Below are 111775 nucleotides of genomic sequence, written 5' to 3' on the forward strand. Positions count from 1 at the left end.
TCACTGTAGGAGCGAGCTTGCTCGCGAAGAACTTGAAACCGCCGCGCTAGACCCTACACGCTGCGTTATCGTTGACGTTTTTCGCGAGCAAGCTCGCTCCTACAGTGACCGAGACAGCCTTTTAGATGGCCACGTCGGCCTTGATGCTTGGGTCGGCGTCGTAACCGACGATTTCGAAGTCTTCGAACTTGTAGTCGTAGATCGACGCCGGTTTGCGCTTGATCACCAGCTCCGGCAGCTTCTTCGGCGTACGCGCCAGTTGGGTGCGGATCTGCTCCATATGGTTGCTGTAGGCATGGGTGTCGCCGGTGGTGACGATGATCTCGTGAGGGATCAGGTCGCACTGCTGGGCCAGCATATGGGTAAGCAAGGCCAGCGCGGCGGTGTTGTACGGCAGGCCGAGGAACACGTCGGAGCTGCGGATGTACAACTGCATCGACAGGTGACCGTCGTGCACAAACGCCTGGTACAGCAGGTGGCACGGCGGCAGTGCTTGCTTGCCGTTGCGCGCGTTTTCCTGCGGGCTCTGGGTCTCGTCGGGCAGGTACTCGACGTTCCAGCCGTGGAACAGGATGCGCCGGCTGTTCGGGTTGGTCTTCAGCGTGTGGACCATGTAATCGATCTGGTTGATCGTGCCACCATCCTTGGTCGGCCAGGCGGTCCACTGTTCGCCGTACACCGGGCCCAGGTCACCGTCTTCGGTGGCCCATTCGTCCCAGATCTTTACGCCGTTTTCGTTGAGCCACTTGATGTTGGTGTTGCCGCTCAACATCCAGATCAGCTCGTTGGCGATGCTTTTGAAGTGAAGCTTCTTGGTGGTCAGCAGCGGGAAGCCGTCGGCCAAGTTATGCCGATACTGACGGGCAAACACGGCCTTGGTGCCGGTGCCGGTGCGATCGCCCTTGGTCAATCCATTGGTCACGACGTCGTTCAGTAGCTCGAGATATTGCTTCATTTTTTTACCCGTATCGTTGAAGCCGAGGTTGCGCAACCGCCTCGGCATTCGAATTTAAAGCGCGGTGTTCTTCAAAGGTTGCGGGCGATTGTACGCCCACCACAGCAAGCCCAGGCCGCCGAGGATCATCGGCAGGCTGAGGATCTGGCCCATGGTCACCCAACCGAACGCCAGGTAGCCCAACTGCGCATCCGGCACGCGCACGAACTCGACGATGAAGCGGAATATCCCGTAGAACAGCGCGAACATGCCGGAAACCGCCATGGTCGGGCGTGGCTTGCGCGAAAAGATGTACAGGATAAGGAACAGCGCCACGCCTTCCAACGCGAACTGGTAAAGCTGCGACGGATGGCGCGGCAACTGCGCCGGGTCGCTGAACGGCGGGAACACCATGGCCCACGGCACGTCGGTCGGCTTGCCCCACAACTCGGCGTTGATAAAGTTGCCGATACGCCCGGCGCCCAGGCCGATCGGCACCATCGGCGCGACGAAGTCCATCAGTTGGAAGAACGACTTGCCGTTGCGGCGACCAAACCACCAGGCGGCGATCATCACGCCGATAAAGCCGCCGTGGAACGCCATGCCGCCCTTCCACACTTCGAAGATCAGCGTCGGGTTGGCGATGTACGCGGAGAGATCATAGAACAGCACATACCCCAGGCGTCCGCCGACAATCACCCCCATCGACAGCCAGAAAATCAGGTCGGAGAGCTTCTCCTTGGTCCAGGTCGGGTCGAACCGGTTCAGACGGCGGGAAGCCAGGAACCAGGCACCGCCAATGCCGATCAGGTACATCAACCCGTACCAGTGGATTTTCAGCGGACCGATGGCCAGGGCCACCGGGTCGATCTGCGGGTAAGGCAGCATTGCGACTCCTCGTTAATCATTCGTTATAGCGCCCGGGACCATGCCGGGCCGCGATTAAGCCTGCATTATTCAAATTCTTTAAAGCAAAAAGTTTATGCCGACACAGAACAGCAGTCCGGCGAATAGCCGTTTCAGCAAACGCGGCGACAGCTTGTGCGCCAAGCGTGCACCAAAGCGGGCAAACACCATGCTGGTCAGGGCAATGCCCAGCAGCGCCGGCAAATACACGAACCCTAGACTATGAGCGGGCAACAGCGGGTCATGCCAGCCCAGAATCATGAAACTTAATGCACTGGCCAGCGCAATCGGCAGGCCGCAGGCCGATGAAGTGGCCACCGCCTGCTGCATCGGTACGCTGCGCCAGGTCAAAAACGGCACGGTCAGCGAGCCGCCGCCAATCCCGAAAATCGCCGAGGCCCAGCCGATAAACGTACCGGCGACGGTCAAGCCAACCTTGCCCGGCACCGTTCGACTGGCCTTGGGCTTCACATCCAGCGCCAGTTGCACGGCCACCAGCAAGGCGAACACGCCAATGATCTTTTGCAGGTGCGGGCCGGAAATCGCTTCGGCGGTCAGTGCACCAAAGCCCGCGCCGATCAGGATGCCCACGGTCATCCACACAAAGATCGGCCAACGCACCGCGCCCCGTCGGTGATGCTCGCGCACGGCATTCACCGAGGTAAAGATGATGGTCGCCAGCGAAGTGCCCACGGCCAGGTGGGTCAGCACCTGCGGGTCGAAGCCCTGCAAGGTGAAGCTGAACACCAGCACCGGCACGATGATGATCCCGCCGCCCACGCCAAACAGCCCGGCGAGTACGCCCGCACAGGCGCCGAGCAGCAAATACAGCAGAAATTCCATGGGAGCCCCCCAACCAAGTCCGGCATGTTAACGGATGGAAGGCATGCGACCCAACTGGATACGATGGAACGCCTCTGCTTGAGTGGGTAGAGTGGCTAAAAACACAAAAGGGATCGCCTGATGTGCCTGATTGTTTTCGCCTGGCGGCCGGGCCACGCCCAACCGCTGATCGTCGCGGCCAACCGCGATGAGTTCTACGCCCGCCCCAGCCTGCCGCTGGCCCAGTGGCTGGATGCGCCGGAGGTCTACGCCGGCCGCGATCAGGAAGCCGGTGGTACCTGGTTGGGAGTGAATGCCGACGGCCGCTTTGCGGCGCTGACCAATATCCGCGACCCGCACCAGCCACCGGCCCGCAAATCCCGTGGCGAGTTGGTCGCGCGGTTTCTCAGCGGTTCGCTGCCGATTGAAGAGTATTTGGCCGATGTTAACGGCCGTTCAATTGAATATGCCGGGTTTAACCTGCTGGTGGGCACGCGGGATGAGTTGTGGCACTACAACGCCAATCACACTGAGCCGACGCGATTGGAGGCCGGGGTGTATGGATTGTCCAACGCTGGGCTGGATACGCCGTGGCCCAAGCTGCTCAAGGCCAAGGCAGCGTTGAGCGCGGTGCTGGATGATCCGCAGCCGGAGGCGTTGCTGGAGATATTGAGCGACCCGCAGACGGCGCCTTTTGCAGACCTGCCGGATACCGGGGTGGGCTTGGCGACGGAGAGTCTGTTGTCGAGCGTGTTTATCGCCAGCCCAAGTTATGGGACGCGGGCGAGTACGGCGCTGATCGTGAATGCCGACGGGACGCGGCGGATGCTAGAACGCAGTTTCGGGCCGCACGGTGGGCGACTAGGCGAGGTAGAGCTCTACCTGTAGGAGCGAGCTTGCTCGCGAAAAACCTGAGAGCGCTGCGGGGAATCAGACCCCCCGCGTTATCGTTGACGTTTTTCGCGAGCAAGCTCGCTCCTACAAGGTTTTTGCGGAGGCCGGGTTGATCATCCGCGTCAGCCCCAGATTCTTCAGCGCCAACTGCAACGAGCTGTGGATAACTTGCGGGTTGTCGATGGTCATCAGCTCTGCCAGCAAATCCTTGGCCATCCCCAAGTCAACCTGACGCAGCATCCACTTCACCTTCGGCAAGTTGGTGGCGTTCATCGACAGGCTGTCAAAACCCATCGCCATCAACAGCACTGCCGCCGCCGGGTCGCCGGCCATCTCACCGCAGATACTCACCGGCTTGCCTTCGGCGTGGGCGTCGCGCACCACGTGTTGCAGGGCTTGCAGCACCGCCGGGTGCAGGTAGTCGTAGAGGTCGGCCACCCGTGGGTTGTTGCGGTCCACGGCCAGCAGGTATTGGGTCAGGTCGTTGGAACCCACTGACAGGAAGTCCACCTGCCGCGCCAGTTCCTTGGCCTGGTACACCGCCGCCGGGATTTCGATCATCACGCCAATCGGCGGCATCGGTACGTCGGCGCCTTCGTCGCGCACTTCGCCCCAGGCGCGGTGGATCAGGTGCAGCGCCTCTTCAAGCTCATGAGTGCCGGAAATCATCGGCAACAGGATGCGCAGGTTGTTCAGGCCTTCGCTGGCCTTGAGCATGGCGCGGGTCTGTACGAGGAAAATTTCAGGGTGGTCGAGGGTCACGCGAATGCCGCGCCAGCCCAGGAAGGGGTTGTCTTCCTTGATCGGGAAATAAGACAGTGACTTGTCGCCGCCGATATCCAGGCTGCGCATAGTCACCGGCAACGGGTGGAAGGCCTGCAGTTGCTCGCGATAAATCGCCAGCTGCTCCTTCTCGCTCGGGAAACGCTGGTTGATCATGAACGGCACTTCGGTGCGGTACAGCCCCACCCCTTCGGCGCCTCGCTGTTGCGCCCGGGCCACGTCGGCCAGCAGGCCGGTGTTGACCAGCAACGGCACACGATGACCATCGGTGGTCACGCATGGCAGCTCGCGCAACGAATCGAGGCCCAGCGCCAGTTGTTTCTCTTCCTCAACCACCTCGGCGTATTGCTTGCGCAGTACTTCGCTGGGGTTGGTGAACACTTCACCGCGATGGCCATCGACGATCATGCCGATGCCGTCGACCTTGGCGTATGGCAGGTCGACCAGGCCCATCACCGTCGGGATGCCCATGGCACGCGCCAGGATCGCGACGTGGGAGTTACCCGAACCCAATACCGAGACCAGGCCCACCAACTTGCCCTCTGGCACTTCGCCGAGCATGGTGGCGGTCAGTTCTTCACTGATCAGGATGGTGTTGTCGGGGTAAACCAGGTTGGTGGTGCGGTCTTCCTGCAGCTTGGCCAGCAGACGGCGACCGAGGTCGCGCACATCCGAGGCCCGCTCACGCAGGTAGTCGTCATCCATCATTTCGAAACGGTTGACGTGATCGGTGACCACCTGGCGCAGTGCGCCCTGGGCCCACTGGCCGGTCTTGATCACGGTCTTGACTTCGTTACCCAGGGACGCGTCGTCGAGCATCATCTGGTACACGTCGAACAGCGCACGCTCTTCGGGGCGCAGCTGGGTGGCCAGCTTGTTCGACAGGTTGCGCATGTCGGCGCGCACGCCTTCCAGGGCGGTCTTGAACAGTTTGATTTCAGCGTCGATGTCGTTGACGGTCTTGTCCGGCACCACATCCAGGTCTGCCGGCGGCAACATGACCACCGCCGTACCGACCGCCGCGCCCGGCGAACCCGGCACACCGACGAACTTGGCTTCCTGGATGCCCTTGCCTTCACGCCCCAGGCCGCGAATCGAGCCGGTGGCTTCAGCGTGGGCGATTACGCCCGCGAGCTGCGCGCTCATGGTCACGAGGAAGGCTTCTTCACCTTCGTCGAACTGGCGGCGTTCTTTTTGCTGGATGACCAACACGCCGACGACGCGGCGGTGGTGAATGATCGGTGCACCGAGGAACGAGGCGTAACGCTCTTCGCCGGTTTCGGCAAAGTAGCGATAACGCGGGTGATCGGCCGCGTTTTCAAGGTTCAGGGGTTCTTCACGCGTCCCCACCAGGCCCACCAGACCTTCATTGGGCGCCATGCTGACCTTGCCGATCGAGCGCTTGTTCAAGCCCTCGGTGGCCATCAGCACAAAACGGTTGGTCTCGGGGTCCAGCAGGTAAACCGAGCAGACCTGGCTGCCCATGGCTTCCTTGACGCGCAACACAATAATCCCCAACGCCGCCTTGAGATCCTTGGCGGAGTTAACTTCCTGGACGATCTTGCGCAGCGTATTGAGCATGGCTCGGGGTCGAACTCCGTCGTCAGTCGCGCGCTAAAAGGCGCGGGGCAAGCTCTTTGAGAGCGCGACGATAAACTTCGCGCTTGAATGTCACCACCTGGCCCAACGGGTACCAATAGCTGACCCAGCGCCAACCATCGAACTCCGGTTTACCGGTCAAATCCATCCGCACCCGCTGCTCATTGGAGATCAGCCGCAGGAGAAACCATTTCTGCTTCTGGCCGATGCACAGCGGTTGGCTGTGGGTACGCACCAGGCGTTGCGGCAAACGATAGCGCAACCAGCCACGGGTACAGGCCAGAATTTGTACATCTTCGCGCTCAAGGCCGACTTCTTCGTTCAACTCACGGTACAAGGCGTCTTCAGGGGTTTCGTCGGGGTTGATTCCGCCTTGAGGAAACTGCCAGGCATCTTGGTTGATTCGGCGAGCCCATAGCACCTGTCCGGCATCATTCGTAAGAATAATCCCGACATTAGGACGGAAACCATCGGGGTCGATCACGGCAACAACCTCGCAAACGCATGTCGCCGCATTGTTCCACAAAGGTTGATGAAGCGGCAACGAGGCTTCTTACCTTATGTGCACTCTTGTGAAAAGACCGTATTCTGGACGCCTTTTTACAGACATTTCAGCGAGTAACTGCAATGCGCCTGGCTTTATTCGACTTGGACAACACCCTCCTCGGCGGTGACAGCGATCACGCTTGGGGCGATTACCTGTGTGAACGCGGGATTCTTGACCCGGTGGCCTACAAGGCCCGCAACGACGAGTTCTACCAGGATTACCTGGCCGGCAAGCTCGACAACGCCGCCTACCTGAACTTCAGCCTGGAAATCCTCGGCCGCACCGAGAGGGCCCAACTGGACGAGTGGCACAACGACTTCATGCGCGACTGCATCGAACCGCTGATGCTGCCTAAAGCCGTGGAACTGCTGGCCAAGCACCGCGCCGCCGGTGACAAGCTGGTGATCATCACCGCCACCAACCGTTTCGTCACCGCACCGATTGCCGCACGCCTGGGCGTGGAAACCCTGATCGCCACCGAATGCGAGATGGAAAACGGCCGCTACACCGGGCGCAGCACCGATATTCCGTGCTTTCGCGAGGGCAAGGTGACGCGCTTGAACCGTTGGCTGGAAGAAACCGGGTACAGCCTGGAAGACAGCTACTTCTACAGTGATTCGATGAATGACCTGCCTCTGCTGGAGCAGGTGACTCATGCGGTGGCGGTGGATCCGGACCCGAATCTGCGGGCTGAAGCCGAAAAGCGTGGATGGCCGGTGATCACATTGCGTAGCTGATCGGCTTCACCTGTAGGAGCGAGCTTGCTCGCGAGAATCGTCAATGATGACGCGGGCATCCTGAATGAACGCGGTGTCCTTGCGTTTTTCGCGAGCAAGCTCGCTCCTACACAGGCTTGGCACCCATCAACCCGGCAATCGCCACAAACCCCACCAAACTGACCACCGCCAGCACCAGCGTGAAGTTCAGGCTACCACCCTCGCCCTTGCGCAGGCGATTGAGCCGCGCCACCAGCCAGAACCAGGCCAGCGCCGCCACGGTGTAGAGGAGGCTGGAGCCCAGGATCCAGGTCTGCCCAAGGGGCCAGCCGATCAGGTGCACCAGCCACCAGCCGGTAAACGGCATGCTCACCACACACACGCCCATCAACAACCAGACGAACGCCCATGGGCGCTGCACGGTCACCGCGGGGCCCGCGCTGCGTTTGCGCCAGGCCAGTACCGCCAGGCCCAGGCCGCTGAGCAGCAGCAATACCGTGGCCGCGATGTGGATAACTTTCAGGGTGATCAGGGTTTCCATGTCTCTTATCTCTCAAAGGCCGCCCCAATCAGCGTAGTCGCTCAACCGAGGAACAGTTTATAGGCCGGGTTATCGCTTTCATCCCAGTACGGGTAGCCGATGGCTTCCAGGGCTGCCGGTACCAGGTGACGCTCGTCCGCCGGCACTTGCAGGCCGGCGACCACACGGCCGTCGGCTGCGCCGTGGTTGCGATAGTGGAACATCGAGATGTTCCAGCGCCCGCCCAATTTGTTAAGAAAGTTGAACAAGGCCCCCGGACGCTCCGGGAATTCGAAGCGAAACACCACTTCATTGCTGACGTGAGCCGCATGGCCGCCGACCATATGGCGGATGTGCAACTTGGCCAGCTCGTTCTCGGTCAGGTCCAGCACCGGGAAGCCCTGGCCTGTCAGGCTGGCGATCAGCGCGCTGCGCGGGTCGTTTTCCGGGTGGGTCTGCACGCCGACAAAGATGTGCGCTTCGCTGCCGGAGTGGAAGCGGTAGTTGAATTCGGTGATCTGACGCTTGCCCACGGCCTCGCAGAACGCCTTGAAGCTGCCAGGTTTCTCGGGGATGGTCACGGCGATGATCGCTTCGCGGCCCTCACCCAACTCGGCGCGCTCGGCCACATGGCGCAGGCGGTCGAAGTTGACGTTGGCGCCGGAGTCGATCGCCACCAGGGTCTGCCCGGTGACGCCACGGGTCTCGACGTACTTCTTGATACCCGCCACACCCAATGCCCCTGCCGGCTCGGTGATGGAACGGGTGTCGTCGTAGATGTCCTTGATCGCCGCACAGATTTCATCGGTGCTCACGGTGATCACTTCATCCACGTAATCCTTGCAGATGTCGAAGGTGTGCTGGCCGATCTGCGCCACCGCCACGCCATCGGCGAAGAGACCAACGGTTGGCAGTACCACGCGCTCGCCCGCAGCCAGGGCGGCTTGCAGGCAATTGGAGTCGTCCGGCTCGACGCCGATGATCTTGATGTCGGGGCGCAGGTATTTCACGTACGCCGCAATCCCGGCAATCAGCCCGCCGCCGCCCACCGGGACGAAAATCGCGTCCAGAGGCCCCGGGTGCTGGCGCAGGATCTCCATCGCCACGGTGCCCTGCCCGGCAATGGTGTGCGGATCATCGTAAGGGTGGATGTAGACGTAGCCTTTTTCGTCGACCAGCTTGAGTGAGTAGGCCAGGGCTTCCGGGAAGGAATCGCCATGCAGCACCACTTTGCCGCCACGGGAGCGCACGCCTTCGACTTTGATCTCCGGGGTGGTCTTGGGCATCACGATGGTGGCTTTCACCCCCAGCACCTTGGCTGCCAGGGCCAAGCCCTGGGCATGATTGCCCGCCGACGCCGTGACCACGCCGCGCGCGCGCTCCTCAGCCGTCAGCTGGGTCAGCTTGTTGTAGGCGCCGCGAATCTTGAACGAGAACACCGGCTGCAAGTCTTCACGCTTGAGCCAGACCTTGTTGCCCAGCCGCTCGGAGAGCTGGCGGGCGGTCTGCAACGGGGTTTCTACGGCAACGTCGTAAACGCGCGAGGTGAGGATCTTTTTGACGTACTGTTCAAGCATCGGCGGGCTTCTACTTTCACGGTTTGGCAGGGCCAAGGAGTCTAACCCGGCTTTTGGCCGGGCGACCACACGAATCCCGAGGTTTTGTTGGGTTATACTCGCGCCCCTCGTTAACTCCCCGCCCGTTCCGGAGCCCGCATGACCCAGGATCAACTCAAACAGGCAGTGGCCCAGGCCGCTGTCGATTTAATCCTTCCTAAACTCGACGACAAGAGCATCGTCGGTGTCGGCACCGGCTCCACCGCCAACTGCTTCATCGACGCATTGGCCCAGCACAAGGGCGCGTTCGATGGCGCCGTGGCCAGCTCCGAAGCCACCGCCGCGCGCCTGAAAGGCCACGGCATTCCGGTGTACGAGCTCAACACCGTGAGCGACCTGGAGTTCTACATCGACGGCGCCGACGAAAGCGACGAACACCTGAACCTGATCAAGGGCGGCGGCGCAGCCCTGACCCGCGAGAAGATTGTCGCGGCCGTGGCCAAGACCTTTATCTGCATCGCCGACGCCAGCAAGCTGGTGCCGGTACTCGGCGCGTTCCCACTGCCGGTGGAAGTGATCCCGATGGCCCGCAGCCACGTGGCCCGCGAGCTGGTGAAGCTGGGCGGCGACCCGGTGTACCGCGAAGGTGTGTTGACCGACAACGGCAACATCATCCTCGACGTGTTCAACATGCAGATCACCCACCCGGTGGAGCTGGAAACTCAGATCAACGCGATCGTCGGCGTGGTCACCAACGGTCTGTTCGCCGCGCGTCCGGCGGACGTGCTGCTGCTGGGCACCGCCGAAGGCGTGAAAACCCTCAAGGCTTCTTGAACACGTAAAACAGGTTCGGCTCGCTCACGAGGTACAACGCGCCCTCGTCATCCATGGCGATCCCTTCGGCCTGAGGCACCCGCTTTTTCAGGCCATGGCGCCCGTTCAGCAGTGACAGACTGCTCAGCGGGCGACCGTCGATATCCAGTTCAAGCACCAGGAACGACTCATCCGACAGCGCCAGTAAATGGCCGCTGCGCTCGTCGTATTGCAGGCTCGACAGGTCACGCACAAACAATCCGGCATCACGCTTGGGGTTGTTGATCACGTGCACCGAATAGGTTTTTTCCGGCTTGAAGTGGGGAAAACCGTGGACCTCGTAGATCAGCATCGGGTCGCGCTCCTTGGCCACGAACAGGCGCTTGCCCACCGAGTCATAGGCCAGCCCCTCAAAACCCTTGTTACCACCCACGTGCAGGCCCAAGGTCATCTGCTCCGCATCGGCGGCGTCGAGGAATTGGGTGTCGTCGTCCACATGCACTTTGATCAGCCGCTGCTGGCGCTCATCGCTGATCACGTAAATGTTGTCGCTGATGAATTCCACCGCCTCGGCATCGCCAAACCCTATCAAGGGAATCCGCCGCAGGATCTTGCCCTCAAGGGACAACTCGATCAGTTCGGCGTTTTTATTGGTGACGGTAAACAGGCTTTTGCGCACCGGGTCGAAGGTCAAGGCCGACACATCGTCCTCCAACCCCTCGATCACTTGGGCTTCCAGGGTCACACGGTAGTCCGCCAGGCCAATGGAGCGCTCATCCGTCGGCTGGCGCCACGCCTGCCAGTTGAACCAGGCGCGCTCGAACAGGCGGAAATGTTGCGCAACGGCCCCGGCGCTGACCAAGGCGATCAGCGCAAGCATGATGAGAAGGGGTTTGGGGCGGGCTAGTCGTCGCATCGGGCGGGCTCAAAATCAAAAGTGGCGAATGAATATCACGCCTGTCTGAATTTAAACTTAAACGCGCCCGGCTGTCTGGCGAATGCCGCTCATAGAGACATATCCGACGTAATCGGTGTGCTATTTCTGCTTTTCGAAGCGATAGAACAGGTTGGGCTCACTGACGATGTACAGCGTGCCGTCCTCGTCCATGGTCACGCCTTCCGCCCGAGGAATGGTGTGTTTGAGGCCATTGAAGCCGCCGAGCAGGGTCATGAAGCTGACTTGCTCACCCTTCTCGTCCAGCTCCAGCAGCAAGTGGGAGTCGGCCGACAGCACCAGCAGATGCCCGGTACGCGGGTCGACGGCCAGGGCCGAGAGGTTGCGCATGTCCAATTCCTTGCTGGCCAGCTTTTGCTTATCGCCAGACAGAGCCGGGCCGCCATCGCTTTTCCAGGTAAACAGCGCCGGCGGGCGCTCCTCGCCCAGTACCAACTGCTGGTGGCGCTTGTCCCAGGTGATGGCTTCAAAGGCTTTGTTCTGGTCCTTGGACGGGCCCAGGTCATAACTCGGGAAATCGGCCTTGTTCAACGCAGTGGTGGCGGCGTCGACTTTGACGAGGGTCAGCGTGTGCTGGCGCTCATCGACCACGGCGATCAGGCCGTTTTCCATCACTGTCACGCCTTCCGGGTTATCCCAACCGTTGAGCGGCATCTTGCGCAGCACGTCGCCTTGCAGGCTCAACTCAGCGAGGAACGGGTTTTTGCCCATTACGGAAAACAGGGTTTTGGTCAGGGGGTTGTAGGAGACGTCGGACGCCTCGTCCTTTTCCATACCCGGTAAAAGCTTACCGTCGATCACGGCATGGTAGTCCGGCAGCCACACGCTTTCCTGACGTTCGGCCGGCGTTTCGAAACGTTCCAGCACCCACAGCACGCCGCGATCATCCCAGTGCATGGCCCAGGCAACGCCATAGGAGATCACCCCCACCAGCAACAGCCAGGAATACCAGCGCAAGGCAAAGCGAGAACGCGGCTTGGGTGTAGCGGAGGGCAGGGACACGGCCATTGAGCGCTTTTTCCGGAAAGTCAGCGTTAGGTGATAGCACAGGAATGACAGGCCCGCGCGCAAGAGGCTGAGGATTATCCGGATGGTGTGTGAAAAAAATGCAAAAAGCGAATGACCTGTAGGAGCCGGCTTGCCGGCGATGGGATCGACGGGGTGTGCCAGTTGCACCGCACTGACCCCATCGCCGGCAAGCCGGCTCCTACAAGAGCGGGTTCAGCGAACGCTGCTTTCGAAGCGGTTCACACCCGACAGTTCCAACACTAGCTCATCGCCCACATTCAGCGGGCCCACGCCGGCCGGTGTGCCGGTGAGGATCACATCGCCCGCTTGCAGGGAGAAGCAGCCGGCCATGTGCTGGATCATCGGGATGATCGGGTTGAGCATCTGCGCACTGTTGCCATCCTGGCGCACTTCGCCATTGATGCTCAGGCGGATGCCGATGTCGGTCACGTCCGGGAAGGTGCTGCCCACCACGAACGGCGCGATTACCGCCGCACCATCGAAGGACTTGGCGATTTCCCACGGCAGGCCCTTGGCTTTCAGCTCGGCCTGTTTGTCACGCAAGGTCAGGTCCAGGGCCGGGGCGAAGCCGGAAATCGCATCCAGCACTTCTTCACGGCTGGGCTTGGTCGACAAGGGTTTGCCGATCAATACCGCGATTTCCGCCTCGTAGTGCACCGAGCCGCGTTCGGTCGGGATGCTGAAACCGCCTTCCAGCGGCACCACGCAGCTGCCCGGCTTGATGAACAGCAGCGGCTCGGTGGGTACCGGGTTGTCCAGTTCCTTGGCATGTTCGGCATAGTTACGCCCGATACACACCACTTTGCCGAGCGGAAAGTGGATGTTGGTGCCGTCGACATACTTGTGCTGGTAGCTCATGGAACGACTCCTTCAGGGCGATTAAACAGCGAAGATCTTGCCAGGGTTCATGATCCCGTTCGGGTCGAACACGGCTTTGACGGCCTTCATGTATTCGATTTCAACCGGCGAGCGGCTGTAAGTCAGGTAGTCACGTTTGGTCATGCCTACGCCGTGTTCGGCGGAGATCGAACCGTTGTACTTCTCGACGGTTTCAAACACCCACTTGTTCACGGTGGCGCACTTGGCGAAGAACTCGTCCTTGCTCAGGTTTTCTGGCTTGAGGATGTTCAGGTGCAGGTTGCCGTCGCCAATGTGGCCGAACCAGACGATTTCGAAGTCGGGGTAGTGTTCGCCGACGATCGCGTCGATTTCCTTCAAGAACGCCGGCACTTTGGAGACAGTTACCGAGATATCGTTCTTGTACGGGGTCCAGTGGGAAATGGTCTCGGAGATGTACTCGCGCAATTTCCACAGATTGTGCAGTTGGGTTTCGCTCTGGCTCATCACGCCGTCCAGCACCCAGCCCTGTTCCACGCAGTGTTCGAAGGTTTCCAGCGCGTGGTTGGCGACTTCTTCGGTGGTGGCTTCGAATTCCAGCAGTGCGTAGAACGGGCACTCGGTTTCGAAGGGCGCCGGCACGTCGCCACGGCCCATGACCTTGGCCAGGGCCTTGTCGGAGAAGAATTCGAAGGCGGTCAGGTCCAGCTTGCTCTGGAACGCGTGCAAGACCGGCATGATCGAGTCGAAGTCGGTCGTGCCCAACACCATGGCGGTGAGGTTTTTCGGTGCACGGTCCAGGCGCATGGTGGCTTCGACCACAAAGCCCAGGGTGCCTTCAGCGCCGATGAACAGCTGGCGCATGTCGTAGCCGGTGGCGTTCTTGATCAGGTCGCGGTTCAGTTCCAGTACGTCACCCTTGCCGGTGACGACTTTCATGCCGGCCACCCAGTTACGGGTCATGCCGTAGCGAATCACCTTGATCCCGCCGGCATTGGTGCCGATATTGCCGCCAATCTGGCTGGAACCGGACGATGCAAAGTCCACCGGGTAGTACAGGCCCTTTTCTTCAGCGACGTTCTGCAATTGCTTGGTGACCACGCCCGGCTGGCACACGGCGGTGCGGTCGGTGAGGTTCACGTCGAGGATCTGGTTCATATAGTCGAACGACACGACCACTTCGCCATTCGCCGCCACGGCAGCGGCCGACAAACCGGTACGCCCGCCCGATGGCACCAGCGCCACCTTGTGGGTATTGGCCCAACGCACAATGGCCTGGACCTGCTCAGTGGTCTTGGGGAAGACAATGGCGGTCGGCGCGGGTGCGAAGTGCTTGGTCCAATCCTTGCCGTAAGCCTCCAGGGAGTCTGCATCGGTCAGCACTTTGCCGGGCTCAACCAGGGTCTTTAGCTCATCAATCAGGGCAGGATGGGTCATCGACAGAACTCTCGAACAATTCATGGTCATCCTGAGAACGCTTCACGTCGCAGGAATAGGTGTTTAGCGGGGCGCGTATGCTAGCATACCGCCCCCGCAGGACAGAGCCCAAGGGCGTTTCTGCGGTGACGGCTTTCCTGCCGTCCGGGTCAGCTTGTGCTGCTCGATTCCCTGCCATTTTTCTCCGGGATACAGGTTTACGCAGATGAGCAAGACTTCTCTCGATAAGAGCAAGATCAAGTTCCTTCTTCTGGAAGGCGTCCACCCATCGGCTGTCGACGTTCTGAAAGCCGCCGGGTACACCAGCATTGAGTACATCACCAGTTCTCTGCCGGAAGCCCAACTCAAGGAAAAGATCGCCGACGCGCACTTCATCGGCATTCGCTCCCGCACTCAGCTGACCGAAGAGATCTTCGATCACGCCAAGAAACTCGTGGCGGTCGGCTGTTTCTGCATCGGCACCAACCAGGTCGACCTCAACGCAGCGCGCGAGCGCGGCATCGCGGTGTTCAACGCACCGTACTCCAACACCCGTTCCGTTGCGGAACTGGTGCTGGCCGAGGCCATCCTGTTGTTGCGCGGCATTCCTGAGAAGAACGCTTCCTGCCACCGTGGCGGCTGGATCAAGAGCGCGGCCAACTCCTTCGAAATCCGCGGCAAGAAGCTGGGTATCGTCGGTTACGGCTCGATCGGTACTCAGTTGTCGGTCCTGGCTGAAGGCCTCGGCATGCAGGTGTTCTTCTACGACACCCTGACCAAGCTGCCATTGGGCAACGCCACGCAAGTGGCCAGCCTGACCGAGCTGTTGGGCATGTCCGACATCGTGACCCTGCACGTTCCGGAAACCGCTGAGACCCAGTGGATGATCGGCGAGAAGGAAATCCGCGCCATCAAGAAAGGCGGCATCCTGATCAACGCTGCCCGTGGCACCGTGGTCGAGCTGGACGCCCTGGCCGACGCGATCAAGGACAAGCACCTGATCGGCGCCGCCATCGACGTGTTCCCGGTGGAGCCGCGCTCCAACGACGACATCTTCGAAAGCCCGCTGCGTGGCCTGGACAACGTGATCCTGACCCCGCACATCGGCGGTTCCACCGCTGAAGCGCAGGCCAACATCGGCCTGGAAGTTTCGGAGAAGCTGGTCAAGTACAGCGACAACGGTACCTCGGTATCGTCCGTGAACTTCCCGGAAGTGGCCCTGCCGGCTCACCCTGGCAAGCACCGCCTGCTGCACATCCACCAGAACATCCCTGGCGTGATGATGGAGATCAACAAGGTCTTCGCGGAAAACGGCATCAACATCTCCGGTCAGTTCCTGCAGACCAACGAGAAGGTTGGCTACGTGGTGATCGACGTCGACGCCGAGTACTCGGACCTGGCGCAAGAGAAACTGCAGCACATCAACGGCACCATTCGTAGCCGCGTGTTGTTCTAAGGTTTCGCCGCAACATGAAAAAGGGAGCCCCTCGGGGCTCCCTTTTTTGCATCTGAACAAATCTTACTTAACGTTAACCGTGATCACTTTCGAGGCTACAGTGGGCTCGAACTGGCGGTGCACGTTATCGCCCGCCACCAGCTGCAAGGTGTGCTTGCCAGGTGCGAGGGTCAGCTCGGTTTCGGTTTGCGCCTTGCCGAAGTGAATCGACGTGGCCGTGGCCGGAATGGCTTCGTCGGCCTTGAGCGACGTCACATCCTGGTCGACCAGCAGGTGGTGGTGGCCGGCGCCCGGTACTTGCTTGTCGATCGGTTCCAGGTCCAGGCCCTTGACGCCGAATTTGACGGTGAAGGTTTTGTCGACGGTTGCGCCGTCTTTGGGCGAGACGATAAACACCTCGGCGCCTTTGGGCGCAGGCGTACGAGGCACATCAGCGGCATTGGCCAACATCGAGGCACCCAGCAGCAGGCTGGCAATCGTTGCACGGGACAAAAGGGCTTTCATTCGCTTCTCCAGTTTTTCTGTGAAATCTGTAGGGTTATGACAACTTCGCGACAAATTGCTGTCCAAGGCACTCAACACCATAGCAAAGCGATGCTGAACGGCGCCTCGCACATTAAAAATCTCTAGGAGTGACCATGCGCTTTTCGCCTGGCCTGTTACTTTTGCTTCCCCTTCTGAGCCCCTTGGCGCATGCCGAACTGCTCGATGATGTATTTGATCGGGGCGAACTGCGTATTGCAGTCGTGGCCGAAAACCCGCCATTTAGTTTCAAGGAAGGTGACAAACTCACCGGCTTGGAAGTGGAACTCGGCGAGCAACTGGCCAAGGAGATGGACGTGCGCGCGTCGTTCATCATCACCGATGCGACTGACCTGCTCCCGGGAGTGGAGAGCGGCAAGTACGACGTGGCGATGAACTATATTGCTGTGACTCCCGAATTGCAGGATCGGTTCGATTTCAGTGAGCCTTACGGCGAATCCCGGGGGCGCATGACAGGCCCGTCGACCCTCTACGCGATGCCGTTCCAGAAGGGCAACCCGGCATTCAAGTCAAGCCTGAACAACGCACTGCAACGATTCAAATCCGACGATCGATTCAGGAAATTGTTGCAGAAGTGGCTTGTCGATTACCCAAACCGCCCGGCCGCCCAGACTCAATAATCGCCAGTGTTCAATGCCTGGGCTGCCTGCACCAATTCCAGTTCACTGAACACCAGCACGCCGTGGCGTTTGAGCAGCGCAGCCGTCACACCTTCGCCACTCACCTTCACGCCGCTGAAGGTGCCGTCGTAAGTCAGCAGATTGCCGCACGACGGGCTATTGGCCTTGAGCACTGCGATGCGGATGTGGTGGCGCTGCACCAGCGCCAAGGCCTGGCGCGCACCGTCGAGGAAGGCCTCACTGAAATCTTCGCCCTCAGCCGTCAGCACCTGGGCACGCCCCTCCCAGACATCCACGCCTTGCCCGCCGGGAATCTCGGCGGGTGGACGTGGCGTTGGCAAACCACCCGACACTTCCGGGCAGATGGCAACCACACGCCCCTCGGCCTGCCACACCGCCAGTTGATCGAACGGCCCGCTGGCGCCACCGTCGTAGCGCACCTTGTGCCCCAGAAGGCAGCGGCTGATCAATATCTTTTCCATGCTCAGAACGGCTCGTTGCCCCGCCGACGAAACCAGCCGGTAAGGGACAGGCGTTCGCGCGTGGCGGGCATGACTTCGTGGGGCACTTCGCCCGACAGGAACACCACCAGGCAACCGCCGGTGGGCACCACATCGTATTCGACGCCGTCCTTGAGGTACATGCGCAACTGGCCACCATGCTCGGGCAGCCAGGCATCGTTCAAGTAGATCACTGCCGAGACCATGCGCCGGTCATCGTCGCGAAAACGGTCCAGGTGCTTGAGGTAGAACGCACCCGGCGGGTACATCGCGAAATGGCTTTCGAAATCTTCGAGGCCGAGGAATAGGCCACGGTTCATCGCCAAACGCAGGCTGTCCATCAGCGCCATGTAGGTGTCGCAGACCGCCGCGTCACCGTCTTCCAGCCACTGGATATGGTCACCGCGAATGCCTTCGCGAATCTCCTGGGCCGGGCCGCGCCCCACCGCCGCCGGGGCCAGTTCACCCTCGGCCGCACGTTTACGGCACTCAGCCGCCAGTTCCAGGGTCAGAGCCTGGGGCAGGAAGCCGTCCTGCCGGGACCAGCCCTTTTCGGCCAGGTCGTCGACAATACGTTGCAGCAAGGGGTGATCGAGGGGTATTTGCATGGCGCGCATAGTATCCATACGCCTGTGAATCCGACAGAGCCGCCGAGCGTCTGAAGATACTTTAGTCAGGTGACTGATAGGACTTCTCGACAAATCCTACGCCCGACACGGACAATAGTGGCCGACTGACAGGAGTCCATATGCGTCGTTTGTTTTTTTCCTTGCTGATGTTCTGCGTTTTGCCCGCCTGGGCAGACGGCCATGACCAGTTGTACAAGGTCGCCGGCTGGGCCGAACAACGTGCGCATTTCAATGACGCCCTCAGCGCCGCCCAGCAGCGCTACCGCAACAGCCTGCCGCCGGCGGTGTACCAGGCGCTGGTGGACAACAGCAATAAACGCTTTGCCGCCCAGGCTGTGGACCAGCGTGCCGAAGCGCAATTGCGCAAGAATCTGGCGGATCCCAAACCTGCCCTGGCGTTTTTCCAATCGCCCCTGGGCCGTAAGATTGTCGCCGCCGAGTTACTGGCCACGCGCCGCGATCAGTTGGCGAAAAACGCCCAGGGCCTGCCGAAAATCGAAGCCGATGCCACCCGTAGCCTGATCATCGGCCACCTGGCCCAGGCCCTGCCGGCCCGTGAAGCCGGCGCGGAAGTCAGCCTGGCGATTGCCGGGGTGGCGGCCGACAGCTTGAGCCAGATGATTCCCGGCCTGCTGGGTGGTGGGCAAGCCCAGGGCATGTTGAACGGCCAGCGCGAGCGGCTGATGCAACAGATCGACAAGGATCTGAACAACACGCTGCTGTACGTCTATCGGGATTTGTCCGACCCTGAACTGGAAGAGTTCGCGACGTTTGCCGAGTCGCCGGAGGGTAAGGCGTATTACCAGGCTGCCCTCGCAGCCATTCGCGCCGGGCTGGCTGTCGGCCAAAGCACTTCAAGCCTGGCGCCCTGACCCCCTGTAGGAGCGAGCTTGCTCGCGAAGGTCGTTAACGATTACGCGGGGCATCTGAATAAACGCGGTGCGTGTGCGTTCTTCGCGAGCAAGCTCGCTCCTACAGGTGGTCCGTTAAGTATCGGAAGTACTCGTCACGAATCTCCGGAATCTCATTGGCCAGGTGATGCCTACCACGCGGCAGCATCAACACCTCGGGCTGGTCGAACTTGCCCCGCAACACCTGCAGGTTGTGCTGCCAGTCGACCGTCATGTCTTCCCCACCTTGAACAATCACCAGCCGCCGAGGGCTGCGCGGTGCGGCTTCAATGCGTTTGATCCAGCGCGCCAAGGCGCCGACCCAGGCGGTCGGCAGTTGGCGCGGCTGCAGCGGGTCGGCTTCCAGGAACGGCTTGAATGCAGGGTCGTTGGTGTTCTCGCTGAATCGCCGCGCGATGCCTTTGACGAACGGACGCAGCAGGTAATAGCTGATCTGCGACCACCCCCAGGCACGTGGCCGCACCAGCGGTGACAGCAGGAAAGTCTTGCCCTGGGCCGGGCTGTCGGCGCCATGGTTGAGCAGGTGATCCACCACCACCGCGCCGCCGGTGCTTTGCCCGAACAGGTGCCAGGGTTGCGGCAGTTGCAGCACTTGCGCCTGGGTGAACAGCGCCTTCACCACCTGTTGATACACCGCAAAATCATCGATGCTGGCACGCACGCCACTGGACAGGCCATGCCCCGGCAAATCGCAGGCGATCACCACGAAGCCCTGCTCCAGCGCCCACTTCACCACATGGCGGTACAGCCCCATGTGGTCGTAGAAACCGTGGAACATGAACATCGTCGCCACCGGCGCGGGCGGCCACCACACCTGGGCCACCACCTCAAACCCCTCCACCTCGAAACGCCCAATGCGACTCACGGCCTGGTCCAGACCGTAAAAACGCTGGTAGACCCGAGCCTCGGCGCTGAGCGGTTGCGCATCCACCAGGGGTCGCAGGCTTTCGCGCAGATGATCGGGGTCAAAGGTGACAGGCATAAAGGGTTCCAGACTGACGGCAAAGATGAATATCGAGCTGCGATATTCATCTGTCAGGACAAGCATGGCAAGCTACGCGACCTTCGAGGATACATCTGAATGCGACAGCCCTACCGCACCGCCTTGTTCGCGAGCCTGATCCTGGTGATCTGCGCCGGCGTGCTATGGGCGGCGTATGACTGGTTCCAAGGCCGCTACCTGCGCGCCTTCAGCGAGCACACGGCGGTGTTTTCCGGCGACCCGTTGAAGCTGCCCGCCGACCTTGCCGGCCCCGGCCCGATCCGCCTGGTGCACTTCTGGGACCCGGCGTGCCCGTGCAACGTCGGCAACCAGCAGCACTTGGGCGAGCTGATCGAGCAGTACGCGCCCCAAGGCGTCGAGTTCTATGCCCTGCAAAAGCCCGGCAGCCACGGCCAATTGCCCGACAACCTGCGCCGCATGAAAACCCTCACCGTCCTGCCCGGCGCCGAGCAAGTGCCGGCCAGCCCGGCCGTGGGTATCTGGGATCGCAGCGGCAAGCTCGCGTACTTCGGGCCCTACAGCGAAGGCCTCACGTGTAATTCCAGCAACAGTTTTATTGAGCCGATCTTGAAGGCCCTTGAAACAGGACGCGAGATAAATGCCACGCACACCCTGGCGGTGGGCTGCTATTGTTCGTGGCCAAAAGGCTCGTAACTCGCCACCCCACTCTTGGTAAGGAATGTTCATGAAGCGCGTCTTGCGGGTTCTCGCGGTTCTTGTCGTGCTGGTCGCCGTCGGCGCCGGCGGGTACCTGTACAGCAAGCAGCCCACCCGCCAGGGCACGGTCACACTGGCCAACCTGCAAGGCTCGGTCACGGTGCGTTACGACGACCGTGGCGTGCCACACATCCAAGCCGAGAACGAAACCGACCTGTACCGCGCCCTGGGCTACGTGCACGCCCAGGACCGACTGTTCCAGATGGAGATCATGCGGCGCCTGGCCCGAGGCGAACTGGCCGAGGTGCTGGGGCCCAAGGTGCTGGAGACCGACAAGCTATTCCGCAGCCTGCGCATTCGCGACCGAGCGGCCACCTATGTGGCGCAACTCGACCACGAATCGGCGCATTGGAAGGCCCTGCAAGCCTATCTGGACGGGATCAACCAGTATCAGGACAGCCACGCCAGCCCGATGGAGTTCGACGTGCTGGGCATCCCTAAACGACCGTTTACCGCCGAGGACACCATCAGCGTCGCCGGGTACATGGCCTACAGCTTTGCCGCCGCGTTTCGTACCGAGCCCGTGCTGACGTACATCCGCGACCAACTGGGCAGTGACTACCTGAAAGTCTTCGACCTGGACTGGCAACCCAAAGGCGCCCTCAACCTCGCCGCCAGCGATTGGCAGGCCCTCGGCGCCCTCGCCTCCCTGAGCGAACAGGCCCTGGCCGACAACGGCCTGCCGCAGTTCGAAGGCAGCAACGCCTGGGCCATCAGCGGCAGCCGCACCAAGAGCGGCAAGCCTTTGCTCGCCGGTGACCCGCACATCCGGTTCTCGGTGCCGTCGGTGTGGTACGAGGCGCAGTTGTCGGCGCCGGGTTTCGAGCTGTATGGCTATCACAATGCACTGGTGCCGGTGGCGTTCCTGGGGCACAACCTGGATTTCGGCTGGAGCCTGACCATGTTCCAGAACGACGACCTCGACCTCATTGCCGAGAAGGTCAACCCGGACAACCCCAACCAGGTCTGGTACCACGACCAGTGGGTCGACATGACCAGCACCGAGCAGCAGATCGCAGTGAAGGGCCAGGCGCCGGTGACGTTGACCCTGCGCCAATCGCCCCACGGCCCGATCATCAATGACGTGCTGGGCGAAAACGCCGGCAAGACGCCGATTGCCATGTGGTGGGCGTTCCTCGATACCCAGAATCCGATCCTTGAGGGCTTCTACCAGCTCAACCGCGCCGACACGCTGGTGAAGGCACGCGCGGCGGCGGCCAAGGTGTCTGCACCGGGGCTGAACATTGTGTGGGCGAATGCCAAGGGTGATATTGGCTGGTGGGCGGCGGCGCAGTTGCCGATCCGACCGGCCGGGGTCAACGCCGGGTTTATCCTCGACGGCAGCACCGTCCAGGCCGACAAGCTGGGCTTCTACCCCTTCAGCGCCAACCCCCAGGAAGAAAACCCGGCGCGCGGATACGTGGTGTCAGCCAATGCCCAGCCGGTCTCGCCGACCGGCATGGAGATTCCCGGTTACTACAACCTGGCCGATCGCGGCCAACAGTTGAACGCGCAGTTGAGCGACAAGAGCGTGAAGTGGGATGTGAACAACAGCCAGGCCTTGCAGCTCGGCACCACCACCGCCTTCGGCCCGCGCCTGCTGACGCCGCTGTTGCCGGTGCTGCGTGAGGTGGTCAAAGACCCGGCGCAGTTGAAACTGGTGGAGCAGCTTGCAAGCTGGAAGGGTGACTACCCGCTGGACTCGACCAGCGCCACGCTGTTCAACCAATTCCTGTTCAACCTGGCCGACGCCGCCTTTCACCCGAAACTCGGCGACGGCATGTTCAAGACCCTGCTCGGCACCCGCGTGATCGACGCCGCCCTGCCACGCCTGGCCGCCGCGCCGGATTCGCCGTGGTGGGACGGCAAGCGCGCCGACACCGTCAAGCTCGCCTGGGACAACAGCCTTGCGCACCTCAAGGCCAACTTCGGCGATGACCCGAGCCAATGGCAGTGGGGCAAGGCCCATACCCTGACCCATGGCCATCCGCTGGGCTCGCAGAAGCCGTTGGACCTGATCTTCAACGTCGGCCCGTTCCCGGCGCCGGGCACCCACGAAGTGCCGAACAACCAGTCAGCCAACATCGGCCCGGCACCGTGGCCCGTCACCTACGGGCCTTCGACTCGCCGCCTGATCGACTTCGCCGACGCGGCCCACGCCCTGACCATCAACCCGGTCGGCCAAAGCGGTGTGCCGTTTGACCGGCATTACGGCGACCAGGCGGAAACCTACATCGAAGGCGGCTACGAACAGGCGCACTTCACTGACGAGGAAGTCACCGCCAACACCCGAGGCACCCTCAAGTTGCTACCCGCCCGATGACCGCAGGCGCCCCGGCGCCTCGCCATAGGTTTCCTTGAATTTCTTGCTGAACGCCGCCTGGGACTGGTAACCCACCTGGGCGGCGATATCCAGCAGGCTCAGGTGCGACTGGCGCAACAGGTTGAAGGCCAGCTCCATGCGCAACTGGGTCAGCAGCACCCACGGCGACACGCCTGCCACTTTCACGAACGCACGCATGAAGGTGGCGCGTGACATCGTCGCAGCCGCCGCCAGGCTGTCGATCGTCCACTCATGCCCCGGATCGGCCAGCATCGCTTGCCAGGCCTTGCTCAGGCGCTTGTCGGCGAGCAGCGCGAAGGTGCCGGCCACGGGTGCCTGACGGGCCAGCCAAGTACGCAGGATCAGGGTAAACAGCGCCGACGACAACGCATCGATAAAGGAGCGCGCGCCCAATTGCTGGCCGTCCGCTTCACTGCGCAATAACGCGATCAACGCCGCCAGTTGCCCGTCGCCCTGCCATTCACGACTGGACACCACCAGGTACTCCGGCAACGCGCCGAGCAGCAGTGACTGGCGGTTGTAGTGGAAGCTGCCACAGAGCATGTCCAGGTCCGGCCGGTCGCCGCCCAAACGATGCACCGGGAGCAGACCACCGTTGACCACTTGCGGTTGCATCGGCCGGATCCGCGCACCCTGGCTGCGCAGCAAGTGCGTGGCACCGCCGGGCATCAGCAGGATATCGCCCTCTTCCAGCGTCACTTGTTGCCCTCCCGACAACTCGGCACGACAAGTGCCGCTGAGCACGATGTGGTAAGGCGCCACGCCGAGGCTTTCCGGCGAGTGGTCCAGGGCCCAGTCCCCCTGGAATTGACAGCGTAGATCCAAACTGCCGCGCAGGTTGGCCAGCGCGATGAGTGTGTCGATCGAATTCATTTGCGAGCATCGGTCAAAAAGATGAGCGGATTGAACAATAACGCCACCTCCGAACGGAAGAGACTGGTTCCACACCAACCAAACCTGTTCAGGAGTTACCGCAATGTTCAATAACTGGTCCGACTTGCTGCCTACCGTGAAGAAAGCCTTTGGCGCGCTGGGCAAGAGCAACCCGAAGATGGTCAAAGCCTACATGGCGCTGGGCGAAGCCGCCGAAGAAAACAACGTGCTCGACGCCAAGACCCGTGAACTGATCTCCATCGCCGTGGCCATCACCACCCGCTGCGATGGCTGCATCGGCGTGCATGCCGACGCGGCGATCAAGGCCGGCGCCACCCGCGAAGAAGTCGCCGCAACCCTGGCCACCGCGATCTCGCTGAATGCGGGCGCGGCGTACATCTACTCGCTGCGCGCTTTGGAAGCCTACGACACCCTCAAACCGGCGCCGCAAAGTTAAGCCGGAACTGTTGCGGCGTCACGCCCAGCCGGCGGTTGAACACACTGCGCATGTGCTGGGCGTCGCGAAAACCGCATTGGTAGGCGACGGTCTTGAGCGGTGCGGGGCTGCTTTCAAGCATGACCCGCGCCGCGTCGACCCGCGCCCGTTCGACAAACTCCGCCGGCGTGATCCGCGCCTCGCGGGCAAACACCCGGGAGAAATTACGCGCGCTCATATTGGCTGCCTTGGCCAGGTCGGCAATGGTCAAATCCCCCGTCAGGTTCGCCAACACGTACAGCTGCACCAGCGCCACCGCCGAGGTGGTTTCGGCGTGGGGGGTGAGGAACGGACTGAATTGTGACTGCCCGCCCGAGCGCTGGGTGAACACCACCAGGCGCTTGGCCACACTCAACGCGACTTCCGGGCCGTGATCCTGGGCCAGTAAATACAACGACAGATCGATGCCCGCCGTGACCCCGGCCGAGGTGTAGAGATTGCCGTCCTGCACATAGAGGCGGTCGGCGTCGACCTGGGCCGTGGGGCACAGGCGCGCTAGGTCCGCTGCGTCATTCCAGTGGGTGGTGACGGTTTTGCCATCCAACAGCCCGGCGCGCGCCAGCATGAAGGCGCCGTTGCAGATCGAGCCAAAACGTTGCGCACGGGCACTGGCGCCACGCAGCCAGTCATCGAACTCGGCGCCGAAGTCTTCGAAGGGCAACTGGGGGCCGCCGGCGACCAGCAGCAGGTCGTAGGCTCGCAGGGCTTCGCTGTAGTGATGGTGGGCCTGCAATGACAGGCCGTTGGAAGCGGCCATGTTGCCGTGGCTGAAGCCGATCACTTCCAACTGGTAATGGTCCTGGGGCGGTAAAAAGCGGTTGGCCTCGCAGAACACATCCATGGGACCGGTCACGTCCAATGACTGGACGCCGGGGAAGATCAGGATGGCGACGGTTTTGCCCATGGTCGGTAAGCCTTGTGATGACCTGTAGGAGCGAGCTTGCTCGCGAAGAACGTTAACGATAACGCGTTCTGCCTGGATGGGCGCGGCGCCCTGGCGTTTTTCGCGAGCAAGCTCGCTCCTACAGAGATACGACCTGGCGCGATATCAAGGCACATTGGCCGGGATCGCACCCTCGCCGCAATGGCCCCTTCGCTGGCACGCGACCAGACTGGAATCTTTCCAGAGGAGAACCACCATGACTACCACCATCGCCGGCATCCAGATCCCGGACAGCGCCCTGGCCAAGGCCACCACCGAATACATCCGCGACGTCGAATCCGACCTGCTCTACCACCACTCTCGCCGGGTGTTCCTGTTCGGCGCGTTGAGCGGCGAACGCAAGCAACTCGCCTACAACCCGGAACTGCTCTACGTCGGCGCGATGTTCCATGACCTGGGCCTGGTGGAAGGCCATCGCAGTGACAACGAGCGCTTCGAAGTCGACGGCGCCAACGCGGCGGCGGCCTTTCTCAAGCCTTACGGGCTGAGCGATGACGACATCGAACAGGTGTGGCTGTCCATCGCCCTGCACACCACACCGGGCGTACCGCAGCATCTGCGTCCGACCGTGGCGCTGGTGACGGCCGGTGTGGAAATGGACGTGCTGGGCATGGACTACGCCGCATTTTCCAGCGTGCAGCGCGAAGCCGTGGTGCATGCGCATCCACGTGGTGAAGGGTTCAAGGAGTGCATCATCTGCGCGTTTGCCGACGGCTTGCGCCATCGTCCGCAGACCACGTTTGGCAACGTGAAGACGGATGTGCTGGTGGATCAGGAGCCGGGGTTCAAGCCGATGAATTTTGTGGAGGTGATCCGCAAATCGCCGTGGACTGCCTGAAACACAACCTTATAAACACCACAAAACCACTGTAGGAGCTGGCTTGCCAGCGATGGCGGCGTGCCAGCTGACTCATCTGTCGACTGACACACCGCCATCGCCGGCAAGCCGGCTCCTACACGTGGGTTTTAGACCGGTGAAGGCGCCCGACGCTTGTCCGGCTGCTGCCAGCCATCCGCCGCCGCTTCTTCAATCGCTTGTTGGATAGCTTTCTTGCGGTGCTCTTCGGCTCGACGGCTGAAGAACCACACCAGGAAGGTCACCAGCGACACCGCCAACAGGATCAGGCTGGCGACGGCGTTGATCTCGGGTTTAACCCCAAGGCGCACTGCCGAGAACACCTCCATCGGCAAGGTGGTCGAACCCGGCCCCGACACGAAGCTGGCCAATACCAGGTCATCCAGCGACAGCGCGAACGACATCATGCCGCCCGCCGCCAACGACGGCGCGATCATGGGGATGGTGATCAGGAAGAACACCTTCCACGGCCGCGCGCCCAGGTCCATCGCCGCTTCTTCGATCGACAGGTCCAGCTCACGCAGTCGCGCCGACACCACCACCGCCACATACGCCGCACAGAAGGTGGTGTGGGCGATCCAGATGGTGACGATGCCACGCTCCTGGGGCCAGCCGATCATTTGCGCCATCGCCACAAACAGCAGCAACAGCGACAGACCGGTGATCACTTCGGGCATGACCAACGGCGCGGTCACCAGGCCGCCGAACAGCGTGCGGCCCTTGAACTGGCTGATGCGCGTCAGCACGAAGGCCGCCAACGTACCCAGCGCCACCGCGGCCACCGCCGTGTAGCAGGCGATTTCCAGGGAGCGCGCCACCGAGCCCATCAACTGGGTGTTGTCCAGCAGGCCCACGTACCACTTGATCGACCAACCGCCCCACACTGTCACCAGCTTGGATTCGTTGAACGAGTAGATCACCAGGATCAGCATCGGCAGGTAGATGAACAACAACCCCGCCACCAGCATAAAGCTGGAGAATCTGAAGCGCTTCATATCTTGCCCTCCATCTCTTTGGCTTGGCTGCGGTTGAACAGGATGATCGGCACGATCAGGATCGCCAGCATCACCACCGCCAGGGCAGACGCCACCGGCCAGTCACGGTTGTTGAAGAACTCTTGCCACAACACTTTACCGATCATCAGGGTTTCCGGGCCGCCCAGCAGTTCCGGGATCACAAACTCACCCACCACGGGGATGAACACCAGCATGCAGCCGGCGATGATGCCGTTCTTGGACAGCGGCACGGTGATCTTCCAGAAGCTGTTGAAGGTGCTCGAACCCAGGTCGGATGCGGCTTCCAGCAGGCTCTGGTCGTGTTTCACCAGGTTGGCGTACAGCGGCAGGATCATGAACGGCAGGTACGAATAGACCACGCCGATATACACCGCGATGTTGGTGTTGAGGATCTGCAGCGGCTCGTTGATCAACCCGATGGACATCAGGAAGCCATTGAGCAAACCGTTGTTGCTGAGGATGCCCATCCACGCATACACGCGGATCAGGATCGCAGTCCAGGTCGGCATCATGATCAGCAGCACCAGGACGGTCTGCATCTCTTTGCGCGCACTGGCAATGGCGTAGGCCATCGGGTAGCCGATCAGCAGGCACAGCAGCGTGCTGAAGAACGCCATTTTCAGCGAGCCCAGGTACGCGGCGATGTACAACTCGTCGTCGCCGAGCATCGCGTAGTTGCCCAGGTTGAGCACCAACTGCAGTTTCTGCTCAACGAAGGTGTAGATCTCGGTGTACGGCGGGATCGCGACGTCGGCTTCGGCAAAACTGATCTTCAGGACGATGAAGAACGGCAGCATGAAGAACAGGAACAGCCACAGGAAGGGAATGCCAATGACCGCATGACGGCCACTGGGCGTTATTCGTTGCAGGCGGCGCTTGAGCTTCTTCATGTTCATGAGCGAAGTACCACGCCGCTGTCGTCTTCCCACCACACGTAGACCTGGTCACCCCAGGTTGGCCGCTGGCCACGGCGCTCGGCGTTGGCCACGAAGGACTGCACCAGCTTGCCGCTCGGCAGCTCCACGTAGAACACCGAGTGGCCACCCAGATAAGCGATGTCGTGCACCTTGCCGCTGGACCAGTTGTGCTCGCAGGTCGGCATTTCGGTGGTGACCAGCAGTTTTTCCGGACGGATCGCGTAGGTCACCGACTTGTCTTCCACCGACGTGGCGATGCCGTAGCCCACGTAGATGTCGCGGTCCAGGTCAGCACACTTGAGCACCGCGTGGCCTTCGGCGTCATCCACCACTTGGGTGTCGAAGATGTTGACGTTGCCGATGAACTCGCACACCAAGCGGCTGGTAGGCGTTTCGTAGATGTCGATCGGGCTGCCGATCTGGGCGATCCAGCCCAGGTGCATGATCGCAATGCGCTCGGCCATGGTCATGGCCTCTTCCTGGTCGTGGGTCACCATCACGCAGGTCACACCGACGCGCTCGATGATTTCCACCAGTTCCAGCTGCATCTGCGAACGCAGTTTCTTGTCGAGGGCGCCCATGGGCTCATCGAGCAGCAGCAGTTTCGGACGCTTGGCCAGGGAACGGGCCAGGGCCACACGCTGACGCTGGCCACCGGACAACTGGTGCGGCTTGCGCTTGGCGTACTGGCTCATCTGCACCAGCTTGAGCATCTCGGCCACACGGGCGTCGACTTCAGCCTTGGGGATCTTGTCCTGTTGCAGGCCGAACGCGATGTTCTGCGCCACGGTCATGTGCGGGAACAAGGCATAGGACTGGAACATCATGTTGATCGGCCGCTCGTAGGGCGGCATGTCAGTGATGTCTTCGCCATCGAGGTAGATACGCCCCTCGGTCGGGCGCTCGAAACCCGCGAGCATGCGCAGCAAGGTGGACTTGCCCGAACCCGAACCGCCGAGCAGGGCGAAGATCTCGCCTTTCTTGATTTCCAGGGACACATCGTCCACGGCAATCGTCTCGTCGAACTTCTTCGTGACCCGGTCGATTTTGACCAGCACCTTCTTCGGTGTCTGGTCCCCTTCGAGGGCTTTCTTATAGGCGCCGGAGGCAACTGCCATTTACGAAACTCCCAGAAAAAAAAGAGTGCGGAACGTCCAATACGGACGAACCTTGATAGGTTGAGCCTTACTTACCCGTCTTGACCTTGGTCCAGCTACGGGTCATCAAACGTTGCACTTTCGGGGGTAGCTCGAAGTTGACAAAGGTCCTGTCGAGTACCGCCTGCGGTGGGTAAACCGCTTCGTCCGTGCGTATCGATTGCTCCATCAATTTGTCCGCCCCTGGGTTAGGGTTGGCATAACCGACGTAATCACTGACCTGGGCGATCACCTCAGGTTGCAGCAAATAGTTGATGAAGGCGTGGGCCTCTTTGACGTTGGTGGCATCCTTGGGGATGGCCAGCACGTCGAACCACAGGTTGCCGCCTTCTTTCGGAATCGCGTAGGCGATGTTCACGCCCTTGCCAGCCTCGGCCGCACGGGCCTTGGCCTGGAACACATCACCGGAGAAACCCGCCGCCACGCAGATGTTGCCGTTGGCCAGGTCCGAGATGTATTTGGAAGAATGGAAGTAGGTCACGTACGGCCGCACTTTCAGCAACTTCTCTTCGGCCTTCTTGTAGTCATCCGGGTTCGTGCTGTTGGGGTTCAGGCCCATGTAGTTGAGCACCGCCGGCAGCATTTCGTCCGCCGAGTCCATGAACGACACGCCACAGGTCGCCAGCTTCTTCATGTTCTCAGGCTCGAACAGCACCGCCCAGGAGTCGATATGGTCGACGCCCAGCACTTCCTTCACTTTATCGACGTTGTAGCCGATGCCATTGGTGCCCCACAGGTACGGCACGGCGTACTGGTTGCCCGGGTCATTCTTTTCCAGGCGCTTGAGCAGCGCCGGGTCGAGGTTGGCGTAATTCGTCAGCAATGACTTGTCGAGCTTCTGGAACGCCCCGGCTTTGATCTGCTTGCCCAGGAAGTGGTTGGACGGCACCACCACGTCGTAACCGGTACGCCCGGCCAGCAGCTTGCCTTCCAGGGTTTCGTTGGAGTCAAACACGTCATACACGGGCTTGATGCCGCTGGCTTTTTCGAAGTTGGCCAGGGTGTCGGTGCCGATGTAATCCGACCAGTTATAAATATGCACCGTCGGTGCGGCCTGCACGCTCAACGTCAGCGTGATACCTGCACCCACCAGCATGGCTTTGCGAAATAAAGAAATTGGCAAGTGGAGGTCCTCTTAAATAGTTGGGCCCAAAGTTGTTGCCCGGCAACAAAACCGGCGCGCAACTTACCCTCGATAAACCGATCCGGCAAAACTTTCTGTCATTTAATTGTTTCGATAACCACCGCGCCAGGCGCGGTGGTTAACAAAGACCGGTTATTTACCGGACTTGATCTTGGTCCAGCTGCGTGTCATTTCACGCTGGGTTGCAGCCGGCAGGTCAGCAATGGCGTAGAGCTTGGCCTGCACGTCCGCTGGCGGGTAGATGCCCGGGTCGCTGGTGATTTCTTTGTCGACCAGTGCGGTAGCCTTCTCGTTACCGTTCGGGAAGTGAACGCTGTTGGTGATTTCAGCCATGACTTCCGGTTTGAGCAGGTAGTTCATGAACTTGTAGGCGGCGTCGACGTTCTCGGCATCTTTAGGGATGGCGACCATGTCGAAGAAGCTGCCAGCGCCTTCTTTCGGAATATCGTAGGCCACCTTGACCTTGCCACCGGCTTCAGCCGCGCGGGACTTGGCCTGTTCGATGTCACCCGAGTAACCCACGGCCACGCAGATGTTGCCGTTGGCCAGGTCGGAGATGTACTTGGACGAGTGGAAGTAGCCGATCGAAGGACGGATTTTCAGGAACAGGTCTTCAGCCTGCTTCAGGTCGGCCTTCTTCTGGGTGTCGGTCGGCAGGCCCAGGTAATGCAGCGCCACCGGCAGCATTTCGGTTGGCGAATCGAGGAAGCTCACGCCGCAGCTTTTCAGCTTGGCGATGTTCTCTGGCTTGAGCAGCACGTCCCACGAATCGATCTTGTCCACGCCCAGCGCGGCCTTGACCTTCTCCGGGTTGTAGCCGATGCCGATGGAGCCCCACATGTACGGGAAGGCGTGCTTGTTGTCCGGGTCGCTGACCGACACGGCTTTAAGCAGGGATTTGTTCAGGTTGTCGTAGTTGGACAGCTTGGACTTGTCCAGCTCCTGGTAGACACCGGCCTTGATCTGCTTGGCGAGGAAGTTGTTCGACGGTACGACGATGTCGTAACCGGACTTGCCTGCCAGCAACTTGGCTTCCAGGGTTTCGTTGCTGTCGAAAACGTCGTACACCACTTTGATGCCGGACTCTTTTTCAAAGTTGGCGATGGTGTCCGGTGCAATGTAGTCGGACCAGTTGTAGACGTGCAGCACTTTATCGTCAGCCTGGGCCGCGCCCGCCATTGCGCCCATCAGGGACAAGGCGAGGAGGGTCTTGCCAGCGTTCTTCAAACCTAATGCCTTCATTTGGTGATGCTCCAATTTTTTCTTTTTTGGGCCACAAGCTTCATATGTTTCGAGGCCCAGCCAAAGGGCAACAAAACAGGGCGACAGTCTGGCAAGTTCGAGGGCCGGCTTTCAACCAATGCCCCCATTTTTATAACCACTCAGACGCAGTGCCCGAAAGCCGCTGCGTTCTGAGCCTAGCACTTAGCCCTGCAATGCCGCCAAAGTCAGGTCCAGGCACTGACGAGCCTTGGTCACCAACTCGTCGATTTCTGCCTTGCTGATCACCAGCGGTGGCGAAATGATCATGGTGTCGCCCACGGCGCGCATGATCAGGCCATTCTCGAAGCAGAACGTGCGGCAGATCATGCCGACGCCCTTGCCTTCGTAGCGCTTGCGCGTGGCCTTGTCCTGCACCAGTTCAATGGCGCCGAGCATACCCACACCACGCACTTCGCCCACCAGCGGATGGTCCGCCAATTCCCTCAGACGTTTCTGCAAATACGGTGCCGTTTCGTCGTGGACACGGTTAACGATTTTTTCATCGCGCATGATGCGGATGTTTTCCAGCGCCACCGCGGCGGCAACCGGGTGACCGGAATAGGTGAAACCGTGGTTGAAATCACCGCCTTCATTAAGGACGTCCACCACTTCATCGCGCACGATCAGGCCGCCCATGGGGATGTAACCCGAGGTCAGGCCCTTGGCGATGGTCATCATGTGCGGCTTGAGGTCGTAGAAGTCGCTACCGAACCACTCACCGGTACGGCCGAAACCGCAGATCACTTCGTCGGCGATGAACAGGATGTCGTACTTGGCGAGGATTTCCTTGATGCGCGGCCAGTAGGTGGCCGGCGGTACGATCACGCCACCGGCACCCTGGATCGGCTCGGCAATAAAGGCGCCGACGTTGTCCACGCCCAGCTCCAGAATCTTTTCTTCCAACTGGTTGGCAGCCCACACGCCGAATTCTTCGGGGCTCATGTCGCCGCCTTCGCCAAACCAGTAAGGCTGGGCGATGTGGGTGATGCCAGGAATCGGCAAGTCGCCCTGCTCATGCATATAGGTCATGCCGCCCAGGCTGGCGCCGGCCACGGTGGAACCGTGATAGCCATTCTTGCGGCTGATGATGGTTTTCTTGTTTGGCTGGCCCTTGATCGCCCAGTAGTGGCGGACCATACGCAACATGGTGTCGTTGCCTTCGGAGCCGGAACCGGTGAAGAACACGTGGTTCATGCCGGCAGGCGCGATGTCGGAAATGGCCTTGGCCAATTCCAGCACCGGCGGGTGAGCGGTCTGGAAGAACAGGTTGTAGTACGGCAGTTCTTTCATCTGCTTGGCGGCGGCGTCAGCCAGTTCATCGCGACCGTAACCGATTGCCACGCACCACAGGCCGGCCATGCCGTCGAGGATCTTGTTGCCTTCGCTGTCCCACAGGTAGACGCCGTGGGCTTTGGTAATGATGCGCGGGCCTTTCTCTTTCAATTGCTTGAAGTCGCTGAACGGCGCCAGGTGGTGATCACTGCTCAAGGCTTGCCATTCACGGGTTTGCGGGTTGTTGCTGGACATACCAATCTCCTAGACTTTTCAGTGAAGGGCGCGCCGTTTAAAAGGCGCGCCCGGCGCATCAGACGGCGAAGAGCAGGAATTCCCGCTCCCACGAACTGATCACGCGCTTGAAGTTTTCATGCTCGGCCCGCTTGACCGCGACGTAGCCTGTGATGAATTTTTGACCCAGGTATTTCTCGATGGTCTTGCTGTTTTCCATACGCTCCAGGGCGTCTTCGATGGTCAACGGCAGGCGCAGGTTGCGCCGCTCGTAACCACGACCCACCACTGGCGCGCTTGGGTTATGGCCTTCGACCATGCCGATGTAGCCGCACAACAGGCTGGCGGCAATCGCCAGGTACGGGTTGGCGTCAGCGCCCGGCAGGCGGTTTTCCACACGACGGTTCTGCGGGCCGGCATCCGGAACACGCAAGCCCACGGTGCGGTTTTCTTCGCCCCATTCCACGTTCACCGGCGCCGAGGTGTCGGGCAGGAAGCGGCGGAACGAGTTCACGTTGGGGGCAAACAACGGCAGCAGTTCAGGGATGAATTTCTGCAGGCCGCCAATGTGGTTGAGGAACAGCTGGCTCATGGTCCCGTCTTCATTGGAGAAGACGTTTTTGCCGGTGGCGATGTCGATGATGCTCTGGTGCAGGTGCATCGCGCTGCCGGGCTCGCCGGTCATCGGCTTGGCCATGAAGGTGGCGGCCACGTCGTGCTTGAGCGCGGCTTCACGCATGGTGCGCTTGAACACCAGGATCTGGTCGGCCAGGGACAGCGCATCGCCGTGACGGAAGTTGATTTCCATCTGCGCGGTGCCGTCTTCGTGGATCAGGGTGTCGAGGTCCAGTTCCTGCAGTTCGCACCAGTCGTAGACGTCTTCGAACAAGGGGTCGAATTCGTTGGCTGCTTCTATAGAGAAGGACTGGCGACCGGTCTCCGGGCGACCGGAACGACCAATCGGCGGTTGCAGCGGGAAGTCCGGGTCTTCGCAGCGTTTGGTCAGGTAGAACTCCATCTCCGGCGCCACGATGGGCTGCCAGCCCCTGTCGGCGTAGAGCTTGAGGACTTTCTTGAGTACGTTGCGCGGCGACAGCTCGATCGGGTTGCCTTGCTTGTCGTAGGTGTCGTGGATCACCTGGGCGGTGGGCTCGATGGCCCAGGGCACCAGGTACACAGCGTTCTGGTCAGGGCGGCAGATCATGTCGATGTCAGCCGGGTCGAGCAATTCGTAATAGATGTCGTCTTCGACATAGTCGCCGGTCACGGTCTGCAACAGAACGCTCTCGGGCAGGCGCATGCCTTTTTCGGCGATGAACTTGTTGGTCGGCGAGATCTTGCCCCGGGTGATGCCGGTGAGGTCGCCAATCATGCATTCGACTTCTGTGATCTTGTGGTCTTTCAACCAATCGGTGAGCTGGTCGAGGTTGTTACTCATAAATGCCTCTGGGCTGGGTTTCCTGGCATCCATTAAAGGCCAGGCGTTGGTTGACGCAGCATCCGCGTCGTTTTTTCATTCAGGGTAGGAGCTTACCTGCCATTTGCTGCAGCGTTGCATTCCTCACGCCAAAGTTGTGCGCAATCTTGAGCAGCACGCGAGGCGCACGCCGTTCGGTGGCAAATGAGGAGGCAAAAAAGAGGTCGGCCCGGGCGTCAAGAATATTGGCCGGTGCGCGGGTATTCACGCGGGAAGAATGGACGGATGACACAGCCCGGCTGAAGCAGGCCAAGACGCCGTTGGGCGGCAGGTGAAACATGAAGCACCCCGGTATTATTGCTGTTATGGGTTTGAATCGAGCTTAGCCTTGTTCATTTTTTTACACAACACCCCCGTAAAAAATACAACACGGGCCGCTCAAGCCTGCGAGTCCCAAGACCTTCAAACCCGAAAAACCGCCCCAAAACGCCCCAAAAAAGCCATCGCAGCGCTTTTTTAGGGCAAAAAAGGCCTCGCTTGACTTCGGCATGCCGTTCGGGTTGACTGAAACCAGAAAAGATCAATGATTGATATTTTTAACAACAAAGGTGTTGCATCATGTCGGTACCCCCGCGTGCCGTTCAGCTTAACGAAGCGAACGCGTTCCTTAAGGATCATCCTGAGGTTCTGTACGTAGACCTTCTAATTGCGGATATGAATGGTGTGGTGCGCGGCAAGCGCATCGAACGCACCAGCCTCCACAAGGTTTACGAGAAGGGCATTAACCTGCCTGCCTCTTTATTTGCCCTGGATATCAACGGCTCTACGGTGGAAAGCACCGGCCTGGGCCTGGACATCGGTGATGCTGACCGAATCTGTTATCCGATCCCCGACACCCTGTGCAATGAACCCTGGCAAAAGCGCCCTACCGCGCAACTGCTGATGACCATGCACGAACTTGAAGGTGAACCTTTCTTCGCCGATCCGCGCGAAGTGCTCCGCCAAGTTGTAACCAAATTCGACGACCTCGGTCTGACCATCTGCGCCGCCTTCGAACTTGAGTTCTACCTGATCGACCAGGAGAACGTGAACGGCCGCCCACAACCGCCCCGCTCGCCGATCTCCGGCAAACGCCCGCACTCGACACAGGTCTACCTGATCGACGACCTCGACGAATACGTCGACTGCCTCCAGGACATTCTGGAAGGTGCGAAGGAGCAAGGCATCCCGGCCGACGCCATCGTCAAGGAAAGTGCCCCGGCGCAGTTCGAAGTGAACCTGCACCACGTGGCCGACCCGATCAAGGCCTGCGACTACGCGGTACTGCTCAAGCGCCTGATCAAGAACATCGCCTACGACCATGAGATGGACACCACCTTCATGGCCAAGCCTTACCCGGGCCAGGCAGGCAACGGTTTGCACGTACACATCTCCATTCTGGACAAGGACGGCAAGAACATTTTTGCCAGCGAGGATCCCGAGCAGAACGCCGCATTGCGTCACGCGATCGGCGGTGTGCTCGAGACCCTGCCCGCCCAAATGGCGTTCCTGTGCCCCAACGTCAACTCCTACCGTCGTTTCGGCGCACAGTTCTACGTGCCGAACTCGCCGTGCTGGGGCCTGGATAACCGCACCGTGGCGATCCGCGTACCGACCGGCTCGTCCGACGCCGTACGTATCGAACACCGTGTGGCCGGTGCCGACGCCAACCCTTACCTGCTGATGGCTTCGGTCCTGGCAGGCGTGCACCACGGCCTGACCAACAAGATCGAGCCTGGCGCACCCGTGGAAGGCAACAGCTACGAGCAAAACGAGCAGAGCCTGCCGAACAACCTGCGCGATGCATTGCGCGAGTTGGACGACAGCGAGGTGATGGCCAAGTACATCGATCCTAAATACATCGATATCTTCGTCGCCTGTAAGGAAAGTGAGCTGGAAGAGTTCGAACACTCCATCTCCGACCTTGAGTACAACTGGTACTTGCATACCGTGTAAGCGGTTGCGACTGTAAATGTGTTGAGTTGGCTCGCTGTAGTGAGCTGCCTTGTTGTGGCGAGCAGGCTTGCCCTGCGTTGGGCTGCGAAGCAGCCCTAAATCCAGACGCCGAGTTCTTTCAGAAGGAACTCGGCGTTTTTTATTGGGGCCGCTGCGCGGCCCAACGCGGGGCAAGCCCGCTCGCCACACGTACACAGTCGCCTCACAGGTATGGATCATCCTTATGCTCTGCGTACAATGCGCTCTGCCTTGTAGGAGACTTCCATGACCACCCGCCCCGCCGCCCCCCGCAAACCCCGCGCCCGCAGCCAGGCCCGGATCGATGCGATCCTCGACGCTGCCCGCACCCTGCTGGCGGCCGAAGGCGTGGCGAGTTTGTCGATCTATAGCGTGGCCGAGCGGGCGCAGATTCCGCCGTCGTCGGTGTATCACTTTTTCGCCAGTGTGCCGGCCTTGCTGGAAGCCTTGACCGCTGACGTTCACGGCGCATTCCGGGCGGCTATCCAGGCCCCCATCGACCATGACTCACTCAAGCATTGGCGCGACCTGTCCTACATCGTTGAGCAGCGCATGCTCACTGTCTACGATCAGGATGCCGCCGCCCGCCAGTTGATCCTGGCCCAACATGGGCTGACGGAGGTGACCCAGGCGGATCGTCAGCATGATCTGGAGTTGGGCGATTTGATGCTCACGGTGTTCAACCGTCACTTTGAAGTGCCGGCGCTACCGAATGATGTGGACGTGTTTGCGTTGGCCCTGGAGTTGAGCGACCGCGTCTATGCGCGCTCGGTGCATCAGCATGGGTTGATCACGCCGCGCATGGCGGAGGAAGGGATGCGGGTTTTTGATGCGTATGTGGGGCTGTATTTGCCGGCCTATTTGCCCAAACGCTGATTTCTTGGGTGACTGGAATGGCCTCATCGGGGGCAAGCCCCCGATGGCGACCTCAAGAACGATCACAACTTGGCAATCGATACCTCGGTGGATTTAACGAAGGCAATCACTTCACTGCCAATCACCAGCTCCAGCTCTTTGACCGAGCGGGTGGTGATCACGGACGTCACGATGCCGGACGCCGTCTGCACGTCGATTTCCGACAGCACGTCGCCTTCGACGATTTCCTTGATGGTGCCTTTGAACTGGTTACGCACGTTGATTGCTTTAATAGTCATGATGTTCTTCCTTTGTTTATTGAGCCCAACGCAATTGCGTAGGCAGCGGTGAAACAGGTTCGGGTTCCGGTGGCGAGCCCGGCAGGGACAACACACGGTTGAGCACTTCAGCTTCCAGCGCAGCCAGGCGGTGTGAGCCGCGGGCACGTGGGCGTGGCAGGTCGACGATCAGGTCCAAGCCGATTTCACCGTCTTCGATCAGGATCACCCGGTCGGCAATCGCCACGGCTTCGCTGACGTCGTGGGTGACCAGCAACACAGTGAAGCCGTGCTTCTGCCAGAGGTTTTCGATCAGTTGCTGCATCTCGATACGGGTCAAGGCATCCAGCGCACCCAACGGCTCATCCAGCAGCAGCAAGCGCGGTTGGTGGATCAGCGCACGGGCCAGGGCCACGCGTTGTTTCTGCCCGCCGGACAGCGCCGCCGGCCATTCATTGGCGCGTTCGGCCAGGCCAACCGCTTCCAGGGCTTCCAACGCTTTGGGGCGCCAGTTGCCTTTAAGGCCCAGGCCCACGTTGTCGATGATCTTCTTCCACGGCAGCAGGCGCGCTTCCTGGAACATCAACCGCGTGTCTTCAATCGCTTCACTGAGCGGCGCAGAACCGGCCAGCAGCTCACCGCCGCTGGCTTTGTCCAGACCGGCCAGCAGGCGCAGCAAGGTACTTTTGCCGCAACCACTGCGGCCGACCACCGCCACGAATTGGCCGGCCGGAATATGCAGGTCGATCTCCTTGAGCACTTCCCGCGCACCAAAAGCCTTGCGCAGCTTGCGTACTGCCAGGGGAATTCCCTTGAGCAGGCGCGGAGGTTGTTGAGCGGTCATGCCGCACCTCCTTTATTCACTTGATACGCCGGGTGCCAGCGCAGCCACACACGCTCCAGGCCGCGAGCCGCCAGATCCGCGAGTTTGCCGAGGATGGCGTACATGACGATGGCCAACACCACCACGTCGGTTTGCAGGAATTCGCGGGCGTTCATCGCCAGGTAACCGATACCGGAACTGGCGGAGATGGTTTCCGCCACGATCAGCGTCAGCCACATGAAGCCCAGGGCAAAGCGCACGCCCACCAGGATCGACGGCAATGCGCCCGGCAGGATTACCTGGCGGAACAGGCTGAACCCGGACAAGCCGTAGCTTCGCGACATTTCCACCAGTGCCGGATCGACGTTGCGGATGCCGTGGTAGGTGTTGAGGTAAATCGGAAACAGCGTGCCGAGGGCGACCAGGAAAATCTTCGCCGTCTCATCAATGCCAAACCACAGGATCACCAGCGGAATCAGCGCCAAGTGCGGCACGTTGCGGATCATCTGCACCGAGCTGTCCAGCAGGCGTTCGCCCCACTTCGACAGGCCGGTGATAAAGCCCAGGGCCAGGCCGATGCTGCCGCCAATCACGAAGCCCAGACCCGCACGCCAGCCACTGATGGCCAGGTGAGTCCAGATTTCGCCACTGGCGACCAAGTGGACACCGGCGGCGATGACGGCACTCGGCGCTGGCAGAATGCGGGTCGACAACCAACCCGCCGAGACCGACAACTGCCACACCGCGAGTAACAAAATCGGGAGCACCCAGGGCGCTATCCGATGGCTCAGTTTTTCATAGTTCATGGGCTGCCTCAGCTCGCCGACGCAGCTTTGGGAAGGATGTCGTTGGCGACCATTTCGCCGAACGGGCTGACGTAGCCGGCGCTTTTCGGCAACTCGGGACGTTCAATATCCAGGTGGGGGAACAGCAGTTCCGCGACACGATACGACTCTTCCAGGTGTGGATAACCGGAGAAGATGAAGGTGTCGATGCCCAGGGCTGCGTATTCCTTCACGCGTTCCGCCACGGTGGGGCCATCGCCCACCAGGGCGGTGCCTGCGCCGCCACGCACCAGGCCGACACCGGCCCACAGGTTGGGGCTGACTTCCAGGTTGTCGCGATTGCCACCATGCAAGGCCGCCATGCGTTGCTGACCGACAGAGTCGAACCTCGCCAGGGAAGCCTGGGCACGCGCGATGGTGTCATCGTCCAGATGGGAGATCAGTTTGTCGGCGGCTTTCCACGCTTCGTCGTTGGTTTCACGCACGATCACGTGCAGGCGAATACCAAAACGCACGGTGCGCCCAAGCTTCGCCGCTTTGGCGCGAACCTGTTCGATTTTTTCCGCAACAGCCGCGGGTGGCTCACCCCAGGTCAACACCATCTCCACCTGCTCGGCCGCCAGGTCCTGGGCTGCTTCGGAAGAACCGCCGAAGTACAGCGGCGGACGCGGTTGCTGGATCGGCGGGTAGAGCAGCTTGGCACCTTTGACGCTGATGTGCTCGCCGTCGTAGTCCACGGTTTCGCCTTCCAGCACACGGCGCCAGATGCGGGTGAATTCCACCGAGGCCTGGTAACGCTCTTCATGACTGAGGAACAAGCCATCACCGGCCAATTCTTCCGGGTCACCCCCGGTCACCAGGTTGAACAAGGCACGGCCGCCGGACAGTCGGTCCAGGGTCGCGGCCTGACGCGCGGCCACCGTCGGGGAAATGATCCCGGGGCGCAGGGCGACCAGGAATTTCAGACGCTGGGTCACCGGGATCAGCGAGGCCGCCACCAACCACGAGTCTTCGCAGGAGCGACCGGTAGGGATCAGCACCCCGCCGAAACCCAGGCGGTCAGCGGCCTGGGCCACTTGCTGCAGGTAACCGTGGTCGACGGCGCGAGCGCCTTCGGCGGTGCCAAGGTAATGGCCGTCGCCGTGGGTAGGCAGGAACCAGAAAATATTGAGGCTCATGGAGTTGTCTCCTGAAGAAGTCGGATTACGGCGCTTTGGCCACGGCGGCGGGGGGTGTCCAGATCACGTCCTTGATGTTCAAGGGCTTGGGGATCAATTTGAGCTGGTAGAAGCTGTCGGCGATTTTCTGCTGGGCGGCGACCACTTCCGGGGTCAGGAACAGCGCACCGTAGCCTTGGCGTTTCACCGAGGTCAGGGTGATGTCGGCTGGAAGGCCGAGCAGCGGGGCAACTTGTTCAGTCACTTCCTGCGGGTTGGCCTTGGACCACTCGCCCACGGCGCGCACTTCTTCGATCAGCGCCTTGACCACTTCAGGGTGTTTTTCAGCGTAAGGCTTGGTCGCGAGATAAAACTGGTGGTTGTCGGCAATGCCAGTACCGTCACGAAGGGTGCGGGCTTGCAGTTGTTTCTCGGCGGCGGCCTGGTACGGGTCCCAGATCACCCAAGCATCCACGCTGCCACGCTCGAAGGCGGCACGCGCATCGGCGGGCGGCAGGAACACAGTCTGCACGTCGGTGTATTTCAGGCCGGCGTCTTCCAGGGCACGTACCAGCAGGTAATGCACGTTGGAGCCTTTGTTCAGGACGATTTTCTTGCCCTTGAGCTCTGCCACGGATTTGATCGGTGAGTCTTTCGGCACCAGGATCGCTTCGCTGGTCGGCGCGGGTGGTTCGTAGGCGACGTAGAGCAGATCGGCGCCAGCGGCCTGGGCGAAGACGGGTGGGGTTTCGCCGGTGACGCCGAAGTCGATGGAGCCGACGTTCAGGCCTTCCAGCAATTGCGGGCCACCAGGAAACTCGGTCCACTGCACGTTCACGCCTTGGGCAGCCAGGCGTTTTTCCAAGGTGCCCTTGGCTTTGAGCAGCACCAGCGTGCCGTACTTTTGATAGCCGATCCGCAGGGTCTCGGCGGCTTGGGCTTGAACAATGGCGCCGAAGGACACAGCCGCAGCAAACAGTGCGACCAGACCACGACGCAAGATGACAGTGCGCATGGCGCTCTCTCCAATAATGCGTTTAAGGGGGTTGGCTGCACCTGCTTGGCCGTTGGCGGCTGAGTAAGGTGAGTACTTCTATGTTTCGATACGGCTTAAATGCTCCAGCGAGCACTCAACAAACGTTCATTCAACACATGGGGGTCCAGCGGTTTCGGGCGACGGGCCATGGCGCCGTAAAGTGTCTCCAAGGCTTCATGTAAACGGTGTTCAAGTACCGGCACCAGTTGCGCCTGGGCGCTGCCTTCGGCGTAGGCGATCTGGCTGTCTTCGGCGAAGATGCCGTGGAGCAACTCCTGGGCCTTGAGCGCCGATAGCACCGGCTTCAAGGCGTAGTCCACCGCCAGCATGTGGGCGATGCTGCCACCGGTGGCCATCGGCAATACGATCTTGTGGGCCAGGGCGCGTTCGGGCAGCAGGTCCAGCACGGTTTTCAGCGCACCGGAAAACGAGGCCTTGTAGACCGGCGTGGCGATCACCAGGCCGTCAGCATTAGCCACTTGTTGCAGCAGGTCGATGACCTTGGGGCTGTCGAAGCGCGCATGCAGCAAGTCTTCAGCCGGGAAGTCCCGTATCTGGTAACTCACCACTTCTACGCCTTTGTCTTGCAACCACTGACGGGTTTTATCCAGCAACACCCCGGAGCGGGAACGCTGGCTGGGACTGCCTCCAAGTGTTACGACCAACATGCAGGAATTCCTTGAGCAGGTGTCGGCGGTTCGCTGTGTGGCGATGGCGCCAAGATGGAACAGACCTTATCAGCAGATTCATATATCTTTAAATCTTATTTTTTCATGTGTTTATTCTCTAAATGCATATAGGTTCTTTCAATCTCCAGACGAAAAAAAAGGCCGTCGAAACGGCCTCAAAACCCCTGCTATGTGATCAGCGATTCGGTTGTGGCGTCAGGCGCAGGTACGGCTTCACCGCGCGATAACCCTTCGGAAAGCGTTTCTTGATTTCCTCCTCATCCTTGAGCGACGGCACGATCACCACTTCATCACCGTCCTGCCAGTTGGCGGGCGTGGCGACCTTGTGATTGTCGGTCAACTGCAACGAGTCGATGACCCGCAGGATTTCGTGGAAATTGCGCCCGGTGCTGGCCGGGTAGGTGATGGTCAGGCGGATCTTCTTGTTCGGGTCGATCACGAACAAGGAGCGCACGGTGAGCGTGTCACTGGCGTTGGGATGGATCAGGTCGTACAGGTCGGACACCTTGCGATCGGCGTCAGCCAGGATCGGGAAGTTGACGATGGTGTTCTGGGTCTCGTTGATGTCTTCGATCCACTTGTGGTGCGAATCCACCGGGTCGACCGACAGGGCGATGGCCTTGACGCCGCGCTGGGCGAATTCGTCCTTGAGCTTGGCGGTGAAACCCAGCTCGGTGGTGCACACCGGGGTGAAATCCGCCGGGTGGGAAAACAACACACCCCAGCTATCGCCCAGCCATTCGTGGAAACGAATCTTGCCGGCGCTGGAATCCTGTTCGAAGTCGGGGGCGATATCGCCCAGTCTTAGGCTCATGGTGTGGCTCCTGGTGAGTGCTTATGGAGCCCACTGTGCATGGAATATCGATTATTTAAAAAGAATAAATATCGATTTATCTAGACGATAAAGGAATATTAAAAATCTGTTCATTGGACGTATTCGAAGGCGAGGAGCACCATCGTTTCCAAGGTTCGAGAAGGCCTTGAGACGCTGTACAAAGAGGGGTTCAGGAAGGGCTTGCGGGGGTTTAGCCCGACTTGAAAGTAAAACACCTTGCCCGGTGTTGCACCGGGCAAGGCATTACACACTTACAACAGCTTCACGCTACTAGAACAGTGGCAGCGAGTAGCTGACGATCAGACGGTTTTCGTCTTGGGAACGGGTGTTCGCCAGGTCGGTACGCCACATAGCGTTTTTCCAGGCAACGCCGAGGTTTTTCAGCGGACCTTCTGGAATCACGTAGGCAACGGTGATGTCGCGCTCCCACTCGGACTGACCGGTCAGCTCGGCACGAGCGGCCGTAACGGTGTCGATATCAGTACCTTTGAGGTAGACAACGCCGGCAGTCAGGCCAGGCACGCCGACTTTTGCGAAGTCATAGGCGTAGCGAGCTTGCCAGGTACGCTCGCCGGCACGGGCGAACTTCTGGATTTGCATGTCGGTCGTGATGTAAGCGGACGAACCGTCACCCTGGTTCAGCCAAGGGAAGTCGCTGCTGCCATTGCTGACTTGGTAACCACCACCGAAGGTGTGACCGGCAACGGTGTACAGGAACAGGCCGCTGTACAGGTTGTTGTCGACCTTACCTTTACCTGAGACGGCACCATTGTAGTTACCGCTGGTGTAGTAGGCAGGAGTGTTGCCGTTTTTGCCGTCGTCAGAACTGTTGAAGTAACGCAGGTCAGACTTCAACACGCCCGGGCCGATAGACCAGTTATGGGTCAGACCCAGGAAGTGCTGCTTGTAGAAGTCTTCCAGGTTGCCGTAGTAGTACTGGGCAGTCAGGTCTTTGGTCAGCTTGTAGTCACCACCGGCGTAGTAGAACTTGTTGCTGAACACGCCTGTCTTGTAGTTAGAGCTGGCGTTGGCGCTGGCAATCGACAGGTTTTCGTTATTGCTGGAGTTACGGCCCTTGGCCTTTTCGATCTGACCAGCAACCAAGGTCAAATCCTTGATGTCGTTAGTCGTGATCTGGCCACCTTGGAAGGTTTGCGGCAGCAGACGACCATCGTTGGTCACGATAACCGGCAGCTTAGGCTGCAGGGTGCCCAGCTTCAGTTCGGTTTGGGAGATCTTCACCTTACCGGTCACGCCCAGGCTGGCGTAATCGTGGACAGCCTTGTTGCCGTCGCTTGGGAAGATGGTGCCACCGGAAGCGGTGCCACCGTAGTTGCCGTGTTCTGCACGGCTGGAGTCGAGACGCACGCCGTACAGGCCAATAGCGTCAACACCAAATTGGACGGTGCCTTGGGTGTAACCCGAGATGAAACGCAGGTCGAAGCCCTGGCCCCATTCAGCGTTTTTGCTCGCCGAGTTGGAAGTGCCACGGTGACCGTCACGGTTATCCGTGTTGATGTAGAAGTTACGCAGCCCCAGTGTTGCCTTGCTGTCTTCGATGAAACCGGCGGAGTTTGCCTGTTGGGCAACCGCAGCCAAAGCTACGGCCAACGCCAATGTTGACTTCTTCATGTACCGCTCCTCTCATTTCTAATTTTTGTATTTCTTTGGTCTCGGGTCTGACGCCCTCGATCCACAGATGCGCGATTAGCGCCAGATAGTGACTACCAAGTCAATCGTAACCTTGTGTGTCTACTACCTTCGTCTAATCGCAGTTGATTTGGTCCCTGCAGGGTAATGAGTTTTTCATACACCCAAAAAGAATTGTTTCATTCTTTTTCATACGATTTGGGAATAAGCCATTTTATGACGCGGACAAGTCAGGGTAGACAAACCGCTCCATAAGCTAATTCCTAAAGGGTATTTGTTAGCGCTTTTTTAGATCGATTAGTGTGGCCGTACTGTTGCATACGTCACCCACGATCAAAAAGGCGACGCCATCATGGCCAAACGCACATCCTCCCGTCAATTTGTTACAGTTTTTGTGTCACTAATACTTTCTTTTGGTGTCAACGCCGCCGATTTAACCATCGGTTACCAAACCGGTATTGACCCCAGCAAAGTCCCACAGGCCGACGGCCTCTATGAGAAGGCCATCGGTGAAAAAATAGCCTGGCGCCGGTTCAACAGTGGACCGGAAGTCGTAACCGCTATCGCCTCAGGCGATGTGCAGATTGGCAATCTCGGTTCCAGCCCCCTCGCGGCCGCGGCTTCTCGCAACCTACCCATCGTCGCGTTCATCGTATCGGCCCAGATCAATACTTCTGAAGCATTGGTGGTGCGTAACGGCAGCCACATTGACGCACCCAAGGATCTGATCGGCAAAACCATCGCCACGCCATTTGTCTCAACCTCGCATTACAGCCTGCTCGGCGCGCTGAAGCACTGGGGTCTGGACACCAAGCAAGTCAAGGTGGTGAACCTGCAACCGGCTGAAATTGCCGCCGCGTGGAAACGTGGCGATATCGACGGCGCATTCGTGTGGTCGCCGGCCCTGGGCGAAATCCGCAAGACCGGCAAAACCCTGACAGACGCGGCCCAGGTGGGTCAGTGGGGCGCGCCGACGTTTGAGGTGTGGGTGGCGCGCAAGGATTTCGCGGAAAAACATCCTGACGTAGTGGCCAAGTTTGCCAAGGTCACCCTGGATTCGTTTGCCGAGTACGCAGCCCATAAAGACGGCTGGACGGTGGATTCTGAGCCGGTACAGAAAATAGCGAAATTGACAGGCTCAAATGCGGCGGACATTCCTGAACTGCTGGCCGGCACCACCTTCCCGGATGCGCAGGCACAGCAAACTGACGCGCTGCTAAAGGGCGGCACGGCGAATGCGATTGGGGAGACAGCGAAGTTTTTGAAGGAACAAGGAAAGGTTGAGGCAGTGTTGCCAGACTATTCAGCGTACGTGACCGATAAATTCGTCAAACCGTGACCCTGTAGGAGCCGGCTTGCCGGCGATGGCGCCCTTGAAAACGCCATCGCCGGCAAGCCGGCTCCTACAGAATGGGGATTACAGGGCCTTCTCGAAAATCTTCGAATTACGCTGATAGTTGTACAGCGACGCCCGCGCCGATGGCAGGCGATCCACGCTGCTCGGCACAAACCCCCGCTCACGGAACCAGTGGGCGGTACGGGTGGTGAGTACAAACAAGGTCTTCAAACCCTGCGCACGAGCGCGGGCCTGGATGCGCTCCAACAACACATCGCCCCTCGCGCCATGACGGTATTCCGGATTCACCGCCAGGCACGCCAGCTCACCTGCGTCCGAATCTGCGATCTGGTACAGCGCCGCACAGGCGATGATCATGCCTTCGCGTTCCACCACACTGAACTGTTCGATCTCACGCTCCAGCACTTCCCGCGAACGACGCACCAGGATGCCCTGCTCTTCCAACGGGCTGATCAGGTCGAGCAAACCGCCCACGTCTTCAATCGCCGCTTCGCGCACTTGCTCAAATTGTTCCTGGGCTACCAGCGTACCGCCGCCGTCCCGGGTGAACAGTTCGGTGAGCAAGGCACCGTCTTCGGCGTAGCTGACAATATGACTGCGCCCTACCCCACCCCGGCACGCTTCGGCGGCCGCATCGAGTAATTCAGCCTGATAGTTGCTGCTGCCCAGGCGTTGCAAGTGAGCCGGCACTTGTTGCGGGCGCAGCTCACGGACCAGGCGACCGTGTTCATCGATCAGGCCCATATCTGCGCCGAACAGCAACAGCTTGTCGGCACCCAGGTCAATGGCGGCGCGGGTGGCAACGTCTTCGCAGGCCAGGTTGAAGATTTCACCGGTCGGCGAGTAGCCCAACGGCGACAGCAACACGATGGAGCGTTCGTCCAACAGGCGGTTGATGCCCTTGCGATCGACACGGCGCACTTCGCCGGTGTGGTGGTAGTCCACGCCGTCCAATACACCAATGGGGCGTGCGGTCACGAAATTACCGCTGGTTACCCGCAGGCGCGAGCCCTGCATCGGCGACGAGGCCATGTCCATCGACAGGCGCGCTTCAATGGCGATGCGTAGGTGGCCGACCGCGTCGATCACACACTCCAGCGTCGCCGCGTCAGTGATGCGCATGCCTTCGTGATAAGTCGGGATCAGGCCACGTGCTTCAAGGCGCACTTCGATCTGTGGGCGCGAACCGTGGACCAGCACCAAGCGCACGCCCAGGCTGTGCAGCAGCACCAGGTCGTGGACGATATTGCCGAAGTTGGGATGTTCCACACCGTCGCCAGGCAGCATGACCACAAAGGTGCAGTCGCGGTGGGCGTTGATGTAAGGAGAAGCGTGACGAAGCCAATTAACGTAGTCGGGCATAACACCTGGGCCTGTAATAAAAAGCAGCCGAAAAAGGATGAATCGTGAAAGCGCACAGCGGGCTGATGGTTATCGTCGGAACAGGCTTGGCGACACGCTCACTCTCCTTTCTATGTACGAACAGGTTGGGGTTAATTTATGCAGGCTTCAGGCAGTAATGTTCGATCAGTTCCCGCAATAGACGCACTGTAGGCGTCAAGCGTGACATTTCGAGGTACTCGCCCGGTTGGTGGGCGCAGGCGATATCGCCAGGGCCGAGCACCAGGGTTTCACACCCAAGGCGCTGAAGATAAGGCGCTTCGGTGCCGAACGCTACTGCTTCGGCACGATGGCCGGTCAATCGTTCCGCGACCCGCACCAGTTCGGCATCTTCGGGCTGCTCGAAAGGCGGCACTTCGGGGAACAGCGGCGCGTAATCGATCTTGACCTGATGGCGTTCAGCCAAGGGCACGAGCTTTTGCCGGATGGCATCGCGCAGCACTTGCGGGTCCATGCCGGGCAGAGGGCGCAGGTCGAACTCCAGGGAACACTGGCCGCAGATACGGTTGGGGTTGTCGCCGCCATGGATACAGCCGAAGTTAAGGGTCGGCTGCGGCACGCTGAACTGCGGGTTGCGGTATTCGCGCTGCCAGGCCAGGCGTAGGCCACGCAGTTCGCCAATAGCGTCGTGCATGGCCTCGAGGGCGCTGTGGCCCAGGCTGGGATCCGACGAATGGCCGCTTTGGCCAAGGATGTCGATGCGCTCCATCATTACGCCTTTGTGCAGGCGGATCGGCTTGAGCCCGGTCGGCTCGCCAATCACCGCTGCGCGGCCCAACGGGCGCCCCGCCTCGGCCAGTGCACGGGCGCCGGACATGGAGCTTTCTTCATCACAGGTGGCGAGAATCAGCAGCGGCTGCTTGAACGGCTGATCCAACAACGGCAGCACCGCCTCGATGGCCAGGGCGAAAAAGCCTTTCATGTCGCAACTGCCCAATCCTACCCAGCGGCCATCGACTTCCGTCAGCTTGAGCGGATCGGTCTTCCACAGCGCGGCGTCATAGGGAACGGTATCGCTATGGCCCGCCAGCACCAGCCCGCCGGGGCCGCTGCCGTAACTGGCCAGGAGGTTGAACTTGCCGGGGCTGACTTGTTGGATGTCGATGGCAAAACCCAGGTCGCCCAGCCAACTGGCGAGCAAGTCGATCACCGGGCGGTTGGTCTGGTCGAGAGAGGCCTGGGTGCAACTGACCGAAGGCGCAGCAATCAGCGCGGCGAACTGCTCTTTCATGGACGGTAATGGCATGCGCGGCCTCTCGACTTCCCGGATGAGCCCCACTATAGAGCCATCTGCACGACACAATAAACCGTTGCGGCACGTTGCCGGGCTCAGTCCTGTACACTGCACGACCTTGGCAGCCACTCTTTTCCCCGGCTGCGCTCCCGATCCTGGATGTACCGGCCATGCAAAAAGAAACTGAAATCAAGCTTCGCGTCAGCCGCGAGACCCTCGCCGCGCTGCGTGAGCACCCGCTGCTGAAAAAACGCAACAAAAGTGGCTGGGAACGCCGTGAGTTGATGAACCAGTATTTCGACACCCCCGAGCGCGACCTGGCCCAGGCCAAAGTCGCCCTGCGCCTGCGCAAGGACGGTGACGACATCATCCAGACCCTCAAGACCCGTGGCCAGAGCGTCGCCGGCTTGTCGGAACGTAACGAATACAATTGGGAATTGCCCAAAGCCAAGCTCGACGTGAAAAAACTCGACGGCGAATGCTGGCCCGAGCAACTGGCCGAGCTGGATAAAAAAACCCTCAAGCCGATCTTCACCACCGACTTCGTGCGTGAACGCGCCGAAATCGCCTGGGGCCGTGGCAAGGCCAAGGTGGTCATCGAAGCCGCCCTGGACCTGGGCCACGTGGTGGTTGGCAAGCAGAAAGAAGAAATCTGCGAGCTGGAGCTGGAACTGCGCGAAGGCGAACCGGCGGCCCTGCTTGAGTTGGCTGCCGAACTGGCCGCCACATTGGCCCTGATGCCGTGCGATATCAGCAAGGCCGAGCGCGGCTACCGCCTGTACGACGCCAGCAGCTATTCCCTGAGCCTGCCGGCGCCGCAGATCCACGCTGAAATGCCATTGGACGATGCCTTCGCCGCGATCATGTGGCACCTGCTGGGCAGCAGCCAGCGCCTGGCCGAGCAATACCGCTTCAATGGCCACTGGCGCCTGCTGCAAGACTGGGTCGACAACCTCGGCGAACTGCGCGCCCTGGTCGGCAGCCTCGGCCAGGCTGCACCACGTCAATCCACCAGCGAACTGCGCAGCGCACTGGATGCCCTGCTGGAAGACTGGCGCCCACTGGTGCAGGCCGGTGACGACGACGAAGACATCCGCAAAGCCGCGCCGGAACAGTTCATCGAAGAACTGGAAGACGTGCGCTGGGGCCTGTTCTCACTGAACGCTTCACGCTGGCTGCTGGCCCGGACCTGGACCGCCGACCGCAACGTGCGTGGCAACCGCCAGGGCGCTGCACAAATCACCAACTGGCTGCCACGCCTGCTGGCCGAAGACGCCGTCGCCCTGCAACTGCCGCGCTACCAGCAACAGCCGGAAGACCTGGCCGAGCAACTGCCGCGCATCGAACGCATCCAGGCCTGGCTGCACCATGCGCGTCATGTGGTCGACATCCCGGAACTGGACCGTCTGTACGGCGAGCTGAACAAGTTGGCGCAACTGGCCAACCAGCCGATCACCGATGAGTCGCTGGATGCGCGGATGCATCAGGCGATTGCGGTGTACCAGAACCGTGCGTGGAAGACGCTGCTGCGTCTGTAAAATCGTTACCTCCAGCCTGTCAGCGCAACACTGGCAGGCTGGTGGTGGACTTGATCTCCGACAACGCCACAATCGAATTGACCTCCTGAATCCCAGGCACCATCGACAACTTCTCGAAGAAAAACCGCTCGTACGCCTCGATGTCGGAGGTGACGATGCGCAACAGAAAATCCACCGCCCCCATCAGCACATAACACTCCAGCACTTCCGGAAACCCGCGAATCGCGTCGGTGAACTCAGTGAAGTTGGAGCGGCCGTGGGCGTTGAGTTTGACCTCGGCAAAGATCTGCGTGTTGAGGCCGATCTTCTTGCGGTCCAGTAACGTCACCTGGCCGCGAATTACCCCCTCTTCCTTGAGGCGTTGAATACGCCGCCAGCACGGTGACTGGGATAAGCCGACCTGCTCGGCGATCTGCGCGCTGGACAGCGAGGCGTCCTCTTGCAGCAGGGCCAGGATACGGCGGTCGTAGGCGTCCAACTCGCTGTGCATATAAATACCTTTAATGATGCTTATCTTGAATTGTTCAATTCGATTAATCCTGAAACAGGCTCATCTTAGATAAGAAATCTCCGTTGGCGAATGTAAAAATTTCTACATTCGAATCTGGAGCTTTCCCATGCACGCTGTTGAAACCACCCACCCTGTTACCCGCGTCGATGCGTGGGCCGTCACCAGCGTTCATTGCCAGGCGCACTACCGGATCGTCGCAGAGGCGGAGCCTGATGTTTTATGCCGGGTCCTCAACTATTTCGCGCTGCAATGCCTCACGCCGCGACAGGTCATGGTGAACCGGGAAGGTGACCTGCTGAACCTCGACATCGTGATGGACGGCCTGAGCTGGCACCGGGCACAGGTGATCGGTGAAAAGATTCGAAACCTGATCAGCGTGTGCACGCTGGATATGTGGTCGGCTGACTCCGTGGGGCCTCAAGCGGTGGTGGCGGTCGCCCAGTAAAAGCCTGCAATACACGCTGGGAGGCAGATACTCATCGGCTGGCTAGCCTGGGATTTACACCCACTGCCACCCAGGAAAACCTTCATGCCGGTTGATCAACGATTGGAACTGCATCAGCTGTTGCCGGCTTTGGTCGAAGGGCGGCTGATCACGCCTGAACTCGCCCAACGATTGTCGGCGCTGCCGGCCAGCAACACCCAGCATCCTCTAGAGAGCATCGCAGCCCAAGGCCCATGCCTGGAAACCCTGACCGAATGGCTCGCCCAACAAGCCGGCCAACCTTACCTGCGTATCGACCCGTTGAAGATCGACGTGGCGACGGTGGTGCCGTTGATGTCCCACGCCTTCGCCCAACGCCACGCCATTCTCGCGGTAGCGGTGGACGCGCACTCCGTCACCGTCGCCAGTGCCCAGCCCCATGTCACCAGCTGGGAGGCAGGGCTTTCGCAGGTGCTCAAGCGCTCGATCAGGCGCGTGGTTGCCAATCCCCAGGACATTACACGCTGCATCGGTGAGTTCTACCGGCTGGCGCAATCCGTCAGCGGTGCCGATCAAAAGATCACTGCGCCTGGCAATGTCGACCTGCTTAACCTCGGTGCCAGTGATCAGGAGCCGGATGCCAACGACGCGCATATCGTCAATATCGTCGATTGGCTGCTGCAGTACGCGTTCGCCCAGCGGGCCAGTGATATCCATATCGAGCCCTGCCGTGAACAAGGGCGTGTGCGCTTTCGCATCGATGGGTTACTGCACGACGTCTACCAGTTTCCGCCCCAAGTGACGATGGCCGTGGTCAGCCGCCTGAAAAGTCTGGGCCGCATGAACGTGGCAGAAAAACGCAGGCCCCAGGACGGACGGGTCAAGACCAAAAGCCCGACGGGCGCGGAAGTTGAGCTGCGTCTGTCCACCTTGCCCACGGCGTTTGGCGAAAAGCTGGTGATGCGGATTTTCGACCCGCAGGTCCTGCTCAAGGGCTTTGACCAGCTGGGTTTGTCGGCTGATGACCAGCAACGCTGGCAATCCATGACGAGCCAGACCCACGGCATCATCCTGGTAACCGGCCCGACCGGTTCAGGCAAAACCAGCACCCTTTACACCACGCTCAGGCAACTGGCGACCCGGGAGGTCAACCTGTGCACGGTGGAAGACCCCGTCGAGATGGTCGAGCCTGCGTTCAACCAAATGCAGGTGCAGCACAACATCGACCTGACCTTCGCCAGCGGCATCCGCGCCCTGCTGCGCCAGGACCCGGACATCATCATGATCGGCGAGATCCGCGACAAGGAGACCGCCGAGATGGCGATCCAGGCCGCGCTGACCGGACATCTGGTGCTGTCGACGCTGCATACCAACGACGCACCCAGCGCCATCAGCCGTTTGCAGGAGCTGGGCATTGCTCATTATCTGATCAAAGCAACCTTGTTGGGTGTGATGGCGCAACGGTTGGTGCGGATGTTGTGCCCTCACTGCAAGCACGCGGTGGGCGACGTCCACGAGGCTACCGGGTGTGTTGAATGTCGAAACAGCGGTTATCGGGGGCGAGCCGGTGTTTACGAAATCATGGTGCTGAATGAAACACTCAAAACCCTGATCACACCCGGTGCCGATGTGCAGGCCTTGCGCCAGGCGGCCATTGCCCAAGGCATGTGCGGCCTGCGCATGGCCGGGATGCGAAAGGTCGAAGCGGGACTGACCACGATGGCGGAGGTATTGCGAGTAACGCCTGGGGATTCCGTAACAAATCCTTTGTTTGATAAGCAGTGAAACCGTTCTTATCGGTGACAACACCGTTACAATCGGCCCAACGTCGTTTCACTGACACATTCAGATAGGGAATCGCTATGCAGATCGGAACCGTACTGCTTCTTTTCGTGGGTTTGGCCATCGCCATCCTGCTCATGGGCTTCAAGGTCGTCCCCCAGGGTTACCAGTGGACAGTCGAGCGTTTCGGCCGCTACACAAACACCCTCAAACCTGGCCTGAACATCATCATCCCGGTCATGGACCGCATCGGTCGCAAGATCAACGTGATGGAAAGCGTGCTGGATATCCCGCCCCAGGAAGTCATCACCGCTGATAACGCCACCGTGCAGATCGACGCCGTGTGCTTCTTCCAGGTGGTCAACACTGCCCAGGCCGCCTACGAGGTCAACAACCTCGAACACGCCATCCGCAACCTGTTGCAAACCAACATCCGTACCGTGCTCGGTTCCATGGAACTGGATGCCATGCTCAGCCAGCGTGACGGCATCAACGAAAAACTGCTGAAGACCGTGGATGAAGCCACGGCGCCATGGGGCATCAAGATCACCCGTATCGAGATCAAGGACATCAGCCCGCCTGCCGACCTGATGGCCGCCATGTCGGGCCAGATGAAAGCCGAACGGATCAAGCGTGCGCAAATCCTTGAGGCTGAAGGCCTGCGAGCGTCGGCAATCCTGACCGCCGAAGGCAAGAAGCAGGCGCAGATCCTGGAGGCCGAAGGTAGCCGACAGGCGGCATTCCTTGAGTCCGAAGCCCGTGAGCGTCAGGCCGAAGCTGAAGCCCGCGCGACCCAGGTGGTGTCGGAAGCGATTGCGTCGGGCAACGTGCAGGCGGTCAACTACTTTGTCGCGCAGAAATACATCGATGCACTGGGCAAGCTGGCATCGGCCAACAACAGCAAGGTCATCCTGATGCCGCTGGAAGCCAGCCAGGTGATCGGTGCGGTCGGCGGTATCGGCGAAATCGTCAAGGCAACGTTCGACAACAAGAAAGGCTGAGGCCAGCGCCATGTGGGATTTCCTGCAGCATCTGTCGTTTTGGGATTGGCTGGCGCTGGGTACGGTCCTGTTGATTCTTGAAGTATTCGGCGCCGGTGGTTACCTGCTGTGGATGGGCATCGCCGCGGCGGCCGTAGGCGTGATCAAGTTTCTAATACCGCCTCTGGGCCTGGAGTGGCAACTTCTGTTGTTTGCCGTGTTATCGATCCTGACAGCCGTGTATTGGTGGAAGCGCCAGCGCAGCAGTGCTAAAGCCAGCGACCAGCCGGGCCTCAACGAACGCGGTTCGGAACTGATCGGCCGCACCTTCATGGTGCATCAAGCGATTGTGGATGGCCGGGGCAAGGTAAAAGTCGGTGACGGCGTGTGGATGGTGACGGGTCCAGACAGCCCCGTAGGCGCTCAAGTCCGGGTGGTTGGCCAGGAGGGTGTGGTGTTAAGGGTTGAAACTGTTTAGTCAGTGATGGAACTCGGTTGGGTTAACTACAATCATAAAGTACAGATAACCCACCCGGAGTCACCCATCATGCGTCTCAAATATGCTGTCGCAACCCTTGCTGTGCTTTCCCTCCCAGTCGGTTCAGCCATGGCCGACAGTTTCTGGCGCAATGTCATCTCGTCGGGTGCCACCACCGGCTCGACGTACCTGACCTTCAAGGACCACAAATTGGTGGTCGCCGCACAAGACGACGCAGGCAGCTTTGTTGCCAGCGACGGCGGCATCCGTGGCCCGTACCTGGAAGCCGCCATGCAGAAAGTCCGCGCCGACAACCCTGGCCTGCAAGCCACGGACATGGAGTTGGCCAACGCCATCCTCGCGAAAAACGCCGTTACCGAATAACTCGGGCTCGATAAAAAATGCCGCTTTAAACAGCGGTATTTTTTTGTCTTCAATTCCTACGCTCATCGCCGCTAAGCACTACGTAAGCATTCCTGCTTTCACAGCTAACCAAAGAGAAGTCCTGTCGAGCCTCATCCTGCCAGGCAACAAGCTAAGGATTCCTTTTTAAATAAAGCGAATCACTGCCCATGCACAAGATTGCCTACGCACTGCTGCTTTCTGTCTTTGCTACCGCCTACGTCCAAGCAGAAAGCTGGTACGGATCAGCCAAATTCAACAACGCTCGCCAGAACCTCTCCAGCTCACTGCTCACCAGCCCTCGTGTGACTGAACGGGTGGACGCGCCGGATAGCAGCAAGTCATTCGTGGCCTCTTTCGCCGCTGGTTATGCCTTTGAGAATGGCTGGCGCATGGAGGGGGAATACACAATGCCGAACAACTCGACATTCAAATCCTACTGGGCCCCCTTCAATGCCAACGTCAACAGCCTGCATGTCCAGAGCCAACGCTTGATGCTCAATGGCTATAAAGACATCCCTATAAACCAGTGGTTGTCGTTTTACGGTATGGCCGGAGTGGGTGTCGCTCGCATTGAAGCCGAAGGCTATCAAACCAACGAGACCCGTCGCTTTGCCAATAATCGCCAACACAACTTTGCCTACAGTGTAGGCATGGGGCTGGAAGCCAAGGTCAGTGAGCAAATCACACTGGGGGCTGGTTATCGTTACATCGCCATGGGCGATATTGAAACCGGCTACAACACCTTCGCAAACCGGGTGAACGCGCGGGATGAGCAGCTCAAGGGCAAACTCAAGGAACAAAATGTGTTCCTGGAAGCGCGCTACACCTTCTAAAGCCCGGTAGAGAATGCCGCAGTTGAAGCGGCATTTTTTTACCCGGACGGCGACGATTCATTCACAGACGACAGGCTATATTCAGTCAAGCCGTGCAACCATGCCGGTACTGATACCTCGCCTACTCATCGCCAATCTGAAACGGATGCCTTCGTCGTCATGAGCCAACAGCCCTTTCTGCCGTTCTCCAAACCCACCATTGATGAAGCCACCATCTCGGCGGTCGGCGATGTGCTGCGCTCTGGCTGGATCACCAGCGGGCCGAAAGTGCAGGCATTCGAAGCTCAGTTGTCGGAATACTTTGGCGGCCGGCCGGTGCGCACCTTCAACTCGGGCACCTGCACCATGGAGATTGCCTTGCGCATTGCCGGTATCGGGCCGGGTGATGAAGTCATCACCACGCCGATCTCCTGGGTGGCCACGGCCAACGTGATCCTGGAAGTCGGCGCCACGCCGGTGTTTGCCGATATCGACCCGGTCACCCGCAACATCGACCTGGCTCAGGTGGAAGCCGCGATTACCCCGCGCACCAAGGCGATCATCCCGGTTTACCTGGCCGGCCTGCCCCTGGACATGCCGATGCTGTACGCACTGGCGAACAAGTACAACCTGCGCATCGTCGAAGACGCGGCCCAGGCACTGGGATCGAGCTGGGATGGCGAGCGCATCGGCGCCACCGGTGATTTCGTGTCGTTCAGCTTCCAGGCCAACAAGAACATTACCTCTTCCGAGGGCGGTTGCCTGGTGTTGAACAACGCCGAGGAAGCGCGTCTGGCGGAGAAGTATCGCCTGCAAGGCGTGACCCGCACCGGCTTCGATGGCTTGGATGTAGATGTGCTGGGCGGCAAGTTCAATATGACCGACATCGCCGCCGCCATTGGCCTGGGGCAGTTTGCCCATATCGAGAAGATCACCGTGCATCGCCAGAACCTGGCGCGGCACTATTTCAAATGCTTTGGCAGTGATTTTGAAGAGCAGTACGGCGCACAACTGCCACCGGCCGACTTCGAAAACAGCAACTGGCACCTGTTCCAACTGGTGCTGCCAGAGCGCCAGGACGGCCTGCCGGCCCGCGCCACCTTCATGGAGCAGATGCAGGCCCACGGCGTCGGCATTGGCTATCACTACCCGCCGATTCACCTGCTGAGTCTTTATCGGGCACAGGGCTTCAAGGAAGGTATGTTCCCGGTAGCAGAAAAGGTCGGTCGTTTGATCGTGTCGTTGCCGATGTTCACGGCGATGACGGAGGCGGATGTGGAGCGGTCGGTAGCGGCAGTGAAGGCGGTTCTACAGCGCTGAAAGCACATTGCGGGAGCCGGATAACCGGCTCCCGCAACAGGATCACTCGCCGATGGCGGCTTTGTAGCCAGCAGCATCCAGCAGTTTTTCCAGATCAGCCGGGTTGTTCGGCTTGAGCTTGAAGATCCACGCGCCGTACGGGTCGGAGTTCAGCAGCTCAGGGCTACCGCTCAGCTCTTCATTGACGGCAATCACTTCGCCTGCAACCGGAGCGTAGATGTCCGAGGCGGCCTTCACCGACTCAACCACACCCGCTTGGCCAGCAGCGTCGAACTGCGCGCCCACTTCGGCCAACTCAACAAACACCACATCACCCAACGCTTCCTGAGCATGGTCGGAAATACCGACGGTCACGGTGCCGTCAGCTTCCAGGCGTGCCCATTCGTGGCTTTCGGCAAAACGCAGGTCGGCAGGGATATCGCTCATAATCTGTGTCCTCAAGAAGTAATGTCAGCGGCCATTGGCCTGCCAGAAATAGGTTAGATCAAGGTTTTGCCATGGCGCACGAAGGTCGGTTTGACCACTCGAACCGGGTACCACTTGCCGCGGATTTCCACTTCGGCCCGATCAGCAGTTGCCGTCGGTACTCGCGCCAGGGCAATGGATTTGCTCAGCGTAGGAGAGAAACTACCACTGGTGATCTCCCCTTCGCCAATATTGGCGATACGAACCACCTGGTGGGCACGTAAAACCCCGCGCTCTTCCAGTACCAGCCCGACCAGTTTGAACTGCACACCCGCCGTTTTTTCCGCTTCCAGCGCGGCGCGGCCGATGAAATTGCGCTCGACCGGCTCCCAGGCAATGCTCCAGGCCATGTTCGACGCCAACGGCGAAACATCCTGATGGATGTCCTGACCGTAGAGGTTCATGCCCGCTTCCAGGCGCAAGGTATCGCGGGCGCCAAGGCCGATGGGGGAAATACCAGCACCTACCAGGTCGTTGAAAAAGCCCGGTGCCTGATCGGCCGGCAGGACAATCTCCAGGCCATCTTCGCCGGTGTAACCCGTGCGGGCGATAAACCAATCGCCGTCGGCCTGGCCTTCGAAAGGCTTGAGCTGGTGAATCAGCGTGCTGCGAGACTGGGTCACCAGCTCGGCAATCTTCTGCCGGGCGTGGGGGCCTTGGATGGCGAGCATGGCCAACTCAGGGCGCTCATGCAGTTGCACCTGGTAATTGCCCAGTTGTGCGTGCATCCAGGCCATGTCCTGGTCGCGGGTGGCGGCATTCACCACCAGCCGATAAGCGGACTCGGTGCGGTAGACGATCATGTCGTCCACCACGCCGCCCTTTTCGTTGAGCATGGCGCTGTACAACGCACGGCCGCAGCCGTGCAGGCGTTCGACATCATTGGCCAGCAGGTACTGGAGCCATTCCTTGGCCTGGGGGCCGGTGACATCGATCACGGTCATATGAGATACATCGAACACCCCGCAGTCGCGTCGCACCTGATGGTGTTCTTCAACTTGCGAGCCGTAGTGCAGAGGCATATCCCAACCGCCAAAATCGACCATTTTCGCGCCGAGGGCGAGATGCAGGTCATACAGAGGCGTACGCTGTCCCATGGGTTTCTCCTTCCGGGCGTGGCGAAGGTGCGCGGAGCTACTGTTCGCGCCGAACACCTTGAATTACAAGGCCCGCAGCCACGTCCAGCGACCCGCTCCGAAAGACGAAGCGCACCGAATGCCGCGCATTGTAGCCGCAAGCTGTAGGACTGGCACCTAACCGATTTGCCGGGCTGAGCGTCGAATCAGCCCGATCACCGGCAACAGGCCGACCAGCACCAGTGTCAACGCGGGCAAAGAAGCCCGTGCCCATTCGCCTTCACTGGTCATCTCAAAGATCCGCACCGCCAGCGTGTCCCAGCCGAACGGGCGCATCAGCAGGGTCGCGGGCATTTCCTTGAGCACATCGACGAACACTAGCAGCGCTGCGCTCAAGGTCCCCGGCAGCAGCAACGGCAGATACACTTTGCAAAACAGTCGTGGGCCGCTGACACCAAGGCTGCGCGCTGCCTCTGGCAACGAGGGCCGGATGCGCGCCAGGCTGTTTTCCAGCGGCCCATAGGCCACCGCCAGGAATCGCACCAGATACGCCAGCACCAGCGCCGACAGGCCGCCCAACAGCAATGGCTTGCCCGCCCCGCCGAGCCAACCGGAGAGTGGCACCACCAACTCCCGGTCCAGATAGCTGAACGCCAACATGATCGACACCGCCAGCACCGAACCCGGCAAGGCATAGCCGACGTTGGCCAGGCTGATACCGGAGCGGATAGCACGGGTCGGCGCCAGGCGGTTGGCGAAGGCCAGCACCAACGCCACACTGACCGTGATCAAGGCGGCGATCCCGCCCAGATAAAGCGTGTGAACTATCAAGCCGGAGTAGCGCTCATCCAGATCGAAGCGACCGCGCTGCCAGAACCAGGCGACCAGTTGCAGCATCGGGATGACAAAAGCGCAGGCGAACACCAACCCGCACCAGCCAGTGGCCGCTGCCGCCTTGAACCCGCGCAAGTGATACAGCGCCTTGCCCCGTGGCCGCTCGTTGCTCGGTCGGCTGGCGCCCCGTGCGCGCCGCTCGCCATACAGCACCAGCATCACTACCAGCAGCAACAGGCTGGCCAACTGGGCGGCGCTGGAGAGGCTGAAAAAGCCGTACCAGGTCTTGTAGATGGCTGTCGTAAACGTATCGAAGTTGAACACCGAGACCGCGCCGAAATCCGCCAGGGTTTCCATCAATGCCAGGGCCACCCCGGCACCAATCGCCGGCCGCGCCATGGGCAGGGCCACGTGCCAGAACGCTCGCCACGGCGATTGCCCCAACACCCGTGCCGCTTCCATCAGGCCTTTGCCCTGGGCCAGGAACGCGGTGCGCGCCAGCAGATAAACGTAGGGATAGAACACCAGCACCAACACGATGATCACACCGCTGGTGGAGCGCACCCGTGGCAGCCTCAAGCCCATGCCGAACCACTCGCGCAGCAGGGTTTGCACCGGACCTGAGAAGTCCAGCAGGCCGACAAACACAAAAGCCAGGACGTATGCTGGAATGGCGAACGGCAACATCAGCGCCCAATCGAGCCAGCGCCGACCCGGGAATTCACAAAGGCTGGTCAGCCAGGCCAGGCTCACGCCCAGCAGGGTCACGCCGACGCCGACACCCAACACCAGGGTCAGGGTATTGCCCAGCAGACGTGGCATCTGGGTTTCCCAGAGGTGCGACCAGATTTGTGCGTCGATGCTTTGCCAGGACAGCAACAGCACGCTCAGCGGCAGCAGCACCAGGGCAGCGACGGTGAAGACCGGCAGGTACCAGCGGCGTTGGGCGGGGTGGGCCAAAGTCAGTTCTCAGTAAATGAATATCTGGGCGTCACCACACTCCAAATGTGGGAGCGGGCTTGCTCGCGAAGGCGGTGTATCAGTCACATACGTATCGACTGACACGACGCATTCGCGAGCAAGCCCGCTCCCACATTTAGGACTGCGGTGTCCTACAGAGTGTACTTAGTTCCAGCCAGCCCGATCCATCAACCGGATCGCCTCGGCTTGGCGCTTGCCCGCCACTTCAACCGGCAAGGTGTCCGCCACGAACTTGCCCCAGGTTGCCACTTCCGCCGACGGCGGTACCGCTGGGTTGGCCGGGAATTCCTGGTTCACGTCGGCAAAGATCTTCTGCGCCTCAGGCGTGGTCATCCACTCCACCAGTGCCTTGGCGGCTTCTGGGTGCGGTGCGTGTTGGGTCAGGCCGATGCCCGACAGGTTCACGTGCACGCCACGGTCGCCCTGGTTCGGCCAGAACAGTTTTACCGCCAGATCTGGCTTCTGTTTGTGCAGGCGGCCGTAGTAGTAGGTGTTGACGATGCCCACGTCGCATTGCCCGGCGTTGATGGCTTCAAGCACAGCGATGTCATCGGAGAACACATCGGTAGAGAGGTTGTTCACCCAACCTTTGACGATTTCCTCGGTCTTGGCCGCGCCATGGGTTTCGATCAGGGTGGCGGTCAGTGACTGGTTGTAGACCTTTTTCGCCGTGCGCAGGCATAGGCGGCCTTCCCACTGCTTGTCGGCCAGGGCTTCGTAGGTGGTGAGGTCGCCCGGTTTTACCCGGTCGGTGGAATAGGCGATGGTCCGCGCGCGCAGGCTCAGGCCAGTCCAAGTGTGTTTGGAAGAACGGTATTGCAGGGGGATATTCTTGTCGATCACCGAGGAGGTGAACGGTTGCAGGATGCCCATTTGCTCAGCCTGCCAGAGGTTGCCGGCATCGACGGTGAGCAGCAGGTCGGCGGTGGCGTTTTCGCCCTCGGCCTTGATGCGCTGCATCAGCGGGGCTTCCTTGTCGGTGATGAACTTCACCTGCACGCCGGTTTTCTTGGTGTAGGCGTCGAACACCGGTTTGATCAGTTCGTCGATGCGCGAGGAGTAGACCACCACTTCGTCGGCGGCCTGCACGGTGGTGCTGCCGATCAGGGTGAGTGCCAGGGCAGTCAGGAGGCGCTTGGGTGCCAACATGGGTGCGGTCTCTCATTTGCAAAAAGAGGGCAAATGATAAGGACTCACATTTGGTAGCGCTCGGTGGAGGCGTTACCAGATGTTGCACAACCGCTTCAGGGCTTGGCCAGCTCCGGCAGATCCCCGCTCAGCCCCAGCGCCTGGCGCACAAACACAGCCTTGGCTTCGGGCATCTGGTCGACCATCTTCAATCCGGCATTACGCAACCAGCGCAGCGGCAGTTGATCGGCCTGGAACAATCGCTCAAACCCTTCCATTGCCGCCATCAATGCCAGGTTGTGCGGCATGCGTCGACGCTCGTAGCGGCTCAGCACTTTCACATCGGCCAGGCGCTCGCCGCGCTCGGTGGCCGACAACAAGACTTCAGCCAATGTCGCCGCATCCAGGAAACCCAGGTTCACACCCTGCCCCGCCAAGGGATGGATGACGTGCGCCGCGTCGCCAATCAACGCCAGGCCTTCGGCCACATAGCGCTTGGCGTGACGCTGGCGCAGTGGCACGCAGACGCGCGGGTCGGCGCTCAGCACCGTGCCGAGCCGCCCTTCGAAGGCGCGCTCCAGCTCACGACAGAAGCTTTCATCATCCAGCGCCATCAAGCGCTCAGACTCGGCGGGCGTGGTCGACCAAACGATCGAACACCAATCTTCCTGCCCGTCCCGCACCAACGGTAAGAATGCCAGCGGGCCGGTGTCGGTAAAGCGCTGCCACGCGGTGCGCTGGTGCGGTTGGCTGCTGCGCACGCTGGTGACGATGGCGTTATGCAGGTAATCCCATTCACGGGTGGCGGTGCCGGTCAGGCGGCGCACGGCGGAGTTGGCGCCATCGGCAGCCACCACCAGCGGCGCGCGCAACGTGCGGCCGTCAGCCAGGGTCAGCAGCCAGTCATCGCCGGAACGGCGCATCTGTTCCAGGCGCGCATTGGCCAATAGGCCCAGGTCGCAGTCATGCAGACGGTCCAGCAGCGCATCCTGCACCACGCGGTTCTCGACGATATGCCCAAGCACCTCGGCATGCACGCTGGCGGCCGAAAAGTGAATCTGCCCGGTGCCGCTGCCGTCCCACACCTGCATCTCACCATAAGGGCTGGCGCGGCGCGACACGATGCCGTCCCATACGCCCAGGCGTTCAAGGATGCGCTGGCTGGCGGCCGACAAGGCGCTCACGCGCGGTTCGAATGCGGCCTCGCGGTCGAACGGCTTGACGCTCAGCGGGCTGCCGTCGAGCAGCAGCACCTGCAGGCCACTGCCCTGCAACGCCAGCGCCAGGGCGCTTCCGACCATTCCGGCCCCGACAATCAGCACATCTGCGCGCATGTCCATGCTTTAAGCCTGTCTCGCTGGCGGCTTGCGCCGCACGTAAAGGGTTTTGTCGACTCGCGCCACCAGAGTGCCGGAGCCGTCATGAATCTGGACCTTGAGGTGGGGCAAGTACTTCTCGCCCCCTTCGGTCTGCCGGCGGATCTCATCGAGCAAGGCATCATCGATGGAAAACTCGGCATACACCGGGCCTTTGCCCGGCGAAATGAAATCGATACTCGCCGCCTTATCCCACACGATGTAGTCGCGGCCCAGGTTTTCCATCAACAGCAGCATGTAGAACGGGTCGACCATCGAATACAGGCTGCCGCCAAACTGCGTGCCGACGTAGTTGCGGTTATACCAGCCCAGGCCCATGCGCACTTTGACATGCCGGAAGTCCGCGCTCAGTTCTTGCACCCGCACACCCGCGCCGAGGTACGGCGGGTACAGGCTCAGGAACCAGCGCAATAACCGCGCCTTGCCCAGGCGCTCAATCAACCAGTTACGCATCGGGACGGGTACCCAGGCCCATGGCCTGACGGGCGAACCAGCGCTTGGCCGGCGGCAGCAAGTCCAGGCCCAGCAGGCCCATGTTGCGGCCCAGGGCGACCAGCGGTTGGGCGCTGCCGAACAGGCGCGTGACCTGGTCGGAGAAGCCCACGGTGAGTTTCTGGTCGAGGCGCTGGCGCTCGCGATAAGCCTGCAAGGTGGCCAGGTCACCCGGCACCTGCGGTCCCGCCAGCAAGGCCTCGGCCAGCGCATTCGCGTCGCGCAGGGACAGGTTGAAACCCTGCCCGGCAATCGGGTGCAAGCTGTGAGCGGCATTGCCGAGAATCGCCAAGTGCGAGCGTACTTGCTCCTCGGCTTCCACCAATGTCAGCGGGTACAGATGACGGGCGCCCACTTGCTTAAGCGTACCCAGGCGGTAGCCGAACACGCCCTGCAATTCACTCAAGAAGCTGCGCTCATCGAGATTGGCCAGGCGCTGGGCGTCCATCCCAATGCGCGTCCACACCAATGCGCAGCGGTTGTCCGGCAGCGGCAACAAGGCCATCGGGCCTTCGTCGGTGAAACGTTCGAAGGCTTCGCCGTTATGAGATTCGCTTGGAGTGATGTTGGCGATCAACGCGCTCTGGTTGTATGGGCGCGTTTTCACGCCGATGCCCAATTGCTCGCGCAAGCCGGAACGGCCACCGTCAGCCAGTACGGCGAGGTCGCACTCCAGCACGGTTTCATCGTTGAGCGTCAGGCGATAGCCATCGGGCAGCGGTTCCATGCGCGTGACTTCGGCCGGGCAGCGCCAACTGACCACGTCTTTGTCCAGGCCTTGCCACAGGCATTGGCCCAGCCAGGCGTTTTCCACCACGTAGCCGAGGGCCGGCACGCCCTCCTCCATCGCGGACAAACGCGCGGTGGAGAAACGACCGCGATCAGACACATGGATCTGCTTGATCGGCTCGGCGCGGCGCGAAATTTCCTGCCACAGGCCCAGGCGCTGATAAATCTGCCGGGCGCCGTAGGAGAGCGCCGAAGAACGCGCATCGTAGCTCGGCTGGTAGCTGTCGCCCGGCGCGAAGGGTTCGATCAGCACGATCTTCCAGCCCCGCGCCTTGGCCCCGGCCTGCAACGCCAGCGCCAGGCTCGCGCCGACCAGGCCGCCGCCAATGATTGCCAGGTTGACCCGGCTCATCGGGCAGCCGCCATCAACGCTTCAATTTCAGCGACGGTCTTGGGCACGCCACCGGTCAGGATTTCACAGCCTTGCTTGGTCACTACCACGTCGTCCTCGATGCGTACGCCAATGCCACGCCATTTCTTTGCCACATTCGGGTTGTCCGGCGAAATATAAATGCCCGGCTCTACGGTCAGCGCCATGCCGACTTCCAGCACCCGCCATTCACCGCCCACTTTGTACTCGCCCACGTCATGCACATCCATGCCCAGCCAGTGGCCAGCGCGGTGCATGTAGAAGGCTTTATAGGCTTCGCTGGCGATCAGCTCGTCAACGTCACCCTGCAACAACCCCAGCTTCACCAATCCGGCAGTGATCACCTGCACGGTGGCCTCATGCGCCTGGTTCCAATGCTTGTCCGGGGCGATCTCGGCAAACGCGGCTTCTTGGGACGCCAGCACAATTTCGTAGATCGCCTTCTGTTCCGGCGAAAACCTGCCATTGACCGGCCAGGTGCGGGTGATGTCGCTGGCGTAGCAGTCGATCTCGCAGCCAGCGTCGATCAGCACCAGGTCACCGTCCTTGAGCACCGCGTCATTCTGCTGGTAATGCAGGATGCAGCTGTTGCGCCCGGCGGCGACGATGGAGCCGTAGGCCGGCATTTTCGCGCCGCCTTTGCGGAATTCATAATCCAGCTCGGCTTCCAGGCTGAACTCATAAAGACCGGCGCGGCTGGCCTGCATCGCCTTCACGTGGGCGGCGCAGGAGATTCGCGCCGCCTCGCGCATCACCTTCACTTCTGCCGCCGATTTATACAGGCGCATGTCGTGGAGCAGATGATCCAGGGCAACGAATTCGTTCGGTGGCTGGGCGCCCAGGTGGGCCTTGGAGCGGATCACGTTGATCCATTCCATCAGGTGCCGGTCGAACTCGGCATTGCTGCCCATGGCCGAGTACACCCGGTCGCGACCTTCGATGAGGCCGGGCAGGATGTCGTCGATATCGGTGATGGGGAACGCGTCGTCGGCGCCAAAGTCGCGGATCGCGCCTTCGGTGCCGGCGCGCAGGCCGTCCCACAGTTCGCGTTCAGCATTGCGCTCGCGGCAGAACAGCACGTACTCGCCGTGTTGACGACCGGGCATCAGCACGATCACCGCCTCCGGCTCGGGGAAACCGCTCAGGTACTGGAAGTCGCTGTCCTGGCGGTACACGTGTTCGACATCGCGGTTGCGGATCGCCACGGCAGCGGCCGGCAGGATCGCGATGCTGTTGGGTTCCATCTGCGCCATGAGCGCCTTGCGGCGTCGGGTGTATTCCGCTCGGGGGATATGGATCATGGGCAGATGGGCTTCCTTTCTTAGTGCAGCGACGGCTTGGGCGAAGCAGGTTCAGCGGACTTCTTGGTCTCGGTGAACAGCAGCAGCGGCGCGACGCGCAGGTATTCCATGACTTCCATGTAGTCGCCTTCGCCGTCTTCGGACTCTTCCAGGGCGTCTTGCACCTGGGAGATCGCCGCCAGGTCCTGCAACACTTCCTTGGCGTCGGTGCTCAGTTCCAGGCCGCCGGCGTTCACGCCGAAACCGTGGAGGAAGCCTTGGCACCATTGGCCCAGGGCAGCGGCGCGCTCGGCGAGCGGTGCGTCGTCGGTCGGCAGCAGCAGGACCACGGTGACGTCATCACCGGTCAGCTCGCCCTTGACCATCTCTTGCAGGCCGATCAGCGCGTTACGCACGTTGTCGGTCGGTTCGGTTTCCAGCAGCTCGGCCACGTCAGCCAGCCAGTTGTCGGCATCAAAGCCAACGCCAGTGCAGCTGCGGCCCAGCAACACACCGTGCAGTTCGGCAGGCGAGCAGGGATGGCCGCTGGTGCTCAGCAGTTTGGAAAAAGCGTCGTACGGGGAGTTCTGAATAGGCATGGTGAGCTAGGCGCCAGACGGCGCAATGTCTAGAATGGAGCGCTGTATCCTAGCACCGGCAGACGTACCAAGACTATCAAGGGCGTCAGATCGTTTATCCTGCAGTTGCCATTCATCAGACAAATCCAGTGGAACCCAATGGAAGACACCGACCTGCAAGCGCTGATGGCCAGACTCGAATTGCTAATTACCCGGGTCGAGCAACTAAAGAGCCAAAACGGACTCCTATTAGCTCAGGAAAAGACCTGGCGCGAGGAACGCGCTCACCTCATTGAAAAAAACGAAATCGCCCGGCGTAAGGTCGAATCGATGATTTCGCGCCTGAAGGCCCTGGAGCAAGACTCATGAGTTCAAGCAATAGCGTCACCGTGCAGATCCTCGACAAAGAATATTCGATCATCTGCCCCCAGGAAGAGCGCAACAACCTGGTGAGCGCCGCCCGCTACCTGGATGGCAAGATGCGTGAAATCCGCAGCAGCGGCAAAGTGATCGGCGCCGACCGCATCGCCGTAATGGCCGCGCTGAACATTACCCACGATTTGCTGCATAAGCAGGAGCGCCCTGACGTGCAGGCCAGCGGCTCGACGCGTGAGCAGGTGCGTGACCTGCTGGAGCGTGTCGATCTGGTGCTTTCCAGCGATTCAGACGCACCCAAGGGCTGATTGCCGCGACTGTTTAAGGTATACTCGCCCCACTCCCTGGCGTGTTTGCCAGTCGGCGATGTCCCTGAGCCGATTCGCACTACCCTGGAAGTTGCACGTTGGGCTGGTGTGCATGTCCGCTAGACGGAAAGCCTTAAAGCCTACTGCATCTTCCACCTTGAACTTTCGGGTTCAAGGGCTAAGTCGACAGCGGCTCTGTCGGGGAGCCTGAATTCCCAAACTCAATGCCAGTCCTCGGACTGGCATTGTTTTATGAGCCGAAAACCATGACCGAACCTGCGCCGCTTTCCCGTCCGCAACTTCGACGCATGTTGCGTAAAGCCCGCCGCGCCCTCACGCCAAGCGAGCAGCGCAAGGCCGCCCAGGGCCTGTATCGGCAACTGGCACAGCACCCGCTGTTTCGCCGGGCCAAACATATCTCTTTGTATCTACCGACGGACGGTGAAATCGATCCGCGCCTGCTGCTGCGCGCCGCACAGCGCCGGGGCAAGGCCACTTACCTGCCGGTGCTCAGTGCCTGGCCGCGAACCAAGATGGTGTTCCAGCGTGTCCGGCCTGGGGAAAAGCTGCTGCCCAATCGTTTTCGCATCCTGGAGCCACGGGTGAACATCAGCCGCCAACGCAAAGTCTGGGCGCTGGACCTGGTGCTGCTGCCGTTGGTGGGGTTCGATGATGCCGGTGGGCGCCTGGGCATGGGCGGCGGGTTCTACGATCGCAGCCTGGCCTACCTGGCGCGCCGTCAAAGCTGGCGCAAGCCGACGCTGCTGGGCCTGGCCCATGAATGCCAGAAGGTCGATCGATTGGCACAGGCAAGCTGGGATGTGCCGTTGGCGGGCACCGTCACCGATAAGCATTGGTACATTGCGAAGACGCCACTGGAATCAGCGGCGCCTTGAAAGAAGAGTCAGCGTTTGAACGGTTGCGGCTGCTGCTGAGCCAGTTCAACGGGAGCATCGGTCTTGTTCGACCATAAGCTTTGGGCATACCCGGTGGTCACGACGCCCAGACCAAACAAAATCACCAAAATCCATAGTAAATCCGGTTTACGTTGCATCGATTGCCCCCCTGCAGGCACCTCGTACACGATGACAACAACGTTCCAAAGTAGTCCGTTGCAGCTGCGTCAAGCTTTAAAAGCCGGCATTCTGCGGTAACGTGAACCAACACGCAAACCTTGACGCCAACCGACTGTCGGTTTGTCATCAAATTGCCTGACAACTTGCCCACTGCTTATTTCAGGAGCCCCAAAATGGCCTATTGGCTGATGAAATCCGAGCCCGACGAACTCTCCATCAAAGGCCTGGAAAAGCTCGGCGAAGCGCGCTGGGATGGGGTTCGCAACTACCAGGCGCGCAACTTCCTGCGTGCCATGGCGGTGGGTGACCAATTTTTCTTCTACCACTCCAGTTGCCCGGAGCCGGGCATTGCCGGCATCGGCAAAATCGTCGAGGCGGCCTACCCGGACCCCACCGCGCTGGAGCCCGATAGCCACTACTTCGACGCCAAGGCCACTCCGGAAAAAAATCCGTGGAGCGCGATCAACGTCGCCCACGTCCAGACCTTCCCCAAGGTGCTGGGCCTGGGCTACCTGAAACAGCAAACCGCCCTCGCCGAACTGCCTTTGGTGCAAAAAGGCAGCCGCCTTTCGGTGATGGCCGTCACGCCCGAGCAATGGGCCGCCGTACTGGCGCTGCGCTAAGCACTGTAGGAGCGAGCTTGCTCGCGAAAAACGCCAGGACACCGCGTCAAATCAGAGAGTACGCGTTATCGTTGACGTTTTTCGCGGGCAAGCCCGCTCCTACAGTTGATGGGTATCAACACTACGCAGGGGCGAACCGCTCACACTAGGACGCTAATGCCGCAGGAAGCAGCCATGTCGACGAATCACCACACCTCCCGTCTTTTCGCTATCGCCCTCATCGCCCTGTTGCTGGGCGCCGGCGGCTTCGGTTACTGGCGCTCCACCCAGGACCGCCTGCCCGAAGGCCTGAGCATGGGCAACGGCCGCCTGGAATCCACCGAAGTGCAGATCGCCGCCAAGATCCCAGGGCGCCTGGCAGAGGTGCGGGTGGACGAAGGCGACAAGGTCCTCAAAGGCCAACTGCTCGCACGCATGGACACCCGCACGCTGGAAGCCCAGCGCGCCCAGGCCGAAGCCGAAGTGCTGCGCGCCAAGGAAAACTTCGCGGCCGCCGAGGCCAACGTGCAATTGCGTCAGAGCGAGCAACTGCTGGCCAACCAGGAACTCAAGCGCACGCAGGAACTGTACAAGCGCGGTTTCGCCAGCAGCCAGTTGATTGACCAACAGCAGGCGCGGCAGAACACCGGCAATGCGGCCGTGATCGCAGCACAAGCCCAAGTCAACTCGGTGAAGGCCGCGATCGGCGCCGCCGAAGCCCAGGTCGCCCAGCTCACCAGTGAGATCGACGACAGCAGCCTGCGCGCGCCCATCGACGGCATTATCCAGCTGCGCCTGGCCGAGCCGGGCGAAGTGCTCGGCGCGGGCGGGCGTGTCCTGTTGCTGATTGATCCCAACGATCAATACATGAACCTCTACCTGCCCGCCTCCGTCACCGGCCGCCTCACCGTTGGCAGCGATGCGCGTATTCTGCTCGACGCGCTGCCTGACCAACCGTTACCGGCCAAGATCAGCTTTGTCGCCGCCAAATCTCAGTTCACCCCCAAAGAAGTTGAGACCCGCAATGAACGCCAGAAACTGGTGTTCCGCGTCAAACTGCGCCTGACCCAGCCCAGCGCCGTGCCCCAGGCCAAACCCGGCATGCCCGGCGCCGGCTACGTGCGCACGGCTGATATCGACTGGCCGGCCAACCTGCGATGACCGGCCTGGCACTGCACGCCACCGGGATCAACCATCGTTACGGCAAGCAACAGGCACTGATCGACATCACGTTCAGCCTGCCGGCCGGTACGCGTTGCGGGTTGATCGGGCCGGATGGCGCGGGCAAGTCGAGCCTGCTGGGCTTGATCGCCGGGGTCAAAAAGCTCCAGGACGGTCAACTGCAAGTGCTGGACGGTGCGATTGAAGACCGCCGCCACCGCAACAGCCTGTACCCGCGCATCGCCTTTATGCCTCAAGGGTTGGGCGGCAACTTGTATCCCGAGTTGTCCATCAGCGAGAACATCCGTTTCTTTGCCACGTTGTTTGGCCTGTCGAAAGCCGACTGCGACCAGCGCATGCACAACCTGCTGCTGGCCACCGACCTTGCGCGCTTCGCTGAACGCCCGGCGGGCAAGCTCTCCGGTGGGATGAAGCAGAAACTCGGCCTGTGTTGCGCGCTGATCCACGACCCGGACCTGTTGATCCTCGACGAGCCCACCACCGGCGTCGACCCACTGTCACGCCGGCGCTTCTGGGAGCTGGTCGAAAGCGTCCGCCAAGAACGCCCGGAACTGACGCTGCTGGTGGCCACGGCCTATATGGAAGAAGCCGAGCAATTCGAACATTGCCTGATGCTCGATCGCGGCAAGCTGATTGCGGACGGCCTGAGCCGTGAATTGGCGGGCGCAACCGCCAGCGGCAAACTGGACGACGCCTTCACCCACTTCCAGGGCGACAGCGCCCACAACAACCAGCCGCTGGTGATTCCGCCCAGGGAAAGCAACAACACCGATATCGCCATCGAAGCCCACGACCTGACCCTGCGTTTCGGTGATTTCACCGCCGTGAACAAGGTCAGCTTCGCCATTGGCCGCGGCGAGATCTTCGGCTTCCTCGGCTCCAACGGCTGCGGCAAGACGACCACCATGAAGGTGCTCACCGGGCTGATGCCCGCTACCGAAGGCAGCGCGACGCTGCTGGGTAACCCGGTGAACGCCAAGGACCTGGCGACCCGCAAGCGCGTGGGCTTCATGTCGCAAAGCTTCTCGCTGTATGGCGAACTCAGCGTGCGCCAGAACCTGGTGCTACATGCACAATTGTTCGACTTGCCCAAGGCCGACAGCGGTCCGCGCATTGATGAGCTGATCCAGCGGTTTGACCTGGGGGATGTCGCCGAACAACCGTCGGGCGAGTTGCCACTCGGCCTGCGCCAGCGTCTGTCATTGGCCGTGGCGGTGCTGCATCGCCCGGAAGTGCTGATCCTCGACGAACCTACGTCGGGCGTCGACCCGGCGGCGCGGGATGACTTCTGGCGATTGCTGATCGAGCTATCCCGCGAACAAGGTGTGACGATTTTCCTGTCCACGCACTTTATGAACGAAGCCCAGCGCTGCGACCGCATTTCCCTGATGCACGCGGGTAAAGTGCTCGCCTGCGATACGCCGCAAGCGCTGCAACGGCAATTCCAGGGCGACACCTTGGAAGCCGCGTTCGTCACCTGCCTGGAGCAAGCCCAGGGTGAACCGGAGCCCACTGCACCCGCCGCAACCGTCAGCGAAACCAGCGCGCCGCCGGTGAGCAAACGCGGTTTCAGCCTGGCCCGCCTGTTGGCGGTGGCCAGCCGCGAAGGCAAAGAACTGCTGCGCGACAAGGTACGCATGGCCTTCGCGTTGCTGGGCGCGATGTTCATGATGGTGATCTTCGGCTACGGCATTTCCCTGGATGTGGAGAAACTCGCGTTCGCCGTCTACGACCAGGACCAGACACCGCAAAGCCGTGCCTACCTGGAGGCGTTCCGCAGCTCACGCTATTTCGCCGAGCAGCCGCCGATTCAGGACTCAACTGAATTGCACCGGCGCCTGCAACGTTCGGAAATCAAACTGGCCCTGGAGATCCCACCCGGCTTTGGCCGCGATCTCTACGCCGGCCGCCAGCCCAGCGTGGCCGCCTGGCTCGATGGCGGCATGCCGTTTCGCGCGGAAACCAGCCGCAACTATGTCGAGGCCGTGCACCAGGAAAACCTGCAGCAACTGGCCGAACTGAGCAGCCTGCCGCGCAACAACCCAGCGGCCGCCAAGCTGGAAACGCGTTTCCGCTATAACCAAGACGTGGTCAGCGTGAATGCCATCGGCCCCGGTGTGATGGCGCTGATCCTGGCGTTTATCCCGGCGATGCTCACCGCGCTCGGCATCGTGCGCGAGAAGGAACTGGGCTCGATCACCAACTTCTACGCCACGCCCCTGACGCGCCTGGAGTTTCTGCTCGGCAAACAGGCGCCTTACCTGGCCGTGAGCCTGGTCAACCTGGCGGTATTGGTGGCGATGAACCGCTGGCTGTTCGGCGTGCCGTTCAAGGGCAGCGGCCTGACGCTGGCGTTCGGCGGCCTGCTCTATGTGCTGGCGACCACCAGCATGGGCCTGCTGATTTCGGCGTTCACCCGCACCCAGATCGCGGCAATCCTCGGCACCATGATCATCACCAGCCTGCCGACCATCCAATTCTCCGGGCTGATCGTGCCGCGCTCGTCCCTGGAAGGCGCAGCGGCGTTGATGGGCATGCTGTTTCCGGCGGGGCACTTCCTGGATGTCGCCGTGGGCACCTTCACCAAGGCCTTGGACCTGCGCCAGTTGTGGCCGCAATGCCTGGCGCTGTTCGGGTTCTTTGTCGGGTTTACCGGGCTGAGCCTGGTCATGCTCAAGAAGCAGGAGGCCTGATGCATAAGTTCGCGCATATCCTGCGCCTGGGGATCAAGGAACTGACCAGCCTGCGCCATGACAGCGTGTTGCTGCTGTTTCTGTTCTACGCCTTCACCGTCGCCATCTATATGCCCGCCGCCGGCTCGGTGATCGGCGTGCACAACGCCAGCGTGGCGTTTGTCGATGAAGACCACAACTCGCTGTCGCGGCAACTGGCCGAGGCGCTGCAGCCGCCCGAATTTCAAGCGCCCACGCCGTTGGCCTATGACCAGTTGGACAGGGTCATGGACAGCGGCGAATACACCTTCGTGATCAATGTGCCGGCGAACTTCCAGGCTGACCTGTTGGCCGGTCGCCAACCCGGCGTGCAGGTGAACGTGGACGCCACGGCCATGAGCCAGGCGTTCATGGGTGCGGGCTATATCGGGCGGATTTTTCAGCGGGAACTGCTGACCTACAGCGGGCAAGCCGCCGCCAGCCAGGCGCCCGCCCAGCTCACGACGCGCGCGCTGTTCAACACCAACCTGGAGGGCGGCTGGTTTCTGGCGGTGATCCAGATCGTCAACAACATCACCATCCTCGCCATTATCCTGACGGGCACCGCGCTGCTGCGCGAACGCGAACACGGCACCCTCGACCATCTGCTGGTATTGCCGCTGACAGCGCTGGAAATCATGCTGGCGAAAATCTGGAGCAACATGCTGGTGGTGGTGCTGTGCACTTGGCTGTCGCTGGAAGTGGTGGTCAAAGGGTTGCTCGGCGTGCCGCTGGCCGGGTCATTGAGCTTGTTTCTGGTCGTGACCGCGTTGTACTTGTTTGCCAGCACGGCCTTGGGGATTTTCCTGGCGACGCTTGCGCGATCGACGCCGCAGTTCGGCCTGCTGGCGATCCCGGTGATCATCCCGATGCTGCTGCTCTCCGGCGGCAGTACGCCGTTGGACAGCATGCCCGAGTGGTTGCAGTGGGTGATGCAGGGCTCGCCGTCGACGCATTTTGTGAGTTTGAGCGCGGCGATTCTGTTCCGCGATGCGGGCGTGAGCGTCGTGTGGCCAGATTTTTTGGCGCTGGCGGGGATTGGGTTGGTGTTTTTTGCGGTGGCACTGGCGCGATTCAGGAAGAGCCTGGCTTCCTGAAACCGCACCCTATTGGTGATTACTGGATGATCAAGTTGTTGAACAGCAGGTCTTCCACCACCGGTTTGCCGGTCTCGTCATTCATCACTTGCTGGGTTTGCTTGAGGGCTTCCTGGCGCAGTTTTTCCTTGCCTTCAACGGTGCTCATGGCCTCGTTGGTCTGCTGGGTGAACAGCGCCACCAGTTGATTACGGATCAACGCGTCGTTGGCTTTGACGGCAGCAGCCGCTTCGGGGCCGGTCACGCGCAGGGCGATGTCGGCCTTGAACACCTTGAGTTTCGCCGTGCCATCCAGGCCGTAGTTGCCCACAAATGGCGGGCTCAGGCTGATATAGCTGACCTTCGGCGCCTCGCCTTCTTTGGCTTCTTCGGCTTGGGCCGCCATCGGCAACGTCAGGGCCAGCATCAACAGGATCCACGCTTTCACAGTTCATTCCTCACATTCGGTTGCCGGGTAGCATAACGCTAGCAAGGCAGAGCACAAGCTTATGGCGGCTTATCAGGCCCGGGCATGCTCGTTGACCCACGCGCCTGCCCTCCTACACTTATCGGCCACGACGCCAAAAGGAATAGTCCGATGAAAGCTGTGCTGTGCAAAGCCTTCGGCCCCGCCGAAACCCTGGTGCTGGAAGAGATCGCCAGCCCGGTGATCAAGAAGAACGAAATCCTGCTGGACGTGCATGCCGCCGGGGTCAACTTCCCGGACACGCTGATCATCGAGGGCAAGTACCAGTTCAAGCCGCCGTTCCCGTTTTCGCCGGGTGGCGAGGCGGCGGGCGTGGTCAGTGAAGTCGGGGAAAAGGTCAGCCACCTGAAAGCCGGTGACCGGGTGATGGCGCTGACCGGCTGGGGCAGTTTTGCCGAGCAGGTCGCGGTGCCGGGCTATAACGTGTTGCCGATCCCGCCGAGCATGGACTTCAACACCGCCGCCGCCTTCAGCATGACCTACGGCACCTCCATGCACGCGCTGAAACAACGCGCCAACCTGCAACCCGGCGAAACCCTGCTGGTGCTCGGCGCCTCCGGTGGCGTGGGCCTGGCCGCCGTTGAAATCGGCAAGGCCATGGGCGCGCGGGTAATCGCCGCCGCCAGTAGTGCCGACAAACTCGCAGTGGCCAAGGCCGCCGGCGCCGATGAGCTGATCAACTACAGCGAAGCCAGCCTGAAAGACGAGATCAAGCGCCTCACCGACGGCAACGGCGCCGATGTGATCTACGATCCGGTGGGTGGCGACCTGTTCGACCAGGCCATCCGTGCCATTGCCTGGAACGGCCGCCTGCTGGTGGTGGGTTTCGCCAGCGGGCGCATTCCGGAACTGCCGGTGAACCTGGCGCTGCTCAAGGGTGCGGCGGTGGTCGGAGTGTTCTGGGGTTCGTTTGCCCAGCGCCAACCGCAAGACAATGCGGCGAATTTCCAGCAGTTGTTCAGTTGGTATGGCGAAGGCAAGCTCAAGCCGCTGGTGTCGCAGGTGTATCCGCTGGAACAAGCCGCCCAGGCGATCAATGACCTGGGGCAGCGCAAGGCTGTTGGTAAAGTGGTCGTCCAAACCCGCTGACCCGTCGTTGGGGCTGCCCGCCAGCCCCACACTGATAAAACGACCACCACTTATCTATTCGCGACATGTTCGTAAGAGAACATGCAATTGCTCTCATTTCCTGTGTTTGCAGATAAGAGGCGATGCTATTTTCGGTAACGAAACTGTAACATTCGCATCCGCAGTCAAAACAAGAAATTTGGAGCTCTTGAATGTTTGCTTTCTTTCGTCCTGCCGCCCATCAGGCGCCCCTGCCTGAAGAAAAAATAGACAGTACCTACCGACGCCTGCGCTGGCAGATATTCGCGGGTATTTTCTTCGGTTACGCCGGCTATTACCTGCTGCGCAAAAACTTCTCCCTGGCCATGCCCTACTTGATCGACGAGGGTTACACCCGTGGCGAACTGGGCCTGGCGATGTCGGCCATCGCGATTGCCTACGGCTTGTCCAAGTTCCTCATGGGCCTGGTGTCCGACCGCTCCAACCCACGCTACTTCCTGCCCTTCGGCCTGCTGGTTTCGGCCGGGGTGATGTTCATTTTCGGTTTCGCACCTTGGGCGACGTCCAGCGTGACCATGATGTTCATTTTGCTGTTCATCAACGGCTGGGCCCAAGGCATGGGCTGGCCGCCAAGTGGGCGCACCATGGTGCACTGGTGGTCGCAGAAAGAACGCGGCGGCGTGGTGTCGGTATGGAACGTGGCGCACAACGTCGGTGGCGGCCTGATCGGCCCGCTGTTCCTGCTGGGCATGGCTTGGTTCAACGACTGGCACGCAGCCTTCTACGTACCGGCCACTGTGGCCCTGCTGGTGGCGGCCTTTGCCTTCATCACCATGCGCGACACCCCGCAATCGGTGGGCCTGCCGCCTATCGAGAAGTACAAGAACGACTACCCGGAAGGCTACGACGCCAGCCACGAAGACGAATTCAGCGCCAAGGAAATCTTCGTCAAGTACGTGCTGCGCAACAAAATGCTGTGGTACATCGCCTTCGCCAACGTGTTCGTCTACCTGCTGCGCTACGGCGTGCTGGACTGGGCGCCGACCTACTTGAAAGAAGCCAAGCACTTCACCGTGGATAAATCCTCGTGGGCGTACTTCTTCTATGAGTGGGCCGGTATCCCAGGCACGCTGCTGTGCGGCTGGATGTCGGACAAGATCTTCCGTGGCAACCGTGGCCTGACCGGCATCGTGTTCATGGCACTGGTGACCGTGGCGACCCTGGTGTACTGGCTCAACCCGCCGGGCAACCCAATGGTCGACATGATCGCGCTGTTCTCCATCGGCTTCCTGATCTACGGCCCGGTGATGCTGATCGGCCTGCAGGCGCTGGAACTGGCACCGAAGAAAGCCGCCGGCACCGCTGCGGGTTTCACCGGTCTGTTCGGTTACCTGGGGGGTTCAGTGGCGGCGAGTGCGGCCATGGGCTACACCGTAGACCACTTCGGCTGGGACGGTGGTTTCGTGCTGCTGATTGGCGCGTGCATCTTGGCAATCGCCTTCCTGATCCCAACGCTGTGGCACACCAACAGCGTCAGCTCGGCGCGTTAAGCGCCTGAGCAACCCTTTGCACAACGCTTGAGCCGCGCCTCCAGGTTCTTATCTGGCATGGCGTGGCTACGCAGGGCGTTGACGGTCTGCTCGACATAATCGCGAGTGGTGCCGTAACGCCCGCAAGCACTCTGCAATACATGGTTCAGCACGATGTCGGGCAAGTTGCCAGCGTAGCTGGGCAAGTGCCGCTCCAAGACAAATCCCAATGCCTGCACCGTGCTGCCATCTTCGAGACGGCAACTGAGCCAATGCGGCCGGTAGGAGGGATAAGGCATCTCGCGCTGCCATAAGGCGTAAAGCGAGGCCTCCAGCTGATCTTCCGGCAGGCGGTAGGCAAACCCGCTGCAAGAGCCACCGCGATCCAAACCGAAAACCAACCCTGGCAGTTCCGGCGTGCCCCGATGCTCATGGGACCACAGGTACAGGCCCCGGTGATAACCGTGGACCCGTGCCCGCACCCGCTCGGTCGACGAGCATTCAGGGCGCCAGATCAGCGAACCATAAGCGAAAAGCCAGACCGGCCCACCCTTGTGCTGGGCCATGGTGGCCTGCATTGAGCTCATCAACTGTTCGTGAGTGAGTTGCGGCCCAAGATCGAGCCGCGGAGGGTAAGCCAATTGCAAAAGATCGGATTCAATGACGGTCATGGCAAATCGCTTAGGTCTCCTGTGTATTACCAGTTATAGGCAACTTTACCGTAATAGAACGCGCCGCTGTAACCGTACGGCGAAAAAGTGCTATAGGCCAAATTGCCACCACTGCTGGCGAAGGCATTGACCTTTTCCGGGTATTTATCGGTGACGTTGTCGCCGCCGAGGGTGAAGGTCCAGTTCTTCAACTTATAGTCCGCCGACAAATCCAACACCCAGGCCGCCTTGAAGGTCTGGTCGTTGGCCTTGTCGGCCTGGTAGCTGGTGAATTCACCATAGCGCACCAGGTTGCTGTGCAGCGCCCAATTGCCGAAGGTGAAGTCGTTACCCAGGCTCAACTTGTGTTCCGGCGTGGTATCGCCCAGCAAACCGCTCTTCTCGCGACGGTCCACGCGCACCAGATTGGCGCCCAGGCTGTCGAGGATGGCCGGGTTGGGCTTCACGTCCGTGACCTTGGTGTGGTTGTAGTTGTAGCCCACGGTACTGTTCCAGCGGATGCCGTTATCGAACTGGTAGCGGTAGTTGGCCACCAGATCGACGCCGTCGGTGCTGGTGTCCGTAGCGTTGGTGAAGTAGCGGGCGGTGGTGTAGTTGATGTTGCCCACGCCATTGGCGCGCAGATAAGCCTGGGTGGCCGGGTCCAGGTTGAGGTTGGACGACAGGCTGATGCGGTCACGAATATCGATGCGGTACACATCCACCGTCACGGTCAGGTCATCGGCGGGCTCCAGTACCAGGCCAAGGCTGTAGTTACGCGACTTCTCGGCCTTCAGGTCCTCCGCGCCCAGCAGGCGTGCGACCTGGCTGGAGGCTGGGAAAGTACCGGCCTCGCGGATGTCGCTGCCGATCAACTGCGACGAAGTAAACGCGAAGTTCTGCTGAGCCAGGGACGGCGCGCGGAAACCGTTGGAAATGCTGCCGCGCAAGGCCACCTGTGGGGTGAAATCGTAGCGGGCCGACAGCGAGCCGCTGACATTGGAACCGAAGTCACTGTAATCCTCATGCCGTACGGCCGCCGACGCGCTGAGTTTTTCGGTGAAGTTGGTTTCCAGGTCCAGGTACTGCGCCCAGTTGTGACGTGAACTGCTGCCGGCGTCGGCATCACGGAAGCCGCCGAGACCCGAACTGCCGGTCTGGTAGTAGGACGCCGGCTCACCCGCCTCAATCTCATAACCCTGGCGCAGGTATTCCCCGCCAAAAGCCACGGAGACCGGGTACGGCAGGAAGCCCAGGTCAAATTCACGGGACAGGTCCAGGCTGACTTGTTTCTGGTCGTTGCTCAGGGTGCCGTTGTCGAACTTGCGCGGCGTGGCTAGGCCCAGTGAGGTGTTGATGGTTTCGGTGCTCAGTTCGTACTGGTTCTTGCCGTAGTTGGCCGACATGTCGTAATGCCAGTCATAGGCCAACAGCCCACGCAGGCCCACCACCAACGACGTGTCTTCCAGGTTGCCCTTGATCAACGGCAGGTAGCCATTGGGGTTGAGCGCCGGAATATTGTTGGACGCATTGCTCGCCCGGTAGAACGCCGCCGTCTCGCCGCGACGTTTGCTGTAGCCGCCGAAGGTGTAGAACCCGGCCGCATCGTTGAAAGAATATTCCGAGTTGAACTGGAATTTGCCTTCGTTGGTGGCCGGCTCACCCTGGCGAAACACCTGCTGACCGTAGGTCGTGGAGCCTACGCTGGCTGGACGCAAATCCTTGCCGGCACGGTTGGTGTAGTCGTTGTCGGCGCCTTCGGCCGAGAGGTTGATAAAGCCGTTGTCACCCAATGCCACGCCGGTATTGCCACTGAGGTTGCGCTGGATGCCGTCGCCCTTCTTGTACTCGCCGAACTTGGAGGAGATCGAACCGCCATGGTCGGCGTGTTTGAGGATCACGTTGATCACCCCGGCAATCGCGTCCGAGCCATAGCGCGCGGAGGCGCCGTCGCGCAGCACTTCGATATGGTCGACCGCCGACAGCGGGATCGCATTCAAATCCGCCGGCGCCGAGCCGCGGCCCACCGCCCCGCCCAAGTTGACGAAAGCACTGGTATGGCGGCGCTTGCCATTGACCAACACCAGCACCTGATCCGGCGACAACCCACGCAACTGCGCAGGGCGCACCAGTTCGGCGCCGTCCACCAGGCTCGGACGCGGGAAGTTGATCGACGGAATCAGCCGCGCCAACACCGCCCCCAGCTCATCGGAACCGGTGCTGCGCAGGGTGTCGCCGGAAATCACATCGATAGGCGACAGCGACGCACTGGCCGTGCGCTCTTGGGCGCGGGTGCCGGTGACGATCACGGTGTCGAGCTTGGGTGCATCGGTGGCGGACGTTTCGGCCGCGAAGACTGGATTGAAACTCACGGCGGTCAGCAAATTGGCCGACAAAATCGCCGAGTACAGCGCGTGTTGCTTGTAGCTCCCCATACCGCTCCCCTTGAATCAAAAACCAGAACGTCGTGTCCTGAGTTCATACGATCGATCCGGCTGGCGGGCGGTGGCGGTCAGTTATTGGTGGTTGTGATTGAGTCGGTAGTCCGTTGCGATATAGCTTAAGGATATTTATGTAACAAATTAAATACCTTTAAAGCATAAGCGAATGCATAAGCAAAATGGCCCATTCGTCAGGATTGCATGGGCCAATCCCGCTACTTTCAGCCCCGGTTCAGCCTGGGAACACGCCAAGCCGTCAAAATGGCGCACAGATCACGACCCACCTAGCCGCCCATCAAACCGACTATCGAGGTCGCACCCATGAAAAAATTTCGATTGCCTGGCCTGCTGTTCCTGGCCCAGGCCACCACCGCGTTGGCAGGCGAAGCGCCGGTCACCGAAGACGACAAAGGCTTCTGGTACGCGCAAACCAGCGTCTACACCCGGCATTTCGCGCCCGACCCCGAGCACAACAACAACCAGGACTTGATTGGCCTGGAGCGCAATGAAGCCTCAGGTTTTGTGTATGGCGGGGCGACGTTTCGCAACTCGTTTCGGCAGCGTTCGTACTATGCGTATGCGGGCAAGCGCTACGACATGGCCGACTATCCGGTGTATTTGAAGCTGACGGGCGGGGCGATCCAGGGTTATCGCGGCAAGTACCGCGACAAGATCCCGTTGAACCGATTCGGCGTGGCGCCGGTGATCATTCCGTCGGTAGGCGCGCATTACGGGCCGGTGGCGGCGGAGGTGGTGTTGCTGGGGTTCAATGCGGCGATGGTCACCACTGGCGTACGCTTTTAGGGGCGTGGCGCATAGGCAAACACATCGGCACGCATCTGGTGCGCATCCATGCCAGCCTCGACCAGCGCATCCAGCGTGCCGTAGATCATGGCCGGTGAACCGCTGGCGTAGACGTGCACAGCCTTGAGGTCGGTGATGTCTTCGCACACCGCTTCATGCAACAGCCCGCAGCGCCCTTCCCAGCCGCACAGGTCGCTGACGACTTTGTGCAGGAACAGGTTGGGCAGTTGCAGCCACTGGTCCCAGTGCTCAATCTCGTAGAAATCTTCCGGACGGCGCACGCCCCAGTACAGGTGCACCGGGTGTTTGAAGCCGGAAGCACGGCAGTGTTCAATCAGGCTGTGCATCTGCGCCATGCCGGTACCGGCAGCGATCAACACCAGCGGCCCATCCGGCAGCTCGGCCAGGTGGGTATCACCAAAAGGCAGCTCGACGCGCGCCATCTGGTTGCGTTGCAGTTGCTCAAGCAAGGTGCGCGCGCTGTCCTCGCGGGCCAGTACATGCAGCTCCAGCTCGCGCCCGGCGTGGGGCGCCGAGGCCAGGGAAAACGCTGACTTCTCGCCGTTCTCACGCTCGATCATCAGGTATTGCCCGGCGTGGTAACGCACCGCCTTGCCGGCCGGCGCACGCAGGCGCACGCGCCACACATCGCCACCCACCTCGACGCATTCACTCAATTGGCACGACAACTTGCGCAACGGCAACTCTCCCGGCGCCAGCACGCCATCCCACAACACAATGCAATCTTCCAGCGGCTCGGCGATGCAGGTGTAGAACTCGCCGTGATCACGTACTTCACCGGCCTGCTGCACGCGGCCTTCCACCAACAACGCGGCGCACACATGGCACACGCCGTTGCGACAGGCCTGGGGGCATTCGTACCCTAGGCGGCGCGCGCCTTCGAGGATTCGCTCGCCGGGGACCAGCTCCAGCACGGCGCCGGAAGGTTGCAGGGTTACACGCATCAATCTATTCCCAATTCTTTCCAGATCGCATCGACACGGGCGGTGACGGCTTCATCCTTGACGATCACCCGGCCCCACTCGCGGGTGGTTTCACCCGGCCACTTGTGGGTGGCGTCCAGGCCCATCTTTGAACCCAGACCCGACACCGGCGAGGCGAAGTCGAGGTAGTCGATCGGCGTGTTATCGATCATCACCGTGTCGCGCTTGGGGTCCATGCGCGTGGTGATGGCCCAGATCACGTCGTTCCAATCGCGGGCATTGATGTCGTCGTCGGTGACAATAACGAACTTGGTGTACATGAACTGTCGCAAAAACGACCACACACCGAGCATTACCCGCTTGGCATGACCTGGGTACGACTTCTTCATGGTCACGATGGCCATGCGGTACGAGCAGCCTTCCGGCGGCAGGTAGAAATCGGTGATCTCCGGGAATTGCTTCTGCAGGATCGGCACGAACACTTCGTTGAGCGCAACGCCCAGAATGGCCGGCTCATCCGGCGGACGACCGGTATAGGTGCTGTGGTAGATCGGCTTGATGCGATGGGTGATGCGCTCGACGGTGAACACCGGGAAGCTGTCGACTTCGTTGTAGTAGCCGGTGTGGTCGCCGTAAGGGCCTTCATCGGCCATTTCGCCCGGATGAATCACACCTTCGAGGATGATTTCGGCCGTGGCCGGCACTTGCAGGTCATTGCCACGGCACTTCACCAGTTCGGTGCGATTACCCCGCAGCAGGCCAGCGAACGCGTATTCGGACAGGCTGTCGGGCACCGGGGTCACGGCGCCGAGGATGGTCGCCGGGTCGGCACCCAGCGCCACGGAGACCGGGAACGGCTTACCGGGGTGTTTTTCGCACCATTCGCGGAAGTCCAGCGCGCCGCCACGGTGGCTCAGCCAACGCATGATCACCTTATTGCGGCCGATCACCTGCTGGCGGTAGATACCGAGGTTCTGGCGGTCCTTGTTCGGGCCCTTGGTGACGGTCAGGCCCCAAGTGATCAGCGGGCCGACATCGCCGGGCCAGCAGGTTTGCACCGGGAGCATGGCCAGGTCGACGTCGTTGCCTTCGATGACGACCTCTTGGCACACCGCGTCCTTGACCACTTTAGGGGCCATGGCAATGATCTTGCGGAAGATCGGCAGCTTCGACCAAGCATCCTTGAGCCCCTTGGGCGGCTCGGGCTCCTTGAGGAAGGCCAGCAGCTTGCCGATTTCACGCAGCTCGCTGACGGACTCGGCGCCCATGCCAAAGGCCACGCGCTCGGGCGTGCCGAACAGGTTGCCGAGCACCGGGATATCAAAGCCGGTCGGGTTCTCGAACAGCAGCGCCGGGCCCTTGTTACGCAGGGTACGGTCGCAAATCTCAGTCATTTCCAGCACCGGGGAAATCGGCATCTGGATACGTTTCAACTCTCCGCGCTGCTCAAGTTGCTGCACGAAATCCCGAAGATCCTTGAATTTCATTAACCATGCCACCCGTAAAATAGGCGTACATCCTACCTGCTATGGCGGCCGCTGGCAGCTTATCGCGGTGCATTTGGGTGCCAACGGCGCTTAAAAAGCAGGCGAAAAAAAATGGCGCCCCTGAGGGCGCCATTCTTTCGGACCTGAAACGTCGTATTACTTACGCTTCATCGACAGGAAGAACTCGTCGTTGGTCTTGGTGGTTTTCAGCTTGTCGACCAGGAACTCGATGGCTGCAACTTCATCCATCGGGTGCAGCAGCTTGCGCAGGATCCACATGCGCTGCAGTTCGTCGTCGGCGGTCAGCAACTCTTCGCGGCGAGTGCCGGAACGGTTGATGTTGATCGCCGGGAACACGCGTTTTTCCGCGATGCGACGGTCCAGGGGCAGTTCCATGTTACCGGTACCCTTGAACTCTTCGTAGATCACTTCGTCCATCTTCGAACCGGTTTCAACCAGTGCGGTGGCGATAATGGTCAGCGAGCCGCCTTCTTCGATGTTCCGCGCGGCGCCGAAGAAACGCTTCGGTTTCTCCAGGGCGTGGGCATCGACACCACCGGTCAATACCTTGCCAGAGCTTGGGATCACGGTGTTGTAGGCACGGGCCAGACGGGTGATGGAGTCGAGCAGGATCACCACGTCCTTCTTGTGTTCGACCAGGCGCTTGGCCTTCTCGATCACCATTTCGGCAACCTGCACGTGGCGGGTTGGCGGCTCATCGAACGTGGAGGCAACCACTTCGCCGCGCACGGTGCGCTGCATTTCGGTCACTTCTTCCGGACGCTCATCGATCAACAGCACGATCAGGTGAACTTCAGGATTGTTACGCGCGATGTTCGCTGCAATGTTCTGCAGCATGATGGTCTTACCGGCTTTCGGCGGTGCGACGATCAGGCCACGCTGGCCCTTGCCGATCGGGGCGCACAGGTCGATCACACGACCGGTCAAGTCTTCGGTGGAACCGTTACCGGCTTCCATCTTCATGCGCACGGTCGGGAACAGCGGCGTCAGGTTCTCGAAGAGAATCTTGTTTTTCGCGTTCTCGGGACGATCGAAGTTGATCGTGTCGACCTTGAGCAGGGCGAAATAACGCTCGCCTTCCTTCGGAGGGCGGATCTTGCCAACGATGGTGTCACCGGTGCGCAAGTTGAAGCGACGGATCTGGCTCGGCGAGACGTAGATATCGTCTGGGCCGGCAAGATAGGAGGCGTCAGCAGAGCGGAGGAAGCCGAAGCCGTCCTGGAGAATCTCCAGCACGCCATCACCGGAGATTTCCTCGCCGCTTTTCGCGTGCTTTTTCAGCAGGGAGAAGATCACGTCCTGCTTGCGCGAACGGGCCATATTTTCTATGCCCATTTCTTCGGCCAGCTGGAGCAGGTCGGTAATCGGCTTTTGCTTGAGTTCAGTCAGATTCATATAGGAATGACGTAATCATTTATGGAGGGGGGAAATTAAGCTTTTGGCTTAATGAGGCCGCGCCGCGGAGAAGGCGACAGGATCGCGTACTAATCGAAAAGGAGTGCGTCGGCGACGGCATGCAGGGGGCAGTGGAGAAACCAGTGCGGGGCCGAATGTACCACCTGGGTTTCGGAGCGTCTAGCCCTGTTTCACGAAAAAGCCCCGCTAATTTGCGGGGCTTTTTTGACGACGCTTAGATGTTCGCGTCGAGGAAAGCTTGCAGCTGAGACTTCGACAGCGCGCCTACTTTGGTCGCTTCGACGTTGCCGTTCTTGAACAGCATCAGGGTCGGGATACCACGCACGCCGTGCTTGGCCGGGGTTTCCTGGTTGTCGTCGATGTTCAGCTTGGCAATGGTGAGCTTGCCTTCGTAGGTGGTCGCAATGTCGTCCAGGACTGGAGCGATCATTTTGCAAGGGCCGCACCATTCAGCCCAGTAGTCAACCAGCACCGGGCCAGCAGCCTTGAGTACTTCGGCCTCAAAGGTCGCGTCGGTGACGTGCTTGATAAGATCGTTGCTCATGGATGTCTCCGGATTGTAAGCAAAAAAAACGTGGCCCATCATAGCCGCCCTTCCCCCGTTCAGGAAGCCGCCTCTGATTGAGTCTTGCTATGGTGGTGCATGAGTTTGGGTATAGCCCAACTCATGGCGTCACGGGAGTCACGAAGGCGATGCCCGTGCGTAAGGCCGCATTGCGCACGTGCTCCTGCATGGTTTTCTGCGCCGCCGCGCTGGCACGCCGGGCCAGGGCACGCAGGATCCGGCGGTGTTCCTGCCAGGTTTCCATGGCCCGCTCCGGCCGGATGAACGGTAGCTTCTGACTCTCCAGGAACACCTCGGCGCTGGCACTCAGGATGCTCACCATCGCCTGATTACCGCTGGCCAGCAGGATGCGCTGGTGGAATTCGAAGTCCAGTCGGGCGGCGGCCTCGAAGTCGCCAGTCTTGAGTACCTTGCGCATGGCCTCGACGTTATCTTCCAGGCTGTCCAGCTCATCGATAGTCAATGTGACCGCCGCCAACCCCGCCGCGAACCCTTCCAAGGCATAACGCAGTTGGAAGATATCCAGCGGCGTGGCCTGGGCCGCAAAGGGCCAGGCAAACCCCGGTGATTCCTCGGCGGCCTGCACGAACACGCCCTTGCCGGGCTGCACACTGACCACACCCAGCGCGCTCAGGGATGACAACGCCTCGCGCAACGAGGCCCGGCTCACGCCCAACTGCACCGCCAGATCCCGTTGCGACGGCAAGGCATCACCCGGCCCGAAGCCTTGCTCCTTGATCAGTTTGCGGATGGCCTGCAGGGCCGCTTCCGGTACGGCTTGGGCGATGGAATTCATAGAAAACTCAAGGTTCCAGACAACTGAGCGGCTAGTTGTAAAGCTATTCGCGGCCGGCGGCAAGCCACGCCCCAAAGGGGCTCGCGAGGTTTTATCGCCGCTCGAAAAAGGTGCGAAAACCGCTGCAACTGTTCAGACCAGTAAGACCACCCCAACTCAACAAATCCATGGCTTGCAGGGACTATTCAGGGTGATGGCATGGGCTGTGCACTGAGCAAATCCAGAAAATTCCTTCGCCCTTCTCGGAGAGTTGCCATGACCAAGCGCTACAGCGCCCTGCTTACTGCCCTGTTTGCCAGCCTGATGCTGAGCCAGGCACCCGCCCAGGCCAACGGTCTGGACGACATCGTCGCCCGTGGCACCCTCAAGGTCGCCGTACCCCAGGACTTCCCGCCGTTCGGCTCGGTCGGTCCCGACATGAAGCCTCGCGGCCTGGACATCGACACCGCCAAGCTGCTGGCCGACCAGCTCAAGGTCAAGCTGGAACTCACCCCAGTCAACAGCACCAACCGCATTCCCTTCCTTACCACCGGCAAGGTCGACCTGGTGATCTCCAGCCTGGGCAAGAACGCCGAGCGGGAAAAGGTCATCGACTTCTCCAAGGCTTACGCACCGTTCTACCTGGCCGTGTTCGGCCCGCCTGAAGCGGCCATCAGCAGCACCGACGACCTCAAGGGCAAGACCATCAGCGTGACCCGTGGCGCCATTGAAGACATCGAGCTGACCGCCGTCGCGCCCAAGGAAGCCACGATCAAGCGTTTCGAAGACAACAATTCGACCATCGCCGCCTACCTGGCCGGCCAGGTCGACCTGATCGCCAGCGGCAACGTGGTGATGGTGGCGATCAGCGAACGCAACCCGAAACGCGTGCCCGCGCTGAAAGTGAAGCTCAAGGATTCGCCGGTGTACGTGGGCGTGAACAAGAACGAGCCGGCACTGCTGGAGAAGGTCAACCAGATCCTGGTCGCGGCCAAGGCCGATGGCAGCCTGGAAAAGAACGCACTGCAATGGCTTAAAGAGCCACTGCCCGCCGATCTCTGAAGCGACGGAGCTGACTCATGGCGTATCAATTTGACTTCGTGCCGGTGCTGGCCAATACCGACCTGCTGTTGCGCGGCGCGCTGTTCACCCTGGAACTGACGGCCATTGGCGCTATCCTCGGCGTAGCCCTGGGCACCGTCGGCGCCGTGGTGCGGGCGTGGAAGATCCAGCCGTTTGCGTGGATCTTCGGTGTGTATGTCGAGTTGATCCGCAACACGCCGTTCCTGGTGCAACTGTTCTTCATCTTCTTCGGCCTGCCGTCCCTGGGGCTGAAGATCACCGAGTGGCAAGCTGCCGTGCTGGCGATGGTGATCAACCTGGGCGCCTACTCCACCGAAATCATCCGCGCCGGCATTCAAGCCATCCCGCGCGGGCAGCTCGAAGCCGCCGCCGCATTGGCCATGACACGCTTCGAAGCCTTCCGCCACGTAGTGCTTCTGCCGGCGCTGGGCAAGGTGTGGCCGGCCCTGAGCAGCCAGATCATCATCGTGATGCTCGGTTCCGCGGTGTGCTCGCAGATCGCCACGGAAGAACTCAGTTTTGCCGCCAACTTCATCCAGTCGCGCAACTTCCGCGCCTTTGAAACCTATGCCCTGACCACCCTGGTGTATCTGTGCATGGCGCTGATGATTCGCCAGTTGCTCAACTGGATCGGCCGCCGCTACGTGATGAGGAACAGCCGATGAGTGATTTTTCGTTCTGGGACATCGTGCGCAACCTGGCGACGGGCCTTCAATGGACATTGCTGCTGTCGCTGGTGGCGTTTGTCGGCGGCGGCGTGATTGGCTTGCTGGTGATGACCCTGCGCATCAGCCGCAAAGCCTTTCCACGCAACCTTGCGCGCACCTATATCGAACTGTTCCAGGGCACGCCGCTGCTGATGCAGCTATTCCTGGTGTTTTTCGGCATCGCCCTGCTCGGTGTGGACATCTCGCCCTGGCTGGCAGCCGCCATAGCCCTGACGTTGTTTACCAGCGCCTACCTCGCCGAAATCTGGCGGGGCTGCGTCGACTCCATCGCCCACGGGCAATGGGAAGCCTCGGCCAGCCTGGCGCTCAACCCGCTTGAGCAACTGCGCTACGTGATCCTGCCCCAAGCGCTGCGGATTGCCGTCGCGCCCACCGTGGGGTTTTCGGTGCAGGTGGTCAAAGGCACCGCCGTGACCTCGATCATCGGCTTCACCGAACTGACCAAGACCGGCGGCATGCTCGCCAACGCGACCTTTGAGCCCTTCATGGTCTACGGCCTGGTGGCCCTTGGTTACTTTTTGCTCTGCTACCCCTTGTCCCTCAGTGCGCGCTACCTGGAAAGGAGACTGCATGCCTCTGCTTAGAATTTCCGCCCTGCATAAGTACTACGGCGATCACCATGTACTCAAAGGCATCGACCTGACCGTTGAAGAAGGCCAGGTGGTGGCGATCATCGGCCGCAGCGGTTCGGGCAAATCCACTTTGCTGCGTACCCTCAACGGCCTGGAGTCGATCAACGACGGCGTGATCGAAGTCGATGGCGAATACCTCGACGCCGCACGCGCCGACCTGCGCAGCCTGCGGCAGAAAGTCGGCATGGTGTTCCAGCAGTTCAACCTGTTCCCGCACCTGACGGTGGGCGAGAACGTCATGCTTGCGCCGCAGGTTGTGCAAAAAGTGCCGAAGGCCAAGGCGGCTCAATTGGCCAGGCAAATGCTGGAGCGCGTCGGGCTGGGCGAAAAGTTCGACGCCTTCCCCGATCGCCTGTCTGGCGGCCAGCAACAACGCGTGGCGATTGCCCGCGCCCTGGCCATGTCGCCCAAGGTGCTGTTGTGCGACGAAATCACCTCGGCCCTCGACCCGGAACTGGTCAATGAAGTGCTCAGCGTGGTGCGCCAACTGGCCAAGGACGGCATGACCCTGATCATGGTGACCCACGAAATGCGCTTCGCCCGTGAAGTCGGCGACAAGCTGGTGTTCATGCACCAGGGCAAGGTGCACGAGGTGGGCGACCCAAAAATGTTGTTCGCCAGCCCGCAAACCGCCGAGCTGGCGAACTTCATCGGTTCTACCGAACAGCCGGGCTGACCAGTTCGAATTGGCCGCGGCCTTCCAGCAGCATCTCCCGACGCACCGAGAGGGCGTCGGCCGGCAGTTGAACCGCTATTTCCACCTGGGCTGTCAGCCGACGGCCCGTCACCGGCATACCGCCTGCGCTTGCAGCTAACACACGACCCGGTAACAACTGCGCGCTGGAGCTGTCATCGGGCAGCCACGACACCGGCTTGCCGTCGACCTGAGCCTGCCTCAGGTTCAAGGTAAAACGCCCCTGCCGACCAAACTGGAAGCCTTGGGTATCGGCGGCTACACCACTGAAACGCAACGCCATCGCTGAAGGGTCCGTGCAAAGCACGCTCAAGTGCAGCGTGCGCGGTGTGTCCAGCGTCATTAGCGCCCTGCCGGAGGTAGCTTGCGCTGGGCGAATCACACCATAGTCGACGCGGGGCTCACTCAGGGTTATCCGGCAATTTTCAGCCTGCACCTGGGTCGCCACAAGGGCGACCCACAACAGCCACAGGTTCCTGCGCTTAGCGAACATGGCAGACCACCGGTGCGGTTTCATAGAGTTTGTCATCGTCAGGCTCTTGCTCCGGGTTGACTTGCAGCACGCAGGACTGCGAATCCGGCAGTGAAACCTTCAAGGTTTGCGGCCCATCGATATTGCTGAGGAAAATCATGCCCTCACCCACCACGCTGGTCACAAAGCTGTCGTCCTGGCCGAACACTGCGGCGCCTTGAGGCAGTGGCCGGCCCTCTTCGTCCTGGGCTTCAAGCAACAGACGACGGACTTTCACCACATCAAAGTTGAGAATGTTGACTGAACCCCGACCGGCAGCGAGCACCTTGGTGCCGTTCTTCAAGTCGACGCGCTTGGGCAGCGATTGGGTCTGCACCTGCAGATGGTTGTTGCTGTAGGCCTGCAGCCCGGGGATCACCGCCTGGCCGCTGAAATCGGTCCATACCGGTCCTTGGGGCGTCGAAACCTTGGCCGTCCCGATATCGCCCACCGAGACAATGCCAAAGGTGTCCTGCACTGCATACGGCGAGAACGTCACCCCATGCTCATGGGCCACGATGCCGCCCTGTAGTTGGCCGGAATAGTGGGTGTTCGACGGATCGCGGTCGATACCCAAGCTCACGCGGGTATACAGCGGTAAGACGTCCACACGACCGCGCACGCTTTGCTCACGCTCTTTCATGTCCCGATCAACACCAACCTCGTAGTTCACATAGTCGTTGACCCGCTCGCTGAGGGCGGTGCCGGCATCCAGCCGGTCACCTCGACGACTGACATAAGAACTCACACGCCGATCAGCACCCAGGGGCACCGTGACCTGCAGCCTGACCGACGTGCCTTCGTCCTGCCGCTCGTCGCGACGGCTGCCCCGAACCGGGTCCAGGCGCCGAGGCTCGGTTGCACCTACCTGGGCGTCGGCGATCAGTGCGACACCCACGCCGTTGAACGTGTTGTTCCACGAGGCAAAGAGGTGATCGCTGGATTGCCCGTCGAATTGCGAATTGCGGGTAAAACCGAAGGAGAAGCCCCCCAGGGACGGGGCCGCCCAGTTCAACCCTGCCGTGTACTGGCGCTTGAAACGCGCATCGAGGTTGTACCCCCGCGACGCCTGACCGGCGTCCAGTACCTCCCGGTAGCCGCGGCTCTGCGCCGAAGCGCTCAGGTTGATATCAAGATTGGCGAATAAAGGAGTCCCCAAAGACAGCGTGCTACGCGCGCCACCCACCTCATCTTGAGCATCACGGGACAGGTTATGACGCACGCCCACGGTCATCTGATGGAAAAACACACTGCTCAGCGATCCGCCAGCCGACTGGTACTCGTCGGTACTCAGCAAACCGAAGCCCAGCGACGAGCGCTGGCCCAGCCCCCAGGTGCCGCTGCCCATGGCGACCACTGGATAATCCTGGTTGTCGATGGACGTTTCACGCACCTTGCCGAGGGAAAAGTAATATCCCGGCTCGATCGGAGCCCCACCCCGAAAGGACGCAGCGGGCACCACGAAACTGCGCTTTGCACCACGCACGTCAATCACGCTCACGTCGAGGTCGCTGGTGCTGTTCAGCAACGGTAAACCGGTCAGCCGGAACGGACCTTCCGGCACCAGGGTGGAATGGATCAATGCGCCTGATTGACGAACTTCAACCCGCGACTGGCTTTGAGCCAGCCCTTCAACCACGACATTGCTGTCGCCCGCACCGCTGCGCTGCTGTCCGTCCGGGGAGAACTGCAAGCCGGTCAGTTGCACACCGCCAAAAATCGGGTTGTTGCTGGAAATCTGCCCCACCTGGAATGTCGACTGCAACGCCGCGACATCACGCTGGGCATAGGCGTTCACCTGTTCGGTGCGCGTCTTGCCATTGTCGGAAACATAAAACTGGCGGCTACGTACAATCCAATTACCCAGATTGAATCCCGCCTCGGTATAGGCCGATACGAAGCGGCTTGACCCACTGCGCGAGTGGGTATCGAAACCCAATATGTCGTAGTTGAAGATGGCGGCCGCGCCACCCTCGGAAAAACTCCCGCCCTCCCACTCCGGCGCACGCAAGGACTGGGTCGGCACCACCAGGGTGACTTCGTCGCTGCTGGGGCGCAGCCGCACCATGGTCGCGGGGTATTCCCCAACGAAATCATGGCAGGCCTGGTCAGGGGTGATGCCCTCGCGCAAAAGCCTGGACGGGGTAACCAGACCGGCCTTTGCCAGCAACGCGGGGGTGAAGCACAACTGCCCCTGGTAATCGAAACGGGCGTCAACCAAGCCCAACGGGGTGCCATTGACTCGCAGTCCGACCACATGGATACCTTCACGAAAGCGCGCTGCGCTGCGAAAGTATTCAGACACCTGAGGATCAATCCCAAGGGAGGTCAACGCGGCCACGTCAAAACCCTGCCCCAGCTCAACCGCTGCGCTAGTGCCTGGCAGACTCCAGAGGGTCGCGAGCCCCAGCAGAATTCTGGAACGAAGCTGGGAAACATTGCTCGGCACGCTATTGGCAGAGCGACGGGTATGCCTGATCTTTTTCATAGGCCCGTCAATCCGCATCTGCTGTGACGGGCGCGCGGTAACTGTCCACCGTAAACCCGTAGACCGTGGCCGGATGAATCTCCACGGCCATTACTCCCGCCACCGAGCCGGCCGACGCGAGCGTCAGCACTTCGCCCGGCAGGATGTAGGTTCGCGGCAACGTTGCCACGCTTGCCTGCGGGTGCAGTTGTACTTCCATCCCCAGGCGCACGACGTAAGCGCTGTTGTTGTGGACCCTCAACTGATTCCCTTCACGCGTCCATGTCAGCAGCTGCCAGGGCGCGTCATGCCTGGGCAAGCCTTTGGGATGCAGGATCAATGGCAGGCTCACGCGCACGGTGATACCAATGGTCGCACCGCCGGGTGCACGTGCTTCGGGAATACCTTCAAAGGACACTCGTTTCAGACGCTGGGTCTTGAGCGGTTGCTTTGCAGTACTGATAAAGCGGACAAGTTGGGTGTCGCCCGCTTCGACCCGCGTAATCGGGGGCGTTACGATCAACAAGGGTTCCGGGTCTTCGGGTATGTTTTGTATGACCGAATGAAGTAACGCGGGGCCAGGGTCCGTGTTTTTTACGTTAAGCGCTGCCTCACCCTCTTCTTCATTTAGAATGACAACGGTTGTTTCGGGCTGCATTCCGTCTGCAACTGCCAAACCACACAAAAAAAGGCACAAGCTTATAGAGCGCAACAACGACTTCAGGATTATTGATAAAGCATTCACCGATTTTCCCCACCACCATAAAGTCGAATACCAACAAACGCGCACGTTAAAACAGCCGACACTTAACAGAGACAAGTCAGTATCTTTGCGCTCATGCCGGCTGTTAATGACGTACTTAGATGAAGTCCACTAACAGACTGGTGCGACCATCCAGCGTCACCTCACGGGTCAAGTCCAAATCCTGCGTGCGGTTGATAACGGCTTTCACTTCAAGCGTGCCTGTAAGAGTGCTGACGGATACAGGCACCGCGGTGGCACCGTCACGCCATGAATACTGGGTCGGCGTTTGGCTGATTTTACCGTCACTGTTCTGCCAACTCGCCCCCTGACCGCTCCGCATGATAGGGCTCAGGCTCCTGCCGGACGATTTCAGATCCTTGAGCGTAACGGAGTACCCACCGGTGCGCTTGTTATTGCGGGCGCCGAGGCCGAAGTTCTGAGCCTCGGAGAACCCCGCCCCAAGGATGCCTATCACCTTGCTATTGGTTTGCAGGTCGCTCAGTGCCACGCGGACCGGCGCTGAGTTCTGGCCGCAAGTGATGGTCAAGCCGACAGACTTCGCGGCAAGAGGGGTGAACCCCGTCGGCAACAAGCTTGAGGCGGGAATTTCCCGGTAATCAACGACACCGCCACCGGCGAGACTAAGGTTGCAAGCCGCCGGTTTGATAGTCCCTCGTACAATCAGCTCAGCAACATTCGTTGCGTGAGCGCCGATACTTGCGACCAAGCAAAGAACACCCACTGTCACACCAAGCATTTTTTTCATATTCAACCTGTCATCTGTAATGAGTAGGTGCATTTACAACAGCCGAAAACTCCGACCATAAATAAATAACACCACGGCAACATTGCCGAATGACAGTCTGTAGCGTTGGCACCTAATTAATGAATCAGAGAACACGTCAATATTTGTGGGAGGCGTAAAAATAAAAAGTGGGCCAAACCTAAGTACCAAGTAGGTTTAGAGTCAATTCCGATAAGCTATTAATCTCCACCTTGTAGGCAAAGTCGTAAACACCACATTTACAATCAATAGTTAACAACTCCTACAAAGAAAATCTCCACTTCTCTTTTAACTTAGAAAACCACCCTACATGTCCCACAAGAATTCCTCACAGACACCCGCAGGAAAATTACCGAAGCCGTACGCGTTGGCACCAAAGGTCGATCGTGGCACGATGGCTGGGTTATCGACCGAGACCCACAAACCATGCCGCAATCCCAAGCCAAGAATCTGTCCCTGATCGCCGCCATCGACCTGGGCTCCAACAGCTTTCACATGGTCGTGGCCAAGGCCCAGAACGGCGAAATCCGCATCCTTGAGCGGCTCGGCGAGAAAGTGCAACTGGCTGCCGGCATCGACGACGAACGCCAGCTCAATGAAGAATCCATGCAGCGCGGGCTCGATTGCCTGAAGCGATTTGCCCAGTTGATCAACGGCATGCCCTTGGGCGCCGTGCGAATCGTCGGCACCAACGCGTTGCGTGAAGCCCGCAACCGTGGCGAATTCATCCGCCGCGCCGAGGAGATCCTGGGGCATCCCGTCGAAGTCATCTCCGGTCGTGAAGAAGCGCGCCTGATCTATCTAGGCGTGTCCCACACCCTGGCCGACACCCCCGGCAAACGCCTGGTCGCCGACATCGGCGGCGGCAGTACCGAATTCATCATTGGGCAAAGATTCGAGCCCTTGTTGCGCGAAAGCCTGCAGATGGGTTGCGTCAGCTACACCCAACGCTACTTCAAGGACGGCAAGATCACCCCGGCGCGCTACGCCCAGGCCTACACGGCGGCGCGGCTGGAGATCATGAGCATCGAGCACGCCCTGCACCGCCTGACCTGGGATGAAGCCATCGGCTCGTCTGGCACCATCCGCGCCATCGGTCTGGCCCTGAAAGCCGGCGGCCATGGCACCGGCGAAGTCAACGCCGAGGGCTTGGCGTGGCTCAAGCGCAAGCTGTTCAAGCTGGGGGACGCCGAAAAAATCGACTTCGACGGCATCAAGCCCGATCGCCGCACCATCTTCCCGGCCGGCCTGGCGATTCTGGAAGCGATCTTCGACGCCCTCGAACTGCAACGCATGGACCACTGTGACGGCGCCCTGCGCGAAGGCGTGCTGTATGACCTGCTGGGCCGCCACCACCACGAAGACGTGCGTGAGCGCACGCTCACTTCATTGATGGAGCGTTATCACGTCGACCTGGAACAAGCCGCCCGCGTGGAGCGCAAAGCCCTGCATGCCTTCGACCAGGTGGCCGAGGACTGGGACCTGGAAGACGGCGTCTGGCGCGAGCTACTGGGCTGGGCCGCCAAGGTGCATGAAGTGGGCCTGGACATTGCCCATTACCACTACCACAAGCACGGCGCCTACCTGATCGAGCACTCGGACCTGGCCGGCTTCTCCCGCGAAGACCAGCAGATGCTGGCTTTGCTGGTACGCGGCCATCGCCGCAACATCCCCAAGGACAAATTCGCTGAATTTGGTGACGAAGGCATCAAGCTGATCCGCCTGTGCGTGCTGCTGCGCTTTGCGATCCTGTTCCACCACATTCGCGGCACCCAGGAAATGCCCCAGGTGACCCTGCGCGCCAATGGCGACAGCCTGGATGTGGTATTCCCGAAGGGCTGGCTGGATGAAAACCAGCTGACCCAGGCGGACTTTGCCCAGGAAGCCGAGTGGTTGACGCGGGTGGGGTTCAGCCTGAACCTGCGTTGATAGCCCATTGTAGGAGCTGGCTTGCCAGCGATGACGGCTTCGAGGCTGGCGGTGACGGTACTGAGGTCATCGCCGGCAAGCCGGCTCCTACAGAGGTGACGTATCGGCATAAAAAAACGGCCCTCGAAAGGGCCGTTTTTTATGCTGCCAGGCTAAGCCTCAATTCACCGTCAGAATCGGGCTACCCAACTTCTCCAACAACGTCGCCTGCGCACTGCGCGGGTTCTGGTTGCCGGTCGGCGTGTTGCGCACGTAGCGGCCGTCCGACTGCAGGCTCCAGCTGTGAGTGTTGTCGGTGAGGTAACTTTCCAGCTCCTTCTTGACCCGCATGATCAGCTTCTTGCCTTCCACCGGGAAGCACGTTTCTACCCGCTTATCGAGGTTGCGCTCCATCCAGTCGGCACTGGAGAGGAACATCTGCTCTTCGCCGCCATTGAGGAAGTAGAAGACCCGCGTGTGTTCCAGGAAGCGGCCGATGATCGAGCGCACATGAATGTTGTGCGACACGCCGACAATGCCCGGACGCAGGCAGCACATGCCGCGCACTACGAGGTCGATGCGCACGCCGGACTGGCTGGCCTTATACAGCGCGCGGATGATCTTCGGATCGGTCAGCGAGTTGAACTTGGCGATGATGTGCGCCGGCTTGCCGTCGAGGGCGAACTGGGTTTCGCGGGCAATCATGTCGAGCATGCCCTTCTTGAGGGTGAACGGCGCGTGCAGCAGCTTCTTCATGCGCAGGGTCTTGCCCATGCCGATCAGCTGGCTGAACAACTTGCCGACGTCTTCGCACAAGGCGTCGTCGGAGGTCAGCAGGCTGTAGTCGGTATAGAGCTTGGCGTTGCCGGCGTGGTAGTTACCGGTGCCCAAGTGCGCGTAACGCACGATTTCACCGGCCTCGCGGCGCAGGATCAGCATCATCTTGGCGTGGGTCTTGAAGCCGACCACACCGTAGATCACCACTGCACCGGCCGCTTGCAGACGACTGGCCAGTTGCAGGTTGGACTCTTCGTCAAACCGCGCACGCAGCTCGATCACCGCCGTGACTTCCTTGCCGTTACGCGCAGCGTCGACCAAGGCATCGACGATTTCCGAGTTGGCGCCGGAACGGTACAGGGTCTGGCGTACCGCCAATACGTGCGGGTCCTTGGCAGCCTGGCGCAGCAGGTCGACCACCGGGGTAAAGGACTCGAAGGGGTGCAGCAGCAGGATGTCCTGCTTGCTCACCACGCTGAAAATGTTCTCGCTGTTTTGCAGCAGTTTCGGGATCTGCGGCGTGAACGGCGTGTATTGCAGCTCCGGATGACTGTCCAGGCCGGTGATGCTGAACAGCCGCGTCAGGTTGACCGGGCCGTTGACCTGGTACAGCTCGGACTCGGCCAGGTTGAACTGCTTGAGCAGGTAGTCCGACAGGTGCTTAGGGCAGGTGTCGGCGACTTCCAGGCGCACCGCGTCGCCGTAGCGTCGCGAGAACAGCTCGCCGCGCAGGGCACGGGCCAAGTCTTCGACGTCTTCGGAGTCCAACGCCAGGTCGGCGTTTCGGGTAAGGCGGAACTGATAGCAGCCTTTTACCTTCATGCCCTGGAACAGGTCATCGGCGTGCGCATGGATCATCGACGACAGGAATACATAGTTATCGCCAGGGCCCCCTACCTCTTCCGGTACCTTGATGATCCGTGGCAACAGACGCGGCGCCGGGATGATCGCCAGGCCGGAATCGCGACCGAAGGCGTCGATACCTTCAAGCTCGACAATGAAGTTGAGGCTCTTGTTCACCAGCAACGGGAACGGGTGCGTCGGGTCGAGGCCGATCGGGGTGATGATCGGCGAGATCTCGTCACGGAAGTAACGGCGCACCCAGGTCTTGATCTTGGTGGTCCAGTGACGGCGACGGATGAAGCGGACCTGGTGTTTCTCCAGTTCCGGCAACAGGATGTCGTTGAGGATCGCGTATTGGCGGTCTACATGGCCGTGCACCAGCTCGCTGATGCGCGCCAGGGCCTGGTGCGGCTGCAGGCCATCGGCGCCGGCTTGTTCACGGGCGAAGGTGATTTGTTTCTTGAGGCCGGCGACGCGGATCTCGAAGAACTCGTCCAAGTTGCTGGAGAAGATCAGCAGGAACTTCAGCCGCTCCAACAGCGGGTAGGACTCATCCAGCGCCTGCTCCAGCACGCGGATGTTGAATTGCAGTTGTGACAGCTCGCGGTGGATGTACAGGCTGCTGTCATCCAGGTTGGTCACCGCCGCCACCGGGGCCGGCACGGGCGGCTCGGCTACCACGGCAGGCGCGGCGGGCTCATGCTCCGGCGGGGTTTCGGTGACTTGTTCAACCACCGGGTGAGCGTCTTTTACGGCAACTTCTGAGAGTCCTTCGGTATTCATCGAATGTTCCTGTGAGGGCTATTGTTGCTCTCTAAGCAATTGGGCGGCGCGGGCGGCGAAGTAGGTCAGAATGCCATCAGCCCCGGCGCGTTTAAAGGCTGTCAGGGATTCAAGGATCACCCCTTCACTCAGCCATCCATTCTGTATTGCAGCCATGTGCATCGCGTACTCGCCGCTGACCTGGTAGACAAACGTCGGCACTTTGAATTCTTCTTTGACCCGGTAAAGGATGTCCAAGTACGGCATCCCCGGCTTGACCATCACCATGTCAGCGCCTTCGGCCAGGTCGGCCGCCACTTCGTGCAGGGCTTCATGGCTGTTGGCCGGGTCCATCTGGTACGAAGCCTTGTTGGCCTTGCCCAGGTTAAGCGCCGAACCTACCGCATCGCGGAACGGCCCGTAATAGGCGCTGGCGTACTTGGCCGAGTAGGCCATGATGCGCACATTGACGTGACCGGCCAGCTCCAGGGCTTCGCGAATGGCCTGGATGCGCCCGTCCATCATGTCCGACGGGGCAACCACCTGGGCGCCGGCAGCGGCGTGGGACAGGGCTTGCTTGACCAGTGCATCAACGGTGATGTCGTTCTGAACATAGCCGTCTTCGTCCAGAATGCCATCCTGGCCATGGGTGGTAAACGGGTCCAACGCCACGTCGGTGATCACCCCAAGCTCCGGGAAACGCTCGCGCAGGGCGCGGGTGGCGCGCTGGGCGATCCCGTCCGGGTTCCAGGCTTCGGCAGCATCCAGGGACTTGAGTTCAGACGGCGTAACCGGGAACAACGCCAACGCCGGAATCCCCAGTTCGACCCAACCGGCAGCTTCTTCAAGCAGCAAATCAATGGTCAAACGCTCCACACCGGGCATCGAAGCCACCGCTTCCCGACGATTTTCACCGTCCAGTACAAAGACCGGCAAGATCAGATCATTCGCCGTCAGTACGTTTTCACGTACAAGGCGGCGAGAAAAATCATCACGACGATTGCGACGCAGACGGGTGGCGGGGAACAGACGATTGGCAGGGGTAAAGCTCACGACAGACTCCTGAGCCCGGGTTCACGGGCGAGCGTTGCAGTTATAAGCGGCCATTATGACGAAGGTATGACAGTTGTGCTTAAGGATGCGACCTGTAGTCGCATTCGTCATTTCCGTAGGAATTGTTCACTTCGTGACACATCTCGATACTTTCATGAATCTTCGTGAAGGCGTAGGCTGCGCGTTCATTTCGCCAGCACCCCAGACCATGCTTCAACAATTTCTGCATGACTTCGGCTACTTTGCGCTCTTCCTGGGCACCTTCTTTGAAGGCGAGACCATTCTTGTTCTCGCAGGCTTCCTGGCGTTCCGTGGCTACATGGATATCAACCTGGTGGTGGTCGTTGCCTTTTTCGGCAGCTACGCCGGCGACCAGCTTTGGTATTACATGGGCCGCAAACACGGTCGCAAGTTGTTGGCGCGCAAGCCGCGCTGGCAATTGATGGGTGACAAGGCCCTGGAGCATATCCGCAAGCACCCGGATATCTGGGTGCTGAGCTTCCGCTTCGTCTACGGGTTGCGCACGGTCATGCCGGTGGCGATCGGCCTGTCCGGCTACCCACCTCTGCGCTACCTGATCCTCAACGGGATTGGCGCGGCGATCTGGGCGTTGGCTCTCGGCGCTGCGGCCTATCACTTCGGCGCGGTGCTGGAAGGTATGTTGGGCAGCATCAAGAAGTACGAGCTGTGGGTGCTGGGCGCGTTGCTGCTACTGGGCTTCGGCCTGTGGCTGCGCCGCCGCATCAAGAATGCGCGCATCGCTCGCGAGGCCTGTGCCGAGGCCAAGGCCCGGCTCGCGGCCGAGCCGGTCCCGGTCGAAACGCCTAAGACACCAGCCGAGTAAACCGGCTTCTGCAGCAGTAGAGGCCAATCACGCTGAGCAGGCTGTAGCTCAGCAGGCCCAGCCAGCCCAGGTTGCTGGCGGGCCACAGCCCAACCAGCGGCGCCAGCCACACCAGCGGCACATTCAGCACCAGCCGTGAAAGCTCCGCCTTCAGCGCCCACGGGCGATTCTCCAAGGCCACACCCAAGGTAAACAACCCCAGCGCCATGGCACTCCAACCCAGGATCAGCGCCGCCGTGGGCAAACCTTCGCCGAAATTCATCAAATAGCTGCCAAAACCCACATACGCCGCAAATTGCAGGGCGATGTAGACCTGCTGGCGACCATCCAGCGGCACTTCGAATTTACGGAACTGGGTCAGGTCATGCTTGGCCAGCGGGTACTTGGCCTTCACATCCGCCGGGCGCCAACCGGTGCGCATGAACCAGATGCGCAACTTGTCCCACCAGCGCTCGGTACGTCGCGCATCACTCCACAACTGCGCATAAAACTGCAGGTTGGCCCACAGCGGATTCCAGCTGGCCAAGGGCGTGGTCACGCCGAAAATCACTGGTTCGTTGTCGTCCTCTTCCTGGAAGGTGCCGAACAGCCGGTCCCAAATAATGAACACCCCGCCGTAGTTGCGATCCATGTAGAGAGCGTTCTGTGCATGGTGGGCCCGATGATTGGACGGCGTGACGAAAAACCATTCATACCAGCCAAGCTTGGGCACATGCCGGGTGTGTACCCAGAATTGATAGAGCAAATTGAGCGACGCCACGCTGATAAACACCACCAATGGCACACCGAGTACGGCCAGTGGCAGGTAGAAAATCCAGCTCAGCAGGAAGCCAGTGCTGGTCTGGCGCAGGGCGGTGCTGAGGTTGTAGTCCTCGCTCTGGTGATGCACCGAGTGCGCCGCCCACAGGATGTTGCGTTCATGGCCCATGCGATGCAGCCAGTAGTAGCAGAAGTCGTAGAACACAAAGGCGAATACCCAGGTCCAGACGCTTTGGGCCGGGAGATCAATCAATGCAAGATGTTTGAGGGCGAACGCGTAGGTCAAAATCCCTACACCCTTGGTCAACAGCCCTGTGGTGGTGGACAGCACGCCGGTGCTGAGGCTGTTGATGGCATCCGCCACCCGGTAGTTGCGCTCGCCGCGCCAGTGGTCGGCAAGCAGCTCCACCACGATCAAGGCGATGAAAAACGGTACCGCATAAGGCACGAAGTCCATGGTCTGGTCCGGTTTGTTTTTGTTACATCTAGATTAGGTGCAGCGGCGCAAGAGCCCATTGGCAACAGGTGACAAATTAGTAGACATTTAACGCCATGACCCTAGGAGAAATGCCCATGAGCAAAAAGATTGCAGTGATCCTTTCCGGCTGCGGCGTGTATGACGGCGCAGAGATCCACGAAAGCGTGATCACCTTGCTGCGCCTGGACCAGCGCGGTGCTCAGGTCCAATGTTTTGCCCCGAACATCGCGCAACTGCATGTGATCAACCACCTCACCGGCGAAGAAATGCCCGAGTCGCGCAATGTGCTGGTGGAGTCGGCCCGGATTGCCCGCGGTGATGTGAAAGACATCCGCGAAGCCAATGCTGAAGACTTCGATGCGCTGATCGTGCCCGGCGGGTTTGGCGCGGCGAAGAACCTGTCGAACTTTGCCGTGGAAGGCGCAGGCTGCAGCGTCAACCCACAGGTGCTGGAGCTGGCCGAGGCTTTTGCCGAAGCGGGCAAGCCAGTGGGGCTGATCTGCATCTCACCGGCCCTGGCGGCAAAGATCTATGGCCCGGGAGTGACCTGCACCATCGGCAACTGCGCCGACACCGCCGCCGCGCTGGACAAGATGGGCGCCACCCATCAGGAGTGCACGGTGGAAGATATTGTCGAAGACAAGGCGCGCAAACTGGTGAGCACGCCGGCCTATATGCTTGGCAAAAACATCAGCGAGGTCGCTTCAGGGATCAACAAGCTGGTGGACCGGGTGCTGGAGTTGACCCACGAAAACGACTGATTGCCCCAACTGTGGCGAGCTGGCTTGCGTGGTGAGCGGGCTTGTTGTGGCGAGCGGGCTTGCCCCGCGTTGGGTGGCGAAGCCGCCCTAATCCAGGCAATGCGGAAAGTCAGTTAGAACACGGTTGTATGTTTTAGGGCTGCTGCGCACCCCAGCGCGGGGCAAGCCCGCTCGCCACAAAAACTCTTCGCCGCAGGGTCAGGGTTGGCGCATCAGGCGCGTGAGGATTCGGTCCAGGGCATTGGCAAACGCCTGCTTTTCTTTTTCACCGTGAGGCGGTGGCCCCCCACCCATCTGGCCCTGTTCACGCAGATCCGTGAACAGGTTGCGCACCGCCAGGCGTTCGCTCATGTTCGCCGGGCTGAACTCCTTGCCCCGTGGATCGAGGGCGGTGACGCCCTTTTTCACCAGGCGGTCGGCCAACGGCACGTCGCTGCAGATCACCAACTCGCCAGGCACCGCGTGCTCTACGAGATAGTCATCCGCCGCGTCCGGACCGCTGGGCACCACAATCAGCTTCACACACGCAAAGCTCGGCTTGATCTGGCTCTGCCCGGCCACCAGCACCACCTCGAACTGACGCTTGAGGGCGAACTTCACCACCTGGTCCTTGGCTGCCCGAGGGCAGGCGTCGGCATCGATCCACACGCGCATGTCAGGCCGCCACTCGGCGTTTCTCGGCCAACCGACTGCGACCATACAGCACCACAATCGCCAGGATCGCCACCGCCTGCGCACTCAGCGAGTACGCATCGGCGTGGATGCCCAGCCAGTCGAAGTCAAAGAACGCCACCGGTCGCGTGCCGAAGATGCCGGCTTCCTGCAATGCCTTCACGCCATGCCCGGCGAACACCACCGACAGCGCACACAGCAACGCCGCGTTGATGCCGAAGAACAGCGCCAGCGGCAGCTTGGCCGAACCGCGCAGAATCACCCACGCCAGGCCCACCAGCAGCACCAGCGCCGTTGCACCACCTGCCAGCACGGCGTTGTGCCCGGCCGGGCCGGCTTGCAGCCACAGGGTTTCGTAGAACAAGATCACTTCAAACAGCTCGCGATACACCGAGAAGAACGCCAGCATCGCAAAGCCAAAACGCCCGCCCCCGCCTACCAGGCTGCTTTTGATGTAGTCCTGCCAGGCGGCCGCGTGGCGGCGGTCGTGCATCCACACGCCGAGCCACAGCACCATCACGCTGGCGAACAGCGCCGTGCAGCCTTCCAGCAATTCACGCTGGGCGCCGCTCACGTCAATCACATACGCGGCGAGCGCCCAGGTCGCCAGGCCCGCCAACAGCGCCAGCCCCCAGCCCACGTTGACGCTACGCACCGCCGACTGCTGGCCGGTGTTGCGCAGGAACGCGAGGATCGCGGCGAGCACCAGGATGGCTTCCAGGCCTTCGCGCAGCAGGATCAGCAGGCCGGAGATGTAGCTCAGCGACCAGCTCAGGCCGTCGCTGCCCAGCAAACCGGCGGACTCGGTGAGCTTGCCTTTGGCCACATCCAGGCGCTGCTGCACCTGCTCGACCGGCAAACCGTCCTGCAACGACTGCCGATAGGCCATCAGGGCCTTCTCGGTGTCCTTGCGCACGTTGGCGTCGACGTTATCCAGCGAGCTTTCCACCAGCTCGAAGCCTTCCAGGTAGGCAGCTACCGACAGGTCGTAGGCCTGTTCGTGGTCGCCGTTGCGGAACGCGGCCAAGCTCTTGTCCAGTGTAGTGGCGGTGTAATCGAGCAACTGCGCCGGGCCACGCTTGACCTGCGGCGGTTGCGCACGCTGGGCGCGGAATGTCGTCGCGGCAGCCTCACCGTTGGCGGCCAGGACTTCGTTCGGAGTCTGGCGCGCCAGGTCGGCGAGGTTGAACGGTTGCTCGCTTTTCGCGGCGGCCGGGTCGGCGGTGAAGCCAGCAATGTAAGTGGCCAGGTCCCAGCGCTGACGGTCGTCCAGTTGATCAGCGAAGGACGGCATATCGGTGCCTTCGACGCCCAGGCCGAGGGTGTTGTAGATCGCGTAGAGGCTCAAGCGGTCCAGGCGCACAGGGTCGCGCAGATTGGCCGGTGGCGGCGTCATACCGACGCTGGCCGGGCCATCACCAGCGCCCGCGGTGCCGTGGCACACCGAGCAATGCTGGGCGTAGAGCGGCGCACCTCGCGTTGGATCAGGGGTGATTGCCGGGGCCTGGCTGACTTCATAGGCCACGGCCAGTTGGGCACCCAATTGGCGGGCTTGCCGAGCAACCGTTGCGCCGTCCTGATGGGCGGTTACCGCCGCTAACAGTTCGTCGACGCCTTTGACCAACGCCGCGCGTTCCGGGCGTTGCGGCAGTTCTGCCACCAGCCCCTGCAACACCCCGAGAAACTCCACCTGTTCGCGGTATTCGGATTCATCGATAACCTTGCCCGCCTCCACCGTCGGTGGATAGTCAGCACCAATGTAGTCCAGCAAATGCAGGGCTTGCGGGGCGCCCTCGGCAGTTGCGGCCAACAGGTTGAAGCTGCACGACATCAACGCCGGCACTAGTAGCCAGGCGAGAAAACGGAAGGGGGCAGTCATGAACGAATCTCAAATGGAAATACGAAGTAACACATTGTTAGGGCTTAAGGGGTTTGACTCAAGGCGTAAGTGATTTGTCGTTGGTAAAAGCGAGGCATTTTAAGAAGCGGACTGGTGGCGCATTGGGCGACTTCGTCGGGCAAATAGCCATTGTTTTGCCAGTAATGGCGCTTATAATGCCGCGCCCTGTTAGTGCGAAAGGGAATTTCGTTCCTCGTTTTTATGAGGAATTACCACAGTGGTTACTACTTTCAGGGAAGAAGGCTGCATGGCATTTCGCGCTTTACCTTTGCTTGCGCTCTCGGCGGTGGCGTTGTTGTCGGGCTGTTCGATGTTCCGCAGCTATGACACCGAGTTGCAGGCTACCAATCAGCAGTTGGCCACCGGGAATGTCGACGCGGCGTTGACGCTGCTGGAAAAGAACAACAGCGGTGAAGACAAGGACTTGCTGTATTTCTTCGAGAAGGGTGAGTTGCTGCGGGCCAAGGGTGATTTGACGGGGAGTCAGACCGCCTGGCGCAGCGCTGATCTGCAGGTCTACAAATGGGAAGAGGCGGTCAAGTTCGACAGCGCCAAGTACCTGGCCCAATTCGGCAGTTTCCTCGCCAACGACAAGGTGCGGCGCTACGAAGGTTATGACTACGAAAAGGTCATGCTGACCACGCAGATGGCCCTGAACCTGCTGGCCTTGAACGACTTCGATGGCGCACGCACTGAGATCAAGAAAACTCACGAACGCGAAGCGGTAATCGCGGACCTGCGAGATAAGGAATACCTCAAGCGCGAAGACGAAGCGGAGCGTGAAGGTGTCACCACCCAGGTGAAAGACCTGCGCGGCTACCCGGTGGAAGCCCTGGATGCTCCGGAAGTGGTCGGCCTGAAGAACAGCTACCAAAGCGCGTTCAGCCATTACCTGGCTGGTTTCGTCTACGAAGCCCTGGGCGAGAAAGATCTGGCGGCCCCCGGTTACCGTAAGGCGGCTGAGTTGCGCCCCAATACCCCATTACTTGAACAGGCCTTGCTGGACCTGGACAAATCCAAGGTCGGCGCCGATGAAACCGACGTGCTGATTGTGGTGCAGAGCGGCCTGGCGCCGGCCCGCGATTCGATTCGCCTGCCGATCCCGATCCCGATCAACGGCAATCTGGTGATCACCCCGCTGTCGTTCCCGGTGATCAAGGCCGACACGTCCACCGCGACCTTCGCCCAGATCGGCGTCGACGGCCAGCAACGGAACCTCACAGCCCTCAACAGCACCACGGCCATGTCCCGCCGTGCCCTGCGCGATGACATGCCGGGGATCATCCTGCGCACCACGGTGCGTGCGGTCAGCCGTGGCGTGGCGCAAAACAACCTGAACAAGACCAACCCCATGGCGGGCCTGGTGCTGGGTATCGCCTCGGCGGTCACCGAAGGCGCCGACACCCGCACCTGGCGCACCCTGCCGGACATGACCCAGGTGACGCGCCTGCGCCTCAAGCACGGCGAGCACCAAGTCAGCCTGCCCAACGCCTTTGGCGGCACGCTGGTGACGGTCAAGGCCGACCAGCGTTATCAGGTGATCACCCTGCGCGTGGTGGGTAATCAGGTATTCGCCGGTGGCCTGGCCACCCATGTGGTGCCGAGCACCGCTACCCAGGCCGTCGCCCTCAAACAACCTTAAGGAGCACGCTATGCGTCATTTCATCCTCGGTGCCCTGGCGCTGGTCCTGCTGGCCGGCTGCGCCACCCCGCCACCGCCGGAGCCTGGCAGCGCCGCCAGCAAAATCGTGGTGATGGGCAAGTTCAAGGGCATCGCCGTCGGTGCCATCCGCGTTGCGCGCGAAAACGGTTTCCTCACCGCCAAGGTGCAGTTGAGCAACATCACCAGCAGCAACCAGACGATGTATTACCGCTTCGCCTGGCTGGGCGCTGACGGCTTCCCGGTGGGCGACGAAGAAACCTGGAAAGTACTGAACCTGTACGCCAACCAGGCGACCTTCCTGCCGGCCATTGCCAACCTGCCGCAGGCGGCGGACTTCCGCCTTGAAGTGAAGACGCCTTGAGCCGTTCCCCTTTTACGTTTCAGAGAGAATTCCCCATGTTTGCACGCTTCTCGATGCTCGCTGTCGTTGCCCTGCTGGCCAGCGGCTGCTCCAACACCTCGCCCGTATTGGGCAGCAAGAACATCAGCTACGGCGACACCAAGGCCGTGGAAACGGTGACCAACGAGTTCGGCTCCACCGACCTGCAGATGATCGCCGAAAGCATGACCCGCTCCCTGGCCCAGTCCGGCATCTTGCAGGGCCGCCCGGTGGTGCAGGTGTATGACGTGAAGAACAAGACCAGCGAGTACATCGACACTCGCGAGATCACCACGTCGATCAAGACCCAGCTTATGAAAACGGGTACTGCCCGCTTCGCCAGCGACAACACCGACATGCAGAGCCAGGTCGACCAGCTCAAGCTGCAGAACCAGAGCGGCCTGTACAAGAAGTCGACCGTCAGCAAGACCGGCAACATGGTCGCCGCCAAGTACCGTCTGGAAGGCTCCATCAGCTCCATCGTCAAGCGCAGCTCGGACTACAAGGACGTGTTCTACAAATTCAGCCTGCAACTGGTCGACGTCGAGAGCGGCCTGGCCGAATGGATGGACGAAAAAGAAATTCGCAAGACCACGGAGCGCTAAGCAATGCGTGCATGGATCGGCATGATCGGCCTGCTGTGCGCCTTTGGCGCCTCGGCCGCCCCGAAGATCGCGGTGACCGACCTGGCCTACGAGGCGCGGGTCGAGGAATACATCCACCAAGTATCGGCCAGCAACAACTTCCAGGCAAGCAGCCACCACGCCAGCGGTGCGTCGAACTACAGCGAGTACGAAAGCCGTACCAGCTATATCGAACAGACCGAGCTGCGCAAATTCAGCGGTGACATCAAGGGCGAGATTCTCAAGTCGCGTCAGTTCCAGCTGGTGCAAGGCACGCCTTACACCGCAGATGCCAAGGGTGACGTCTACGACGTGATCAAGCGCATCAAGGCCGGTCACTTCAAAGGCGCCGACTACGTGCTGTTCGGCACCTTGTCGGACATCGACTTCACCCAGGACATCAACGCCCTGGACCACACCAACAGCTACTCGGCCGTGCTGGGTCTGACACTGGTGGCGGATTTCAGCCTGATCAATACACGCACCTACGAGATAACCTCGGCGTTCACCGCCATGGGCGAAGGCCAGGACACCAAGCTGGTGAACAGCCGCGATGTGCGCGTGAGCCTGAACCGGCCGCGTGTGGTGAAGGACGTGTCGAAAGCACTGGGTGAGGATGTGGCGCGGCAGTTGGCGGAGCAATTGGGGGGCGGGTATCAAGACCCGGGCAAGCCGGCGCTGCGCAACAACCTGCCAAGGGATGAGGCACCCAAAATCCTGCGTTGAACCCCGTAGGAGCCGGCTTGCCGGCTCCTACAACGGTTACGCGGTCGCGCGATGAAGGCTGGCGAGAAAGCCGGCAGCGCCGACAAACAACCCGGCAAACGTACGGTTCATGCGTTTCTGCTGCTTAGGCGTACGCAACAGGCGCAATACCTTCGACGCCAACCCCGTATAGCCCGCCATCACCACCATATCGACGCAGATCATCGTCGCCCCCAGGATCAGGTACTGGGTCAGCAGCGGCGCCTGCGGGTTCACGAACTGCGGCAGCACCGCCAGCATGAACACCAGAGCCTTGGGGTTGCTGGCATTGACCAGAAAACCACGGAACATCATCGCCATCGGCTTGCCGATCGGGCGCACCGCCGCGTCATCGGTCATGTCCATGGGAAGCGCGCGCCATTGCTTGATGGCCAGGTACACCAGGTACGCCACGCCAAACCACTTGATCGCATAGAACGCGGTGGAGGACGTCGCCAGAATGGCACCCAGGCCGCAAGCGACGACGGCAATCTGCATTGCCAGCCCAAGTTGCAGGCCAATCGCGTTCCAGTAACCGCGCAGGAAACCGTATTGCAGGCCGCTGGACATCGAGGCGATAGCGCCGGCGCCGGGGGAAAGGGAGATGATCCAACTGGCCAGGAAAAAGGCCAGCCACGTATCGAGTGCCATTGCACACCTCAGGAGGGAGTTTGCTGTTGTGCCTTAAGCTAACTCCGCCGACCAAAGGCTGGCTATAGATTTTTTGTAGGAGCGAGCTTGCTCGCGAAAAACCCACAGGCAATGCGAGCCAACTGAATGCGCTGCGTTATCGTTGACGATCCTTCGCGAGCAAGCTCGCTCCTACAGAGGAGATAGAGGAGTGCCCGGCCAACGCCGCACAGAGCGCTGAAAGAACAGGCTGTTGGGCACTTGAACCATTGCGCTGTCGGTACCGGCCTCTGCCACTTCGACCAACGTGGTGTAGAGCAGGTTGATTGCCACGACCCGGCCCTTCACGCCCGGCTTGTCGACGGTATCCACCAGTTCGACAATATCACCCAGGCGAAACGGCCCGACGGTAAAGATCAGAATGGCGCACAGCAGGTTGGACAGCACCGACCACATGGCGAAGAACGCCACGGCGGCAACCGCGACAAACCCCGACAACGCCGTCCACAACACCGTGGCGGACACACCCAGGCGCCCCAGCACAAAGATCAGCGCACTCCCCATGATCAGCCAGCGCAGACCACCGCGCAGCGGCATCAGCAGTTGCGGCGGGAACGGGTAGCGCTCACCCAGGCGAGTCAGGCCTTTGGCAACAAAGCGCTGGGCGAGGTAACCGGCCAACAGGATCAGCAGGATTTGCACGCCGATCCATACGGGCTCAACCCACTGCGTCGGTATCGGCAACTGCAACGCTTCCATCAGGACAGCGCCTCCAGCTCCGCTTGCAGGGTTTCGAGCAATTCGAGGGCTTCCATCCAGGTTTCCTCCAATTGCCCTTCACGTACCTTGAGCTTGGCCTGTTCGGCCAGCAGGTCGCGCAACTCATCCTTGCGGGCGGCCTCGTAGACGGCGCTGTCGCCCAGGCTGGCTTCGATCTTGGCCAGGCGCTCATGCACCTTGCCCAGTTCGGCTTCCAGCTTGTCAGCCTCACGCTTGTGCGGCGCCAGTTGCTGACGCAAGGCGGCGGCGGCCTGGCGCTGAGCCTTCTTGTCAGTCTTGTCCGGGTTGACCGGGGTGTTGCTGACCGGCGCGTTGCGCAGGCGGTAGTCCGTCAGCCAGCGCGCGTAGTCGTCCAGGTCGCCGTCGAATTCCTCGACTTTGCCGTCCGCCACCAGCAGGAAGTTATCCGTGGTGCTTTTGAGCAAATGGCGATCGTGAGACACCACCAGTACCGCGCCGCTGAACTCCTGCAGCGCCATGGTCAGCGCCAAGCGCATTTCCAGGTCAAGGTGGTTGGTCGGTTCGTCGAGCAGCAGCAGGTTCGGACGGTCCCAGGCGATCAACGCCAGGGCCAGTCGGGCTTTTTCGCCACCGGAGAAGTTCAGCACCGGCTCGTCGATACGCGCACCACGGAAGTCGAACCCCCCGAGGAAGTCGCGCAGGGTCTGCTCGCGTTCGGTCGGCGCCAGGCGCTGCAGGTGCAGCAACGGGCTGGCCTTGGAATCGAGAGAGTCCAGCTGATGCTGGGCGAAGTAGCCCACCACCGTGTTCTCGCCACGGGTGAGGCGGCCGGCCAGGGGGGAAAGCTCACCGGACAGGTTCTTGATCAGCGTCGACTTACCCGCGCCGTTGGGGCCAAGCAAACCGATGCGCGCACCCGGCGTGAGCTGCAGCTTCACTTTTTCCAGGATGGTTTTGTCGCCATAACCCAGGCGTGCATCGGAAAGATCCAGCAACGGGCTGGAGATTTTCACCGATTCGCGGAACACGAAGTCGAACGGCGAGTCGACGTGGGCCGCCGACAGCTCTTCCATGCGTTCCAGGGCCTTGATTCGGCTCTGGGCCTGACGGGCCTTGGTGGCCTGGGCCTTGAACCGGGCGATGTAGCTTTCCATATGCGCACGCTGCGCCTGTTGCTTCTCGAACGCCTGTTGCTGCTGGGCCAGACGTTCGGCGCGAGCGCGTTCGAATGCGGTGTAGCCGCCACGGTAGAGCGTGATTTTTTTCTGTTCGACGTGGGCGATGTTGTCGACCACGGCATCGAGGAAATCCCGGTCGTGGGAAATCAGCAGCAAAGTGCCCTGGTAGCTCTTGAGGAAGTCTTCCAGCCACAGGATCGCATCGAGGTCCAAGTGGTTGGTCGGTTCGTCGAGCAACAGTAGGTCCGAGGGGCACATCAGCGCCTGGGCCAGGTTCAGGCGCATGCGCCAGCCGCCGGAGAAGTCTGCGACCGGACGGTCCATTTGTTCGTTGGTAAAACCAAGGCCTGCGAGCATCTTGCGGGCGCGGGCGTCGGCGGTGTAGCCGTCGGCACTGTCGAGTTCCGAGTGCAGGCGGGCCTGGGCGGCACCGTCCTGGGCTTTCTCGGCCTCGGCGAGGTCGTGTTGCACCTGGCGCAGACGCAGGTCGCCATCGAGCACATAGTCGATCGCAATGCGGTCCAGGGTGTCGATCTCCTGGCGCATATGGGCGATGCGCCAGTCGGCCGGCAGCAGGCAGTCCCCGGAATCCGGGGTTAGCTCACCCAGCAACAGGGCGAACAACGTGGATTTGCCGGCGCCGTTGGCACCGATCAGGCCGGCTTTGTGACCGGCGTGCAGGGTCAGCTCGGCGTCTTCGAGAAGACGTTGCGGGCCACGCTGTAATGTTAGGCTTTGAAGTCGGATCATAATGGCGGCGGAGTCTACCAGCTTCGTTCGCCGCTGGCTTGGGTGTGAATATGTGCACTGACCTGTGGAGCTTTGCCCTTTCGACTTACGCCCGCCCAGGGTGCGAAGCCGCTTGCCTGCGTTTACAGGATCGAGGTGCGGATGTGTGCCTGTTGCTGTGTGGCGCGTGGCTGGAGCAGCGCACGGTGACAGTGACCGCCGAACGCATAGAAGCGCTGAAAAAAATTGCCAGGCCTTGGCAGACACAAGTGATTGAACCGTTACGACAAGTGCGCACGCAGTGGCGCACCCTGGCGCAGCAGGATGAGGATTTGGCAGGGTTGCGCGAGCGGGTCAAAGCTCTGGAATTGGAGGCTGAACGGCAATTGCTGGCGCGTTTGGAAGCGCTGGCGCGAGGGTGGCCGATGGAAAATGCCAGAGGTCAGCAACGATGGCTGGAAAGACTGGCGGCTGAGGATGCCGCCAACCTTGACCACGACGCGCTGCAGCAGCTGCGCGTCGTGGTCACCAACGCTTAGGAAGCGCTGGTTGGAGTGGTGCTTGGCGCCACCGGGGCAGGCGTGCTGCTGGCCGGTGCAGTTGGAGCGGTGGACGCTACCGGGGTAGCAGCAGGCGTTGCTGGCTTGGCCGGTGCTGGTTTCGCGGCAACTGGCTTGGCAGCGGCCACTTTGGCAGCCGGTTTCGCAGCAGCAGGTTTGGCCGCTGGTTTCGCGGCTGGTTTCGCAGCAGCAGGTTTAGCGGCCGGCTTGGCGGCCGGTTTTGCAGCAGCAGTTTTGGCA

The 111775-nt window shown here is 60.7% G+C and carries 110 protein-coding genes and 1 other RNA gene; 44 read left to right on the forward strand and 67 right to left on the reverse strand.

Annotation, left to right across the window (positions count from 1 at the left end):
* Positions 1-121: 121 nt before the first annotated feature.
* The 3 genes from CI807_RS04775 to CI807_RS04785 all read right to left on the reverse strand — a co-directional run bounded on the left by CI807_RS04775 (position 122) and on the right by CI807_RS04785 (position 2683).
* Positions 122-955 carry a thymidylate synthase gene (locus CI807_RS04775; RefSeq protein WP_025999960.1) on the reverse strand — a complete coding sequence of 278 codons (834 nt, stop codon included), beginning with the start codon at positions 953-955 and terminating at the stop codon, positions 122-124.
* A gap of 54 nt (positions 956-1009) precedes the next feature.
* A complete protein-coding gene (lgt, locus tag CI807_RS04780; protein WP_010207296.1) occupies positions 1010-1822 on the reverse strand; it encodes a prolipoprotein diacylglyceryl transferase in 813 nt (270 codons plus the stop codon).
* A gap of 78 nt (positions 1823-1900) precedes the next feature.
* Positions 1901-2683, reverse strand: a complete 783-nt coding sequence (locus tag CI807_RS04785) for a sulfite exporter TauE/SafE family protein (RefSeq protein ID WP_095013905.1) — start codon at positions 2681-2683, stop codon at positions 1901-1903.
* Between the two features lie 120 nt (positions 2684-2803).
* Here CI807_RS04785 and CI807_RS04790 point away from each other — a divergent pair, with 120 nt between their 5' ends.
* Positions 2804-3550 (forward strand): NRDE family protein, encoded by a 747-nt coding sequence (locus CI807_RS04790; protein ID WP_095013906.1) that lies wholly within the window; start codon positions 2804-2806, stop codon positions 3548-3550.
* A gap of 90 nt (positions 3551-3640) precedes the next feature.
* Here the strand turns inward: CI807_RS04790 and ptsP are convergent, their stop codons facing one another.
* Together ptsP and CI807_RS04805 are read right to left on the reverse strand one after the other, a co-directional pair.
* Positions 3641-5920, reverse strand: coding sequence for a phosphoenolpyruvate--protein phosphotransferase (gene ptsP, locus CI807_RS04800; RefSeq protein WP_095013907.1), 2280 nt, complete (start codon positions 5918-5920; stop codon positions 3641-3643).
* Positions 5921-5942: 22 nt separating this feature from the next.
* A complete protein-coding gene (locus CI807_RS04805) occupies positions 5943-6422 on the reverse strand; it encodes an RNA pyrophosphohydrolase (RefSeq protein ID WP_003176750.1) in 480 nt (159 codons plus the stop codon).
* A gap of 143 nt (positions 6423-6565) precedes the next feature.
* On the opposite strand from CI807_RS04805, the gene CI807_RS04810 reads away from it, so the two are divergent.
* On the forward strand, positions 6566-7222 hold the full coding sequence (locus CI807_RS04810; protein ID WP_095013908.1) for an HAD family phosphatase: 657 nt from the start codon (positions 6566-6568) through the stop codon (positions 7220-7222).
* A 106-nt stretch (positions 7223-7328) separates the two neighbouring features.
* On the opposite strand, the gene CI807_RS04815 is transcribed toward CI807_RS04810, so the two are convergent.
* Together CI807_RS04815 and ilvA are read right to left on the reverse strand one after the other, a co-directional pair.
* Positions 7329-7742 (reverse strand): DUF2269 family protein, encoded by a 414-nt coding sequence (locus tag CI807_RS04815; RefSeq protein WP_095013909.1) that lies wholly within the window; start codon positions 7740-7742, stop codon positions 7329-7331.
* 41 nt (positions 7743-7783) lie between these two features.
* Positions 7784-9328, reverse strand: coding sequence for a threonine ammonia-lyase, biosynthetic (gene ilvA, locus CI807_RS04820; RefSeq protein WP_256578781.1), 1545 nt, complete (start codon positions 9326-9328; stop codon positions 7784-7786).
* A gap of 108 nt (positions 9329-9436) precedes the next feature.
* Here ilvA and rpiA point away from each other — a divergent pair, with 108 nt between their 5' ends.
* Complete coding sequence (gene rpiA, locus CI807_RS04825; RefSeq protein WP_095013911.1) at positions 9437-10111, forward strand: ribose-5-phosphate isomerase RpiA; 675 nt, start codon at positions 9437-9439, stop codon at positions 10109-10111.
* Here rpiA and CI807_RS04830 read toward each other — a convergent pair.
* The 4 genes from CI807_RS04830 to CI807_RS04845 all read right to left on the reverse strand — a co-directional run bounded on the left by CI807_RS04830 (position 10098) and on the right by CI807_RS04845 (position 14348).
* Positions 10098-11006 carry an SdiA-regulated domain-containing protein gene (locus CI807_RS04830; protein WP_095013912.1) on the reverse strand — a complete coding sequence of 303 codons (909 nt, stop codon included), beginning with the start codon at positions 11004-11006 and terminating at the stop codon, positions 10098-10100. The genes rpiA and CI807_RS04830 overlap by 14 nt on opposite strands.
* Positions 11007-11126: 120 nt before the next feature.
* Positions 11127-12053, reverse strand: coding sequence for an SdiA-regulated domain-containing protein (locus CI807_RS04835; protein WP_095013913.1), 927 nt, complete (start codon positions 12051-12053; stop codon positions 11127-11129).
* Positions 12054-12266: 213 nt separating this feature from the next.
* Positions 12267-12932 carry a fumarylacetoacetate hydrolase family protein gene (locus CI807_RS04840; RefSeq protein WP_016979016.1) on the reverse strand — a complete coding sequence of 222 codons (666 nt, stop codon included), beginning with the start codon at positions 12930-12932 and terminating at the stop codon, positions 12267-12269.
* 21 nt (positions 12933-12953) lie between these two features.
* Positions 12954-14348: an FAD-binding oxidoreductase gene (locus CI807_RS04845; protein ID WP_016979015.1), complete on the reverse strand. Its 1395-nt coding sequence runs from the start codon at positions 14346-14348 to the stop codon at positions 12954-12956.
* Positions 14349-14553: 205 nt separating this feature from the next.
* Here CI807_RS04845 and serA point away from each other — a divergent pair, with 205 nt between their 5' ends.
* Positions 14554-15783 carry a phosphoglycerate dehydrogenase gene (serA, locus tag CI807_RS04855; protein ID WP_003195214.1) on the forward strand — a complete coding sequence of 410 codons (1230 nt, stop codon included), beginning with the start codon at positions 14554-14556 and terminating at the stop codon, positions 15781-15783.
* Positions 15784-15846: 63 nt separating this feature from the next.
* Here serA and CI807_RS04860 read toward each other — a convergent pair whose 3' ends face one another.
* The gene (locus CI807_RS04860) at positions 15847-16287 is read right to left on the reverse strand and encodes a DUF4399 domain-containing protein (RefSeq protein ID WP_095013914.1); all 441 of its coding nucleotides are present in this window, start codon (positions 16285-16287) and stop codon (positions 15847-15849) included.
* A gap of 134 nt (positions 16288-16421) precedes the next feature.
* On the opposite strand from CI807_RS04860, the gene CI807_RS04865 reads away from it, so the two are divergent.
* The gene (locus tag CI807_RS04865) at positions 16422-16946 is read left to right on the forward strand and encodes a transporter substrate-binding domain-containing protein (RefSeq protein ID WP_095013915.1); all 525 of its coding nucleotides are present in this window, start codon (positions 16422-16424) and stop codon (positions 16944-16946) included.
* On the opposite strand, the gene CI807_RS04870 is transcribed toward CI807_RS04865, so the two are convergent.
* Together CI807_RS04870 and CI807_RS04875 are read right to left on the reverse strand one after the other, a co-directional pair.
* Positions 16940-17428, reverse strand: a complete 489-nt coding sequence (locus tag CI807_RS04870; RefSeq protein ID WP_095013916.1) for a DUF523 domain-containing protein — start codon at positions 17426-17428, stop codon at positions 16940-16942. The genes CI807_RS04865 and CI807_RS04870 overlap by 7 nt on opposite strands.
* A 2-nt stretch (positions 17429-17430) precedes the next feature.
* Positions 17431-18063: a 2OG-Fe(II) oxygenase gene (locus CI807_RS04875; RefSeq protein WP_025999959.1), complete on the reverse strand. Its 633-nt coding sequence runs from the start codon at positions 18061-18063 to the stop codon at positions 17431-17433.
* A gap of 131 nt (positions 18064-18194) precedes the next feature.
* On the opposite strand from CI807_RS04875, the gene CI807_RS04880 reads away from it, so the two are divergent.
* Positions 18195-18947, forward strand: coding sequence for a DUF2059 domain-containing protein (locus CI807_RS04880; protein ID WP_095013917.1), 753 nt, complete (start codon positions 18195-18197; stop codon positions 18945-18947).
* A gap of 100 nt (positions 18948-19047) precedes the next feature.
* Here CI807_RS04880 and CI807_RS04890 read toward each other — a convergent pair whose 3' ends face one another.
* A complete protein-coding gene (locus CI807_RS04890) occupies positions 19048-19968 on the reverse strand; it encodes an alpha/beta hydrolase (RefSeq protein ID WP_095013918.1) in 921 nt (306 codons plus the stop codon).
* 99 nt (positions 19969-20067) lie between these two features.
* Here CI807_RS04890 and CI807_RS04895 point away from each other — a divergent pair, with 99 nt between their 5' ends.
* Complete coding sequence (locus CI807_RS04895; protein WP_095013919.1) at positions 20068-20643, forward strand: DUF6436 domain-containing protein; 576 nt, start codon at positions 20068-20070, stop codon at positions 20641-20643.
* A gap of 31 nt (positions 20644-20674) precedes the next feature.
* A complete protein-coding gene (locus CI807_RS04900; protein WP_095013920.1) occupies positions 20675-23029 on the forward strand; it encodes a penicillin acylase family protein in 2355 nt (784 codons plus the stop codon).
* On the opposite strand, the gene CI807_RS04905 is transcribed toward CI807_RS04900, so the two are convergent.
* On the reverse strand, positions 23015-23923 hold the full coding sequence (locus tag CI807_RS04905; protein ID WP_095013921.1) for an AraC family transcriptional regulator: 909 nt from the start codon (positions 23921-23923) through the stop codon (positions 23015-23017). The genes CI807_RS04900 and CI807_RS04905 overlap by 15 nt on opposite strands.
* Before the next feature lie 103 nt (positions 23924-24026).
* Here CI807_RS04905 and CI807_RS04910 point away from each other — a divergent pair, with 103 nt between their 5' ends.
* A complete protein-coding gene (locus CI807_RS04910; RefSeq protein ID WP_016973032.1) occupies positions 24027-24380 on the forward strand; it encodes a carboxymuconolactone decarboxylase family protein in 354 nt (117 codons plus the stop codon).
* On the opposite strand, the gene CI807_RS04915 is transcribed toward CI807_RS04910, so the two are convergent.
* Positions 24358-25323, reverse strand: coding sequence for a GlxA family transcriptional regulator (locus CI807_RS04915; protein ID WP_095013922.1), 966 nt, complete (start codon positions 25321-25323; stop codon positions 24358-24360). The genes CI807_RS04910 and CI807_RS04915 overlap by 23 nt on opposite strands.
* A 235-nt stretch (positions 25324-25558) precedes the next feature.
* Here CI807_RS04915 and CI807_RS04920 point away from each other — a divergent pair, with 235 nt between their 5' ends.
* Entirely contained in the window at positions 25559-26200 is a 642-nt protein-coding gene (locus tag CI807_RS04920; RefSeq protein ID WP_095013923.1) for an HD domain-containing protein, read from the forward strand.
* A 128-nt stretch (positions 26201-26328) separates the two neighbouring features.
* Here the strand turns inward: CI807_RS04920 and CI807_RS04925 are convergent, their stop codons facing one another.
* From CI807_RS04925 to CI807_RS04960, 8 genes are all read right to left on the reverse strand, one after another.
* Positions 26329-27213: an ABC transporter permease subunit gene (locus CI807_RS04925; RefSeq protein WP_095013924.1), complete on the reverse strand. Its 885-nt coding sequence runs from the start codon at positions 27211-27213 to the stop codon at positions 26329-26331.
* The gene (locus CI807_RS04930) at positions 27210-28130 is read right to left on the reverse strand and encodes an ABC transporter permease subunit (protein ID WP_016979002.1); all 921 of its coding nucleotides are present in this window, start codon (positions 28128-28130) and stop codon (positions 27210-27212) included. The genes CI807_RS04925 and CI807_RS04930 overlap by 4 nt, the downstream gene beginning before the upstream one ends.
* On the reverse strand, positions 28127-29269 hold the full coding sequence (locus CI807_RS04935) for an ABC transporter ATP-binding protein (protein WP_033897564.1): 1143 nt from the start codon (positions 29267-29269) through the stop codon (positions 28127-28129). The genes CI807_RS04930 and CI807_RS04935 overlap by 4 nt, the downstream gene beginning before the upstream one ends.
* Positions 29270-29336: 67 nt before the next feature.
* Positions 29337-30431 carry a polyamine ABC transporter substrate-binding protein gene (locus CI807_RS04940; protein ID WP_016979000.1) on the reverse strand — a complete coding sequence of 365 codons (1095 nt, stop codon included), beginning with the start codon at positions 30429-30431 and terminating at the stop codon, positions 29337-29339.
* A 153-nt stretch (positions 30432-30584) separates the two neighbouring features.
* A complete protein-coding gene (locus tag CI807_RS04945) occupies positions 30585-31679 on the reverse strand; it encodes a polyamine ABC transporter substrate-binding protein (protein WP_028618369.1) in 1095 nt (364 codons plus the stop codon).
* 198 nt (positions 31680-31877) lie between these two features.
* Entirely contained in the window at positions 31878-33242 is a 1365-nt protein-coding gene (locus CI807_RS04950; protein ID WP_016978998.1) for an aspartate aminotransferase family protein, read from the reverse strand.
* A gap of 58 nt (positions 33243-33300) precedes the next feature.
* Positions 33301-34659, reverse strand: coding sequence for a glutamine synthetase family protein (locus CI807_RS04955; protein ID WP_095013925.1), 1359 nt, complete (start codon positions 34657-34659; stop codon positions 33301-33303).
* Positions 34660-34738: 79 nt separating this feature from the next.
* Positions 34739-34978, reverse strand: a complete 240-nt coding sequence (locus CI807_RS04960) for a hypothetical protein (RefSeq protein ID WP_080589281.1) — start codon at positions 34976-34978, stop codon at positions 34739-34741.
* A 278-nt stretch (positions 34979-35256) separates the two neighbouring features.
* On the opposite strand from CI807_RS04960, the gene CI807_RS04965 reads away from it, so the two are divergent.
* Positions 35257-36633 carry a glutamine synthetase family protein gene (locus CI807_RS04965; RefSeq protein ID WP_032858908.1) on the forward strand — a complete coding sequence of 459 codons (1377 nt, stop codon included), beginning with the start codon at positions 35257-35259 and terminating at the stop codon, positions 36631-36633.
* A gap of 264 nt (positions 36634-36897) precedes the next feature.
* Positions 36898-37527, forward strand: coding sequence for a TetR/AcrR family transcriptional regulator (locus CI807_RS04970; RefSeq protein ID WP_095013926.1), 630 nt, complete (start codon positions 36898-36900; stop codon positions 37525-37527).
* A 62-nt stretch (positions 37528-37589) separates the two neighbouring features.
* Here CI807_RS04970 and CI807_RS04975 read toward each other — a convergent pair whose 3' ends face one another.
* The 8 genes from CI807_RS04975 to CI807_RS05010 form a co-directional block, all read right to left on the reverse strand.
* Positions 37590-37805 carry a molybdopterin-binding protein gene (locus CI807_RS04975; RefSeq protein WP_003213899.1) on the reverse strand — a complete coding sequence of 72 codons (216 nt, stop codon included), beginning with the start codon at positions 37803-37805 and terminating at the stop codon, positions 37590-37592.
* Positions 37806-37821: 16 nt separating this feature from the next.
* Positions 37822-38628, reverse strand: coding sequence for an aliphatic sulfonates ABC transporter ATP-binding protein (gene ssuB / locus CI807_RS04980; RefSeq protein ID WP_017139537.1), 807 nt, complete (start codon positions 38626-38628; stop codon positions 37822-37824).
* Entirely contained in the window at positions 38625-39413 is a 789-nt protein-coding gene (ssuC, locus tag CI807_RS04985) for an aliphatic sulfonate ABC transporter permease SsuC (protein ID WP_028618374.1), read from the reverse strand. The genes ssuB and ssuC overlap by 4 nt, the downstream gene beginning before the upstream one ends.
* Positions 39414-39421: 8 nt before the next feature.
* Positions 39422-40570, reverse strand: a complete 1149-nt coding sequence (gene ssuD, locus CI807_RS04990) for an FMNH2-dependent alkanesulfonate monooxygenase (RefSeq protein WP_028618375.1) — start codon at positions 40568-40570, stop codon at positions 39422-39424.
* A gap of 25 nt (positions 40571-40595) precedes the next feature.
* Positions 40596-41564: a sulfonate ABC transporter substrate-binding protein gene (locus CI807_RS04995; RefSeq protein WP_016978990.1), complete on the reverse strand. Its 969-nt coding sequence runs from the start codon at positions 41562-41564 to the stop codon at positions 40596-40598.
* A gap of 95 nt (positions 41565-41659) precedes the next feature.
* Positions 41660-42253, reverse strand: coding sequence for an NADPH-dependent FMN reductase (ssuE, locus tag CI807_RS05000; protein WP_016978989.1), 594 nt, complete (start codon positions 42251-42253; stop codon positions 41660-41662).
* Between the two features lie 196 nt (positions 42254-42449).
* Positions 42450-43088 carry a peroxiredoxin gene (locus CI807_RS05005; RefSeq protein ID WP_016978988.1) on the reverse strand — a complete coding sequence of 213 codons (639 nt, stop codon included), beginning with the start codon at positions 43086-43088 and terminating at the stop codon, positions 42450-42452.
* Positions 43089-43379: 291 nt separating this feature from the next.
* Entirely contained in the window at positions 43380-44741 is a 1362-nt protein-coding gene (locus CI807_RS05010; RefSeq protein ID WP_095013927.1) for an OprD family porin, read from the reverse strand.
* 370 nt (positions 44742-45111) lie between these two features.
* On the opposite strand from CI807_RS05010, the gene tauA reads away from it, so the two are divergent.
* Positions 45112-46098 carry a taurine ABC transporter substrate-binding protein gene (tauA, locus tag CI807_RS05015; RefSeq protein WP_095013928.1) on the forward strand — a complete coding sequence of 329 codons (987 nt, stop codon included), beginning with the start codon at positions 45112-45114 and terminating at the stop codon, positions 46096-46098.
* A 78-nt stretch (positions 46099-46176) separates the two neighbouring features.
* On the opposite strand, the gene argA is transcribed toward tauA, so the two are convergent.
* Positions 46177-47478, reverse strand: coding sequence for an amino-acid N-acetyltransferase (gene argA / locus CI807_RS05020; protein ID WP_095013929.1), 1302 nt, complete (start codon positions 47476-47478; stop codon positions 46177-46179).
* Between the two features lie 136 nt (positions 47479-47614).
* Complete coding sequence (gene argE, locus CI807_RS05025) at positions 47615-48763, reverse strand: acetylornithine deacetylase (RefSeq protein WP_033897557.1); 1149 nt, start codon at positions 48761-48763, stop codon at positions 47615-47617.
* 158 nt (positions 48764-48921) lie between these two features.
* Between argE and CI807_RS05030 the strand changes: the two genes are divergently transcribed.
* A complete protein-coding gene (locus CI807_RS05030; protein ID WP_095013930.1) occupies positions 48922-50289 on the forward strand; it encodes an inorganic triphosphatase in 1368 nt (455 codons plus the stop codon).
* 19 nt (positions 50290-50308) lie between these two features.
* On the opposite strand, the gene CI807_RS05035 is transcribed toward CI807_RS05030, so the two are convergent.
* On the reverse strand, positions 50309-50779 hold the full coding sequence (locus CI807_RS05035; protein ID WP_010207358.1) for an Lrp/AsnC family transcriptional regulator: 471 nt from the start codon (positions 50777-50779) through the stop codon (positions 50309-50311).
* Positions 50780-50906: 127 nt separating this feature from the next.
* On the opposite strand from CI807_RS05035, the gene CI807_RS05040 reads away from it, so the two are divergent.
* The 7 genes from CI807_RS05040 (at position 50907) to CI807_RS05070 (ending at position 57001) form a co-directional block, all read left to right on the forward strand.
* A complete protein-coding gene (locus tag CI807_RS05040; protein ID WP_095013931.1) occupies positions 50907-51245 on the forward strand; it encodes a hypothetical protein in 339 nt (112 codons plus the stop codon).
* Between the two features lie 84 nt (positions 51246-51329).
* Positions 51330-53009 carry a GspE/PulE family protein gene (locus CI807_RS05045; protein WP_095013932.1) on the forward strand — a complete coding sequence of 560 codons (1680 nt, stop codon included), beginning with the start codon at positions 51330-51332 and terminating at the stop codon, positions 53007-53009.
* 77 nt (positions 53010-53086) lie between these two features.
* Positions 53087-54007: an SPFH domain-containing protein gene (locus CI807_RS05050; protein WP_095013933.1), complete on the forward strand. Its 921-nt coding sequence runs from the start codon at positions 53087-53089 to the stop codon at positions 54005-54007.
* A gap of 10 nt (positions 54008-54017) precedes the next feature.
* Positions 54018-54464, forward strand: coding sequence for an NfeD family protein (locus CI807_RS05055; RefSeq protein WP_095013934.1), 447 nt, complete (start codon positions 54018-54020; stop codon positions 54462-54464).
* A gap of 69 nt (positions 54465-54533) precedes the next feature.
* Positions 54534-54848 carry a DUF2388 domain-containing protein gene (locus CI807_RS05060; protein ID WP_003176799.1) on the forward strand — a complete coding sequence of 105 codons (315 nt, stop codon included), beginning with the start codon at positions 54534-54536 and terminating at the stop codon, positions 54846-54848.
* A gap of 188 nt (positions 54849-55036) precedes the next feature.
* Entirely contained in the window at positions 55037-55702 is a 666-nt protein-coding gene (locus CI807_RS05065) for an outer membrane protein (RefSeq protein ID WP_095013935.1), read from the forward strand.
* 159 nt (positions 55703-55861) lie between these two features.
* Entirely contained in the window at positions 55862-57001 is a 1140-nt protein-coding gene (locus tag CI807_RS05070) for a DegT/DnrJ/EryC1/StrS aminotransferase family protein (protein WP_095013936.1), read from the forward strand.
* 42 nt (positions 57002-57043) lie between these two features.
* On the opposite strand, the gene gcvH is transcribed toward CI807_RS05070, so the two are convergent.
* The 9 genes from gcvH to CI807_RS05115 form a co-directional block, all read right to left on the reverse strand.
* Positions 57044-57427 carry a glycine cleavage system protein GcvH gene (gene gcvH / locus CI807_RS05075; protein WP_095013937.1) on the reverse strand — a complete coding sequence of 128 codons (384 nt, stop codon included), beginning with the start codon at positions 57425-57427 and terminating at the stop codon, positions 57044-57046.
* A gap of 53 nt (positions 57428-57480) precedes the next feature.
* A complete protein-coding gene (gene gcvT, locus CI807_RS05080) occupies positions 57481-58563 on the reverse strand; it encodes a glycine cleavage system aminomethyltransferase GcvT (protein ID WP_095013938.1) in 1083 nt (360 codons plus the stop codon).
* A gap of 156 nt (positions 58564-58719) precedes the next feature.
* On the reverse strand, positions 58720-60336 hold the full coding sequence (locus CI807_RS05085; RefSeq protein WP_095013939.1) for an iron ABC transporter permease: 1617 nt from the start codon (positions 60334-60336) through the stop codon (positions 58720-58722).
* Positions 60337-60501: 165 nt separating this feature from the next.
* Complete coding sequence (locus CI807_RS05090) at positions 60502-61506, reverse strand: extracellular solute-binding protein (RefSeq protein ID WP_095013940.1); 1005 nt, start codon at positions 61504-61506, stop codon at positions 60502-60504.
* A gap of 95 nt (positions 61507-61601) precedes the next feature.
* Positions 61602-62819: a 2-octaprenyl-3-methyl-6-methoxy-1,4-benzoquinol hydroxylase gene (locus CI807_RS05095; protein ID WP_177409618.1), complete on the reverse strand. Its 1218-nt coding sequence runs from the start codon at positions 62817-62819 to the stop codon at positions 61602-61604.
* A gap of 9 nt (positions 62820-62828) precedes the next feature.
* Positions 62829-63314: a DUF4442 domain-containing protein gene (locus CI807_RS05100; protein ID WP_016978971.1), complete on the reverse strand. Its 486-nt coding sequence runs from the start codon at positions 63312-63314 to the stop codon at positions 62829-62831.
* Positions 63307-64494: a 2-octaprenyl-6-methoxyphenyl hydroxylase gene (gene ubiH, locus CI807_RS05105; protein ID WP_095013942.1), complete on the reverse strand. Its 1188-nt coding sequence runs from the start codon at positions 64492-64494 to the stop codon at positions 63307-63309. The genes CI807_RS05100 and ubiH overlap by 8 nt, the downstream gene beginning before the upstream one ends.
* Positions 64491-65813, reverse strand: a complete 1323-nt coding sequence (gene pepP / locus CI807_RS05110; RefSeq protein ID WP_095013943.1) for a Xaa-Pro aminopeptidase — start codon at positions 65811-65813, stop codon at positions 64491-64493. The genes ubiH and pepP overlap by 4 nt, the downstream gene beginning before the upstream one ends.
* A 20-nt stretch (positions 65814-65833) precedes the next feature.
* Positions 65834-66391, reverse strand: a complete 558-nt coding sequence (locus tag CI807_RS05115) for a YecA family protein (RefSeq protein ID WP_095013944.1) — start codon at positions 66389-66391, stop codon at positions 65834-65836.
* 138 nt (positions 66392-66529) lie between these two features.
* Here CI807_RS05115 and CI807_RS05120 point away from each other — a divergent pair, with 138 nt between their 5' ends.
* From CI807_RS05120 to CI807_RS05135, 4 genes are all read left to right on the forward strand, one after another.
* A complete protein-coding gene (locus tag CI807_RS05120; protein WP_007982902.1) occupies positions 66530-66739 on the forward strand; it encodes a TIGR02449 family protein in 210 nt (69 codons plus the stop codon).
* Positions 66736-67053 (forward strand): cell division protein ZapA, encoded by a 318-nt coding sequence (locus CI807_RS05125; RefSeq protein ID WP_003176812.1) that lies wholly within the window; start codon positions 66736-66738, stop codon positions 67051-67053. The genes CI807_RS05120 and CI807_RS05125 overlap by 4 nt, the downstream gene beginning before the upstream one ends.
* A 30-nt stretch (positions 67054-67083) precedes the next feature.
* Positions 67084-67262, forward strand: a non-coding RNA gene (gene ssrS / locus CI807_RS05130) — 6S RNA.
* Positions 67263-67319: 57 nt separating this feature from the next.
* A complete protein-coding gene (locus tag CI807_RS05135) occupies positions 67320-67949 on the forward strand; it encodes a 5-formyltetrahydrofolate cyclo-ligase (protein ID WP_095017501.1) in 630 nt (209 codons plus the stop codon).
* Between the two features lie 8 nt (positions 67950-67957).
* On the opposite strand, the gene CI807_RS31405 is transcribed toward CI807_RS05135, so the two are convergent.
* A complete protein-coding gene (locus CI807_RS31405; RefSeq protein WP_010207387.1) occupies positions 67958-68107 on the reverse strand; it encodes a hypothetical protein in 150 nt (49 codons plus the stop codon).
* Positions 68108-68302: 195 nt separating this feature from the next.
* Here CI807_RS31405 and CI807_RS05145 point away from each other — a divergent pair, with 195 nt between their 5' ends.
* From CI807_RS05145 to CI807_RS05160, 4 genes are all read left to right on the forward strand, one after another.
* Positions 68303-68752, forward strand: a complete 450-nt coding sequence (locus tag CI807_RS05145; RefSeq protein WP_095013945.1) for an EVE domain-containing protein — start codon at positions 68303-68305, stop codon at positions 68750-68752.
* A gap of 174 nt (positions 68753-68926) precedes the next feature.
* Positions 68927-69892, forward strand: a complete 966-nt coding sequence (locus CI807_RS05150) for an HlyD family secretion protein (RefSeq protein ID WP_095013946.1) — start codon at positions 68927-68929, stop codon at positions 69890-69892.
* Positions 69889-72606, forward strand: coding sequence for a ribosome-associated ATPase/putative transporter RbbA (rbbA, locus tag CI807_RS05155; RefSeq protein ID WP_095013947.1), 2718 nt, complete (start codon positions 69889-69891; stop codon positions 72604-72606). The genes CI807_RS05150 and rbbA overlap by 4 nt, the downstream gene beginning before the upstream one ends.
* A complete protein-coding gene (locus CI807_RS05160) occupies positions 72606-73721 on the forward strand; it encodes an ABC transporter permease (protein WP_095013948.1) in 1116 nt (371 codons plus the stop codon). Before rbbA ends, CI807_RS05160 begins: the two co-directional genes overlap by 1 nt.
* 19 nt (positions 73722-73740) lie before the next feature.
* On the opposite strand, the gene CI807_RS05165 is transcribed toward CI807_RS05160, so the two are convergent.
* Positions 73741-74148 (reverse strand): flagellar basal body-associated protein FliL, encoded by a 408-nt coding sequence (locus CI807_RS05165; RefSeq protein WP_016978962.1) that lies wholly within the window; start codon positions 74146-74148, stop codon positions 73741-73743.
* Positions 74149-74298: 150 nt separating this feature from the next.
* Between CI807_RS05165 and CI807_RS05170 the strand changes: the two genes are divergently transcribed.
* Together CI807_RS05170 and glpT are read left to right on the forward strand one after the other, a co-directional pair.
* On the forward strand, positions 74299-75276 hold the full coding sequence (locus CI807_RS05170; RefSeq protein ID WP_095013949.1) for an NADPH:quinone oxidoreductase family protein: 978 nt from the start codon (positions 74299-74301) through the stop codon (positions 75274-75276).
* Positions 75277-75467: 191 nt separating this feature from the next.
* The gene (gene glpT / locus CI807_RS05175; protein ID WP_016978960.1) at positions 75468-76805 is read left to right on the forward strand and encodes a glycerol-3-phosphate transporter; all 1338 of its coding nucleotides are present in this window, start codon (positions 75468-75470) and stop codon (positions 76803-76805) included.
* On the opposite strand, the gene CI807_RS05180 is transcribed toward glpT, so the two are convergent.
* Complete coding sequence (locus CI807_RS05180; RefSeq protein ID WP_095013950.1) at positions 76802-77455, reverse strand: gamma-glutamylcyclotransferase; 654 nt, start codon at positions 77453-77455, stop codon at positions 76802-76804. The two genes, glpT and CI807_RS05180, sit on opposite strands and share 4 nt — an antisense overlap.
* Before the next feature lie 26 nt (positions 77456-77481).
* Positions 77482-79869, reverse strand: a complete 2388-nt coding sequence (locus CI807_RS05185; protein WP_095013951.1) for a TonB-dependent siderophore receptor — start codon at positions 79867-79869, stop codon at positions 77482-77484.
* A 327-nt stretch (positions 79870-80196) separates the two neighbouring features.
* Between CI807_RS05185 and CI807_RS05190 the strand changes: the two genes are divergently transcribed.
* Positions 80197-80679 (forward strand): sn-glycerol-3-phosphate transporter, encoded by a 483-nt coding sequence (locus CI807_RS05190; RefSeq protein ID WP_095013952.1) that lies wholly within the window; start codon positions 80197-80199, stop codon positions 80677-80679.
* Here CI807_RS05190 and CI807_RS05195 read toward each other — a convergent pair.
* The 5 genes from CI807_RS05195 to CI807_RS05215 all read right to left on the reverse strand — a co-directional run bounded on the left by CI807_RS05195 (position 80676) and on the right by CI807_RS05215 (position 85908).
* Positions 80676-81644 carry a CDP-6-deoxy-delta-3,4-glucoseen reductase gene (locus CI807_RS05195; protein ID WP_033897532.1) on the reverse strand — a complete coding sequence of 323 codons (969 nt, stop codon included), beginning with the start codon at positions 81642-81644 and terminating at the stop codon, positions 80676-80678. The genes CI807_RS05190 and CI807_RS05195 overlap by 4 nt on opposite strands.
* Complete coding sequence (gene ubiD / locus CI807_RS05200) at positions 81644-83110, reverse strand: 4-hydroxy-3-polyprenylbenzoate decarboxylase (RefSeq protein ID WP_095013953.1); 1467 nt, start codon at positions 83108-83110, stop codon at positions 81644-81646. Before ubiD ends, CI807_RS05195 begins: the two co-directional genes overlap by 1 nt.
* A 156-nt stretch (positions 83111-83266) precedes the next feature.
* Positions 83267-84526, reverse strand: coding sequence for a transcription termination factor Rho (rho, locus tag CI807_RS05205; RefSeq protein ID WP_016973082.1), 1260 nt, complete (start codon positions 84524-84526; stop codon positions 83267-83269).
* A gap of 235 nt (positions 84527-84761) precedes the next feature.
* Positions 84762-85091, reverse strand: a complete 330-nt coding sequence (gene trxA / locus CI807_RS05210) for a thioredoxin TrxA (RefSeq protein ID WP_015886460.1) — start codon at positions 85089-85091, stop codon at positions 84762-84764.
* Between the two features lie 121 nt (positions 85092-85212).
* The gene (locus tag CI807_RS05215; protein WP_095013954.1) at positions 85213-85908 is read right to left on the reverse strand and encodes a FadR/GntR family transcriptional regulator; all 696 of its coding nucleotides are present in this window, start codon (positions 85906-85908) and stop codon (positions 85213-85215) included.
* 255 nt (positions 85909-86163) lie between these two features.
* On the opposite strand from CI807_RS05215, the gene CI807_RS05220 reads away from it, so the two are divergent.
* The 4 genes from CI807_RS05220 to CI807_RS05235 are packed head-to-tail and all read left to right on the forward strand — an operon-like array spanning position 86164 to position 89006.
* The gene (locus tag CI807_RS05220) at positions 86164-86949 is read left to right on the forward strand and encodes a transporter substrate-binding domain-containing protein (protein ID WP_095013955.1); all 786 of its coding nucleotides are present in this window, start codon (positions 86164-86166) and stop codon (positions 86947-86949) included.
* 17 nt (positions 86950-86966) lie between these two features.
* A complete protein-coding gene (locus CI807_RS05225) occupies positions 86967-87635 on the forward strand; it encodes an amino acid ABC transporter permease (RefSeq protein ID WP_095013956.1) in 669 nt (222 codons plus the stop codon).
* Positions 87632-88282 (forward strand): amino acid ABC transporter permease, encoded by a 651-nt coding sequence (locus tag CI807_RS05230; RefSeq protein ID WP_016978951.1) that lies wholly within the window; start codon positions 87632-87634, stop codon positions 88280-88282. The genes CI807_RS05225 and CI807_RS05230 overlap by 4 nt, the downstream gene beginning before the upstream one ends.
* Complete coding sequence (locus CI807_RS05235; RefSeq protein WP_095013957.1) at positions 88269-89006, forward strand: amino acid ABC transporter ATP-binding protein; 738 nt, start codon at positions 88269-88271, stop codon at positions 89004-89006. The genes CI807_RS05230 and CI807_RS05235 overlap by 14 nt, the downstream gene beginning before the upstream one ends.
* On the opposite strand, the gene CI807_RS05240 is transcribed toward CI807_RS05235, so the two are convergent.
* The 4 genes from CI807_RS05240 to CI807_RS05255 form a co-directional block, all read right to left on the reverse strand.
* Positions 88987-89517 carry a hypothetical protein gene (locus CI807_RS05240; protein ID WP_095013958.1) on the reverse strand — a complete coding sequence of 177 codons (531 nt, stop codon included), beginning with the start codon at positions 89515-89517 and terminating at the stop codon, positions 88987-88989. The two genes, CI807_RS05235 and CI807_RS05240, sit on opposite strands and share 20 nt — an antisense overlap.
* Entirely contained in the window at positions 89507-92023 is a 2517-nt protein-coding gene (locus CI807_RS05245) for a fimbria/pilus outer membrane usher protein (protein WP_256578712.1), read from the reverse strand. Before CI807_RS05245 ends, CI807_RS05240 begins: the two co-directional genes overlap by 11 nt.
* Before the next feature lie 7 nt (positions 92024-92030).
* Positions 92031-92747, reverse strand: coding sequence for a fimbria/pilus chaperone family protein (locus CI807_RS05250; RefSeq protein WP_371857995.1), 717 nt, complete (start codon positions 92745-92747; stop codon positions 92031-92033).
* Positions 92748-92862: 115 nt separating this feature from the next.
* Positions 92863-93513, reverse strand: coding sequence for a DUF1120 domain-containing protein (locus CI807_RS05255; protein WP_095017504.1), 651 nt, complete (start codon positions 93511-93513; stop codon positions 92863-92865).
* 444 nt (positions 93514-93957) lie between these two features.
* Here CI807_RS05255 and ppx point away from each other — a divergent pair, with 444 nt between their 5' ends.
* Positions 93958-95460, forward strand: a complete 1503-nt coding sequence (gene ppx, locus CI807_RS05260; protein ID WP_033897523.1) for an exopolyphosphatase — start codon at positions 93958-93960, stop codon at positions 95458-95460.
* A gap of 159 nt (positions 95461-95619) precedes the next feature.
* Here the strand turns inward: ppx and ppk1 are convergent, their stop codons facing one another.
* Both ppk1 and hemB read right to left on the reverse strand, forming a co-directional pair.
* On the reverse strand, positions 95620-97842 hold the full coding sequence (gene ppk1, locus CI807_RS05265) for a polyphosphate kinase 1 (RefSeq protein ID WP_016975844.1): 2223 nt from the start codon (positions 97840-97842) through the stop codon (positions 95620-95622).
* Between the two features lie 18 nt (positions 97843-97860).
* Complete coding sequence (gene hemB, locus CI807_RS05270) at positions 97861-98874, reverse strand: porphobilinogen synthase (RefSeq protein ID WP_095013960.1); 1014 nt, start codon at positions 98872-98874, stop codon at positions 97861-97863.
* A gap of 208 nt (positions 98875-99082) precedes the next feature.
* Here hemB and CI807_RS05275 point away from each other — a divergent pair, with 208 nt between their 5' ends.
* Complete coding sequence (locus tag CI807_RS05275; protein WP_095017505.1) at positions 99083-99718, forward strand: DedA family protein; 636 nt, start codon at positions 99083-99085, stop codon at positions 99716-99718.
* Here the strand turns inward: CI807_RS05275 and CI807_RS05280 are convergent.
* Positions 99699-100934 carry a sterol desaturase family protein gene (locus CI807_RS05280; RefSeq protein WP_095013961.1) on the reverse strand — a complete coding sequence of 412 codons (1236 nt, stop codon included), beginning with the start codon at positions 100932-100934 and terminating at the stop codon, positions 99699-99701. The genes CI807_RS05275 and CI807_RS05280 overlap by 20 nt on opposite strands.
* A gap of 116 nt (positions 100935-101050) precedes the next feature.
* On the opposite strand from CI807_RS05280, the gene elbB reads away from it, so the two are divergent.
* Complete coding sequence (elbB, locus tag CI807_RS05285; protein WP_016975848.1) at positions 101051-101716, forward strand: isoprenoid biosynthesis glyoxalase ElbB; 666 nt, start codon at positions 101051-101053, stop codon at positions 101714-101716.
* 198 nt (positions 101717-101914) lie between these two features.
* On the opposite strand, the gene CI807_RS05290 is transcribed toward elbB, so the two are convergent.
* On the reverse strand, positions 101915-102370 hold the full coding sequence (locus tag CI807_RS05290) for a YaiI/YqxD family protein (RefSeq protein WP_061434562.1): 456 nt from the start codon (positions 102368-102370) through the stop codon (positions 101915-101917).
* A 1-nt stretch (position 102371) separates the two neighbouring features.
* The gene (locus CI807_RS05295) at positions 102372-104267 is read right to left on the reverse strand and encodes an FTR1 family protein (protein WP_095013962.1); all 1896 of its coding nucleotides are present in this window, start codon (positions 104265-104267) and stop codon (positions 102372-102374) included.
* Positions 104268-104535: 268 nt separating this feature from the next.
* Here CI807_RS05295 and CI807_RS05300 point away from each other — a divergent pair, with 268 nt between their 5' ends.
* From CI807_RS05300 to CI807_RS05315, 4 genes are read left to right on the forward strand one after another with little or no spacing between them, the layout of a single operon-like run.
* Positions 104536-105930 carry a COG3014 family protein gene (locus CI807_RS05300; protein ID WP_095013963.1) on the forward strand — a complete coding sequence of 465 codons (1395 nt, stop codon included), beginning with the start codon at positions 104536-104538 and terminating at the stop codon, positions 105928-105930.
* Between the two features lie 10 nt (positions 105931-105940).
* The gene (locus tag CI807_RS05305; protein ID WP_038844227.1) at positions 105941-106312 is read left to right on the forward strand and encodes a YcfL family protein; all 372 of its coding nucleotides are present in this window, start codon (positions 105941-105943) and stop codon (positions 106310-106312) included.
* A gap of 35 nt (positions 106313-106347) precedes the next feature.
* Complete coding sequence (lpoB, locus tag CI807_RS05310; RefSeq protein ID WP_028618424.1) at positions 106348-106935, forward strand: penicillin-binding protein activator LpoB; 588 nt, start codon at positions 106348-106350, stop codon at positions 106933-106935.
* A gap of 3 nt (positions 106936-106938) precedes the next feature.
* Complete coding sequence (locus CI807_RS05315; protein ID WP_095013964.1) at positions 106939-107679, forward strand: penicillin-binding protein activator LpoB; 741 nt, start codon at positions 106939-106941, stop codon at positions 107677-107679.
* A gap of 36 nt (positions 107680-107715) precedes the next feature.
* Here CI807_RS05315 and CI807_RS05320 read toward each other — a convergent pair whose 3' ends face one another.
* From CI807_RS05320 to CI807_RS05330, 3 genes are all read right to left on the reverse strand, one after another.
* On the reverse strand, positions 107716-108348 hold the full coding sequence (locus CI807_RS05320) for a LysE family transporter (protein ID WP_016975855.1): 633 nt from the start codon (positions 108346-108348) through the stop codon (positions 107716-107718).
* A gap of 171 nt (positions 108349-108519) precedes the next feature.
* Positions 108520-109086 carry a mechanosensitive ion channel family protein gene (locus tag CI807_RS05325; RefSeq protein ID WP_095013965.1) on the reverse strand — a complete coding sequence of 189 codons (567 nt, stop codon included), beginning with the start codon at positions 109084-109086 and terminating at the stop codon, positions 108520-108522.
* Complete coding sequence (locus CI807_RS05330; RefSeq protein WP_028618428.1) at positions 109086-110996, reverse strand: ATP-binding cassette domain-containing protein; 1911 nt, start codon at positions 110994-110996, stop codon at positions 109086-109088. The genes CI807_RS05325 and CI807_RS05330 overlap by 1 nt, the downstream gene beginning before the upstream one ends.
* 50 nt (positions 110997-111046) lie before the next feature.
* Between CI807_RS05330 and CI807_RS05335 the strand changes: the two genes are divergently transcribed.
* Entirely contained in the window at positions 111047-111514 is a 468-nt protein-coding gene (locus CI807_RS05335) for a TIGR02444 family protein (protein ID WP_095013966.1), read from the forward strand.
* On the opposite strand, the gene CI807_RS31555 is transcribed toward CI807_RS05335, so the two are convergent.
* A partial coding sequence (locus tag CI807_RS31555) for a hypothetical protein (RefSeq protein ID WP_256578713.1) occupies positions 111511-111775 on the reverse strand: 265 nt, incomplete at its 5' end. The genes CI807_RS05335 and CI807_RS31555 overlap by 4 nt on opposite strands.

It is taken from the genome of Pseudomonas sp. NS1(2017) (genome assembly GCF_002269425.1).
Lineage (GTDB): Bacteria > Pseudomonadota > Gammaproteobacteria > Pseudomonadales > Pseudomonadaceae > Aquipseudomonas > Aquipseudomonas reactans.

Excerpts from the sequence above, each read along its gene's own strand:
- CI807_RS04775 (WP_025999960.1), bottom strand. The coding sequence starts at position 955 with ATGAAGCAATATCTCGAGCTACTGAACGACGTCGTGACCAATGGATTG.
- lgt (WP_010207296.1), bottom strand. The coding sequence starts at position 1,822 with ATGCTGCCTTACCCGCAGATCGACCCGGTGGCCCTGGCCATCGGTCCG.
- CI807_RS04785 (WP_095013905.1), bottom strand. The coding sequence starts at position 2,683 with ATGGAATTTCTGCTGTATTTGCTGCTCGGCGCCTGTGCGGGCGTACTC.
- CI807_RS04790 (WP_095013906.1), top strand. The coding sequence starts at position 2,804 with ATGTGCCTGATTGTTTTCGCCTGGCGGCCGGGCCACGCCCAACCGCTG.
- ptsP (WP_095013907.1), bottom strand. The coding sequence starts at position 5,920 with ATGCTCAATACGCTGCGCAAGATCGTCCAGGAAGTTAACTCCGCCAAG.
- CI807_RS04810 (WP_095013908.1), top strand. The coding sequence starts at position 6,566 with ATGCGCCTGGCTTTATTCGACTTGGACAACACCCTCCTCGGCGGTGAC.
- CI807_RS04815 (WP_095013909.1), bottom strand. The coding sequence starts at position 7,742 with ATGGAAACCCTGATCACCCTGAAAGTTATCCACATCGCGGCCACGGTA.
- rpiA (WP_095013911.1), top strand. The coding sequence starts at position 9,437 with ATGACCCAGGATCAACTCAAACAGGCAGTGGCCCAGGCCGCTGTCGAT.
- CI807_RS04830 (WP_095013912.1), bottom strand. The coding sequence starts at position 11,006 with ATGCGACGACTAGCCCGCCCCAAACCCCTTCTCATCATGCTTGCGCTG.
- CI807_RS04835 (WP_095013913.1), bottom strand. The coding sequence starts at position 12,053 with ATGGCCGTGTCCCTGCCCTCCGCTACACCCAAGCCGCGTTCTCGCTTT.
- CI807_RS04840 (WP_016979016.1), bottom strand. The coding sequence starts at position 12,932 with ATGAGCTACCAGCACAAGTATGTCGACGGCACCAACATCCACTTTCCG.
- CI807_RS04845 (WP_016979015.1), bottom strand. The coding sequence starts at position 14,348 with ATGACCCATCCTGCCCTGATTGATGAGCTAAAGACCCTGGTTGAGCCC.
- serA (WP_003195214.1), top strand. The coding sequence starts at position 14,554 with ATGAGCAAGACTTCTCTCGATAAGAGCAAGATCAAGTTCCTTCTTCTG.
- CI807_RS04860 (WP_095013914.1), bottom strand. The coding sequence starts at position 16,287 with ATGAAAGCCCTTTTGTCCCGTGCAACGATTGCCAGCCTGCTGCTGGGT.
- CI807_RS04865 (WP_095013915.1), top strand. The coding sequence starts at position 16,422 with ATGCGCTTTTCGCCTGGCCTGTTACTTTTGCTTCCCCTTCTGAGCCCC.
- CI807_RS04870 (WP_095013916.1), bottom strand. The coding sequence starts at position 17,428 with ATGGAAAAGATATTGATCAGCCGCTGCCTTCTGGGGCACAAGGTGCGC.
- CI807_RS04875 (WP_025999959.1), bottom strand. The coding sequence starts at position 18,063 with ATGCGCGCCATGCAAATACCCCTCGATCACCCCTTGCTGCAACGTATT.
- CI807_RS04880 (WP_095013917.1), top strand. The coding sequence starts at position 18,195 with ATGCGTCGTTTGTTTTTTTCCTTGCTGATGTTCTGCGTTTTGCCCGCC.
- CI807_RS04890 (WP_095013918.1), bottom strand. The coding sequence starts at position 19,968 with ATGCCTGTCACCTTTGACCCCGATCATCTGCGCGAAAGCCTGCGACCC.
- CI807_RS04895 (WP_095013919.1), top strand. The coding sequence starts at position 20,068 with ATGCGACAGCCCTACCGCACCGCCTTGTTCGCGAGCCTGATCCTGGTG.
- CI807_RS04900 (WP_095013920.1), top strand. The coding sequence starts at position 20,675 with ATGAAGCGCGTCTTGCGGGTTCTCGCGGTTCTTGTCGTGCTGGTCGCC.
- CI807_RS04905 (WP_095013921.1), bottom strand. The coding sequence starts at position 23,923 with ATGAATTCGATCGACACACTCATCGCGCTGGCCAACCTGCGCGGCAGT.
- CI807_RS04910 (WP_016973032.1), top strand. The coding sequence starts at position 24,027 with ATGTTCAATAACTGGTCCGACTTGCTGCCTACCGTGAAGAAAGCCTTT.
- CI807_RS04915 (WP_095013922.1), bottom strand. The coding sequence starts at position 25,323 with ATGGGCAAAACCGTCGCCATCCTGATCTTCCCCGGCGTCCAGTCATTG.
- CI807_RS04920 (WP_095013923.1), top strand. The coding sequence starts at position 25,559 with ATGACTACCACCATCGCCGGCATCCAGATCCCGGACAGCGCCCTGGCC.
- CI807_RS04925 (WP_095013924.1), bottom strand. The coding sequence starts at position 27,213 with ATGAAGCGCTTCAGATTCTCCAGCTTTATGCTGGTGGCGGGGTTGTTG.
- CI807_RS04930 (WP_016979002.1), bottom strand. The coding sequence starts at position 28,130 with ATGAACATGAAGAAGCTCAAGCGCCGCCTGCAACGAATAACGCCCAGT.
- CI807_RS04935 (WP_033897564.1), bottom strand. The coding sequence starts at position 29,269 with ATGGCAGTTGCCTCCGGCGCCTATAAGAAAGCCCTCGAAGGGGACCAG.
- CI807_RS04950 (WP_016978998.1), bottom strand. The coding sequence starts at position 33,242 with ATGTCCAGCAACAACCCGCAAACCCGTGAATGGCAAGCCTTGAGCAGT.
- CI807_RS04955 (WP_095013925.1), bottom strand. The coding sequence starts at position 34,659 with ATGAGTAACAACCTCGACCAGCTCACCGATTGGTTGAAAGACCACAAG.
- CI807_RS04960 (WP_080589281.1), bottom strand. The coding sequence starts at position 34,978 with ATGTTTCACCTGCCGCCCAACGGCGTCTTGGCCTGCTTCAGCCGGGCT.
- CI807_RS04965 (WP_032858908.1), top strand. The coding sequence starts at position 35,257 with ATGTCGGTACCCCCGCGTGCCGTTCAGCTTAACGAAGCGAACGCGTTC.
- CI807_RS04970 (WP_095013926.1), top strand. The coding sequence starts at position 36,898 with ATGACCACCCGCCCCGCCGCCCCCCGCAAACCCCGCGCCCGCAGCCAG.
- CI807_RS04975 (WP_003213899.1), bottom strand. The coding sequence starts at position 37,805 with ATGACTATTAAAGCAATCAACGTGCGTAACCAGTTCAAAGGCACCATC.
- ssuB (WP_017139537.1), bottom strand. The coding sequence starts at position 38,628 with ATGACCGCTCAACAACCTCCGCGCCTGCTCAAGGGAATTCCCCTGGCA.
- ssuC (WP_028618374.1), bottom strand. The coding sequence starts at position 39,413 with ATGAACTATGAAAAACTGAGCCATCGGATAGCGCCCTGGGTGCTCCCG.
- ssuD (WP_028618375.1), bottom strand. The coding sequence starts at position 40,570 with ATGAGCCTCAATATTTTCTGGTTCCTGCCTACCCACGGCGACGGCCAT.
- CI807_RS04995 (WP_016978990.1), bottom strand. The coding sequence starts at position 41,564 with ATGCGCACTGTCATCTTGCGTCGTGGTCTGGTCGCACTGTTTGCTGCG.
- ssuE (WP_016978989.1), bottom strand. The coding sequence starts at position 42,253 with ATGTTGGTCGTAACACTTGGAGGCAGTCCCAGCCAGCGTTCCCGCTCC.
- CI807_RS05005 (WP_016978988.1), bottom strand. The coding sequence starts at position 43,088 with ATGAGCCTAAGACTGGGCGATATCGCCCCCGACTTCGAACAGGATTCC.
- CI807_RS05010 (WP_095013927.1), bottom strand. The coding sequence starts at position 44,741 with ATGAAGAAGTCAACATTGGCGTTGGCCGTAGCTTTGGCTGCGGTTGCC.
- tauA (WP_095013928.1), top strand. The coding sequence starts at position 45,112 with ATGGCCAAACGCACATCCTCCCGTCAATTTGTTACAGTTTTTGTGTCA.
- argA (WP_095013929.1), bottom strand. The coding sequence starts at position 47,478 with ATGCCCGACTACGTTAATTGGCTTCGTCACGCTTCTCCTTACATCAAC.
- argE (WP_033897557.1), bottom strand. The coding sequence starts at position 48,763 with ATGCCATTACCGTCCATGAAAGAGCAGTTCGCCGCGCTGATTGCTGCG.
- CI807_RS05030 (WP_095013930.1), top strand. The coding sequence starts at position 48,922 with ATGCAAAAAGAAACTGAAATCAAGCTTCGCGTCAGCCGCGAGACCCTC.
- CI807_RS05035 (WP_010207358.1), bottom strand. The coding sequence starts at position 50,779 with ATGCACAGCGAGTTGGACGCCTACGACCGCCGTATCCTGGCCCTGCTG.
- CI807_RS05040 (WP_095013931.1), top strand. The coding sequence starts at position 50,907 with ATGCACGCTGTTGAAACCACCCACCCTGTTACCCGCGTCGATGCGTGG.
- CI807_RS05045 (WP_095013932.1), top strand. The coding sequence starts at position 51,330 with ATGCCGGTTGATCAACGATTGGAACTGCATCAGCTGTTGCCGGCTTTG.
- CI807_RS05050 (WP_095013933.1), top strand. The coding sequence starts at position 53,087 with ATGCAGATCGGAACCGTACTGCTTCTTTTCGTGGGTTTGGCCATCGCC.
- CI807_RS05055 (WP_095013934.1), top strand. The coding sequence starts at position 54,018 with ATGTGGGATTTCCTGCAGCATCTGTCGTTTTGGGATTGGCTGGCGCTG.
- CI807_RS05060 (WP_003176799.1), top strand. The coding sequence starts at position 54,534 with ATGCGTCTCAAATATGCTGTCGCAACCCTTGCTGTGCTTTCCCTCCCA.
- CI807_RS05065 (WP_095013935.1), top strand. The coding sequence starts at position 55,037 with ATGCACAAGATTGCCTACGCACTGCTGCTTTCTGTCTTTGCTACCGCC.
- CI807_RS05070 (WP_095013936.1), top strand. The coding sequence starts at position 55,862 with ATGAGCCAACAGCCCTTTCTGCCGTTCTCCAAACCCACCATTGATGAA.
- gcvH (WP_095013937.1), bottom strand. The coding sequence starts at position 57,427 with ATGAGCGATATCCCTGCCGACCTGCGTTTTGCCGAAAGCCACGAATGG.
- gcvT (WP_095013938.1), bottom strand. The coding sequence starts at position 58,563 with ATGGGACAGCGTACGCCTCTGTATGACCTGCATCTCGCCCTCGGCGCG.
- CI807_RS05090 (WP_095013940.1), bottom strand. The coding sequence starts at position 61,506 with ATGTTGGCACCCAAGCGCCTCCTGACTGCCCTGGCACTCACCCTGATC.
- CI807_RS05095 (WP_177409618.1), bottom strand. The coding sequence starts at position 62,819 with ATGCGCGCAGATGTGCTGATTGTCGGGGCCGGAATGGTCGGAAGCGCC.
- CI807_RS05100 (WP_016978971.1), bottom strand. The coding sequence starts at position 63,314 with ATGCGTAACTGGTTGATTGAGCGCCTGGGCAAGGCGCGGTTATTGCGC.
- ubiH (WP_095013942.1), bottom strand. The coding sequence starts at position 64,494 with ATGAGCCGGGTCAACCTGGCAATCATTGGCGGCGGCCTGGTCGGCGCG.
- pepP (WP_095013943.1), bottom strand. The coding sequence starts at position 65,813 with ATGATCCATATCCCCCGAGCGGAATACACCCGACGCCGCAAGGCGCTC.
- CI807_RS05115 (WP_095013944.1), bottom strand. The coding sequence starts at position 66,391 with ATGCCTATTCAGAACTCCCCGTACGACGCTTTTTCCAAACTGCTGAGC.
- CI807_RS05120 (WP_007982902.1), top strand. The coding sequence starts at position 66,530 with ATGGAAGACACCGACCTGCAAGCGCTGATGGCCAGACTCGAATTGCTA.
- CI807_RS05125 (WP_003176812.1), top strand. The coding sequence starts at position 66,736 with ATGAGTTCAAGCAATAGCGTCACCGTGCAGATCCTCGACAAAGAATAT.
- CI807_RS05135 (WP_095017501.1), top strand. The coding sequence starts at position 67,320 with ATGACCGAACCTGCGCCGCTTTCCCGTCCGCAACTTCGACGCATGTTG.
- CI807_RS31405 (WP_010207387.1), bottom strand. The coding sequence starts at position 68,107 with ATGCAACGTAAACCGGATTTACTATGGATTTTGGTGATTTTGTTTGGT.
- CI807_RS05145 (WP_095013945.1), top strand. The coding sequence starts at position 68,303 with ATGGCCTATTGGCTGATGAAATCCGAGCCCGACGAACTCTCCATCAAA.
- CI807_RS05150 (WP_095013946.1), top strand. The coding sequence starts at position 68,927 with ATGTCGACGAATCACCACACCTCCCGTCTTTTCGCTATCGCCCTCATC.
- rbbA (WP_095013947.1), top strand. The coding sequence starts at position 69,889 with ATGACCGGCCTGGCACTGCACGCCACCGGGATCAACCATCGTTACGGC.
- CI807_RS05160 (WP_095013948.1), top strand. The coding sequence starts at position 72,606 with ATGCATAAGTTCGCGCATATCCTGCGCCTGGGGATCAAGGAACTGACC.
- CI807_RS05170 (WP_095013949.1), top strand. The coding sequence starts at position 74,299 with ATGAAAGCTGTGCTGTGCAAAGCCTTCGGCCCCGCCGAAACCCTGGTG.
- glpT (WP_016978960.1), top strand. The coding sequence starts at position 75,468 with ATGTTTGCTTTCTTTCGTCCTGCCGCCCATCAGGCGCCCCTGCCTGAA.
- CI807_RS05180 (WP_095013950.1), bottom strand. The coding sequence starts at position 77,455 with ATGACCGTCATTGAATCCGATCTTTTGCAATTGGCTTACCCTCCGCGG.
- CI807_RS05185 (WP_095013951.1), bottom strand. The coding sequence starts at position 79,869 with ATGGGGAGCTACAAGCAACACGCGCTGTACTCGGCGATTTTGTCGGCC.
- CI807_RS05190 (WP_095013952.1), top strand. The coding sequence starts at position 80,197 with ATGAAAAAATTTCGATTGCCTGGCCTGCTGTTCCTGGCCCAGGCCACC.
- CI807_RS05195 (WP_033897532.1), bottom strand. The coding sequence starts at position 81,644 with ATGCGTGTAACCCTGCAACCTTCCGGCGCCGTGCTGGAGCTGGTCCCC.
- ubiD (WP_095013953.1), bottom strand. The coding sequence starts at position 83,110 with ATGAAATTCAAGGATCTTCGGGATTTCGTGCAGCAACTTGAGCAGCGC.
- rho (WP_016973082.1), bottom strand. The coding sequence starts at position 84,526 with ATGAATCTGACTGAACTCAAGCAAAAGCCGATTACCGACCTGCTCCAG.
- trxA (WP_015886460.1), bottom strand. The coding sequence starts at position 85,091 with ATGAGCAACGATCTTATCAAGCACGTCACCGACGCGACCTTTGAGGCC.
- CI807_RS05215 (WP_095013954.1), bottom strand. The coding sequence starts at position 85,908 with ATGAATTCCATCGCCCAAGCCGTACCGGAAGCGGCCCTGCAGGCCATC.
- CI807_RS05220 (WP_095013955.1), top strand. The coding sequence starts at position 86,164 with ATGACCAAGCGCTACAGCGCCCTGCTTACTGCCCTGTTTGCCAGCCTG.
- CI807_RS05225 (WP_095013956.1), top strand. The coding sequence starts at position 86,967 with ATGGCGTATCAATTTGACTTCGTGCCGGTGCTGGCCAATACCGACCTG.
- CI807_RS05230 (WP_016978951.1), top strand. The coding sequence starts at position 87,632 with ATGAGTGATTTTTCGTTCTGGGACATCGTGCGCAACCTGGCGACGGGC.
- CI807_RS05235 (WP_095013957.1), top strand. The coding sequence starts at position 88,269 with ATGCCTCTGCTTAGAATTTCCGCCCTGCATAAGTACTACGGCGATCAC.
- CI807_RS05240 (WP_095013958.1), bottom strand. The coding sequence starts at position 89,517 with ATGTTCGCTAAGCGCAGGAACCTGTGGCTGTTGTGGGTCGCCCTTGTG.
- CI807_RS05245 (WP_256578712.1), bottom strand. The coding sequence starts at position 92,023 with ATGAAAAAGATCAGGCATACCCGTCGCTCTGCCAATAGCGTGCCGAGC.
- CI807_RS05255 (WP_095017504.1), bottom strand. The coding sequence starts at position 93,513 with ATGAAAAAAATGCTTGGTGTGACAGTGGGTGTTCTTTGCTTGGTCGCA.
- ppx (WP_033897523.1), top strand. The coding sequence starts at position 93,958 with ATGCCGCAATCCCAAGCCAAGAATCTGTCCCTGATCGCCGCCATCGAC.
- ppk1 (WP_016975844.1), bottom strand. The coding sequence starts at position 97,842 with ATGAATACCGAAGGACTCTCAGAAGTTGCCGTAAAAGACGCTCACCCG.
- CI807_RS05275 (WP_095017505.1), top strand. The coding sequence starts at position 99,083 with ATGCTTCAACAATTTCTGCATGACTTCGGCTACTTTGCGCTCTTCCTG.
- CI807_RS05280 (WP_095013961.1), bottom strand. The coding sequence starts at position 100,934 with ATGGACTTCGTGCCTTATGCGGTACCGTTTTTCATCGCCTTGATCGTG.
- elbB (WP_016975848.1), top strand. The coding sequence starts at position 101,051 with ATGAGCAAAAAGATTGCAGTGATCCTTTCCGGCTGCGGCGTGTATGAC.
- CI807_RS05290 (WP_061434562.1), bottom strand. The coding sequence starts at position 102,370 with ATGCGCGTGTGGATCGATGCCGACGCCTGCCCTCGGGCAGCCAAGGAC.
- CI807_RS05295 (WP_095013962.1), bottom strand. The coding sequence starts at position 104,267 with ATGACTGCCCCCTTCCGTTTTCTCGCCTGGCTACTAGTGCCGGCGTTG.
- CI807_RS05300 (WP_095013963.1), top strand. The coding sequence starts at position 104,536 with ATGGCATTTCGCGCTTTACCTTTGCTTGCGCTCTCGGCGGTGGCGTTG.
- CI807_RS05305 (WP_038844227.1), top strand. The coding sequence starts at position 105,941 with ATGCGTCATTTCATCCTCGGTGCCCTGGCGCTGGTCCTGCTGGCCGGC.
- lpoB (WP_028618424.1), top strand. The coding sequence starts at position 106,348 with ATGTTTGCACGCTTCTCGATGCTCGCTGTCGTTGCCCTGCTGGCCAGC.
- CI807_RS05315 (WP_095013964.1), top strand. The coding sequence starts at position 106,939 with ATGCGTGCATGGATCGGCATGATCGGCCTGCTGTGCGCCTTTGGCGCC.
- CI807_RS05320 (WP_016975855.1), bottom strand. The coding sequence starts at position 108,348 with ATGGCACTCGATACGTGGCTGGCCTTTTTCCTGGCCAGTTGGATCATC.
- CI807_RS05325 (WP_095013965.1), bottom strand. The coding sequence starts at position 109,086 with ATGGAAGCGTTGCAGTTGCCGATACCGACGCAGTGGGTTGAGCCCGTA.
- CI807_RS05330 (WP_028618428.1), bottom strand. The coding sequence starts at position 110,996 with ATGATCCGACTTCAAAGCCTAACATTACAGCGTGGCCCGCAACGTCTT.
- CI807_RS05335 (WP_095013966.1), top strand. The coding sequence starts at position 111,047 with ATGTGCACTGACCTGTGGAGCTTTGCCCTTTCGACTTACGCCCGCCCA.